Below are 93,022 nucleotides of genomic sequence, written 5' to 3'. Positions count from 1 at the left end.
GCGACCGATTGTTCTGAACGCTCCGCCGGCGCGAAGCGCCGGCTACGCGTTCAGAACAATCGGAATGATCATCGGCCGGCGGCGCAGCTTGCCGCCGACGAAGCCGCCGACGGTGCGGCGGATGACCTGCTGGAGCTGGTGGGTGTCGGTGATGCCCTTGCCGCGGGCGTCGGCGAGCGCCTGTTCGATCTTGGGGCGGATGCGTTCGAACACCTCGTCGCCTTCGGCGAATCCGCGGGTGCGGATGTCGGGGCCGGCGACGATCTCTCCGGTGGAGGCGTTGCGCACGACGGTGATGGTGATGAAGCCTTCGTCGCGAAGGACGCGGCGGTCCTTGAGCATGTCTTCGTCGGTGGTGCCGACGAGGGAGCCGTCGACGTAGACGTACCCGACGGGCACGGCGCCGGTGATGGCGGCCTTGCCGTCGACGAGGTCGACGACGACGCCGTTCTCGGCGAGGAGCACCTGCTCGGCGGGCACGCCAGTGGCTGCTGCGAGCTTGCCGTTGGCCACGAGGTGGCGCCATTCGCCGTGGATCGGCATGACGTTCTTCGGCTTGACGATGTTGTAGCAGTAGAGCAACTCGCCGGCGGAGGCGTGACCGGAGACGTGCACCATGGCGTTGCCCTTGTGCACGACGTTGGCGCCGAGGCGCATGAGGCCGTTGATGAGGCCGTAGACGGCGTTCTCGTTGCCGGGGATGAGCGAGCTGGCCATGAGGATGGTGTCGCCGGGGCCGACGTCGATGCGGTGGTCGCGGTTGGCCATGCGGGCGAGGGCGGCCATGGGCTCACCCTGGGAGCCGGTGCAGATGAGAACGACCTTGTCGTCCTCGAGCTGGTCGAGCTTCTTGACGTCGACGAGCACGTTGTCGGGCACCTTGAGGTAGCCGAGGTCGGCGGCGATCGTCATGTTGCGCACCATGGAGCGGCCGACCATGGCGACCTTGCGGCCGTACAGTTCGGCGGCGTCGAGCACCTGCTGGACGCGGTGCACGTGCGAGGAGAAGCAGGCCACGATGATGCGGCGCTCGGCGCGCTCGAAGACGCGCTCGATGGCGGGCGTGATGTCCTTCTCCGGCGTGGTGAAGCCGGGCACCTCGGCGTTCGTCGAGTCCGTGAGGAACAGGTCGACGCCCTCCTCACCGAGGCGGGCGAAGGCGCGCAGGTCGGTGATGCGCCCGTCGAGCGGCAGCTGGTCCATCTTGAAGTCGCCGGTGCCGAGGATCGTTCCGCCGCCGGTGCGCACGAAGACGGCCAGGGCGTCGGGGATGGAGTGGTTGACGGCGACGAACTCGCAGTCGAACGGGCCGATCTGCTCGCGCTGACTTTCCTTGACCGCCATCGTGTACGGGCGGATGCGGTGCTCCTTGAGCTTCGCCTCGATGAGCGCGAGGGTCAGCGTCGAGCCGATGAGCGGGATATCGCTCTTCATGCGCAGCAGGTACGGCACGGCGCCGATGTGGTCCTCGTGGCCGTGCGTGAGCACGATGGCCTCGATGTCGTCGAGGCGATCCTTGATGTACTCGAAGTCCGGGAGGATGAGGTCGACGCCGGGGTGGTCCTCGGGGAAGAGCACGCCGCAGTCGATGATGAGCAGTCGACCCTCGTACTCGACGACGGTCATGTTGCGCCCTACCTCGCCGAGGCCTCCGAGGGCGACGACGCGGACGCCGTTCTTGGCCAGGGCGGGCGGTGCGCTCAGTTCGAGTGCGGTGTCGTTCACGAAAGTCCCGCTTCGCTCAGGCCTTCGCGCAGGCGCGCACGCATGTCGTCCGTGGCGGGCAGCAGCGGAAGGCGGATGAAGTCACTGTCGATGACACCCTTGTCGGCCATGGCGGCCTTAACCATGATGGCGCCCTGCGAGGTGTTCATCAGGGCGTCGATGGCCGGGATGAGCCGGGTGTGCAGCTCACGGGCGCGTGTCATGTCGCCGGCGTCCACGGCGTCGATCATGGCGCGGAACTCGTTACCGGCGACGTGTCCGACGACGGAGACGAGACCGACGGCGCCGAGGCTGAGCCAGATGAGGTTGGAGACGTCGTCACCGGAGTACCAGAGCAGGTCGGTCTCGTTCATGAGCTTAGTCGCCTCGAAGAAGTCGCCCTTGGCGTCCTTCACGGCGAGCATCTGGTCGATCTTGGCCAGTTCACGGATCGTGTCGCTCGCGAGCGGCGTGGCGGTGCGGCTCGGAATGTCGTACGCCATCGCGGGCAGATCGGTGGCACCGACAACGGCCTTGAAGTGTTCGACGATGCCGGCCTGCGTCGGCTTGTTGTAGTACGGAGTCACGACGAGCACGGCGTCGGCGCCGACGGCCGCGAGCGCCTTGGCCGCGCGCACCGAGTGTGCGGTGTCGTTCGTTCCGACGCCTGCGGTGACGGCGCAGCGGTCGCCGACGGCGTCGACGACGGCGCGGACGGTCTCGACGTTCTCCTCGTCCGTGGTCGTCGCGGACTCACCGGTGGTGCCGTTGACGACGAGGCCGTCGTGTCCGTTGTCGACGAGGTGGTTCGCGAGGCGAGCCACACCCTCGTAGTCGATGGAGCCGTCAGGTTTCATCGGTGTGACCATGGCCGTGACCATGCGTCCGAAAGTTGTCGTCGTCATGCGCCCCAGGCTAATGCACGGCCTCCGGCTGTGGCCCGAAGCCTCGCGCGAGGCAGTCCGGCACTCGACACGGGCACGGCTGTGTGGGGGCAGCGCCGTACAGTGGCCGGGTGCAGCAGTATCTCGACCTCCTCACGCGCATCCTCGACGAAGGCGCCGTCAAGGGCGATCGCACCGGTACCGGCACCCGCAGCGTGTTCGGCCACCAGATGCGCTTCGATCTGTCCCAGGGGTTTCCCGTCACCACGACGAAGAAGCTTCACCTGCGTTCGGTCTTCGGTGAACTCCTGTGGTTCCTGCGCGGTGACACCAACGTCGGCTGGCTGCACGAACGCGGCATCTCGATCTGGGACGAGTGGGCCGACGAGTTCGGCGACCTCGGCCCGATCTACGGCCACCAGTGGCGCAGCTGGCCCACCCCGGACGGCCGGCAGGTCGACCAGTTGGCGCAGGTCGTCGAGGCGATCAGGACGAACCCGAACAGCCGTCGCCACATCGTCTCCGCGTGGAACGTCGCCGACGTCGACGACATGGCCCTGCCGCCGTGCCACACGATGTTCCAGTTCTACGTCGCCGACGGGAAGCTCTCGTGCGGCCTCTACCAGCGCAGCGCCGACGTGTTCCTCGGGGTGCCGTTCAACATCGCGAGCTACGCGCTGCTCACGCACATGGTGGCGCAGGTGACCGACCTCGAGGTCGGCGACTTCGTCCACACCCTCGGCGACGCGCACCTGTACTCCAACCACCTCGAGCAGGCGCAGCTGCAACTGACGCGCACGCCGAAGCCGCTGCCGCGCCTCGTGCTCAACCCCGAGATTCGCGACATCGACGGCTTCGACCTCGACGACATCCGCCTCGAGGGCTACGAGGCCGACCCCACGATCAAGGCACCGATCGCGGTCTGACCGCACCGAAACACCCCTCGCCGGCTCCCGACCCGGCGCGTTCGAAGGAACCGACATGAGCCACCTGACATCCATCGCCGCCGTCGCGCGCAACGGCGTCATCGGCGCCGACGGAGACATGGTCTGGAACATTCCGGAGGACTTCAAACACTTCAAGCGCACGACGATGGGGCACCCGATGATCATGGGGCGCACCACGTTCGAGGGCATGGGTGCGTTGCCCGGCCGCCGCTCGATCGTCGTCACGCGCAACCCGGAGTACGCACCGAACCTCACCAAGGGCGACGACGTCGTCGTCGTGCACTCGCTCGACGACGCGCTCGAGGAGGTCGCCGGCGAGGACGCCTTCGTCGTCGGTGGCGCACAGATCTACGAGGCCGCGATGGACGAGGTGACACACCTGCTCATCAGCGAGATCCCCCTCGAGCCCGAGGGCGATGCCCACTTCCCCACCATCGACCCGAAGCACTGGCGCGAGAGCGACCGCGACCCGCGCGATGGCTTCACCGTCGTCACGTACGAACGGCGCGAAGCATGACGCCCGACGAGCGGCGCGACGAGGTCGAGCCGGCCGTGGGTCACGGGGAACACGGCCACGGACAACACGGCAATGGACAACACGGCGGTGGGCAACACGACGTGGACGGCCGACACGACGGCCCCGTGGACGCGCTCCACGAGGACGAGGGTGCGGTCAAGAAGGACTCGATCTCACTGGCCGTCGCCACCGGCGTCTACGGCATCAGCTTCGGGGCTCTCGCCATCGCGGCGGGCCTCAACACGTGGCAGGCGATGGCGCTGTCGCTCCTGCTCTTCTCGGGCGGTTCGCAGTTCGCCGTCGTCGGAGTTCTCGGTGCCGGCGGCACGGGCGCATCCGCCGTCGCGACCTCGACGCTCCTCGGTGTGCGCAACTCCATCTACGGCCTGCAGCTGAACGCGATCCTGCGCCCCCGCGGTCTCAAGCGTGTCGTCGCTGCGCAATTGACGATCGACGAATCCGCCGCCATGGCCGTCGGTCGCCCGACGGCGAAGCTGCCGGGCATCGGTTTCTGGTGGACCGGCCTCGGCGTGTACCTGCTCTGGAACTCCATGACGTTCGTCGGCACCATCGCGGGCAACGCCATGGGCGATCCGAAGAAGTACGGCCTCGACGCCGCAGCGGTCGGTGCGTTCCTCGCCCTGCTGTGGCCGCGCCTCGGCACGCTCCAGGGCAAGCTGACGGCCGGGCTCGCGGCCGTCATCGCCCTCGGCCTCTCCCCCGTCACCCAGGCCGGCCTGCCGGTGCTCGCCACCGTCGTCGCGGCCATCGCGGTCGGCCTGTGGTGGTCGACACGCACGGACGAGGTGCCGACGCTGCCGAGTGACGACGCCACCGAGGAAGGGGCGGGCGCATGAGCACCTGGACCACCGTTCTGCTCGCGAGCGGCCTGTCGTTCGTCCTCAAGTTCATCGGCTACCTCGTGCCGCCGAAGTACCTCGAAGGCAAGAAGACGTCGAACGTCGTCGCCCTGTTCCCCGTCGCGTTGCTGACGGGACTCGTGTGCGTTCAGGCGTTCGTCGGTGACCACGGCAAGCTGGTGCTCGACGCTCGCGCCGCCGCCGCGCTCGCCGCGGTCGTCGCGCTCCCGTTGCGCGCGCCGTTCATCGTCGTCGTCCTCGTGGCCGCCGCGACGGCCGCGCTCATCCGCTTGATCTGACCCGTCGACCGGCCCGGTCACGAACGGGCCCGGCGACGGAACGACACAACGAACGAACCCGGCCTCCCCCCAAGGAGGGAAGGCCGGGTTCTTTCTTCGGCGTCACCGCTGACGGGAGTCGACAGGCGTCAGGCCGCCTTCGGCTGCACCTGGCGCTGCACGAGGTCGGTGACGTTCTGCGGCTTGCGCTCGAGCTTCGCGGCGAAGTCGTTGGGCAGCGACAGACGGATGATCGTCCACCACGCCGAGGCGACCTGGCGCGGCAGCGAGCCCGTGACGTACGACAGGCCGTAGCGCTCGCAGATGTCCTGCACGTCCTTGCTGATCTCCTCGTAGCGGTTGCTCGGCAGATCCGGGAACAGATGGTGCTCGATCTGGTAGCTCAGGTTGCCCGTGGCCACGTGCATCGCCTTCGAGCCCGAGATGTTCGCCGAGCCGAGCATCTGACGCAGGTACCAGTCGCCGCGGCTCTCGCCGACGATCGACTTCTTCGTGAAGGTCTCGACGCCGCTCGGGAAGTGACCGCACATGATGACGGAGTGCGTCCACAGGTTGCGCGTGAGGTTGGCGATGAAGTTGGCCTTGATCGTCTGCCTGCCCGAACCGGTGAGCGCCGCGAGGAGCGGGTGGGCGACGTAGTCCTTCGTGAACTGCTCGCGGATCTTGTGCAGCACCTTGCGGCTGTCACGCTGGAAGACGGCCTTGTCCTTGCGGCCCTTGAGGTATTTGCCGAGCTCGAGGTCGTACGCGGCGATGCCGTACTCGAAGAAGCACGCGTTGATGAAGTTCCACGCCGGCTGGCCGAGGTAGAACGGCACCCACTTCTGGTCCTCGTCGACGCGCATGATGCCGTAGCCGAGGTCGTTGTCGCGGCCGATGACGTTCGTGTACGTGTGGTGCAGTTCGTTGTGCGAGTGCTTCCACAGGTCCGACGGCGACGCGTTGTCCCACTCCCACGTCGAGGAGTGGATCTTCGGGTCGCGCATCCAGTCCCACTGGCCGTGCATGACGTTGTGGCCGATCTCCATGTTCTCGAGGATCTTCGCGGCGGCCAGGCCGACCGTGCCGACGACGAACGCCGGCTTCTTCTTGGAGAACAGCAGCAGGGCGCGCGAGCCCATCTCGAGGTAGCGCTGGCCCTTGATCACGCCGCGGATGTACGCGGCGTCCTTCGCGCCCCGGCTCTCGACGATGCGGGCGCGCACGGCATCCAGCTCCTCGCCGAGGCGCTCGATGTCGCTGCGCGTGAGGTGTGCGACCGGGTTGACGTCCTTCTTCTGCATCGCGGTCATCGTGCGTCCTTTCGTCGGGGTGACGTGTGAGTCGTGAGGGTTCGGTGGGCGCCGGGGCGGTTGTCGCTCGCGTGGTGGGGTGTGGGGTTCATCGCCCGATCTCGCAAGCCCCGGCGACGCTGGAGATGCAGGTCTGCACCATGACGCCGTCGCCTTCGCTTCCCGAGGTGATCTCGCCGGTGCGCAGATCGCGCACGTTTCCCGAGCGCAGGGGCAGCACGCAGCCGTAACAGATGCCCATGCGGCAGCCGGAGGGCACGAGGGCCCCGGCGGCCTCGGCGGCGTCGAGGATGGCGGTGTCGCCGGCGACGTCGAGTTCGAGCGTGTTCGAACCGTCGTGGAGGGTGAGCGCGCCGCCCTCGCCGGGCTCGGCCAGTTCGACGGTGAACTCCTCGGTGTGCAGGTGATCGGCGACGCCGTTGAGGTCGGCGTACTCCCGCAACGCGCGCAGCATGCCCGCAGGTCCGCACGCGTAGGTGGTGCGATCGCGCCAGTCGGGCACGAGGTCGTCGAGCTCGCGCGGCTCGAGTCGCCCCTCGGCCTGGGTGTGACGCTCGACGAGGCGAATGCGGCCCGTCGCGTCGAGCGAGCGCAGTTCGTCGGCGAAGATGACGTCCTCGGGGTGGGCCGCCGAGTGCAGGACGACGATGTCGTGCGCGCTCTCGGCGTGCTCGGTGTCGGCGGCGAACGCCTCCTCGGCGTCGATGCGGTGACGCAGCATGCCCATGACGGGCGTGATGCCGGAGCCCCCGGTGACGAAGAGAACTGGCTCGGCGCCGCCGTTCCAGGTGAAGGCGCCGTCGGCCTGCTCCATCTGGACGATCTGACCGGGACGCAGGCTCTCCTGCAGGTGCGCGCTCACGACCCCGCCGGTGAGGGCCTTCACCGTGATGGAGATGTTCCCGTCGCCGCGCGGGCCGGAGGTGACGGAGTAGGCGCGCCACAGGCGCACGCCGTCGATGTCGACGCCGATACGGATGTACTGGCCCGGGCGGTGCCCGAGCCAACCGCGGCCGGGCTGGAGCGTCACGGTGCTGGCGTCGGCCGTCTCGGGCGTGACGTCGACGACGCGGGCGCGCAGATACCGGCGCGAGCGAAGCGGGTCGACGAGGTCGACGTAGTCCTCGGGCACGAGAGGCGTCGTGAGGGCGCGCACCGCACGCCAGGCGAGGCGGGTTGCCGAGCCCGCCGGAGAGGTTCGTGCCACGCTCGGCAGCGAGGTCGTCCGAGTGGGCGAAAGCGAGGTTACGGCCATATCGACAGTTTATTTAGCCCTATCGGCGTAATTCTTGGCTCGGACCCGACGTGTTTCTCGAGGTATTTGTTCGTAGAGTGTGAACATGCCGATTCTCACCGACCGCACCCTGGCCGAGCTTCGGGCGTCCCTGCCCGAGACGGCGAGCGCCTGCGTCGAGGCGATCGTCGAGGAGGTTCCCGGTTACGACCGCGCCTTCGATCCTGCGTTACGCAGCAACATCGAGCGCGCCGTCGAACAGGCCCTCTCGGGGTTCGTCGCCACCCAGATCGAGGGCGACCGCGCGACCTCCCGTTCCACCCTCGACGGCGCCTACCGGCTGGGACAGGGAGAGGCGGCGAGCGGTCGCTCCACGGACGCTCTGCTCGCCGCCTACCGCGTGGGTGCTCGTGTCGCGTGGGCTCAGTTCGCCGGCAGCGCCGTGGCCGCCGAGGAGCCGGCGGCGAACGTCGCGGCCCTCGCCGAGAAGACCTTCGCCTTCATCGACGAGTTGTCCGCCCAGAGCCTCGCCGGTCACACGGCGGCCCTCACCGCCCGCACCCGTGAACTGGCCCGTCGCCGGGATCAGCTGACGGCGGCCCTCGTCGCGGGCGAGGCCCGCCCGGCCCTCGAGCACCTCGCCGAATCGGCCCGGTGGAAGGCGCCCGAAACGCTCACCGCCCTCGTCGTCGACGGCGAACCGCGCACGGCGCTCGCCACGGCCCTCGGCGAGCGCGCCCTGTGGTCTCCCGTTGCCGACGGTCCCACCGTCGTGCTCGTCCCCGGCGTGCGAAGCAACGCTCGGAACGGCCTTCTCGAGCGCTGCGTCGGTACGCCCGCCGCTCTGGGGCCGACCGTGGCGTGGACCGACGCCGGCGAATCAGTCCGTCAGGCACTGCGCGCGCTGCGTTTCGCGAGCGCCGATGACGGCGCCGACTGCGACGAGCTGTTGCCCGAACTCGCTCTGGACTCAGCGCCTCTCGTTGCCACCCGACTTCGCGAACGTGCTGTGGCTCCCCTCGAGGACCTCTCCCCCGCCAAACGGGAGGTGCTCGCCGAGACGCTGCTCGCCTGGCTCCTGCACCAGGGCCGTCGTGACGAGGTCGCCGGCCGCCTGCATGTCCACCCGCAGACGGTGCGCTACCGCATGAACACGGTGCGCGAACTGTACGGCGACGCCCTCACCGACCCGCGGCGCGTGCTCGAACTGACGCTCGGTCTCCTCGTCGAGGCACGCACCGAACCCACCTCTGACACGAAGGACGAACGATGACCACCGAACGTCGGCGCACGCCGCTCGGCGACTCGCTGCGCCAGCATGCCGGTGAGATGCCTCCCGTCTCGCACGAAGGCGTCGACGCGGACGTCGTGCGCGTGGTCAAGCCGCTGCTGCGCGGGTGGTTCCACCTCGTCCTCGCGCCGATCTGCCTCGTGGGGTGTCTCGCGCTCGCGATCCTCGCGCCGACGACGGCCGGGCGCGTAGGCGCCCTCGTCCTCGGAGCGACGGGAACACAGCTGTTCGCCACGTCGGCGCTCTACCACCGCAGGTACTGGAGCCCGCGCGCCGACGCGGTCCTGCGTCGCATCGACCACTCGAACATCTACCTCATCATCGCGGGCACGTACACGCCGTTCGCTCTCGTCGTGTTGCGCGGCAACCAGCGGTTGTCGCTCCTGCTCATCGTGTGGATCGGTGCCGTTGCCGGCGTCCTGTTCCGCACCTTCTGGGTCGGCGCGCCGCGCTGGCTCTACACCCCGATCTACGTCGCCCTCGGCTGGGTCGCCGTCTTCTACGCCGCCCCGCTGCACGCCGCGGGCGGCACCGCCGTCATGACGCTCATCGCCGTGGGAGGCATCCTCTACACCATCGGCGCCGTCGTCTACGGGTTCAAGAAGCCCGACCCGTGGCCCACGGTGTTCGGCTTCCACGAGATCTTCCACGCGTGCACGGTGGCCGCGTTCGTCGTCCACTTCGTCGCGGCGTGCCTCGTCGTGTTGCGGGCCTGACGAGGCCGGAGTCAGATCGGTTTGTCGTGGCACGAATGTCAACCATGTCGTCGTTCTGCTCGTTAGCGTGACGACTCTCACTCCCAGGCTCACCCCGGAGGTCCACTCATGCCGATCGAACGTACATCTGACCTCGCGCCTCCTGCTCAACTCGAGCTGGGCTGGCGCCTCGCGGCTGCCTGCTCAGCCGCTGCGTTCGGACCGGACGAGCCAACGCGCGCCGAACGGCACGGGTGGTTCTACGACGACGGGGGCGGCACCTCGGCCCGCATGATCCTCGTCGACGGTGGTCGAGCCGTGCTTCTCGGGTGGGATCGCGACTTCACGCGCACGACCGACGAGGGCATTGACGTCCTCGAGACAGCCCCGGTTGGGTGCGTCGCGCCGCGAGCGTGGCTGCTTTCCCGCAGCCCGGGGTCGGATTCGTTGCCTGGTTCGAGGGCGGCCGGTGGCGCGCGCACGAGCACGCTGCCGAGCACGGCATGGCGGATTGGGCGGGGAACACCGCGTTCGGCACGACGCAGGGACGCCGTGAACTCATCGATGACTTCCTCGACAGTGCCGCAATGGACCATCTTGAGGATGACGACCCCCGTGAGGAAGCGCGGGCGGACGACGCGACGATTGCCCGGGTCCTCGATGAGGGTTACCTCCCCAGCCGCGAGGCGCTGCTCGCCATGATGGTGTTCGAGGAATGCGACCTCGACGCGGCGGCCGCGGCGATTCGCGCGTTCGGCGATGTCACGCCCGTGTCACTCGACGACGAGCGCCCACCTCACAGGACTGAGCGTCTCGCCACCTCGGTGGTGACCGGGCCGCCATCAGCGGCACCTCGCGTCACCCCCATGCCCCGGCCGACGAGGGCTCCTTCTCGTCCTGCGACCTCTCCGAGCGCTTTTCGGCGTGGTGGCGGCGCCATTCGAGCAGCCCGGCCAGAACGATCGCGATGCCCATGCCGGTGGCGATGCCCGCGATCGGGTTGTCCTCGAACGCGTGCCCGCCGATGTAGCCGATGACGGTGCCGTGCACGGCCCACACGAGCGTCGCGAGAAGGTCGTACGGCGTGAACGAGCGCAGGGGGTAACCGGTCGCGCCGAGCGAGAGCGTCGCGACGCAGCGGCCACCGGGGATGAAGCGCACGACGAGCAGCGCCCACGAACCGCGTTGGTGGAGCACGCCCCTCACGCGTTCGACGGTGCGTCGGCGTTTCGGCTTCTTCTCGAGCCACGACGTGCCGAGCAGGTGCCCGAGCCCGTAGGACAGGTGATCACCGAGGCACGCACCGAGTGCGGAGACGAGAACGACGAGGACGACGTTGGGCCCGTGCGGATCCGACGCGGCGTACACCCCGGCAAGGATGAGTGGCGCCTCGCTGGGGAAGACCGGAACGAGCGCGTCAACGGCGCACAGACCGAACAGTGCCGCATACACCCACCACGAGGTCATGAGGTGCTCGAGCGGCCCCAGGATCGCGTCGGTCATTGCCCGAACGTAGGAGGTCGACATGACGGGCACCTGACCCGCGGGTGAACGGTGGCACCTCACCCGGCGACGGCCCGCCGCGGGCCACGCCTCAAGGTGGACAGGGCCAGCGAGTCCTAGCGCGCGGAGCCCGCCTCGACGATGTCCTTGATCCGCCCGAGCGTCGCGCCGATGCCCTCGCGCGCGGCAAGGCGACGTTTCTCGGCTTGGGCCCGGGCGTCGTCACCGAAACGTTCGGCGAACGTGCGCTCGCTCTGTTCGGTGAACGTCGTCGAGTGCGTGAGGCGCGTGCCATCACCCTCGCGCTCCATGCGGTAGCTCCAGCGCACCTCGGCGGGCACGACGTCCCAGGCGAACTCGACGCCGGGCTCGGCCACCGCGACCTGCGAGGTCGTCGTCCACTCGCGCTCGGGCGTTTCGTTGTGGCCGGTGAAGCGTGCGCCGACGCCGCGGGCGTCGTTCTCCCATTCGACACGGCGGCACTGCTCGCTCCACTCACCGGTGCGTGTGACGTCGCTGATGACGGCGTACACCGCCTCGGGCGTGGCGTCGATGCGGATGTCGTCGGAGAGTTCGTACGTCATGGACGAGCCTAGGGTGCCGGTGCGGATTCCAGGCAGGTCGGGTCAGAGGCCGAGGAAGTTCTCCAGGCCCACGGTGAGGCCGGGCGTCGTCACCACGTTGCGAACGCCCGTGAGCACGCCGGGCATGAAGCTGACGCGCTCGAAGCTGTCGTGACGGATCGTGAGGGCCTCGCCCTCGGCGCCGAACTGCACCTCCTGGTGCGCCACCCGCCCGCGCATGCGGATGGCGTGCACGGGGATGCCGTCGACGCGGGCGCCGCGCGCGCCGTCCGGGTCGTGCTCGGTGGCGTCCGGCACCTCGCCGAGACCAGCGTCAGCCCGCCCCTCGGCGATGGCGCGCGCCGTGTGCGCCGCCGTGCCCGAGGGTGCGTCGACCTTGTTCGGGTGGTGGATCTCCACGACCTCGACCGATTCGTAGAAGGCCGCGGCCTCGCGGGCGAACTTCATCATGAGCAGGGCGCCGATCGAGAAGTTCGGTGCGATGAGCACCCCGACGCCGTCAGCCGCCTCCACCTGCGAGCGCAGGGTGGCGAGCTTCTCCTCGTTCCAACCGGTCGTGCCGACGACGGCCGAGACGCCCTGGGAGACGCAGTGGGCGAGATTACCGGGCGAGGCGTCAGGCACCGTCAGCTCGACGGCGACGTCGGCACCCCCGAGATCACCGAGGTCGTCCCCCACGTCGAACCGGCCGACGAGTTCCATGTCCGGGGCCGCCTCGACCGCCTTGGCGGCCTCGCTGCCCATGCGCCCACCGGCGCCGATCACTGCAACCTTGATCGTCTCGCTCATGGCCCGAGCCTAGCGACGCAGGTTCTTGACCCGCTCGACGATCCGCATGGCGAGTGGCTGCCACGCGTGCAGGCGCCCGCGATCGCCCTTGCGCTCGACGTTGTCGCCATCGCCGTCGGAGTCGAGGCGGATGTCGGAGACGACGCGTAGGCGCGGGTGCTCGAGGTCGCCGTCGACGATCTCACCCGCCTCCCAACGGAAGTCGAGGCCCTTCTCGGTGACCTCCACCGTGGCGAGGTTGTTGTCGAACCACGGCCCGTGCGTCGTACGCCAGGTGAAGTGCGGCGTGCGCACGGCCTTCGTCCGCTCGACGACCTCACGCAGCGGCCACGCGAGTCCGCGACCGATGATCGACTGCCCCGCGCGCACGTGCCGCGGCAGCGGGTTTCGGATCGGCGAACACACGGCCTGGAAGATGCGCGACTTCGTGCCGTCGGCGTCCTGGACCTCGGAGAGGAACGAGTTGTGGATGTCGCCCGAAAGGAACGTCACCGTGCGCGGGGCCACGCCGCGCTCACCGCGCGCAACCTCGAGCACCATGTCGGAGACCTTGAAGAACGTGTCACTGAACGCGGCCCAGTGCTCGAGGTCGATCGTCTGACGCATCTTCTCGCCGAGGCTCGCCATCGTCTTGCCCCACGCGCCGTCGCACGCGGCCTCGTCGAGCGCCTCGAGCATGTGGATGCCCTCGGGCATGAAGAACGGCAGCGACGTACCGATGAACAGGTGCTCCACGTCCCCGCGCAGTTCACCGTCGAGCCAGTCGAGCTCCTCCGCGTCCAGCATCGCGCGGTGGCCGGGGCGCAGATCGCGCGCGGCGCGCGAGTCGAGGACGATGAGCTTGCTCTCGCCGAGATCGCGCGTGTACGAGAAGCGGTACGACTGGGCGTCCCGGTCGACCTTCTCCGCGAAGGCCTCGATCATGTCGGTGATGTCGAGCTCGTCGCTGCCGGTGTGCGCGGTGATCTTCTGCCAGACCTCGTCCTCGGCGAGCGCCTCGGGCGAGAGGTTGCCGCAGTGCTGGTAGACCCAGTACGACGAGAGCGCGCCGACGATGCGACCGTGCCACCAGGAGGTCTTGTTCATCTCCTCGTGCCACGCGAGCGAGGTGTTCCAGTCGTCGCGCACGTCGTGGTCGTCGAAGATCATCGCGCTCGGCATCGTCGAGAGCATCCAGCGCACCGCCGGCTCGCTGTAGGCGAGGCGGTAGAGGTGGGCGTACTCGACGTAGTCCTTGAGTTCCTCGCCGGGCTCGCTGTCGAGGCCGCGCTTCTCCTCGATGAACTCCTGCATGGCCTCCGACGTGATGTCGGCGTACACCTGGTCACCGAGCAGGACGACGAGGTCGGGCCACCGCTCGTCCCTGGGGTGACGCGCCATTTCGTGCGCGTAGGCGCGCAGCGAGTCGATGCCGTTGGTGCGGTTGTGCTTGGCGTCGTGCGGCACGCTCGTGCGGCAGCTGCCGAAGGCCATCTTCGTCGGACGATCGGCCTTGAGCATCTTGACGACCGGCGCGGGGAACGGCGAATCGGGCTGCGGCCACGCGTGTTCGCCGTTCACCTCGACCGTGTACTCGTACACCTGGCCGGGCTCGAGGCCGTCGAGCAGGACGAGGGCGTAGTGATGCCCGTGCGCCGCGAACGTGCGCGCGCTCCACGACTTCTCGCCGATGCGCACCGTGAGCTCGCCCGCGTCACGCGTCTGCGCCCAGAGCGTCGCCTCGCGCTCCCCCGCATAGCGCACCATGGGGCCGAGCTGGATCGGCTCGTTCGTCCTGAGGTCGTTCGTCATCATTCGCTTCCGTCGACACTGCGGTTGTCTTCCACTTCGGCCGTGAGTCCCCACATCCCGGACGGCCGCGTCGGATGCCCACGCTTCAACCATTGCTCGTGGGCGTCCACTGCATCGTGCCACCGCAGGTCGAGGTCCGAGGGCTGATCGGCAACACCGTCGTTGTTCTTGTCGAAGACGACGTCGATCGCTTGGTAGTTCTTGAAGCGCTGCATCGTGGACTGCAGGGTGTACGCCTGCTGGTCGGCCAGGGTGAGGTCGACGTCGTCCGTGAACTGCGTCATGAGCGAGCGTGGGTACAGGCGGCGGTGGAGCACGACGTTGACCTCGCACCCCACGACGAACGCGACCGCCATGATGTAACAGGCGACGAGAATCGTCAGGATGCTGCCGTACGTGCCGTAGATGTCGCTCGAACGCGCGCCGAAGATCTTGGTGAAGGTACTGCCCGCCGCCATGAATAGCTGCCAGACGACCGTCACGAGCAGCGCGCCAGGAGCCAGACGACCCCACCCCTGCCCGCGAGCCGTCGTCATCTTCATGAGGAGCAGGAAGATGACGGTGCCGAACACGAGGTTGAGCGCGAGCATGAGCCAACCGGGCGCGTGCCACGTCTGAGGCAGCCACCCCAGGGACACGAGAGCGACGCCGAGGAAGAGCAGCACGGCAGCGCTGCGCACGCGCATGAGGATGGGGTTGGGGCGCGAGTTGCGCGGCACCGACCAACACGTGTTGCTCGTGTGCTGAAGCGCCTGAGCCACCCCGAGGCCACCGTAGAGGGCCACGATCGAACCGAGCACGATGCCGGAGACGCTGCCGCGCAACGCGCTCGGCGCGGCGTTGCTCAGCGTGTTGCCGAGCACGGGAATCTGGCCGAGCACCGAGTCGAGGATCTGCTTGTGCAGCCGCTCGTTGCCGTGAATGAAGAAGCCGAGTGCCGACTGCAGCAGCAGGATGAGCGGGAAGACCGAGAGGAAGCCGTAATAGGTGATGAGCGCCGCGAGATACGCGCCCTGGTCGTCGATGAACTTGTACACGACACCGATCGGGTACCCGAGCACGGGGTGACGGCGCTGAAACGCGTCCGCCCGGTCGACTGCTCTCACCCGCCCATCCTCCCACGAAGCCCGAATCCCGCCGGAACGTCGTGGCCGTGAAAGGGAACGTCTTCCACGCATGCGGAAGGCTCCGCCCCCGACGAACGTCGGGAGCGGAGCCTTCATGCTCGAACCGGTGTGGCTCAGGCGTCCTCGGAGGTCGCCTTCGCCTCGTTGCCGTCGGAGCCTGCGTCGACGAGCTGGTCGGCGGCGGCGTTGCCCTCGCCCTGCTCGGCGCCACGGCCACGACCGCGACCGCCACGGCGACGCTGACGCGGCTTCTTGTCACCGGACTCGTCCTCGGAACCCGAGTGCGGGTCCATGTGACCGGCGGAGTCGGCGACCTCGGCAGCAGCCGCGGCCGTCGCGGCGTCCGTGTTCTCCGGCGTGTTCGCGGACTCGGCCTTGGCCTCCTCGACGACGGCGAGCGAAAGCTTGCCGCGCGGGTCGACCTCCTTGAGCTCCACCTGGACCTTCTGGCCGATCTTCAGCACGTCCTCGACAGCGTCGATGCGCTTGCCGCCGACGAGCTTGCGCACCTCGGAGATGTGCAGCAGGCCGTCCTTGCCCGGAAGCAGCGAGACGAACGCACCGAAGGTCGTCGTCTTGACGACGGTGCCGAGGAAGCGCTCGCCGACCTCGGGCATCTGCGGGTTGGCGATCGCGTTGACCGCGGCGCGCGCAGCCTCGGCGCTCGGGCCGTCCGTGGCACCGATGTAGACCGTGCCGTCGTCCTCGATGGACAGGTCGGCGCCCGTGTCCTCCTGAATCTGGTTGATCATCTTGCCCTTCGGGCCGATGACCTCACCGATCTTGTCGACCGGGATCTTCACCGCGAGAACGCGCGGGGCGAACGGCGACATCTCGTCGGGAGCGTCGATCGCCTCGTTCATCACGTCGAGGATGTGCAGGCGAGCGTCGCGCGCCTGCGTCAGTGCACCGGCAAGAACCTGGGCCGGGATGCCGTCGAGCTTCGTGTCGAGCTGGATGGCCGTGACGAACTCACGGGTACCGGCAACCTTGAAGTCCATGTCGCCGAATGCGTCCTCGGCACCGAGGATGTCGGTGAGGGCCGCGTACTGCGTCTGACCGTCGATCTCGGCGGAGACGAGACCCATCGCGATACCGGCGACCGGGGCGCGCAGCGGCACACCGGCGTTGAGCAGCGACAGGGTCGAGGCGCAGACCGAACCCATGGACGTCGAACCGTTGGAGCCGAGAGCCTCGGAGACCTGACGGATGGCGTAGGGGAACTCCTCGCGCGTCGGCAGCACCGGCATGAGCGCACGCTCGGCCAGAGCACCGTGACCGATCTCGCGGCGCTTCGGCGAACCGACGCGGCCCGTCTCACCCGTGGAGAACGGCGGGAAGTTGTAGTGGTGCATGTAGCGCTTGCGCGTCACCGGCGACAGGGAGTCGATCTGCTGCTCCATGCGCAGCATGTTGAGCGTCGTGACACCCATGATCTGGGTCTCGCCGCGCTCGAAGATCGCGGAACCGTGAACGCGCGGCAGCACCTCGACCTCGGCCGAGAGCGCACGGATGTCCGCCAGGCCACGGCCGTCGATGCGGACCTTCTCGCGCAGGATGCGCTCGCGCACGAGCTGCTTCTGCAGCGAACGGAACGCAGCGGAAACCTCGGACTCGCGGCCCTCGAACTCGCGGCCTTCGCCGGCGAGCTCGGCCTTGAGCGCGTCCTTGATCTCGTCGAGCTTGTCCTCGCGCTCGGCCTTGCCTGCGATCGTCATCGCAGCGGACGTCTGGTCCTTGGCCGACTTCTCGACCGCACCGTAGACATCGTCCTGGTAATCGAGGAACACCGGGAAGTCCTGGACCTCCTTGGCGGCCTGCTGCGCGAGCTCGACCTGAGCCTCACAGAGCACGCGGATGAACTTCTTCGCGGCCTCGAGGCCCTCGGCGACGACCTCTTCGGTCGGGGCCTGGGTGCCTTCGGCCACCAGGTTCCACGTCGACTCGGTGGACTCGGCCTCGACCATCATGATGGCGACGTCGTCACCGACGAGACGGCCGGCGACGACCATGTCGAACGCCGAGCGCTCGATGTCGGAGAAGTTCGGGAAGGCGACCCACTGGCCGTCGATGAGGGAGACGCGCACGCCACCGATCGGGCCGGTGAACGGCAGACCGGAGATCTGCGTGGAGGCCGACGCGCCGTTGATGGCCAGGACGTCGTACTGCACGTCCGGGTTCTGCGCGAGAACCGTGATGACGACCTGGACCTCGTTGCGCAGGCCCTTCTTGAAGGCCGGGCGCAGCGGGCGGTCGATGAGGCGGCAGGTGAGGATCGCGTCCGTGGAGGGACGACCCTCACGACGGAAGAACGAGCCGGGGATCTTGCCGGCCGCGTAGCTGCGCTCCTCGACGTCCACCGTGAGGGGGAAGAAGTCGAAGTGCTCCTTGGGCTGCTTGCTGGCGGTGGTGGTGCTCAGCAGGCAGGTGTCGTCGTCCAGGTAGGCGAGGACTGCGCCGTTGGCCTGCTTCGCGAGACGTCCCGTCTCGAAGCGAACCGTGCGGGTGCCGAACGAGCCGTTGTCGATGACGGCTTCGGCGAACTGGATCTCGGGACCCTCCATTTGGGCCCTCCTTCTTGTTTCATCTACGTCTCGGATGCGCACATCGTCGTTGTGTGCGACCCGTTTCTTGCTGCCGAGCGGCCCGTCCGGGCCCCTCGAAACACCGAAAGGCGGCCACTCGTAGACGAGTGACCGCCGTCCGGCGTCAAATCATGGTGATCAATGCGATCAACGGCGCAGGCCGAGGCGCTTGATCAGCGAGCGGTAACGCTCGATGTCGACCGACTCGAGGTAGCGAAGCATGCGCTTGCGCTGACCGACGAGCAGGAGCAGACCACGACGCGTGTGGTGGTCGTGCGGGTGCTGACGAGCGTGCTCCGTCAGGCCCTTGATGCGCTCCGTGAGGAGGGCAACCTGCACCTCGGGCGAGCCCGTGTCGCCTTCGGACGTGCCGTACTCGGCGATGATCTTCTTCTTCGTCTCAGCATTCAGGGCCATGCCCAACTCCTTCAACACATCGTTGCGCGGTGCTCCCAGGCCTGTTCACTGGGGCGCTCTTGGTCCGCGGCCGATCGACGGCAGAGTTCAGATTATCAGCGGGTCCGGGTGCCGACCTAATCAGCGCGGGAGCCCTCGGCGAAGCGCGGCGTCGCGTCGAACGCGGCACGACGCGAGGCACGGCGCAGCGCAACCATGATCGGTCGACCCGCGACGAGGATGAGGGCGACGTTCGTGATGACGCGCCCGAGGTCCCAACCCAGCGACGTGGCCAGGGTGTAGGCGACGAAGCGTGCGAGGTTGTCGCCCAGCGGCGCGCCGGGCACCGGCATGATGGCCGGGTCGTCGCCGGTGGCGAACGGCCAGAAGGACATGTTGAGCACGAACCCGTAGGCGAGCGACGCGAAGGCGCCGTAGACGCACAGCAGGAGCAGTTCGAGCGGCCACCTGAGCCCGCGCCGCCACGGCAGAAGGCCGGCGCCCATGGCGACCCAGGCCGCTCCGAGCATCTGGTACGGCAACCACGGGCCGATGCCCGCAGTGAGCACGGCGGAGGCGAACATGCTCGTCGCGCCGAGCGCGAAGCCGAAGCCTGCTCCGAAGACGCGGCCGCCGAGGACGAGAAGGAAGAACATCACCTCGATACCGCCGGTCCCCGCACCGAGGGGGCGCAGGACGGCATCCACGGCAGACAGGACGCCGAGCATCGCGACGGCCTTCGCGTCCATCCCGCCGTCCGCGATCTCGGCCAGGACCACGACGAGCATGAGCGGCAGGAGGATGGCGAAGAGCATCGGGGCGTCACGGCTGTGGCCGGCGACGGCCGAGTGCTCCTCGACGAGGAGGGGCCACAGGTTCGCGAGCAACCCGATGAGGCTGACGACGAGGATCGTGGCGGCGCTACGCGGCTTCAGACGGACGGCGCTCGTTGCCTTCGAGCGGGCGGCGCGTTTCACCGGTCGGGCGGTGCCCGCGCGCTCTTCCGGGTTCACAGAAGCCTGCGGACTCATGACGGCACTCCGAGCACCGTCAGCGCATCGCTCAACGTGAGAGCGGGAACGGGCGCGAGCACCTTCGCCATCTGTGGGGCCAGGGCGGGCGACGCCGTGAGCACGTCGCGTGCACTGCCGGTCGCGATGAACTCTCCCCCGGCCATCTGGATGACCTCGTCGGCCACTGCAGCGGCAAACTCGACGTCGTGCGACGCCACGAGAACGGCCCGCCCTTCGTCGGCGCGCCTGCGCAGGATCGCCCGCAGGGCCTCCTTGCCGGCGTAGTCGAGACCGCGGGTCGGTTCGTCGAGCACGAGCACCTGAGGTTCGGCCACGAGCTGGACGGCGAGGACGAGCGCGAGGCGCTGCCCTTCGGACAGGTCGCGGGGATGCATGGCCGGGTCGATGCCCGGGGCCAGGTTCGCGAGGTACGCCTGGGCAGCACCGGGCTCGCGGCCGGCGTCGGAATCGGCTTGCGCGAGTTCCTCCCCCACCGTGTCGAGGTAGAGGAGGTCCCCGGCGGTCTGCGGCACCATGCCGACGAGACCGCGGCGCTGCGCGGGGTTCAGTTTCGCGGGGTCGAGCGATTCGCCTCGTGCGGAGACCACGCCGATGCTGCCGCCGTCACGCCGGCCACTTCCCTGAAGCGCCCACATGAGCGTCGACTTGCCGCAGCCGTTGCGGCCCATGAGCGCCGTCACCGTGCCGGCGCAAAGGTCGAGGTCCACACCCGCGACGACGTCGAGGCCGGACAGGCGAACGCGTACGCCCCGCGCCTCGAGCACCGGCGCAGTCAAGGGCACGTCTGTCCCGCGGATGGGCGGTGCCTCGACCGTGAAGGGCGCACTCGCGGCACGCTCCACGAGCACCCGCCGCGCGTCGCGGATCGTCAGCGGCAGCGGCGACCAACCGGCGGCACGACCGAGTGCGACGACCGGCGGTGCGACGTCGGATGCCCCGAGCACCTCGCCGGGAGCCCCGGAGGTGACGACGCCGTTCGCCCCCACGTGCACGACCTGGTCGGCGAACGGGAGCACGCGCTCGATGCGGTGTTCCGCGACGACGACGGTCGAACCGACATCCTGGACAAGGCGCGTGAGTACGGCGAGAACGTCCTCGGCGGCCGTGGGGTCGAGCGCCGAGGTGGGTTCGTCGAGGACGAGGATCTGCGGGTGCATGACGAGCACACTTCCGATGGCGACGCGCTGCTGCTGGCCGCCCGAAAGGTCGCGCAACGGAGCCTCGCGCAGCTCGGCGATACCGAGCAGATCGAGCGTCTCCTCGACCCGCCGACGCATGACCTCCGGCGCTATGCCGAGCTGTTCCATGCCGTAGGCGAGTTCTTCCTCGACGGTGTCGGTGACGAAGCCGGCGAGGGGGTCCTGCCCGACGTACCCGACGACGGAGGCGAGTTCGCTGGGCTTGTTCTCGCAGATGTCGAGCCCGCCGATGACGACCCTGCCCTGCAGGAGTCCGCCCGTGAAGTGCGGGACGAGCCCGGTGAGCAGCCCGAGGAGCGTCGACTTGCCCGAGCCGGTGCGGCCGATGACGGCGACGAGCTCACCGCGTTCGATGCGCAGGTCGACGTCGCGCAGCGAGGGGTGTTCGGCCCCGTCGTACGTCAGCGTCGCGCCGTCGATGACGACGGCGGGTTCTCTGGTCCAGACGGTGGCTGCGTCACGCCCTCCCACGTCCCCCGCGGGAGTTGTGTCGTGTGTTTCGGTCATGAGGTGGCTCCTCGCAGGGCCCGGGCGTCGCGTCCGGGCGCTGCGTCGTCGAGGGTGCGTTCGGGCGCGCTCGTACGCCGCGGGCGTTCCGGTTCGGGTGTGAAGAACGCCGGCAGGAGCGCGGGCACGAGCGCGAGCGGGAGCCACAGGGGTACCACGGGCATGGCGAGGGGCGAAACCGAGAGGTTGCGCGCGTCGGGCTGGTCCGCGAGAACCGCACGAACGGCCACAAGCGTCACGATGCCGCAGGCAACGACGGCCCACTCGAGCAGGCCCCACGGGTCGCGCCGGTAGCGGGTGCGCCGCATCGAACGTCCTGCGAAAGCCACCCCGACCACGCTCGCCACGATGCCGACGACGAGCACGGGCGCCGTCGTCCACCAGGGAACGTCGCTCACGACTCCCTCGGCTCCGGAGCCCTGCATCGTGCCGTAGACGCCGACGCACGTGAGCAGCGCACCGCCGAGCATGAGCACGCCGATGACGAAGCGCGTCACGAAGGGCCGCTCGGCCCGACGGCCATACCCACGTGCCTCCATCGAGGCCGCGAGGGAGATGGAACGGTCCAGCGTGTCGTGCAGCACGGGAAGGGCCACCTGCTTGACGCGCGTGGCGCGGCGTGGGTCGCCACGCAGCACGCGCGCCTTGCGCACCCGCTGGACGCTCTCGACGAGCTGGGGCGCCACGGACAACGCAATGACGGTGGCCGTCCCGATGTCACGGACGGCCGGAGGCGTGGCCGCGAGCAGGCGCTTGGGGTTGGCGAGCGCGTTGGCTGCGCCGAAGCAGAACAGCATCGTGGCCAGGCGCAGGCCCTCGAGGAAGGCACCGACGAGGCCGCCAAGACCGACCGGGCCGAGAAGAGTGATGCCGCGAGCCCACTCGGGAAGCTCCACCTGCGGCAGCGGAAGGACGATCGTGTCGCTCGTCTTCATGCCCACGAGGACATGCAGAACGACGCGGCTCACGACGACGAAGGCTCCGAGCGCCGCGTAGAGGCGCAGGCTACGGGCCCACGGCGCATAGGGGCGCCGAGCGACGACCGTGAGCACCACGACGGCAAGCACGAGGGCCAACAGGACGGGATTCGTCGTCGTGGCGATGGCAACGGCCATCGCCGTCGCCCACATCCACCACGCACCGGGGTGGACGACGCGACGGCGATGGCCGGAGGCCGAGGTCATCCGCGACGACGTGCCGCGTATCCGCCTCCCACGGCTGCGACGCCGAGCACACCGACACCGGCGATGATGCCGGGAAGGTTGTTGCTGCCTGAGCTCTTCTTCTCCGGCACGGCGAGACCGGGCACACTGCCCGACGTCGAGATGCTCGGGTGAGCAGTGTTCTTCGGCTGGGGCACCTTCGTACCGGTCATCTTGGTGGCGGCGGGCGTACCGCCCTTCTTCTTCACACCGACCTTGTACTTCTTGGCATCGCTCGAGTTCGCATCGAGCGTCGTCGACGAGCCGTCACTGAAGGTGATGACCTTGAGTGGCTTCCCGTCCTTCGTCACGAGGGCCGTTGCCTTGACCGTGGGAGTCGACGTGGCACCCTGGCCCGGCTTCGACCCCGAGGTGGTCGGCTGGGGGCTGCTCGTCGAACCCGCCGTCGACGACGGCTTGCTCGGCGTCGGCTTCGGCGCAGCCGTCGTGGAGCCGGCCTTCGTCGAGGACGGCTTGGACGAGGGCCTCGAACTCGACGGCTTCGGCTGCGACGTGGTCGGCTTCGTGCTGCTCGGCTTGGGCGAGCTGGGCCTCGGAGTCGATGTCGTGGGCTTCGTCGTGCTCGGCTTCGGCGACGTGATCGCAGCAGGCACGGGCACCGACGGCGCGGTGCCGTTGCCGAAGCGGAATCCGACGACTCCGCCCGGGGTGGCGCGCAGCGAGGCGACACCGAGGTTCGAGTAGTTCCACGAGCCGCCGCGCTTGGCGCTGAAGACCGCCCAGTAGGCGTTCGGCGGAGGCATCCGGCACGGCGAACTCGACGGGTACCCGTTGACGCCGCACAGCACGCCGTCGTGGTACTGCGTGGAACCGGTCGTCGAGAACCCGGCGGCCCGCAGCGCCTGGAGCGCCGTGCCCGGACTACCCGGCGCGCAGCCGGTGGCCGAGCCGCTCGGGAACTGGACGACGACGGTCACGCCGCTCGTCGCACTCGTGCACGCACCCGCAGCGGACGCGGGCGCTGCGGCACCCGTCGTCACGGCACCGAGGCCCGCGAGGGCCGAGGCGCCGACGAGAACCGGTGCGCCGAGGCGCGCGAGATCAGCGGCGACGCGCGTACGCAACGGCACCTCCCGCGGCGACGAGGATGACGGCGCCGAAGGCGAAGCCGAACGGCACGGTGTTGTCCGAGACCTTGTCGGTGTTCACGATCGGGCCGGTGGCGGGCGTGGTCGACGTCGACTGCGGCACCGTGGACGTGGACGGCGCGCTCGGGCTCGTCGTCGAGGTCGGCGCTGCGGTGGCGTCCGTGCTCGTGGCGCTCGTGGTGCTCGTGGGAGCCGGCGTGGCGGAGGTGGACGTCGAGTTGCTCGACGAGGTGGTCGTCGGCTTCGGCGCGCTCGTCGTGGACGTCGAGGTGCTGGGCGACGACGTGGGCTCGGAGGAGCACGAGATGGCGGGAGTCGTGGTGGCGCCACCCTTCGTCAACGAGACGAGGGGCGCCCTCGTGAACGCGTAGAGACCCTGGGACGTGGCGCGGGTCTCGTTGCCGGCGAGCTTGCCGGAGGCACCGGCGCTCTTCATCGCCGCGAACGCGGTGCGGTCGTAGGCGATGGCGCCACGCACAGCGGCAGGGAACGAGCAGCCGTACTGCAGCGAGGCGACGAACGACTGCGCCTTAACAGCGCGCGCGCCCTGACCGCCGAGGGTGAACGCCACCGCCGCGAGGCCCGTCGAGTTGGCGTTGGGGGTGGTCGTGCCCGTTCCGCCGGCGACGCCACCGTCGGCGTTCTGCTTCGTGGCGAGGAAGTTCACGGCCTTCGTCACGTCGGCGCCGTGACCGCCGGCGGCGGCGAGCGCCTGCACGGCGAACGACGTGGCGTCGGGGTCGGAGACGCACGCCGAACCGTCGTCGGCCAAGCGGAATCCGCCGTCGTTGCAGCGCAGCGAGAGGAGGTAGTTCGTGGCCTTCGCGTCAGCGGGCGCGCCGGCCTTCTGAAGCGCGATGACGGCGAGGGACTGGGTGACGGCGTTCGAGTAGTCGCCGTAGGCCGAGACGTCGGAGAAGCGGCCGCTCGGCTTCTCGAGGCCCTGCAGCTTCGAGACGAGGTCGACGCCGCCGAACGCGCGCGGGTTCTGCCCCTGTGCCTTCGCGACGATGAGGGACTTCGCCACAGCTCCGGCGTACACGTCGGTGCCCGGCATGGCGTAGTCACCCACACCCTTGGCGAACGCTGTCGTGGCGGCACCGGCTTCGTTGCCCGCAACGCCGGCCGACGTAAGGGCCAGGATGCCGTCCGCGGAAAGGCCCGCGTCGAGGTAGGTCTGACCCGCGTAGGTGGAGCTGAGCTGGTGCCCGCCCGCCGCGAACTGCCCGGCGAGGAAGGACGCCGCGGCGTCGGTTCCCGTCGCCGGGGCTGCGGTGGCGGGGGCCGAAGCTGCGGCAGCGAGAGCGACGAGGGCGGCGCTGGTGAATCCGGCGCGACGCAGGTGGGTCGTCATGATGACCTTCCGGGCAGGTGCGTGGCCGGTGGTCGACACCCTGCTCGAACGACGAGCCGGGCCCCTCCCGCTGACCTCGACGGGTGTGATGAGGCAGATGTGATCAGACACAGCCGAGACGAGGCATTCCGGCTCATCAGCGAACTGATCTACGGCTGCGGGTCAGCGCCGGAATTCGACCGGCTTCCCCTCGTTCTCGACTCTCCGGCACGAGCCGAAGATCGCATCCAGGCTATCACCAGCCGCCGTGCGCCCTCGTCTCAGCGAGAGCGCCTGACGAGCGCGTCCCAGACGGAGCGCGCGATGGGTGCGGCGGTCCGTCCACCCTCGCCTCCTTCGTCGACCCGAACGACGACGACGTAGCGCTTGCCGTCCTCGTCCGCCCCGCCGAACGAGGCGAACCACGCGGTGGCGTGCTTGCCGTAGACCTCGGCCGTCCCTGTCTTGCCGTAGACGGGGTGCGCGTCGAGGTCGAAGCCTCGGAAGGCCTCGGAGGCCGTTCCCGTCGAGACCGCCCGTTTGAGGCCCTCGAGTTCGCGGGCGTACATCCGGGCATCGAGGCCGAGGACACGCGCCTCGGGCGTCGGGAGCACCGTCTGGGAGCTGCCGTCCGAACGCGCGGTTGCCACGGCGACGCGGGGCGTCGGTACGCGCCCGTTCGTCGCGAGCGCGGCGAACGACGTGGCCACCTGCATCGGCGTCGCGGCGACGTCACCCTGGCCGATGGCGAAGTTCACCGCGTCACCGGCGCGCACGACGTAGCCGCTCGTGCAGTTCTCCTTGGCCACCTGCGTGAGGTACGAGGCACGGTCCTTGTCAGCGATCTCCGGGTACCCGCTCTTCGCCCGCCGGCAGGACGCCGCCTTCGTCGCCTCCCACTCACGGCGCTTCGTCGCGCGGTCGGGAATGGAGCCGCTCGCCTCCGTGGGCAGGTCCACCCCGGTTCGCGCGCCGTAGCCGAACTCGCGGGCCACGCTGGCGTACGGGTCGGGAGCGTCGGTGGACGCCTTCACTCCCCCGGCCTTGACCCAGGCGTCGTACGCCCACCGGTAGAAAACCGTGTCGCAGGAGACCTCGAGCGCCTTCGGGATGTCGATCGTGCCGTGCGCCTGCGACTCGAAGTTGCTGTAGGAGCGGTTGCCGATCATGACCGACGACGGGCAGGAGTACGAGCCGTTCGGATCCACACCGGTCTGAGCCGCGGCGAAGAGGGAGAACGCCTTGAACGTCGACGCGGGCGGGCCGGCCACGGACATGGCGCGGTTGGTCAGCGGGTCGCCGGCCCTGGTGTCGAGCAGCGAGTCGTACTCGGCCTGCGTCACGCCGCCGTTCCACACGGACGGGTCGTAGGTGGGCTGGTTCGTCATGGCGACGACGTTGCCGCTGTTCGCCTCGAGGACGACGACGCTGCCCGAACCGGCCTTCTGCCCGCGTTTTCGGGCTGCTGCGATGCCGTCGGCGAGCGCCTTCGCTGCGGCGTCCTGCACGGCGGGGCGGATCGAGGTGACGACGTCCTGGCCCGCCACCGGCGGCACATCCGCCACCTGACGTTGCGCCGTTCCGTCGGGTCCGATGGCGGTGGAGCGCTTGCCGTCGCGTCCGCGCAGGACGGCGTCGTACTGCTTCTCGACACCCGTGCGGCCGAGCAGCGTCGGCACACCCGACCCCGAGGTCGCGACGTCGGTGTCGTCGGCCGTCGCTGCCGTGAGGTAGCCGGCGACCTGGGCCAGGGAGTCGCCGCGCGAGCCGTAGGTGCGGGTGGCCGCCGGTCGGACCGCGATGCCGGGGTATGCCTCAGGTCGCTCGAGCAACGCGTTCGCGGCCGAGGCGTCGACGTCGGAGGCGATCGGCACCGCCTCGAAGGGATGCCCGGCGAAGCAGACCGGCGACGGCGCGGCGCCCTTCGTCCCGCACGCCTTCGTCCGCGCCAAGAGGCTCCGCGGATCCCGGCCGATGGCCGAGGCGACGCGCGCGATGACCTTCGGCGCGTCTTCACGCGCGAGGGCCTGCGGCGAGATCGTCAGCGTCGTCGTCGAACCGTTCCCGACGAGAACGGTGCCGTCGGCAGCGAGGATCCGCCCGCGTTGGGCAGGCACGACGACGTCACGCGTGTTGATGTCCGCTGCGGCCGTCGCGTTCTTCGCGCCGTCGACGATCTGCAGTTGAACGAGGCGACCCACCATGATCGTCGCGACGAGAGCGACGACAAGAGCCATGACGAGCAACCGCGCACGTCCCGACGCCCCTCGCGCACCACGCGAACCTGCCCCACGGAAGCTCGGCACGAGGAACGGTCCGAACGGACGGCGTTCCCTCGGCACGCCTCGGCGCAGCCGGGTCATGCGCGTCCTTGTTCCTGCTCGCGCAACGTCCACCGCACCCAGGTCGGAGCGAGGGCTGCGGTGAGAACGGCCGTCGTGGCCGTCGAGCCGAGCAGCGAATACGGATCGGCCTGAACTGAGCCGGACGCCACCACTCGCAGGGCGAGAACGACAAGGGAGGCAGTGAGGGCTCCGAGGCCGCCCACGATGGCCGGTACCCACGCGGCGCTGTTCCACGACCTCGCGGCCCTGGTGACGACGAGCGCCGCCGCAACCGCGGGAACAAGCGCGAGGCCCGGCGCCGACGACGCGGGCGGCGCGAGGTCGAGCAGGAGTGCCCCGGCGATCGCCCAGGCGACGGCGGACCACGCACCGCCGGTCACGCCTGCGGTGACGAGCAGGGGCACGAGCATCCACGGCGCCCAGGTGGGCACGAGGGGCAACACGGTGACGGCGAGCAGGAGCGTCATGACGAGCCAGGCAACCCGGCTCCACGCCACCGCGGAGGGACGAGCCACGATCGTCGTGGGCTCGCGCAGGGGCGTGCGACCGGGAGCACCGGGGGTTTCAGCAGCCACGCGCGCCATCAGTGGTTCTCCTGCGGCACGAGAACACCCACGACCTCGAGCGCACCGGGGTCGACGAAGGGACGCACGGCGGCGTTGCGCTCCGCCTGACCGTGGTCGGCCTCGACGCGGCTCACCTTCCCGAGCGGAATACCGGCGGGGTACGGGAACCCGTTCGGGCTGCCTGCCGTGACGACGGTGTCGCCGATGCGTACCGAACCTCCGTCGGCCACGACGAGGCTGACCTCGCTGCCGCTTCGCTTGGCCACACCCGCCGGCGCGCTCCCGCTGAGTCGGGCCAGGGAACGGGTGCGCTCGACGCGCGCCCCCACTACGGACGAGGGGTCGGCGAGCAGCGTGACCGTGGAGGAGTCGGCCCGGACTGCGGTGATGCGCCCCACGAGGCCGCGATTGCCCACGACGGCCTGCGAGAGTGAGATGCCGTCGCGCGAGCCGATGTCGAGTTCGACCTTCCGCTCGCTACCCGTTGAAGGTGCCGGCGTGAAGGCGACGGCATGACCGACGACAACATCGTGCTTGCCGCCCCCGAATCGTTCGGAGAGCGTTGCCGATTCCTCGACCGCTGCGAGTCGCTCCTCGGCCGATCGAGCGCGTTCGCTCACGGCCAGGTTCTCCTTCGTCAGGCGCTTCACCTCCGCGTCGCGCCCGGTGAGGGACGAGACGAGAGACGTCACGCCACGTGACAGGAGCGAACTGACGCCGTCGCGCACCGGCGGAACGAGGTTGACGACGAGCGCGATGACGAGGAGGACGGCGACACCGATGCGCCTGCGTCGGGCGCGCGACCGGGTACCGCGTCCCGGCGCAGCCACCGCCGCGGACGCACCCGAATCTCGCCTCAACGCTCCACCTGCGACAGCAGCGACCGCGTCGCTGCTGGATCCTCGACGCACGTGCCCGCGCCCGTGACGACCGCGGTCAGTGGATCCTCGGCCAACCGGACGGGAACGCCCAACTCGTGGCTCATGCGCACGTCCAGGCCGCGCAGCATCGCTCCCCCGCCGGTGAGGACGATGCCGCCGTCGAGGACGTCGCCGGCCAGTTCGGGAGGGCAGGAGTCGAGGGTGGAGCGCACCGTCTCGCAGATCGTGAGCAGGTGCGGTTCGAGGGCTCGGCGGATCTCCCCGCTCGTCAGCGTGACCGCGCGCGGAAGGCCCGTGATGAGGTCGCGACCGCGCACCTCGTGGGTGAGTTCGTGACTCATGGGGAAAGCCGAGCCGATGGCCGTCTTGATCGTCTCCGCGCTGCGCTCGCCGAGCAGGAGCGCGTACTCGTTCTTGACGTGGTTCGCGATGGCGTCGTCGAGGTCGTGGCCCCCGATGCGCACGGAGTGGGCACGCACGACGCCGCCGAGGCTCGTGACCGCGACATCGCTCGTGCCGCCGCCGATGTCGACAACCATCGCGCCGGCCGTCCCGTGAACGTTCAGGCCGGCACCGAGGGCAGCTGCGACCGCCTCTTCGATGACGTCGACCCGCCGCGCCCCGGCGCGCATCGCCGCGTCCTCGAGCGCGCGACGTTCGACGCCCGTCACCTCGGAAGGAACACAGACGACGATGCGCGGGCGGATGAGGCGCGACGGTCGGGAGCGGGCAATGAAGTAGCGCAACATCCGCTCGGCGGCGTCGGCGTCACTGATGACGCCCGCGGCGAGCGGACGCACGATGCGCACCTTCGCCGGAGCTCGCCCGAGCATCTCCTTGGCATCGGACCCTGCGGCGAGGAGCTGGCCCGTGGCAGCGTCGAGCGCGACCACGCTCGGTTCGTCGACGACGATGCCCTCCCCCGCTTCGTAGACGAGGGTGTTCGCGGTGCCGAGGTCGATCGCGAGGTCGCGGGACGGGTTTCTCAGGCGCTCGAACACGCCGCCGAGTATTTCAAACTCGGCTGGACGTTCGCGGCACGTCCACGCGGTCGACACCTCGACGCGGCAGCGGTGTTCACCCGCGCCGCTTCATGACGAGCAGTTCCCCGGCGCTGCGCACATACGGGTCGTTGTAGCGACCGGCCACCTCGAACCCGTGACGGGCGAACATCGCGGCGATGCGCTCGGAGGTCACCGGATCCAGGGCCCCGTACTCGCCCGGCGCGGCGGCACGCTGTTTGCCCTCGCGCGAGTTGAGCGAGACGGCATAGCGAATACCCTTGCCGCAGACGAGATCGACGTAGTTCTCGACGACGTCGGGCTCCATCTCCTGGAACGAGAAGGAGTTGACGAAGACCTCGAAATCCTCCTCGAGGTCCGGCAGACGGTAGTTCGGAACGACGCCGCTGTTCGGCACGGTGAGCGGGCCGGCATCCGGCCGGTCGAGGTACGTCGTCACACGATCACCGAACAGTTCGGTGAGGTACCAGGACGCAACGGTCAGGAGGGGTGGGATGTCGGCATCGACGTACCGCACGTTCTCGTCGCGGCTCATCAGGATCTCGCCGAGGGCGCCGAAGCCGCCGCCGATCTCGAGAAAGCTCGAAGGCGGTGCGTCGACGTGCTGCGACAGCGCGGCGAGAACGAGAAGGTAGTTGTTGTAGGCGCGTCCGACGGTGACCGCCGAATCGTCCTTCGTCACGGGGAACGCCTGCGGCGGACGGCCCACGCGACTCTCACCGTGCGAGCGCAGATCGAACGGCCACCGCTCGGTGTTCCACCACGCGCTCGCGACGTCGTGATCGCGCCACGCGTCGCGACTGCCGCTGAGTGCGGCCCGAAAGTATCCCGGGTTGACGCCCTCCCGGCTCGTTCGTGCCACGTCGAGGAGCTCTTCGCTCAACGCCGGGGAATAGCCGTCTCCATAGAGCGGATAGAACCAGAACGACGCGGTTGGCCAGCGCTTGAATTCCTCGAGGCCCCGCTCCTGCAGGTCGTGGAGAAGCTCACGCAGGCCGGGCCCCCAGAAGTTCGTCGGGCGGAACTGCTCGTTCACGCCCTCGATCTCACGCAAGGTTCGCTCGGTCAGGTCGTTCCACGATGCGCTCACGATGCCTCCTCGAGGTGAACTCGGGCGCCCGCGTTCAGGGTCTCACGTCTGCCGTTCGTCTTCTCGAAAACCACTCGCGCCGTTCGCCCTGCCACGGGCAGAATGAGGGTCGGCGCAGGCTCGCGCCCAGCGCACCGCGTGACCCCAGCTCACGCGGACGGCGTGAAGGGAAGCAGATTCTCGAGCCGAGCAACGCCTTCACCGCACATGCACACGTTCGGCTGCGGTTCATGCTGGGGATGACGCAGACCGTGAGGTGTGACATGACACGTGACCAGGATTTCAAGCGACTCGTGCGAGCTCGGATGCGCGAGACGGGTGAGAACTACACCCTCGCACGAAGCCACTTCGAGAACGCTTGGCGCAACTCCGCCAGGAACGACGCTCCACACGACGAAGCGAGCGCCGACACATCCGCATACGTCCGATCGTCCACCGCCGGCGCAACGGCCCATGAGCGCGCGTCGGCACAGCAGCGCCGCACGATTCGCCCGTTCTTCGACGCCGAGGGGCGCCGCTTGCTCTCCATCCCGACCAAACGAAGCACCCGCATGGCCGTGCTTCTCGATCTCGTGAGGCATTTCGAGCCAAATCGCGAGTACACCGAAGCCGAGGTGGGCGCTGTGCTCGCACCGGTCCATGAGGACGTCGCGTACCTGCGCCGCGAACTCGTCAACGTCGGCTACCTGACGCGCTCGGCCGGCATCTACCGGCTGGCCGAGCGAGCGCCGGAGCGTGACGTGCGCTGGGCACACGAGTTTCCCGAGTGGGAGCGGCTGTGGCTCCCGGCGTACCTGGCCGAAGCCGGGGTCAACCCCGGGTGACCCATCAAAAGCAAACGCAGCGGGGGGGCCCCCCCGGGGGGGCGCGGGGGGGGGGGGCGGGGGGGGGGCGGGGGGGGGGGGCCCCCCCCCGGGGGGGGGCGGGGGCGGTTCCTCGTCGAGCAGCCGATCGAGAAGGTCTTCGTCCAGGCCGGGCGGGTCGAAGGGGCCGCGGCGTCGGCGGTGTGCGAGCGCAAGGACGGCCGCTGCGCGGATGTCCTCACGCTCGACGGCGTCGGCGCCACGCCACGCGGCGTGCGCACTGGCCGTTCGCGCGATGACGATGTCGGCACGCATCCCGTCGACGTCGAAGCCGGCACATACGCGGGCGATGGTGCGCAGCGCCCACGGGGAAAGGACAACCCCTCCGACACGCTCCTGGGCCGCGGCGATGCGCTCTCGCAGGCGAGCCTGATGGCCCGCGAATCGTTCGAGGAACGCATCGGGGTTCGCGTCGAAGGCGAGGCGACGCGTGACGACTTCGGCGCGGACCTCGGGGTCACGCGAGGCTGCGACGTCGACGGAGAGGCCGAAGCGGTCGAGCAGCTGGGGGCGGAGTTCGCCCTCCTCGGGGTTCATCGTGCCGACGAGGACGAAACGGGCTGCGTGCGTCACCGACATGCCGTCACGCTCGACGGTGTTGCTGCCCATCGCGGACGCGTCGAGCAGGAGGTCGACGAGGTGGTCGTGCAGGAGGTTGACCTCGTCGACGTAGAGCAACCCGCGGTTGGCCTCGGCGAGCAGGCCGGGGCGGAACTCGGCGCTGCCGGCGCCCAAGGCCCGGGCCAGATCGAGCGAGCCACTGACTCGGTCGTCGCCGGCGCCGACGGGAAGTTCGACAAGACGGACCGGGCGACTCGTGGCGTCGCCGTCAGCGCTGTGCGGGCCGTCGGGGCAGTTCGGCTCCGGGGCGAGCGGGTCGCAGCTGTAGCGGCAGCCGGCGACGACGTCGATCCGGGGGAGCACGTCGACGAGCCCACGCACGATGGTCGACTTGGCCGTGCCCTTCTCACCGCGAACGAGCACACCACCGATGCCCGGTGAGATCGTTGTCAGTACGAGAGCCAACTCGAGGTCGTCGGCACCGACGACGGCCGTGAAGGGGTAACGGGACATCACGATTCCTCCTGACAAGTGACCGCGCTTGCCGTACGAGATGCCGCGGCTCGTGCACGCGGCAGGTGATGACGACGTCCTGGCTCGCTTCGAAGGGAAGCTCACAGTGGCGGGACCGCTCCGGATTCTCACCGGTATTCCTCGTCATGTAACCGGGAGACATCATGGCAGACGAGCACGCCGCGGTGGTGTCCGGGCTGACCCGAGGTTTCACCTTCCGTCAGTGGTCGCCGTCGGTGCTCAGCGTTGTCGTAGGGTGTCGGCCATGATCGAGGTCGTGGGCATCGGGGACGACGGGTGGAGTGGTCTCTCTGAAGCCTCACGACACCTCGTGGAACGGGCTGACACCGTCATCGGAAGCCCACGTCAGCTCGACCTGCTGCCGTCGATGGGACAGCAGGAACGGCGCACCCTGCCGTCGCCGCTGCGTGACAACCTGCAGTCGCTTGTCGGCGAATCAGGCAGGCACACAGTTGTTCTCGCATCCGGAGACCCGTTGTTGTCGGGCATCGGAACGACGCTGATCAAGGCAGTTGGTCGGGAGGCGGTGCGTGTCCACCCGGCGCTCTCGTCGGAGACGCTGGCCCGCGCTCGGATGGGGTGGTCGGCGGAGTCCGTCGACGTCGTCACCCTCGTCGGCCGCTCCACGGACCGTTTCCTTCCGTTCGTCACCCCTGGTGCCCGTCTCGTCCTGCTCTGTTCGGACGGTGACAGCCCCGCGGAGGTTGCACGCCTCGCCGTGGAGGCAGGCGCCGGAACTGCACAGCTCACCGCGTGGTGGCACCTCGGTGGCCAGAACGAGGGCTCGCACAGCACCACCTGCGCTGCGTGGGGTGACGAGCGCACCCCTGACCTCGTCGTCGTGTGCCTCGAGGTCGGTGTTCTCGACGCCGAGCCACAAGCCCTCGGGCCGGCCCCCGGTCGTGCCGACGACGCTTTCGAGCACGACGGACTCATCACGAAGCGAGACGTGCGTGCCACCGCCCTCGCCCGGCTGCGCCCGTGGCCCGGTCAGGTCCTGTGGGACCTCGGAGCCGGCTCGGGGGCCGTGGGGATCGAGTGGTGCCTCGCTGCCCCGCGGGCCCGCACGGTCGCCATCGAGCGCGATCCCGACCGTGCCGATCGGGTGACGCAGAACGCCGCCCGCTTCGGCGTCTCCTCCCGCGTGGACGTCCACGTCACCAGCACGAGCGCCGCCGTGCGCGACGACGACCTGCCTCGACCGGATGCCGTCTTCCTCGGCGGTGGACTGGATCGTGACGTCCTGGACGCCGCGATCGCAGCGTTGCGGCCCGGTGGTCGTCTCGTCGCCCACGCCGTGACGAGAGAGAGCGAAGCGCTGCTTCACGAGGTACACCGCACGCACGGCGGCGAACTCACCCGCCTCGCCGTCGAACACCTCGAGCCCCTCGGGCGCTTCCACGGCTGGAAGCCTGCCCGCAGCGTCGTTCAGTGGTGCCTGACGCGGCCCCCCAGGTCGAAGGAGTCCGCATGACCGTCAACTTCATCGGTGCCGGTCCGGGAGCGGCCGATCTCCTCACGCTGCGCGCCGTGAACCTGCTCGAGCGCTCGTCGGTGTGCCTGTTCGCCGGCACCTACCTCGACGCGGCCGTGCTCGCTCACCTGCCCGCCGACGCCGAACGTATCGACACGCAACGTCTCGACCTCGACGACATCACGCGCCTCATGGCCGAGGCTCACGCCCGCGGAGCGGACGTCGCGCGGCTGTGCTCGGGCGACCCGTCGATCTACTCGGCTCTCGCCGAGCAAACCCGACGACTCGACGCTCTCGGGGTGCCGTGGGAGGTCTGCCCGGGCGTGCCCGCCTACGCGGCCACAGCCGCCGTCATCGGACGGGAGCTCACGGCCCCTGAGGTGACGCAGTCGCTCGTCCTCACCCGCGCCCAGCGCGATTCGACGAAGATGCCGCCGGGGGAGGAGCTTGCGAACTTCGCCCGCACGGGTGCGACCCTCGCGCTGCACCTGGCAATCCGTCACACGGACCGGTTGTGCGCCGAACTCGCGGAGCACTACGGCCCGGAATGCCCGGTTGTCGTCGGGTACCGCGTGAGTACGCCCGAGCAGCTCGTCCTGCGCGGAACGCTGACCTCGATGCCTGCCCTGGTGGCAGATGCCGGGCTGCGTCAGGCCGCTGTCATCCTCGTCGGCCCTGCCCTCGCGAACGACGACTTCGTCGAGTCGCACCTCTACAGCGCGTGTCGCGAGCGTCCGACCGGCGACTGACGCTCGGCGCCCATCAGGCGGTACCTCAGCTGACGAAGCGCGGCGTCCAGACGCGGCCGTCCTCGGTCATCCGCGTCGAACTGGCGCCGACGATGACGAGGCACCCCATGTCGATCGTCTCCGGATCCAACTCGCCGAGCGTCGTCGTGCGCAGTTCCTCGGCGTCGCGACCGACGTGGCGAGCCACGGCCACCACCCGGTCGTGGGGCAGCTCCTCGCGCAGGACGGTGAGCGCGTCGCCGAACTGGTGCGGCCGGCTCGCCGATCGGGGGTTGTAGAAGGCCATGGCCAGATCGGCTTGGGCGCAGGCTCGCAGTCGCGCGTCGATGACATCCCACGGCTTGAGGCGGTCCGACAGCGAGATGAGCGCGTGATCGGCACCGAGGGCCGCGCCCGCGAGGGCCGACGCGGCATGAGCTGCCGTGATGCCAGGAACGACGTGCACGGTGACGTGGCGCAGACCGGCGTCGGCGTTCTCGCGCGCCTCGAACACCGCTGACGCCATGCCGAACACGCCCGCGTCGCCACCCGAGACCACTGCGACGTCCTCGCCGTCGGCGGCAAGGCGCAGCGCGAGGGCCCCTCGGTCGACTTCGACGGTGTTGCCGCTCGCGTGACGCGTCAGCCCGGGGCGCTGCGGCACGCGCTCGACGTACGGCGCGTACCCGATGACGTGGGCGACTCGACCCAGGACCTCGGTCGCTTCGGGGCTCAGCCAGCGGTCGGGACCGGGCCCGAGGCCGACGACGTGAACCGTCCCTACCGCGCCCGACGGGCTGGTTGACGGAGTCGGTGCGGATCCCTCCGCGCGGCCGGCAGCGTCAGCCCGCCTGTCGAGGCCGGGAACGACGACGAGCGCCATGTACGGCACGGTCTCGGGATCGACGTCGGCGACCGGCAGCACCCGTTCGCCGTCGCGGCTGGCCCGCTCGACGTACACGGCACGCTCGAGCAGGTTCGCCTGACGCAGTGCCTCACGCACATTGGCGAACGTGCGCCCGAGCTTCATGATGACGGCGGCGTCGGTGTCGGCGAGGCGACGCGCGAGTTCCGGCACGGGCAAGGTGCCCGGCAGAACCGTGAGCACGTCCTCGTGACGGCACAACCCTGAACCGATGGCCGCCGTCGCGCCGGAGACGGACGTGACGCCGGGAACCCGATGCGTCTCGAACTCCTCGGCGAGCAGGTCGTGGACGTACATCGACGAGCCGTAGAAGAAGGGGTCACCCTCCGCGAGGAGGACGACGGTGCGTCCCGCGCGCAGGTGCGCACCAAGCCGGGCGGCGCAGTCCAGGTAGAAGTCCGCCAGAGCGCCGTGATATCCGCGCGGATGGGCAGCCTCCCCGGTCGTCACGGGGTAGACGAGTTCCTCCTCGACGGCGGGCACCGCACGCTCGGCGAGGAGTTCGGCCACGATGGAACGCGCGATGCTCGATCGCTTCGGGCCCCGGTGGTAGGCGACGACATCCGCCGACTCCACGAGGCGGGCCGCTTTGAGGGTGAGGAGGTCGGGATCACCCGGCCCGAGCCCCACGACGTGCAGAGCTGCTGGTGCCGGTGCGCTCATGCCAGTTCGTCCCGCGTCGCGAGAGCGTTGATCGTGGCAGCAGCCATGGCCGATCCGCCCCGACGTCCGTGCACCGTGAGCCACGGCACCGGCCCGCCCTCGGGAGCGAAGGTGCTCAACGCGATCTTGGATTCGGCTGACCCGACGAAACCGACCGGCATGCCGATGATCGCCGCGGGGCGCGGGCCGCCGTCGGCGATGACCTCGAGGAGGTGGAACAGCGCCGTCGGAGCATTGCCGATCGCGACCACTGCGCCGTCGAGCCATGGCTCCCAGAGCGAGACAGCCGCCGCGGAGCGCGTCGTACGCCACTGGCGCGCGAGGTCGGGCACCGCCGGGTCACGCAAGGTGCAGCGCACCTCGTTGTCGGCCGGAAGGCGGCGGCGCGTCACGCCGTTCGCGAGCATGAACGAGTCGGTGAGAATGTTCGCGCCGGCGCTGAGGGCGTTGTGAACGGCGTCGGCGACGTCGGGGCTTCCCTCGATCTCACCGACGATGTCGACGTCGCCCGCCGCGTGGATGATGCGAACGGCCGCCGTGTGCAGTGACTCGGGCAGCGTTGACAGGTCGGCTTCTCGTCGGATGGTCGCGAACGACTCTCGGTAGATCGCCTGCCCGTCACGTTCGTACGCATACCGGCGGGTGGGGGGCGTCGTCATCGGTCACCTCGTGCGTCGGCCACGTCGTCGGCGCTGCGCGGCGCCACGACGAGGGTGTGGGTGGAAGTCGGTCGGCCGCAGGCTCGTTCGCAGCCCACGATGTGAAGGCGTCCGTCGGCCTCGGGGGCGGGGGTTGTGCGGGCGATCTCGACGGTGGGGGAGTCGGTGCGGCGGCAGAAGGGCGCGCCGATGCAGGCCGTCACACGGCGTCGCGGATCCGTCGCGCAGTGGAATCCGGCCGCAATCAGTTCATCGAGCGCCTCGGGCGACGTGTCGGCGGGTAGGACGAGGCTCCGGTGCGGCGTCACGACGATCCGTGCCGACGAGCCGAGGGTCGCGACCAGTGCTGCGACGAGGGTGGGCGTGAGGAAGCCCAGCGGTACGCCGAGTTCCGTCAGCTCCACGACGTTCGCGCCGATCGGCCCCGATCCGGCAGCGCGCCGAGACACGGTCGGTGCACTGTCGACGGTCTCGAAGCCGACGAACAACGGTGAGTCGGAAGGCAGGTCACGCACGTTCCACACGGCGTCCGAGTCACGGAGGGTGAGGAAGCGGTTCGCCACGCCGAGCAGAGCGCTCACGGCCTCGGCGGGGGAGCAGGGGCGCGACTGTCGCCCGGCGAGGAGGCGACCGGATGTGGGCGAGAACTGTTGGAACGCCACGTCGTACGGCGCGTCCAGCGAAGGGCCCGTCTCGTCGGAGAGTGCGAAGAGCCACCGTCCCGGAAGCGTGGCGAGGGCGTCGTCCCGCTGCAGTCGGTCATCGAGTTCGCTGACCAACCAGTCTAGTTCGGGCGACGGGTCGGCAACAATGTTGCGAACGCGCTCGTGGGTGGCCGAGGGGAGCAACCCCAGTCGCTCCACCGTCCGGACGAAGGGCTCCGGCAGCGGCTCGGGCAAGCCGCGGAGTTGAAGGTTGCCGCGTGACGTCAGCTGGACGAAGGGTGCCCCGAACTCCTCGGCGAGAGCGGAGATGTCGACCAATTCCGTTGTGTCGGTTCGTCCCCCAGGAAGTCGCAGCCGGACGATGGCGCCGTCGTCGGCTGCGAACGGTCGCAGCACTCCGGGGCAGCGATCGTGAATCTGGCGGGACGGCACGGCGCCAAGCATAGGCGTAAGCCAGGTAGGGTCGGGGCTGGTCGTGAGCTGCGGAACCCGGTGTGAATCCGGGACGGTCCCGCCACTGTGAGCCCTCGTGCAAGTCAGGAACGCCGCCGCGACCGGCTCGCCGGGAACCCGGGAGAGTCCACGAAGTCGACGTGAGCGCGGACACTCACGAAGGAGCGCCTGATGGCTCGTACTGCCCTGATCTCAACCTCCGACACGGACCTGCGCAGCGCGCGCTCCAGCGGTGCGGACTACGCCATCGCCAACCCGGCCCGGCCGCGCCCGATCGGCGAGGTCACCGACGGAGCTGACATCGTCGTCGTGCGCCTTCTCGGCGGGCCACAGGACCTCTTCGACGGCTTCGACGCCCTCGCTGCGTCAGGTGTCCCGGTCGTCGTCCTCGGCGGCGAGCAGGAGCCGAATGCGGCGCTCATCGAGTGCTCGACCACCCCGCCCGGCGTTGCCCGCCAGGCCCACGACTACCTCGCTCAGGGTGGCGCGACGAACCTCGCGTCACTGCACGCCTTCCTCAGCGACACCCTTCTGCTCACCGGTGAGGGCTTCGACCCGCCGGTCACGACCCCGTCGTGGGGTGTCCTCGAGCGCCCGGAAGCTCCCACGCCTGAGGGGCCCCGGGTCGGAGTGCTCTTCTACCGAGCCCAGTACGTCGCGGACAACGTCGCCTACGTCCACGCCCTGGCCGACGCTCTCGATGCCGCGGGTGGTGTCGGCGAACCGGTTTTCGTGTCGTCGCTGCGCGACCCCGAAGCCGAGCTGCTCGAGCACCTGCGTCGCTACGACGCCCTCGTCACCACGGTGCTCGCCGCGGGCGGCACGCGTCCGGCAAGTGCCGGCGCCGGTGAGGACGACGAGAGTTGGGACGTTCAGGCGTTGGCCGCGCTCGACGTGCCGATCGTCCAGGGGCTGTGCCTCACCTGGGGGCGTGAGGACTGGCTCGACTCCGACGACGGCATGACGCCGCTCGACGTGGCGACCCAGGTCGCCGTGCCCGAGTTCGACGGGCGCATCATCTCGGTGCCGTTCTCCTTCAAGGAGTTCGACGAGGACGGTCTCGCCACCTACGTGGCCGACCCCGAACGTTGTGCACGTGTCGCCGGCATCGTGCTCGGCCACGCCCGCCTGCGTCGGCTCGCGCCGTCCGAGCGCCGCATCGCCGTCGTGCTGTCGGCGTACCCGACGAAGCACTCCCGCATCGGTAACGCCGTGGGCCTCGACACGCCTGTCTCGACCATTCGGTTGCTGCGCGCCATGCGTGACGCGGGCTACGACCTCGGCGAGCCCGGTGCCATTCCCGGGCTCGACGGTGTCGGCGGGGAACACGGCGTCGCACCCGTCGACGACGAGCACCCGGACACCACAGCAGGCAACGCGCTCATCCACGCCCTCATCGCCGCTGGCGGGCAGGATCCGGACTGGCTGACGGATGCTCAGCTCGGCGACGCCCACGTCCGTATCCCTGCCGCGACCTACCTCCGTTGGTTCGACGCGCTACCGAGCGACCTCACCGACGCGATGCGCGAGCACTGGGGTGAAGCGCCCGGTGAGCTCTTCGTCGACCGCCAGGAGAACCCCGACGGTGACATCGTCGCGGCGGCCATGCGCAGCGGCAACCTCGTCATCCTCGTCCAGCCGCCGCGCGGGTTCGGCGAGAACCCGATCGCCATCTACCACGACCCCGACCTTCCGCCCACGCACCACTACCTCGCCACGTACCGCTGGCTCGAGGAGGAGTTCGGCGCGCACGCCGTCGTCCACATGGGCAAGCACGGCAACCTCGAATGGATGCCGGGCAAGAGCCTCGGGATGTCGGCCTCCTGCGGCACGGACGCGGCCCTCGGCAGCCTGCCGCTCATCTACCCGTTCCTCGTCAACGATCCGGGTGAGGGCACCGAGGCCAAGCGCCGAGCGCACGCGACGATCGTCGATCACCTCGTGCCGCCAATGGCCCGCGCCGAGGGGTACGGCGACATCGCGCGGCTCGAGCAGCTGCTCGACGAGTACGGAAACGTCTCGGTCATGGACCCGGCGAAGGCGCCCGCGCTTCGCGGTGAGATCTGGACCCTCATTCGGGCAGCGGAGCTGCACCACGACCTCGGTCTCGACGAGCAGCCGGACGAGGACGACTTCGACGAGTTCGTCATGCACGTCGACGGGTGGCTGTGCGAGATCAAGGACGTCCAGATCCGTGACGGTCTGCACGTTCTCGGGCGCGCGCCGGAGGGCGACGAACTCGTCAACCTCGTCGTGGCCATGCTCCAGTCCCGCCAGCTGTTCGGCGGCGGTGGTGACGGTGTTCCCGGCTTGCGGACCTCCCTCGGACTCGAGGTGACGAGCACCGATCGCACCGCGACGGACGCCGCGCAGGAGCGGGCACACGCCCTCGTCAGTGCCTTGGCGCAGGCGGGATGGTCAGCCGACGCGGTGTCCTCCATCGTCGCGGAGCAACTCGACGGTCTGTCCGACGTCGACCGCTCGGGCGTCGAGGCCTCGCTGACGTTCGCTGCAACCCAGGTCGTGCCCCGCCTCGCCCAGACGCCTGACGAGCTGACGGCCGTCCTCCATGCCCTCGACGGTGGGTACACGCCGGCCGGCCCTAGCGGCTCGCCGCTGCGCGGCCTCGTCAACGTGTTGCCGACGGGCCGCAACTTCTACTCGGTCGACCCCAAGGCCATTCCGAGCCGTCTCGCGTACGAGACGGGCACGGCCATGGCCGACTCGCTGCTCGCGAAGTACCGCGACGAGCACGGCGAGTGGCCCGAGTCCGTGGGCTTGTCCGCGTGGGGCACCTCGGCGATGCGGACGAGCGGCGACGACATCGGCGAGATCCTCGCCCTGCTGGGCGTCACGCCGACCTGGGACGAGCAGTCCCGCCGCGTCGTCGGCCTCGAGCCGATCCCGCTCGACGACCTCGGCCGGCCCCGCATCGACGTCACGGTGCGCATCTCGGGCTTCTTCCGTGACGCGTTCCCGCACGTCATCGCGATGCTGGACGACGCCGTCCGCCTCGTCGTCGACCTCGACGAACCCGACGACATGAACTTCGTGCGCGCCCACGCCCGCGCCGATGTCGAGGCCCACGGCGACGAGCGCCGGGCCCGCACGCGCGTGTTCGGTTCGAAGCCGGGCTCCTACGGTGCCGGTCTGCTGCAGGTCATGGACTCGGGCAACTGGCGCAGCGACGCCGACCTCGCCGAGGTGTACACGACCTGGGGCGGCTACGCGTACGGCCGCGACCTCGACGGCGCTCCGGCTCGCGACGACATGGAACGCAACTACCGCCGCATCAAGGTGGCGGCGAAGAACGTCGACAACCGCGAGTCGGACATCCTCGATTCGGACGACTACTTCCAGTACCACGGCGGCATGGTGGCCACGGTCAAGGCACTCACGGGTGAGGAGCCGGAGGCGTACGTCGGCGACTCGACGACGCCCGACGCCATCAGGACCCGCACGCTCACGGAGGAGACCTCGCGCATCTTCCGTGCGCGCGTCGTCAACCCGCGCTGGATCGCCGCGATGCGACGTCACGGATACAAGGGTGCCTTCGAACTGGCCGCCACCGTCGACTACCTCTTCGGCTTCGACGCGACGAGCCACGTCGTGCCCGACTGGATGTACGAGCAGATCGCCCAGTCCTACGTGCTCGACGAGCAGACGCAGGAGTTCATGCGCCACGCGAACCCGTGGGCGTTGCACGGCATCGTCGAGAAGCTCGGGGAGGCCGCCGACCGTGGCCTGTGGGAGAACCCGAGCCCGGAGACGATGGCCGCGATGCAGCAGGTCTACCTCGACGTCGAAGGGGAGCTGGAGCAGTGACGCCGTCGGGCGCGCCCCGACGACCGCGACCGACGGTCGGGGACGCCTCCTCCGCACGGGAACGCCGGGAGGATCCGCGCGGCTGGGCCATGGGCGAGCAGGTCACCGAGGCGCTCGGGCGGGTCATCGCCGGGCGACGTGACATCCGGCGGTACCGGCCGGATGCGATCGAGCCCGAGTTGCTCGAGCGGGTGCTCGAGGCGGGTCACAGCGCGCCGTCGGTTGGCCACAGCCAGCCGTGGCGGTTCGTCGTCGTTCGTTCACCCGAGACGCGCGAGCGCGCGGCGCACCTCGCGGACACGGCGCGGCTGCGTCAGGCACGCGACCTGCTGCCGGAGCGCGCGGCGCGCCTCCTCGACCTCAAGCTCGAGGGCCTGCGCGAAGCGCCCATCGGCATCGTCGTGGCCTGCGATCGGCGGACGCCGGCGAACGGAGTTCTCGGTCGGGCCACGTTCACCGAGACCGACGTCTGGTCGTGCGCGTGCGCCATCCAGAACATGTGGCTCACGGCGCGCTCGCTCGGCCTTGGGATGGGGTGGGTGACGCTCTTCGAGCCGTCCGACCTGGCCGCCCTCATCGGGGCACCCGAGGGAGTCGAGACGCTGGGGTGGATGTGCCTGGGCTGGCCGGACGAGCGCCCGCCGGGGCCCGGCCTGCAGCGCGCGTCCTGGTCGACGAAGCTGCCGCTCGAGGACGTCGTGCTCGAGGAGCGGTGGCCCGAGGGCGACGGGGCACCGGCGCAACCGCTGTCGCACCTGCGCGCGCCCGACGGCGACGCACTCGTCGAGGCAGGGGACGGTGCGGACACGCTCCTCGCACCGCCGGAGTCACTGGGCATCCTCGACCGGGCCCTCAACCGTGTCGTGGCGACGTCCGGTCCGCAGACCTCCGGAGGGCGCCTGATCCTGGCGGGTGCCGACCACCCCGTCGTCGAGCTCGGCGTCAGCGCCTACGAGCCGCACGTGACGGCCGACGTTCTCGGCCATGCCCTGGCCGACCCGAGCTCGCTCGGAGCGGCCCACGCCCGAGCCGCAGGTCTCGCGGTGGACGTCGTGGACGCCGGCGTGAGTGAGCCTGTCACCGGGGCGATCGATGCCCGACCCGGTGGAAAGCGAGGCAACCTTCGGGACGCCGACGCCCTCACCGACGACGATCTGGAGCGCTGCGTCACAGTCGGTGAGAACGTCGGGCGGCGGGCCGCCGCCGACGGACTGGTCGTCCTCGGCGAGGTGGGTGTCGGCAACACGACCGTGGCGGCCGCACTGACGTGCGCGCTGCTCGGCGTCGACGCCGACGACGTCGTCGGGCTCGGTTCGGGAGCCGACGCTGCGATGTCGAAGCGCAAGCTCGGGGTCGTCAGCGCCGCCTTGGAGCGTTCGGGAACCTTCGGCTCGGACGCCGACGCCGCCCGGCGAGCCCTGCGTTGTCTCGGAGGACCCGAGATCGCCGTCCTCACGGGAGTCTGCCTCGCAGCGGCGGACGACGGCACGACGATCGTGCTCGACGGACTCGCGACCTCCGTGGCCGCGCTCGTCGCGTGCCGTCTCGAGCCGGCGGTGCAGGGTTACCTCGTCGCTGGCCAGCGCAGCAGGGAGAAGGGGCACGCACTCGTCCTCACGGAACTCGGACTTGAGCCCTTGCTCGATCTGCGTCTGCGAGCCGGTGAAGGTGTCGGCGGAGTGCTCGCCGCCGGGATGCTCCTGCGCGGGCTCGAAGCACGCCGCGCGAGCATCAGGACGACCGACTGAGGCGCGTCACGACCGCCAGGGTGTGATGTAGTCGTTCGCCGGCCAGCCCTCCACAGCTGCCAGCAGTTCACCGGCCGTCGCACCGTCCAACTCCTCACGGATGATGTCCGCGTGGCCCGCGTGCCGAGCGAACTCCTCGACGTGGTGGACGTAGAGGTAGCGCAGCTTCGCCGGGCGAGCCTCGTCCATCCCGAACCACGGCATGGGCCCCACGGGCAGTTCTGCTTCCACATCACCCTCTCGACACATCTGCGTGTACTGGGCACGCACGTCGTCGAAGACACCGAGAAGCACGTCGAGCGTCTCCTCCGGGGTGGGCGTGAAGCTCGCGGCGAACGCCTCGAACGGCTGGTCGTGTTCGTGGTGTCCGGCGCCGGACAAGGACTGCTTCATGCAATAGACGATGTGCTTGACGATGCCGCTGATGCTGAGCGCACTGCGCAGGGGTGTCCGCCGGGCCTGCTCGTCGTCGAGGCCGTACGCGCTCGCACGGATCGCGTCGAGTTGGACGTCGAGGTAGTTGCACAAGGTGGTGCGTTCGTCGTCGATCTGGGGTAGGTACATGGCGGGTCCCTTTCGTCTTCGGCTCGTGCCGTACACCCATCAGAGCGCACCTTCCGGACAGGTTCGGTCCGCTGTGTCGGGCAGGATGAGCACATGGCGGAAACGACACACCGCGTCCTGCGCCTGCTCGGCCTCCTGGAATCGCGCACGTCCTGGCAGGGGCCGGAACTCGCGGAACGCCTCGGGGTGACCGAGCGCACGGTACGACGGGACGTGGTGCGTCTTCGTGAGCTCGGGTACCCGGTCGAGGGCGAACGTGGACTTGAGGGCGGATACCGCCTCGGCGCTGGTCGCGGTTTACCGCCGCTCGTGCTCGACGACGACGAGGCCGTGGCGATGGTCGCGTGTCTACGAATGGCGGCGCTTTCGGGCACCGATGAGATCGGTGAGGCGGCCCTTCGCGCGCTGACGAAGCTGGATCAAGTCCTCCCTCCGAGGCTTCGCGCTGTCGCCTCGGCTCTGGACGATGCCACGCGCGCACTGCCACGAACGCGGCCCCCGGTCGATCTGCGCGTGCTACAGCAATTGGCCACGGCACAGCGCGACCGGACGCTGGTGCGTTTCGGCTACCGCAAGGCCGACGGCGAGACGTCCTTGCGTGAAGTGGAACCTGGGCGACTCATCACCCAGGGAGAACGCTGGTATCTCCAGGCGTATGACCGAGGGCGTCAGGATTGGCGCGTGTTCCGACTCGATCGGATGGACGAGCTTCGCGTGACGTCCTGGTCGTTCGAGCCGAGGAAGGTGCCGCCTCATGATCATCACCGTGATCTGGAGGAGAGATTCGAGTGCGTCCTGCGCTTCGAGATGGCCGTCGACGTTTCGCGGGTGGCTCGCAGGGTCCCCGCGGCCTTCCGCGAAGGACTCGAGGCCACGGCCACAGGCTGCCGCTTTCGGGTGGGCGCGCTCAGTTGGAATGTTCTCGCGTGGGAGATGCTGGGCGTCGCCCGGGATCTCGAGAGTCCGGTTCGGGTTCCCGCGCAACCACACGCCGAGGCCTTCCGCTCGGCCTGTGACCGCATCACCCGCCAGATGCAGACGCTGGTGGTGGCGGGGGATTCGTCGGCGCCGCCGGTTGCCGTGGACGTGAGGCGTCAGGCTTCGGCCGCCGAGGGCGACGACACGGCACCAAGGGCGTAAACGTCCATGATCCAACCGTGCTCGGCGCGCAGCCGCGCGCGCAGGTCGACGATGTCGTCGATGACCTCGTCGAGCTGCCCGGAGCGCAACTCCTGTTGAGGTAGCCCGAGGTAGGCACCCCAGTGGAGGACGAGGTCGGGTGCCCGCTCCCGCAGGGCCGCACAGTGAAGCGAGCCGTCGAGCATGACGACGAACGCAGCGTCCGGGCTCCAGTCGGCTTCGAGTCGACGTCCGGTCGTGATGTGGATCGGCTTGCCGATCTCGTGCAGGACGATGCCGTGCTCGGCCGCGAGGGCCTGGAACGCCGATATGCCGGGTACGACGTGGACGTCGAAGTTGCGGGTAGCGCGCATCCGCTCGACGACGCGGATCGTCGAGTCGTAGAACGCCGGGTCACCCCAGACGAGGAAGCCAACGCTCACCTCGGGATCGAGGGCGTCGATCGTTTCGCCCCACAGCTGCGCGCGCGCCTCGTGCCAGTCGTCGACGCCTCGGCGGTACTGGCCGCCATCGCGCTGCGCGTCCGGCCCGCGCTCGGGGTCGGACAGCGTGACGAAGCGGTAGCTGCCCGGCTCGAGGTGGCGCCGGCACAGCTCTTCACGGACGGCCACGAGTTGGGCCCTGTCCTCGCCCTTGCCCGCGACGAGGAAGACGTCGACCTCGCGCATCGCGGCGATCGCGCCGAGAGTGAGGTGATCGGGCGCGCCGGCACCGATGCCGATGACGTTGACCCTTCTGCCGGTCACGGTGCCTCCTGGGCGAGTTCGAGAAGGTGATCGAGGTCGAGCGACGCCTCACACGCGTCAGCGAGGGCGTCGATCATCGCGCTGCGTCGCGCGCGGAAGCCTGGCGCCGTGAGGTCGGGCGTCCACGCGGAGCCGACCGCCGCTGCGACCTCGGCGAGCCAGGCGCGTCGGAAGCCGTCGTTCTCGAAGGTGCCGTGCCAGATCGTGCCCCACACCGAGCCCGAGGCCGAGCCGCCGGGGAACGTCGGTTCCGCGTCGACGACGCCGTGATGGATCTCGTACCCGTCGACGTCGTGGCCCTTCCACCGTTCATTCGGGCGGGCGAGCACCTTCTCGTCGTGGAACGTCACGCGGCCGGCGAGCACGCTCAACCCCGTGACGATGCCTGCGGACGATTCGACGGCGTCCTCGATCGTCTCGACGAGCATTTCGTACCCACCGCAGATGCCGAGCACCGGCCGACCCGCTGCTGCACGCTCGGTGACGACGGCGTCGAGGCCCTGGCGACGCAGCCATGCCAGGTCGTCGACGGTGGCACGGCTGCCGGGCAGGACGAGGAGGTCGGCTTCTCGGCAGCGATCGAGGTCGGTCGTGATGTGGACGTCGATGCCCGGTTCGGCGGCCAGCGCGTCGACGTCCGTCGCGTTCGACGTGCGCGGAAACGGCACGACAGCAACCGAAAGGCGCTCGGACATCGCGTCGTCGTCGGGTCGCCAGCGGCCGATCGACAGGGCGTCCTCCGAGTCGAGCCAGACGTCCGTGAGCCAGGGGAGCACCCCCGCGCACGAGAGGCCGGTTCGTCGACGGATCTCGTCGAGGCCAGGCGTGAGCACTGACGCGTCACCGCGGAACTTGTTGATGACGAACGTGCGAAGGAGCGCACGGTCCTCGTCGTCGAGCAACGCCCAGGTGCCGTAAAGCGCTGCGAGCACGCCGCCCCGGTCGATGTCGCCCACGAGGGCCACAGGTAGGCCGAAGCGCCTGGCCAGACCCATGTTGACGTAGTCACCCGCCCGAAGATTGATCTCCGCCGGGGAGCCTGCACCCTCGGTGACGACGAGGTCGACGCTCGCCCGGAGTTCCTCGTACGCGGCGAAGGCTGCTTCGGCCAGGTGGGTGCGGCCCGTCGCGTACTCACCGGCCTCGAGCCGCCCGGCGGGCTTGCCGCGCACGACGACGAACGCCTGCCGGTCGCTGCCCGGCTTGAGGAGCACAGGGTTGTGCACCCCGCTCGCCTCGACACCGGCCGCCTCGCACTGCAGGTACTGAGCGCGCCCGATCTCCGCGCCGTCGGCGCACACCATCGAGTTGTTCGACATGTTCTGCGCCTTGAACGGCGCGACGCGGACCCCCTGGCGCGCCCACGCGCGGCACAGGCCCGTGACGACGAGCGACTTGCCTGCGTCCGAGGACGTACCGGTCACGAGAAGGCCACTCACGAGCGTCCACCCTAACGGTCACGACGGCGTCTTCCGGGGCATGATGGTGCCGCCCGCGCCTGATCGGTGCGGCTCGTTGCGCGATAAGGGGCTCTCGAACGATGGCACGTTTCATTTCCTCCCGATACCAGGGCGATTCGTCGACGCAGATGTCGGTCATCGCCGACCGCGCCCGCGAGTTCGACGACGTCATCAACTTCAGCCTCGGCGACCCCGACCTCACCACCGACGAGGGCGTCGTCGACGCTGCCGCAGCCGACGCGAAGGCCGGGCACACGCACTACACCTCCAGCCTCGGCGACCCCGAACTGCGTGAGGCGATCGTCGAGATGTACCGCACCGATCACGCCCTCGAGCGCCCCGTCGACGACGTCATGGTGACGACGTCCGGTTGCCACGCGATGTGGCTCGTCATGGAGACGCTGCTCGACGACGGCGACGAGGTGCTCGTCATCGAGCCGTACTTCACGCCGTACCCGCACCAGGTCCGTCTCGCCCGCGGCGTGCCCGTCTTCGTGCCCACGCGCAAGGAGAACGGCTTCCAGGTCACCCGTGAGGATCTCGAGGCCGCCGTCACGCCGCGCACGCGGGCCCTCATCGTCAACACGCCCTGCAACCCGACGGGCGTCTCGTGGTCGCGCGCCGCGCTCGAGACCGTGGCCGAGGTGGCGAAGGAACACGACCTCGTCGTCATCGCGGACGACATCTACACATCGTTCACGTACACCGAGCCGTTCGTGCCCTTTGCCTCGCTGCCGGGCATGGGGGAGCGCACCATCACCGTCGGCTCCTTCAGCAAGGACTTCATGATGACGGGGTGGCGCGTCGGCTGGATCATGGCCCCGGCCGAGTTCGTCTCCACCGCGCGCGACGTCAACGAGAACAACGTCTTCACCGCGCCGTCGGTGAGCCAGCGTGCGGCTCTGCACGCCCTGGAGCGCCGTCACGAGTTGCAGCCCCCGGTCAAGGAGCTCTACCGCCGCCGTCTCGAGCGGGCGTACGAGCGCGTCCGGGCCCTTGCGAACATGGATGCCCTCGCACCGCAGGGGGCGATCTACCTGTGGGCTGACATCCGCGCGACGGGCCTCACGTCCGTCGAGTGCGCCGCGCGCATCGTCGAGGAGGCGCACATCCTCACCATTCCGGGAACGGCTTTCGGTGAGTCCGGTGAGGGCTTCCTACGCCTCGCCGTGACGGTTGGGGAGCAGCGCATCGACGAGGCCTTCGACCGGCTCGCCCGGATGAGCATTTTCAGCGATTCCGCTGCCGGAGAGTGACGTACCGCCAGCGCTGAGACGGGGGATTGACTACCATGGCGGATCGTGCCGTCCGGGCACAGGTTCGCCGAGGCTCCGGGGTCGTTGGGAGTTCGGTGAATTTCGACCAACCCCTCTGAGACTCTCGTGAACTCGATCTCCACACGTGCCCACGACCGCCTCGGTCTGCGTACGTCGCCCATCATCTTTTTCGGCTCGGCCTTCCTCATCGTCCTGTTCACCGCAGGGATGGGTCTGTTTCCGGGGCCGGTTCAGAAGTTCTTCGGTTCCATCGCGCACTGGTTGCGCTACGACATCGGCTGGTTCTACACGGCCGGCGCCACGCTCCTCGTCGTCTTCTCCGTCGGGCTCGCCATGAGCCGCTACGGCCGCATCAAGATCGGTGCGGACGACGCCGAACCCGAGTACTCGGGGCTCGCGTGGTTCGGCATGATGTTCGCCGCCGGCGTCGGCGCCGTCCTCATGTTCTGGGGCATCGCCGAGCCGATGAACCACTACGCGAACCCGCCGATGGGCGACAAGGCGTTCACCGACGCCGCCGCCTGGCAGGCCATCAACATCGCCAACTTCCACTTCGGCATCCACATGTGGGCCGTGCTCATCGTGCCCGGCCTGTCGTTCGGCTACTTCACCTACAAGCGCAACCTGCCGCCACGTGTCTCCTCGGCGTTCCACCCGGTCCTGGGTGACCGCATCCACGGTCCGATCGGACGCACGATCGACATCATCTCGATCGTCGCCACCGTCTTCGGTCTTGCCGTGTCGACGGGTCTCGGTGCGCTGCAGATCAACTCCGGTATGAAGTACGTCTTCGGCGTGCCGATCTCCGGCATGGTGCAGGCTGCGATCCTCGCGGTGATCACCGCTGCAGCGCTGACGTCCGTGCTCGCGGGTATGGACAAGGGCGTCAAGCGCCTCTCGTACGCGAACATCATCCTCGCGATCGCGCTCATGCTCTTCATCCTCATGAACGCGGCGTCGACGTCCGACCTCATGCGCAGCATCATCGAGGCGTCCGGTCGCTACCTCAGTGCCCTGCCGGTGCTCAGCACCTTCAACGACAGCTTCGGTCACGGCCAGTGGTCGGGTGACTGGACCGTCTTCTACTGGGCCTGGACGGTGACCTGGGCGCCCTTCGTCGGCATGTTCGTCGCGAAGATCTCCCGCGGCCGGAGCATCCGTGCCTTCGTGGCCGCGTCCCTCGGCCTGCCGACCGCGTTTGTCGTCGTCTGGATGTCGATCTACGGCTTCTCGGCCATCACCTCCGATCGCGCGAGCGCGGACAAGCCGGGTACCGGTGGCGAGCTGACGAAGACGATCGTCGATGACGGCCGCGTGCAGGACGCCCTGTTCCAGTTCCTCAAGGACATGCCGCTCTACGGCGTCACGGCGACCCTGGCCCTCATCGTCATCGTCGTCTTCTTCGTCACCTCGATCGATTCGGGTGCCCTCGTGCTCGACGCCATGGCGAACGGCCACGAGGACATGGGGACGCGCCGTCAGCGCGTGTTCTGGTCGCTGTCGGTCGGAGCCGTCTGTGCGGCGATCATCCTCACCGCCGGCGACAACGGCCTCAACGCGCTGCAGGAGGTCATCATCGTCATCGGCTTCCCGGTCATGATCCTGACGATCCTCCAGGCGTTCCTCCTGCTGCAGGCGCTGCGCGAGGACGCGGGCGCGGCGAAGCCGATCCGCACGCGACAGTGGAAGAAGGTTCTCCCGCAGGAGGAGTACGAGCGCCGCGCGGCCGAGAACAGCGAGGACATGGACGAGTACGTCGTCCTGCCCGAGTTCGAGATCGGCACCGAGCCCGAATACGAGACGCACACCCCGACGACCTCGCACACGCAGGCTCTCGCGGCCCGTCGCGCGGCCGTGTCGATCGGTCTCACGGGCGCCGTGGCCTCCGGAAAGTCGGTCGTCGCCGACGAGTTCGAGCGTCGCGGCGCAGTGGTCGTCGAGTTCGACGAGCTCATGCGAGAGGTGCTCACACCGGGCCACGAGACGCTCGAGGACCTGCGCGCGGTCTTCTCCGAGGAGATCGTCCACCCCGACGGCACGATCGACTGGGAAACGCTCGACGGCCTGACGACGGAGAGCCACTCCGCCCGTCGGCGCCTGTACGACGTGGTCGGGCCTGCCGTCCGCGAGGTGGCCGACGCTCGGGCCAAGGCGGTCGGCGAGGATTCCGTTCTCGTACTCGACCTCGCGCTGCTCACCGAGTCGACGCCGCGCGACTTCGACCAGGTCGTCGTCGTGTCGGCTCCGGTCGAGCTGCGCGTGGGGCGCCTCATGGAGGAGCGCGGTCTCACCCGCGAGCAAGCATGGGCGGAGATCGACGCCGACACCCAGCAGAGCGAGCGCGAGGACGCTGCGGACTTCGTCATGGAGAATGCAGGAACACGCGACGAACTGCGTGAGCTCGTCGACGCACACTGGGACGAGCACGTGCAGCCGGTGCTCGACGCGACGAGCGCTCACGCGGGCAGCTGACGATCGAGGAGAGACGATGAGTGGCACCGAGCAGCACACGAGCGAGCGAGGCCTGCGGGTCGGGCTGACCGGCGGTATCGGCTCCGGAAAGTCCACCGTGGCGCGCACGTTCGCGCAGCTCGGTGCCCTCGTCGTCGATTCGGACGCGATCCAGCGCCTCGTCGTGGCGCCCGGCTCCGACGGCCTCCGCGCGATCGTCGAGGAGTTCGGGGAAGCGATGCTGACCGCCGACGGTGAGTTGAACCGCCCTGCGATGGCAGAGCTCGTCTTCGCCGACGAGACGGCCCGGCGGCGACTCGAAGGCATCACGCACCCCCTCATCGCGCAGGAGACGGCGCGACAGATGGGCAAGGCCGCGTCGGGGCAGGTCGTGGTCCACGACATTCCGTTGCTCGTCGAGTTGGGGTACGCGGACAAGTACGACCTCGTCGTCATCGTCGATGCGCCGGAAGAGGTGCGCCTCGAGCGCCTCGTCGCCGACCGGGGCATGACGAAGGAAGCGGCGCTCTCACGCATCCGCTCACAGGCCACAACGGAGCAGCGCCGTGCCGTGGCCGACGTGTGGATCGACAACACGGGCACCCCCGAGGAGCTGCGCGAGCAGGCATCGGAGGTCTGGACGATGCACGTCGAGCCGTCGGTTCATCACTGACTTACGGATGGCGCCCCCAGCCGTGCGGGTGGCCTCGAGTGGCATCAGGACCCCGTGATTCCGGGGTTGTCGGTGCCCGGACGTAGGGTTTGACCATGCGTCCAGTGACTGACATCCAGCGCCGCGTTGCGCCGTTCAAGGTCGAGTCGGAGTATCAGCCCGCCGGCGACCAGCCGAAGGCCATCGCCGAGCTCTCCCAGCGCGTCAACGCGGGGGAGAAGGACATCGTCCTCCTGGGCGCCACCGGTACCGGTAAGTCCGCGACGACGGCCTGGCTCATCGAGCAGGTGCAACGCCCGACCCTCGTGCTCGCGCCGAACAAGACACTGGCCGCGCAGCTTGCCAACGAGTTCCGCGAGCTGCTGCCGCACAACGCCGTCGAGTACTTCGTCAGTTACTACGACTACTACCAGCCAGAGGCGTATGTACCGCAGACGGACACGTACATCGAGAAGGACTCCTCGATCAACGAGGAGGTCGAGCGACTGCGTCACTCGGCCACGAACTCCCTGCTCACCCGCCGGGACGTCGTCGTCGTCGCGTCGGTGTCCTGCATCTACGGTCTCGGTACCCCGCAGGAGTACGTCGACCGGATGGCCCGGCTGAAGGTCGGCCAGGAGATCAACCGTGACGAGTTGCTGCGCCGCTTCGTCACCATGCAGTACACGCGCAACGACATGGCCTTCACGCGCGGCACGTTCCGGGTGCGCGGCGACACGGTGGAGATCATCCCGGTGTACGAGGAACTGGCCATTCGCATCGAGTTCTTCGGCGACGAGATCGACCGGCTCTACACCCTCCACCCGTTGACGGGCGAGATCGTCAACGACGAGGAGGAGATGTACGTTTTCCCGGCCACGCACTACGTGGCCGGCCCCGAGCGCATGGAACGCGCCATCAAGGGCATCGAGGTCGAACTCGGTGACCAACTCCAGCGGTTCGAGACCGAGGGCAAGATGCTCGAGGCGCAGCGCCTGCGGATGCGCACGACGTACGACATCGAGATGATGCGTCAGGTCGGCTCGTGTGCGGGCATCGAGAACTACAGCCGCCACATGGACGGCCGTGAGTCGGGCTCCGCCCCGAACACGCTGCTCGACTACTTCCCCGAGGACTTCCTGCTCGTCATCGACGAGTCGCACCAGACGGTGCCGCAGATCGGCGCGATGTACGAGGGCGACATGTCGCGCAAGCGCACCCTCGTCGACCACGGTTTCCGCCTGCCGAGCGCGATGGACAACCGTCCCCTCAAGTGGGAGGAGTTCCTCGAGCGCATCGGCCAGACCGTCTACCTGTCGGCCACGCCGGGCGACTACGAGATGGCCAAGAGCGACGGTTACGTCGAGCAGGTCATTCGCCCCACCGGCCTCGTCGACCCGGAGATCGTTCTCAAGCCGACGAAGGGCCAGATCGACGACCTGCTCGGCGAGATCCGCACGCGTACCGAGAAGAACGAACGCGTCCTCGTCACCACCCTGACGAAGAAGATGGCCGAGGACCTCACCGACTATCTCCTCGACAAGGGCGTTCGGGTTCGGTACCTGCACTCCGAGGTCGACACCCTGCGCCGCGTCGAACTCCTGCGCGAACTGCGCATGGGTGAGTACGACGTGCTCGTCGGCATCAACCTGCTCCGCGAGGGTCTCGACCTGCCCGAGGTCTCGCTCGTGTCGATCCTCGACGCCGACAAGGAAGGCTTCCTGCGCTCGGCGCGAAGCCTCATCCAGACCGTCGGCCGTGCCGCCCGAAACGTCTCGGGTCAGGTGCACATGTACGCCGACAAGATCACCCCGTCGATGCAGGAGGCGATCGACGAGACCACGCGTCGTCGCGAGAAGCAGGTGGCCTACAACACCGAGCACGGGGTCGACCCGCAGCCGCTGCGCAAGAAGATCGCCGACATCACCGACATGCTGCAGCGTGAGGACGCCGACACGGACGCCCTGCTCGGTTCCGGCCGTTCGATGAGCCGCGGCAAGGGCCACGGTGGCACAGGAGCCGCCACGGCCGACGCCGACGTCGCCACGGGCGGTCGCAAGGGCTCGAGCAGCGCCGACCTAGCGGGGCTCATCCAGGAACTCACGGCACAGATGCACGAGGCCGCAGCAGAGCTTCAGTTCGAACTGGCAGCTCGCCTGCGCGACGAGTTGCGTGACCTCAAGAAGGAGCTGCGCCAGATGACGGAGGGCCAGAAGTAGGCGCCCACGCTGCGCTCAGGGGGCATCGGTATTCTTGAACGCATGACGATCACGCGTTTGTTCAAGGGTTTCGCGCTGGCCGAAGCCATCTCCTGGGGTCTGCTGCTCATCGGCATGTTCTTCAAGTGGATCCTGAAGACCACCGAGATGGGTGTGCAGATCGCCGGCCCCATCCACGGCGTCATGTTCATCGGCTACGTGCTGTGTGCGCTCAAGCTGTGGCAGGAGAAGAGCTGGCCGGGCAAGACGATCGGTCTCGCCCTCGTCAGCGCCGTCATCCCGTTCATGACGATCTGGTTCGAGAAGCGCGCCGAGCGTGCAGGCGAACTCGACACCCCGGCCGCCGGCCCGCGCGTCACGGCCTGACGCCCCCGCCGGACGAGAAAGCGCCCGGTCCGGGCAGCCTTGAGCTGCCGGACCGGGCGCTTCGTCGTTCTCGCCGGTCGTCCGTTCACCAGCCTCGTTCGCGCCATTCGTCGAGGTGCGGACGTTCGGTGGCGAGGCTCGTGTCGTCACCGTGGCCGGGGTGCACGACGGCGTCGTCGAAACGGCCGAATATCCGATCCCTGACCGAGGCGAACAGTTCGTCGAAGGACTGCTCGTCGCTGTGGTTCGTGGCACCCACGCCGCCGGGAAACAGGGTGTCTCCGGTCCAGACGTGCGGCGTCGAACCGTCCTCGGGCGACCAGCTGAGGACGACGCTGCCCGGTGTGTGCCCGGGCACGTGGTGCGCCGTGAGCGTCTGTTCGCCGAGCGTGACGGTGTCCCCGTCGGCGAGCGTGCGGCTCGGCTCGACGGGCAGTTCCGGTCCGTCGAGTTCGCCGGCCATCGTCTCGCGGGCCAGAGGTGCGATCTCCGGCAGGGCCCGGTGGTGATCCCAGTGCTTGTGGGTCGTCACGACGCCGACGAGGGCTTCGTCCTCGACCTGCGCCTCGGCGAGCAGCTCACGGATAGCCGCGGCGTCGTCGGCGGCGTCCACGAGCAACGCCTCACCGGTGGCGGCGTCCTTGAGCAGGTAGACGTTGTTGTGCATGTCCGAGACCGACAGCTTCCACATCGTGAGGCCGGGAAGGTCGAGGCGCGACGGCGCCTGGCCGGGCTGGACGTCCGAAACGTAACTCATGCGATCTCCTCGTCGGGGTAGTCGTTCGACGCGATGCGTGCCTCGTGGAGGTCGTAGGCCGCACCGATGAGCGTGAGGTGGCTGAAGGCCTGCGGGAAGTTGCCCACCTGACGCATTTCCTCGGGGTCGTACTCCTCGGCGAGCAGGCCCACGTCGTTCGGCAGGTCGCACAGGCGGTCGAACAGCTCGCAGGCCTTGTCGAGCTCGCCGATCTTCGCGTAGGCCGAGACGAGCCAGAACGAGCACGCGAGGAACGGGTGCTCGTCGCCCGCGAGGCCGTCGACGCCCGACTGGGTGCGGTAGCGCAGGAGGAACCCGCCGCGCATGAGGTCGTTCTCGATGGCGCGCACGGTGCCGATGACGCGGGGGTCGTCACCGGGCAGGAACCCGATGAGAGGGATGAGCAGCAGGGAGGCGTCCACCTCGTCGGTGTTGTAGTGCTGCGTGAAGGTGTTCTTGTCCGTGTTGAAGCCCTTCGTCAGCACCTCCTCACGCACGAGGTCGCGGATCTCGCGCCAGCGCTCGACGTCACCGGGCAGGTCGTGCTCCTCGACGGCCTGGATCGCGCGGTCGAAGGCCGCCCACACCATGACGCGCGAGTGCGTGAAGTGCTGCAGGGGCCCGCGGATCTCCCACAGGCCGTTGTCCGGCTCGTCCCAGTGATCCGCGAGCTCGTTGACGAGCGCAGCCTGGATCGCCCAACTCTGTTGGCTCTCCTGCCCGCCGAGGTCGCGAGCGGACTCGAAGGCGATCATGACCTCGCCGAGGACATCCGTCTGCTTCTGGTCGACGGCGCCGTTGCCCACGCGGACCGGTCGGCTGTTCGCGTACCCGGGCAGGTGGTCGAGTTCGCGTTCGGCGAGTTCACGCCCACCGTCGATCGTGTACATGATCTGCATGTCCTCGGGATCACCGGCGAGGGCGCGCACGAGCCACTCACGCCACTTCAGCGTGGCCTCGATGTAGCCAGCGCGCAGCAGGGACTCGAGGCCCAGCGAGGCGTCGCGCAGCCAGCAGTAGCGGTAGTCCCAGTTCCGTTCGCCGCCGATGTGCTCGGGAAGCGACGTCGTGGGAGCTGCGACGATGCCGCCGCGCCGGCTGTCGGTGAGCAGGTCGAGCACGAGCAGGCTGCGCTTGACGACCTCGGCGTGCGGGCCGTTGTACGTGCAGTGGCTCACCCAGTTCTCCCAGCGATCGAGGGAGGCTGCGATGCGACGGTCGGTGTCGAGGGGAACGGGGATCGGCTTGTAGCTGGGCACCCAGGTGACGCTGAAGTCGTAGCGTTCACCGGCCTTGACCTCGAAGTGGTCACGGTGACGGCCCTCGTCACCGACGGGCAGTCGGTCGCCGCGGAAGATGAGCATGTCGGGCCCGGCGATCGCGACGAGCACCTCCTCGTCCTCGCTGTGGCCGGGGTGGTGGCTGACCCACGGCTTCACCTTGCCGTAGCCGAAGCGGACGATGAGCTCCTGCTCCATCGCCACGGTGCCCTCGAGACCCTCGACGCGGCGTAGCACGTCGGCGCGGCCGTCGCTCACGGGCATGAGGTCGGTGACGCGCACCTTGCCGGTCGGCGTCTCGTGGATGGTCTCGAGGACGAAGCTGTTGCCCCGGTAGCTGCGCGTGGTCGTTGCCTCGTCGGAAGGACCCAGCAGCCAACGGCCGTGGTCGGGGGTACCGAGAAGGGCGGTGAAGCAACTCGAGGAGTCGAACCGGGGGAGGCACAACCAGTCGACGGAGCCCCGGAGGCTGATGAGGGCCGCTGTCTCGGTGTCGCCGATGATCGCGTAGTCCTCGATCGGGGTGTGGTTTGCCTCGGAAAGGGTGGTGTCGGCAGGCATGAGGGCCAGCCTAGTCCGCGGTTGTCGGTGGTCGCACCTAGCATGGAGCCGTGCCGAATTCTCAGAACTCCCAGGCCGCCGAGCGACGTTCGAGCGCTTCCGCCGTCGCGCGTCGCGGCCACGATCACCTGCTCGTGCGTGGTGCACGTGAGCACAACCTCAAGAACGTCTCGATCGAGATCCCGCGTGACGCGCTCGTCGTCTTCACGGGCCTGTCCGGTTCGGGCAAGTCGTCGCTCGCGTTCGACACGATTTTCGCCGAGGGCCAGCGTCGCTACGTCGAGTCGCTGTCGGCGTACGCGCGTCAGTTCCTCGGGCAGATGGACAAGCCCGACGTCGACTTCATCGAAGGTCTGAGCCCGGCCGTCTCGATCGACCAGAAGAGCACGAACCGCAACCCGCGCTCCACCGTGGGCACCATCACGGAGGTCTACGACTACTTCCGTCTGCTCTTCGCGCGCGCCGGTCGTCCGCACTGCCCCGTCTGTGGCGAGCCGGTCGGCAGCCAGACCCCGCAGCAGATCGTCGACAGCATCCAGGAGCTGCCCGAGCGCACGCGCTACCAGGTGCTCGCCCCCGTGGTCCGGGCGCGCAAGGGCGAGTACGTCGACCTGTTCGCCGAACTGCAGACGAAGGGCTTCTCGCGCGCCCGCGTCGACGGCGAGATCGTGTCGCTCACCGAACCGCCGGTGCTCGAGAAGCAGAAGAAGCACACCATCGACGTCGTGGTCGACCGCCTCGTCGCGAAGGGCCCCGACGACACGAGCGGACGCCAGCGCCTCACCGACTCCGTCGAGACAGCTCTCGGCCTTGCCGACGGACTCGTCGTCGTCGAAAAGGTCGTGCGTGAGGGCGAGGAGGTCGAGGGGCCGCTCGAGCGCCGCTACTCGGAGAAGCTCGCGTGCCCCAACGACCACCCGCTGTCGATGGACGCCATCGAGCCTCGCTCGTTCTCCTTCAACAGCCCGTTCGGTGCCTGCCCCGAGTGCACCGGCCTCGGTACGGAACTCCAGGTCGACCCCGACCTCGTCGTGCCCGACGAGGACAAGACGCTGCGAGACGGGGCCATCCTCCCGTGGGCGCAGGGCTCGGGTGCGGCCGACTACTTCATCCGCGTGATGAAGGCGCTCGGCGACGAGCAGGGCTTCGACCTCGACACACCCTGGCGTGCCCTGCCCACCCGCGCCCGCACCATGCTGCTCGAGGGCAAGAACCACAAGGTTCACGTGCGCTACCGCAACCGCTACGGGCGTGAGCGCTCGTACTCGACGGGCTTCGAGGGCGTCATCCCGTTCGTCAAGCGTCGCCACTCCGAGACGGAGTCCGAGTGGAGTCGTGAGCGCTACGAGGGCTACATGCGTGAGGTCCCGTGCCCGGTGTGCAAGGGTGCCCGACTCAAGCCGGAGTCGCTCGCCGTCACCATCGGTGGCAAGTCGATCGCCGAGGTCTGCGCCCTGCCCATCTCGGAGTCCGCGTACTTCCTCGACGGGGTCGACTTCGACTCGCGTGAGCGTCAGATCGCCGAGCGCGTCATCAAGGAGATCGGCGCTCGCCTGGGCTTTCTGCTCGACGTCGGCCTCGACTACCTCTCGCTCGACCGGCCGGCCGGCACCCTCTCGGGTGGCGAGGCTCAGCGCATCCGCCTGGCCACGCAGATCGGTTCCGGCCTCGTGGGTGTGCTCTACGTGCTCGACGAGCCCTCCATCGGTCTCCACCAGCGCGACAACCACCGCCTCATCGAGACGCTGACCCGTCTGCGCGACCTCGGCAACACCCTCATCGTCGTCGAGCACGACGAGGACACCATCGAGACGGCCGACTGGATCGTCGACATCGGTCCCGGTGCCGGCGAGCACGGGGGTGAGGTCGTCTACTCCGGACCTGTCGAGGGCCTCATCAAGGAGAAGCGCTCGATCACGGGTGGCTACCTCTCCGGCCGCCTGTCGATTCCCGTTCCCCCGACGCGTCGCGGACAGGACGGGCGGCAGGTCGTCGTCGAGGGGGCTCGCGAGCACACGCTGAAGAACGTCGACGTTGCCTTCCCGCTGGGCAACCTCGTTGTCGTCACCGGGGTCTCCGGCTCCGGAAAGTCGACCCTCGTCAACGACATCCTCTACACGTCGCTCGCCAACGAGCTCAACGGCGCACGACAGGTGGCGGGGCGTCACAAGCGCGTCACCGGCATGCAGCAACTCGACAAGGTTGTCCACGTCGATCAGAGCCCCATCGGGCGTACCCCGCGAAGCAACCCGGCCACGTACACTGGTGTGTTCGACAACATCCGCAAGCTCTTCGCCGAGACGCAGGAGGCGAAGGTGCGCGGTTACCAGCCGGGCCGTTTCTCCTTCAACGTCAAGGGCGGTCGCTGCGAGGCCTGCTCGGGTGACGGCACGCTCAAGATCGAGATGAACTTCCTGCCCGACGTGTACGTGCCCTGTGAGGTGTGCCACGGTGCGCGCTACAACCGTGAGACGCTCGAGGTGCACTTCAAGGGCAAGACGATCGCCGAGGTCCTCGACATGCCGATCGAGGAGGCCGCCGACTTCTTCGAAGCGGTTCCGGCCATCGCGCGTCACATGCGCACCCTCGTCGACGTGGGGCTCGGCTACGTCCGCCTCGGTCAGCCCGCGCCGACGCTCTCGGGTGGTGAGGCCCAGCGCGTCAAGCTCGCGAGCGAGTTGCAGAAGCGATCCGCCGGACGCACCATCTACGTGCTCGACGAGCCGACCACGGGCCTGCACTTCGAGGACATCCGTAAGCTGCTCGACGTCATCCAGGGTCTGGCCGACAAGGGCAACACGGTCGTCGTCATCGAGCACAACCTCGACGTCATCAAGTGCGCCGACTGGGTCATCGACATGGGTCCCGAGGGCGGCTTCCGCGGTGGCACGGTCGTTGCCGAGGGAACTCCGGAGCAAATCGCGCAGGTTGCCGAGAGCCACACCGGTCGCTTCCTCGCGCCGGTGCTCGAGAAGGCGGGCGTGACGCCGCAGATCGTGCCGCAGAAGGCCGTCGAGCCGATTGCGCGCGGTCCGCGGGCCGCCAAGAAGGCGGCGGAGAAGAAGGCCGCAGCGGCCACCACGAGCGCCACGAAGAGCAGTTCGTCGACGAAGACCACCACCAAGAGGACGGCGAAGAAGGCGGCACCCGCCGCCGGGAAGGCGAAGAAGTCATGACGTCACTGAGCAACGAGATCTCCCGCCGCAGCGCGCTCACTGCCACGACGGCCGTCGTCGGCACGGGGCTTCTCGCTGCCTGCGGCGGTGGTGACGACGCTCCGGCGGCCAAGAAGGTCGATATCAGCGTTGATGCATCGAACGTTCCGGTCGGTGGCGGCTTCATCGACCGCACCAACAGCGTCGTCGTCACCCAGCCGACCAAGGGCTCCTACAAGGCGTTCTCGTCGGTCTGCCCCCACCAGGGTTGCCAGGTCGGCCAGGTCACCGAAGAAGCCATCGTCTGCACCTGCCACGGCAGCCGTTTCGACCCCAAGACGGGTGACGTCACCGCCGGCCCGGCGGAGAAGGGGCTTCCCGCCAAGCAGGTCGCCGTGCAGGGCGCGAAGCTGCACGTCACCGGCTGATGGCCGATCCCCGCACCTACCGCCCGAAGACGGGCGACATCCCCACGGACGCCGGCGTCTACCGCTTCCGCGACCGTGACGGACGTGTCATCTACGTCGGCAAGGCGAAGTCCCTGCGTTCGCGCCTCACGAGCTACTTCCAGGACCTGCGTCTGCTTCACCCGCGGACGCGCACGATGGTGACCACGGCAGCCTCCGTCGAGTGGACGGTCGTGCGCAACGAGGTCGAGGCACTTCAGCTCGAGTACGCGTGGATCAAGGAGTACGACCCGCGCTTCAACGTGAAGTACCGCGACGACAAGTCGTACCCGTACCTCGCGGTGACGATGTCCGACGAGGTGCCGCGGGCGCAGGTCATGCGCGGACGCAAGAAGCCAGGCACCCGCTACTTCGGACCGTTCACCCACGCGTGGGCCATCCGCGACACCCTCGACCAGCTCATGCGCGTGTTTCCCATGCGCACGTGCAGCGCGGGCGTCTACCGCCGCGCCGAGGCCTCCGGACGCCCGTGCCTGCTCGGCTACATCGACAAGTGCAGTGCTCCGTGTGTCGGCAACGTGACGCACGAGGAGCACCGCGCCATCGCCGAGGACTTCTGCGCGTTCATGGCGGGGGATTCGGCGCGGTTCACGCGCGACATCGAGCGTCGCATGAAGGCGGCGTCGGCCGAACTCGACTTCGAGCAGGCCGCGCGCTTGCGTGACGATCTCGGTGCCCTCGAGAAGGTGCTGCAGAAGTCGGCCATCGTCTTCGACGACGCCACGGACGCCGACGTCTTCGGTCTCGTCGAGGACGAGCTCGAGGCCGCAGTCCAGGTCTTCCACGTCCGAGGTGGGCGCATTCGAGGACAGCGCGGCTGGGTCACCGACAAGGCCAGCGAGGCGGGCGTCGGAACCCCGGAACTCATCGAGCGGATCCTGCTCGAGGTGTACGGAGAACGCGAGGGCAAGGACGACGTTCCCCGCGAAGTGCTCGTGCCCGTCCTACCGGGCGAACCCGACGACGTGCGTGACTGGCTGCGCCAGCGTCGCGGCGGCGTGGTCGACCTGCGCGTCCCGCAGCGTGGTGACAAGCGAAAACTCGCCGCCACCGTGACGAAGAACGCCGAGCAGGCCCTCGCCCGACACAAGGTCAGCCGGGCCGGCGATCTCACTGCTCGCTCGCAGGCCCTCGAGGAGTTGCAGGAGAACCTCGGACTGCCCGAGGCGCCGCTACGCATCGAGTGTTTCGACATCTCGCACGTGCAGGGCACGAACGTCGTGGGCTCGATGGTCGTCTTCGAGGACGGCCTGCCGCGCAAGTCCGAGTACCGCCGCTTCATCGTGGCCGGCACCGAGGATGCGGACGGCACCCTGCGCAACGACGACGTGGCCGCCATGCACGAGGTGCTCACGCGCCGCTTCGCCCGTCTGGCCCGTGAGACCGCAAACGGCGACGAAACCACCCCGGTCAGTGGCGAGGTGGACGCCGACGACAGGGCCGGTTCCCTCCGTGACGAGGACGGGCGTCTCAAGAAGTTCGCCTACCGTCCGCAGCTTCTCGTCGTCGACGGTGGACGCCCGCAGGTGGACGCTGCGGCGCGTGCTCTGGCCGAGGTCGGGTTCGCCGACATCCCGGTCGTCGGGCTCGCCAAACGCCTCGAGGAGGTGTGGCTCGCGGACGACGACTTCCCCGTCATCCTGCCGCGCACGAGCGAGGCGCTCTACCTGCTGCAGCGGGTGCGTGACGAGGCCCACCGCTTCGCCATCACGTTCCACCGGGAACGGCGCTCGAAAGCCATGACGGTCTCCGCCCTCGACGGGATCGCGGGCCTCGGGCCGGCCAAGCAGAAGGCGTTGCTCCAGCACTTCGGAACGGTCAAGGCCATCCGTGCGGCCGACGCCGAAGCGCTCCAGGAGGTCAAGGGTGTCGGCCCGGCCCTGGCCGAGTCCGTCGTCCGGGCGCTCTCGTCGAACGAGGGATCGCCAGCGGTTAACGTGATGACCGGAGAAGTACTGGAATGAGAGAACGAGAGGCCACGATGACCGACTCTGCGCACTCGGAGATGATGATCGTCACGGGTATGAGCGGGGCGGGTCGCACCACTGCGGCCAACGTTCTCGAGGACCAGGGCTGGTACGTCGTCGACAACCTGCCGCCGCAGTTACTCACGCAGCTGGCTGACCTCGTCGACAAGAGCGGCGAGTCCGACGTTCGCGTCGCCGCCGTCGTCGACGTGCGCAGCCGTGCCTTCTTCACCGACTTCCGCGCAGGCCTCGAGCAGCTGCGCGACAACGGCTGGCGTCCCTCCGTCGTCTTCGTCGACGCCACGGACGAATCGCTCGTGCGCCGTTTCGAATCCGTGCGTCGCCCTCACCCGCTGCAGGGGGAGGGGCGCATGCTCGACGGCATCACGCGCGAGCGTGAGCTGCTACGTGATCTTCGCTCGAACGCGGACATCCTCATCGACACGAGTGGCCTCAACGTCCACCAGCTCTCGGCCAAGGTGCAGGAGCTCGTCGGTGACAAGGGAGGCCCGGATCTGCGGATCGCCGTCATGAGTTTCGGCTTCAAGTACGGCATCCCGCTGGACGCCGACCTCGTTTTCGACATGCGCTTCCTGCCCAACCCTTTCTGGAATCCGGAGTTGCGTCCGTTCAGCGGGAAGGACGAGGTCGTGAGCGACTTCGTGCTCGGCCAGCCGGGTGCGAAGGAGTTCCTCGACGGCGTCCTGTCACTCCTCAAACCGATGACCGAGGGCTACCTGCGTGAGGGCCGTAGCTACGTGACGCTGGCCGTCGGGTGCACGGGGGGCAAGCACCGGAGCGTCGCCATGGCCGAGGCCCTTGCGAAGCAGCTTCGTTCCGAACGTCTCGGCACCCTCGTGGTACACCGCGACCTGGGGCGCGAGTGAAGCGGCCCGCTGTCGCGGCGCTCGGGGGAGGGCACGGTCTCTTCGCCTCCCTCGAAGCCCTGCGGCTCGTCACCGACCAGATCACGGCCATCGTCACGGTCGCCGATGACGGGGGATCGTCGGGACGCCTCCGGGAGGAGTACGACATCCTGCCGCCTGGTGACCTGCGCATGGCCCTGGCGGCGCTGTGTGACAACTCCGAGTGGGGCATCGCCTGGCGTGACGCGCTGCAGCACCGTTTCCCCGGTAAGGGTCCGATGGGCGGCCACGCGCTCGGCAATCTCATCATCGCGGGTTTGTGGGATTCCCTCGGTGACCCGATCAAGGGTCTCGACATGGTGGGGCGCCTGCTGAGCGCGCGCGGTCGCGTCCTGCCGATGTCGATGCAACCGTTGCGCATCGACGCCACGGTGCGTGGCGCGGACCCCGAGAAGCCGGAGGAAGTGCAGGAGGTATCCGGTCAGGTCGCCGTCGCGCAGACGCCCGGACAGGTGCTCAACCTGCGCCTGTTCCCGGACCCTCCTCAGCCGTGCAAGGAGGCCGTCGACGCCGTTCTCGACGCCGACTGGGTCATTCTCGGACCGGGCTCGTGGTTCACGTCCGTCATGCCACACCTTCTCGTGCCCGACCTGCTCGACGCCCTCGTCATGACCAAGGCGAAGCGCATGCTCGCCCTCAACGTGCAGATGGACACGGGCGAAACCGCTGGCTTCTCGGCAAGCGACCACTTGGAGGTGCTGCGCGCCCACGCGCCTGCACTGCATCTCGATGCGGTCCTCGCGGACCCCGGTGTCATCGGTGACGACGAGCGGGCCCTCCACGCACTCGAGACGTCCGCTGCCGCCCTCGGCGCGGAGGTCGTCTACAAGCACGTGGCCGACCCGGACACGGCCGGGGTGCACGACACGTTGCGCCTCGCCACGGCCTATCGAGACGTCATGGAGCGTTCCTCCCGTGGTCCGCGGCATCAATGAGTCAGGGGGCGTACGCACGCCTGCAGGTCACTATTTCGCACCAACAGCGTTTGGGTTCTCGCGTTGGAGCAGGCAAAATGAGAACTCCGCTTCACGGCAGCCAAGCCTTGGAGCGGTCGTTTCTGGAGAGGACATGGCGCCATGGCGATGACCGCAACGGTCAAGGACGAGCTCAGCCGGGTCGTCGTCACGACGAACGCGACGCGCAAGGCCGAGGTGGCCGCGATGCTGCGTTTCGCAGGGGGATTGCACCTCGTCGGCGGCCGCGTGAGCGTCGAGGCGGAGCTCGACACGGGGGTTGCCGCGCGACGCCTGCGCACCGCCATCACCGAGCTTTACGGCCACTCGAGCGAACTCGTCGTCATGCGCCCGGGTGGCATTCGTCGCTCCACGTCCTACGTCGTGCGTGTTCCGAAGGCCGAGCTCGCCGTTCAGGCGGGTCTCGTCGACGCCAAGGGACGTCCTGTACGCGGGCTTCCCCCGAAGATCGTCAACGGCACCCTCGACGACGCCGCCGCCGCATGGCGCGGAGCCTTCATCGTTCACGGATCGCTCACCGAACCCGGACGTTCGTCGTCGATGGAGATCACGTGCCCCGGCTCCGAGGTGGCTCTCGCCCTCGTCGGAGCGGCCCGCCGCCTCGGCATCGCCGCGAAGGCACGTGAGGTGCGTGGGGTCGACCGCGTCGTCATCCGTGACGGGGAGGCCATCGGGGCCATGCTCACGCACATGGGCGCCACGGACGCGCGCCTCGTGTGGGAGGAGCGCCGTATGCGCCGAGAGGTGCGTGCCACCGCCAACCGCCTCGCGAACTTCGACGATGCCAACCTGCGCCGTTCGGCCCGCGCGGCCGTCGCGGCCGGTTCGCGCGTTGCTCGCGCCATGGAAATCCTCGGCGACGAGGTGCCCGGTCACCTGCGTCAGGCCGGTGAACTGCGCATCGAGCACAAGCAGGCCAGCCTCGAGGAGCTGGGCGCTCTCGCCGACCCGCCGATGACGAAGGACGCGGTTGCCGGGCGCATCCGTCGTCTGCTCGCCATGGCGGACAAGCGTGCGGCGGAACTCGGCATTCCTGGCACGGAGGCCAACCTCACGCCGGACATGCTCGAGGACGACTGACCCTCGCCACACTTCGCCGACGCCCACCGCACCCCCGCGGTGGGCGTCGATCTGTGCTCGACGAAGGCGCCACACAGGCCCACCGTGCGGCTCTGCGGGTCTCATGCACTGGCCGGTAACCTCCCACCGCTTCGCCACGCGTGGGGCTCCTTGTCATAGGGTGGACGTGTGAAAGACCGCGTGCCCGCCAGCGGGTACGCGAGCACTCGATTCCTAGGGAAGGGCAGGGTCCAAAAGTGACCGTCCGCGTTGGTATCAATGGCTTTGGCCGCATCGGCCGCAACTTCTTCCGCGCCGTCAAGGCGTCGGGCGCAGATGTCGAGATCGTGGCGGTGAACGACCTCACCGACAACAAGACGCTGGCCCACCTGCTCAAGTACGATTCGATCCTCGGCCGCTTCGACGGCGACGTCACCTTCGACGACACCTCCATCACGGTCGACGGCGCCAAGATCGCCGCCTTCGCCGAGAAGGACCCGGCCAAGCTCGACTGGGCCTCCGTCGGCGCCGACATCGTCGTCGAGTCCACCGGCTTCTTCACCGAGGCCGAGGCTGCCAAGGCCCACCTGGCCGGCGGGGCGAAGAAGGTCATCATCTCCGCCCCGGCGAAGAACGAGGACATCACCATCGTCATGGGCGTCAACGACGACCTGTACGACCCGGAGAAGCACACGATCATCTCCAACGCGTCGTGCACGACGAACTGCCTCGCCCCGATGGCCAAGGCCCTCAACGACGGCCTCGGCATCGAGAAGGGCCTCATGACGACGGTTCACGCCTACACGGGTGACCAGCGCCTTCACGACGCCCCGCACAAGGACGCACGCCGCGCCCGCGCCGCCGCCATCAACATCGTTCCCACGTCGACGGGTGCGGCCAAGGCCGTCTCTCTCGTCCTGCCGGAGCTCAAGGGCAAGCTCGACGGTTACGCGCTGCGCGTGCCGGTTCCCACGGGTTCGGCCACGGACCTGACGTTCACCGCCTCCCGCGAAACGACCGTCGAAGAGGTCAACGAGATCGTCAAGAAGGCCGCTTCCGAGGGCCCGCTCAAGGACGTCCTCAACTACTCCGAGGCCGACCTCGTCTCCACCGACATCGTCACCGACCCGGCGTCCTGCATCTTCGACTCCGGCCTGACGAAGGTCATCGGCAACCAGGTCAAGGTCGTCGGCTGGTACGACAACGAGTGGGGTTACTCCAACCGCCTCGTCGACCTCACCGCCCTCGTCGGCTCCAAGCTCTGAGGCGTCGATGAAGTCGATCTCCGACCTCGGTGATCTGAGGGGCAAGAAGGTTCTGCTGCGCAGTGACCTCAACGTGCCGCTCGATGGTTCCCGGATCACGGACGACGGCCGTGTGCGCGCGTCCGTCCCCACGATCCAGGAGCTGACGAAGGCAGGCGCCCGCGTCGTTGTCGTGGCCCACCTCGGCCGTCCCAAGGGTGAGCCGGAGGCGAAGTACTCGCTCGAGCCGGTCGTCTCCCGTCTGTCGGAGTTGCTCGGTCAGGACGTGAAGTTCGCCTCCGACACCGTCGGCGACTCGGCCCGTGAGGTCGTGGAGTCCCTCGGTGACGGCGACGTCGCCCTGCTCGAGAACCTGCGCTTCAATGCGGGGGAGACGAGCAAGGACGACGCCGAGCGCCGCGAGTTCGCCCAGCAGCTGGCCGATCTCGCCGACGTCTTCGTCTCCGACGGCTTCGGTGTCGTGCACCGCAAGCAGGCGTCCGTGTACGACGTCGCCGAACTCCTGCCGTCGGCCATGGGTGGTCTCGTGCAGGCCGAGGTCGACGTGTTGCAGCGCCTCACGGGCGAGCCGCAGCGTCCCTACGCCGTCGTGCTCGGCGGCGCCAAGGTCGCTGACAAGCTCGCCGTCATCGAGAACCTCATGAAGACCGCGGACCGTCTCCTCATCGGTGGCGGCATGGTCTTCACCTTCCTCAAGGCCGAAGGCCACGAGGTCGGCAAGAGCCTTCTCGACGACGAGCAGCTCGAGACCGTCAAGGGCTACATCGCCAAGGCCAAGGAGGCCGGCGTCGAGATCGTCCTGCCGGTCGATGTCGTCGTGGCGCCCGAGTTCGCTGCCGACAAGGGCAGCGAGGTCGTCGCGGTCGACGCCATCCCGGCCGACCAGATGGGTCTCGACATCGGTCCCGAGTCCGCGAAGCTCTACGCGTCGAAGCTCACCGACTGCAAGACGGTGTTCTGGAACGGCCCGATGGGCGCATTCGAGATGGAGCCGTTCGCCGCGGGCACGAAGGCCGTCGCCCAGGCGCTCGTCGAAGCCACCGAGAACGGTGCTCTCACCGTGGTCGGTGGCGGCGACTCGGCCGCCGCAGTGCGTCAGCTGGGCTTCGCCGACGAGCAGTTCGGTCACATCTCCACCGGCGGAGGCGCCAGCCTCGAGTACCTCGAGGGCAAGAACCTGCCCGGCATCGAGGTGCTCGGCTGACGCCGACGTCCCGCACGTCACGAGCCCCGCTTCCGTCGTCCGGCGGGAGCGGGGCTCGTTCTCGTTCCATCACCTCGAACCTTCAAGGGAAAGGGGAGCCTCATGGCTTCGACCACCACCCGCACGCCGCTCATGGCGGGCAACTGGAAGATGAATCTCGACCACCTGCAGGGCACGCACCTCGTGCAGAAGCTCACGTGGACCCTCGAGGACAAGCGCCATGACTTCGCCGACGTTGAGGTGGCCGTGCTGCCGCCGTTCACCGACCTGCGTTCGGTGCAGACGCTCGTCGACGGCGACAAGCTGAAGCTCGTCTACGGCGCCCAGGACCTCTCGCAGCACGACGAGGGCGCCTACACCGGTGAGGTCTCAGGTGCGTTCCTCGCAAAGCTCGGCTGCACGTACGTGTGCGTCGGCCACAGCGAGCGTCGCGAGTACCACCACGAGACGGACGAGATCGTGCGCGCCAAGGTCGAGGCAGCCTATCGCCACGGCATGACGCCGATCCTGTGCGTCGGCGAGCCGCTCGAGGTCCGCAAGGCCGGTCAGCACGTCGAGCACACGGTCGCTCAGCTCGAGGCGGCCGTCGCCGGTCTCTCGCGGGAGCAGGCGGAGAGCCTCGTCGTGGCGTACGAGCCCGTGTGGGCCATCGGTACGGGTGAGGTCGCCACGCCGGCGGACGCGCAGGAGGTCTGCGGCGCGCTGCGCGAGGCCCTCGCCCGCGTGTTCGACGGCGATGTCGCCGCGAAGGTCCGCGTTCTCTACGGCGGTTCGGTCAAGCCCGGCAACGTCGCGGAAATCATGGCCGGTGACGACGTCGACGGCGCCCTTGTCGGTGGTGCGTCGCTCGTCGTCGACGACTTCGCCGGCATTTGCCGTTACAAGGAGCACGCCGGGCAGTGACCCTGCGCGTCGCACGCCGGACCCACCGGCCACCGAGGTCGTGCCGCTCGGCGCGCGTCGGGGGCTGACATGGGCACGGTGTCCGACGCGATAGGCTTGGGCGAATTGTGCGGGCGTCAGCTCGCGTCGTCGTGAGGTGAGATTTCTACGTGGACATTCTGAAGATCGCTCTGCAGGTTCTGCTCGTGCTGAGCAGTCTGTTCCTGACCATGCTCATCCTCATGCACAAGGGCAGTGGCGGCGGACTCTCCGACATGTTCGGTGGTGGCTCCGGAGCCACGATGGGTGGCTCCTCGATGGCCGAACGCAACCTCAACCGCATCACGGTCGGCGCGGCGGGCCTGTGGTTCGCGGCCATCATCGGACTCGGTCTCGTCGAGCGGTTCAACTGACACCTCGTCGCGAGCCGAACACAGGCTTCGACATTGAAAGAGCCCCTCACCGGCAGCGGTGAGGGGCTCTTTCGTCGTTCCAGGGAAGGGCTTCGGGGTTCGCTCAGCCGGCGGCGGCCTCGTCGAGCCACCACACCGTGGCGACCTGCCCGTGGACTCCACAAGCCGGATGAGCCACCCGGTCGTCGGAGCCGGACGCTGCACGCACGGCATCCCGTTTGTCCTCGCCGGCGACCATGAGCCAGATCTCACGGGCGCTGTTCAAGGTGGGGAACGTCATCGTGATGCGCTCGGGCGGCGGCTTGGGGGAGTTCGTCACCGCGGCGACGCTCACGGCGTCGGCGCGCGTCTGCTCGTGACCGGGGAACAACGACGCGACGTGCGTGTCGGGCCCCATGCCGAGCATGACGACGTCGAACGCGGGAACCTCGCCCTGAACGAGAGCGTCACCGAACGCTTCGCTGAGTTCGGCGGCATAGGCAGAGGCACCCGCGGCAACGTCCCCGGCGGCTGCCCCGTCGGAGGCCGCCATGACGTGGATCCCGGCAGGGGCCACGGTGAGGTCGTCGAGAAGGGCATCGCGCGCCTGTGTGACGTTCCGCTCGCCGTCGCCCTCGGGCAGGAATCGCTCGTCACCCCACCACAGGTGGAGCGAGGCCCACGGCACCTCGTTCGGCGAGCGTCCGAGCGCTTCGAGGAACGCCGTGCCCATCGACCCGCCGGTGAGGACGACGTGCGCCACACCGCGCTCCTCGACCGCCTCGGTGACGGCGGCCAGGAAGCGCTCGGCGACGGCGTCGGCGAGTGTCGCCTTGTCGGGGCGTACCCGACGCTCGACGTCACTCATCGTGTTCGTCGTCCGCGACGATCTTGGGCAGACCTCGCACGAGTGCGTCCCGGTAGATCTCGTCCTTGTCGAGACGACGCAGTTCCTCCGCCAACGACGCGACTGCGTCGGGGCGGGGGAGCGCCATCTGACGATCGGGCTGATCGGGCTGACGAAGGATCGCCTGCTCGCCGTCCCGGATCAGCGAGATGACGCCGCTCTCGCGGTGGAGCTCGACGGCCACGAGGCCGCGCCCGGGTTCGGTCAGCTCGCGCTGCACCGGGCACCCCAGCTCGACCGACAGCCAGCCACCGAGGAGGTCGGTGGACGCGGAGTCGGACGCGCCCTTGACGACGATGCGCTGCACCGGCTCGTACGGCGGCAGATCGAGCGCGCCGGCGAGCAGCCCGCGCCAGCGCGTCGTGCGTGCCCACGCCATGTCGGTGTCACCGGCCGTGTAGTACATCGCCCGGCGCAGGATCTCGCCGCGCGGGTCGTCGGACAGGGAGACGTCCGTGATCCGACGCTGCGCCATCCGGCCGATCTGCGTCTCGCCGATGTTCTCGTCGGCCTGCATCGGCCACCACGCGACCACGGGGGAGTCCGGCAGGAGCAGCGGAGTGATCGCCGCCGCACCGTGCTCGGCCAACTCACCACGCAGCCCGAGAACGATGATCTCGCTCGCGCCCGCATCCCCGCCGAGGCGGATCTGGGCGTTGAGGTCGTCGTCGCCGGCATCGGGTTCGTCGACGACGGCGATGATGCGGCTCGGGTGCAGACGCGTGGCCTCCGAGGCCACCCGCAGCGACTCGTCCACGTGCTCACGAGAGCTGACGACAACGAGAGTCATCACGCGCCCCAACGTCATCGAACCGACCTCGTTGCGAAGCTGCACGAGCTTCTTCGAGATGTCGGCGCTCGAGGTCTTCTCCAGGTCGACGATCACGGCATTCTCCAGACTCGTCCGTCGCGGGCCATCATGTCGTCCGAGGTACGCGGACCCCACGTGCCCGACTCGTACTGCTCGGGCTGGCACTCCTGCTCGGCCCAGAACTGCTCGATCGGGTCGAGGATGCGCCAGGACAGCTCGACCTCCTCGTGCCGGGGGAAGAGCGGCGGATCGCCGAGAAGCACATCGAGGATGAGACGTTCGTAGGCCTCAGGGCTCGAATCGGTGAAGGCCGACCCGTAACCGAAGTCCATCGTCACGTCGCGCACCTCGAAGGAGTTCGAACCCGGCACCTTGGAGCCGAAGCGCATCGTGACGCCCTCGTCCGGCTGAACACGGATGACGACGGCGTTGCGGCCGAGCTCCTCGGTCTGGTTGGCGTCGAAGGGCGTCGCAGCGTTCTTGAACACCACGGCGATCTCCGTGACGCGCTTGCCGAGACGCTTGCCCGTACGCAGGTAGAACGGCACCCCGGCCCAGCGACGGGTGTTGATACCGAGCTTCACGGCCGCGTACGTCTCCGTCTGCGACTGCGGGTCGATGCCCTCCTCGGCGAGGAAGCCGGGCACCTTCTCCGCGCCCTGCCAACCCTCGGCGTACTGTCCACGAGCCGTCGCCGCGGCGAGGTCGCCCGGCAGCTTCACCGCGGCGAGCACCTTCTCCTTCTCCGCCCGCAGATCCTTCGCGTCGAAGGAGAGCGGCTGCTCCATCGCCGTGAGGGCGAGAAGCTGCAGGAGGTGGTTCTGGATGACGTCGCGTGCTGCGCCGATGCCGTCGTAGTACCCCGCGCGACCACCGATGCCGATGTCCTCGGCCATGGTGATCTGCACGTGGTCGACGTGGTTGGCGTTCCAGATCGGCTCGAACATCTCGTTGGCGAAACGGAACGCCAGGATGTTCTGCACCGTCTCCTTGCCGAGGTAGTGATCGATGCGGAAGATCGAGTCGGCCGGGAAGACGCCCTCGACGATGTCGTTGAGTTCGCGTGCGCTCTCGAGGTCGTGCCCGAACGGCTTCTCGATGACGACGCGACGCCAGGCGTCACCCTTCGGCTCGGTCAGGCCGGCGGCTTCCAGCTGCTCGCACACCTGGGCGAACGAACCCGGTGGGATCGACAGGTAGAACGCCGCGTTGCCCTCGGTGCCGCGCGTCTGCTCGAGCTCCTTGAGCGTCGTCGCGAGAAGCTCGAAGGCCTTGGGGTCATCGAAGGTGCCGGGCACGAACCGGATGCCGTCGGCGAGGTTGGTCCAGACCTTCTCGTCGAACCCGGTGCGAGCACGCTCGCGCACGGCGTCCTTGACGATCTGCATGAAGTCCTGGTCCTCCCAGTCGCGTCGGGCGAACCCGACGAGCGAGAAGCCGGGCGGCAGCAGACCGCGGTGGAACAGGTCGTAGATCGCCGGCATGAGCTTCTTGCGCGCGAGGTCACCGGTGACGCCGAACAGCACGACGCTGCACGGTCCGGCGATGCGCGGAAGACGCTTGTCCAGGGGCGAACGCAGGGGGTTGTGGTCCTTGGTGATGTCGACCGGTGGCGTCACCGAGCGTCGCCTCCTGCAAGCTTGTTGAGGGCCGACGTGACCTGGGCCAAGCCGGCATCGTGCTCACGCAGGTGCAGGCGCAGGACCGGACGGTCGTGGTCGGCGAGGACGGCGGCGTCACCGCCGGCCTGAGCCGCGCAGAACTGGCCGAAGGTGAAGTCGCGACCCGGCACGGCCAGATCTTCCTTCGCCTCGGTCGTGATCTGCAGGTAGACCCCGATCGCGGGCCCACCCTTGTGGTACTGGCCGGTCGAGTGGAGGAAACGGGGCCCCCAGCCGAAGGTGACCGGACGATCGAGCGTGCGCTCCAGCGGAGCACGGACGTCGGCGAGCGACGCATCGCGCAACCGGTCGAGGTAGGCCATGACCGCCAGGTAACCCTGCGGACCGAGCTGGTCGACGAGGGCCCTCAGAGCGTCGTCGAGCGTCGAGGCGTCACCGAGGAAGTCGGGCCCCTCGGCACGGACCTCGACGGCGCCGTCGGTGAAGGCCGGAGCCGCACCGGCGTCCATGCCCTTGTCGAGCAGGTCACGAGCGGCCGACTTCGCCGACTCGACATCCGGCTGGTCGAACGGGTTGATGCCGATGAGGCGGCCGGCGACGGCGGTCGCGACCTCCCACAGGAGCATCTGAGCCCCGAGCGAACCGGAGACCGACGAGACGGCTTCACCCTCGGGGGCACGCTCGTCGTCCTCGGCCGTGAGGAGGACGAGGTTCTCGTCAGCGGCGAGTTCGTCGGGCTCGGAGTCACCGACGACGACCGGGAGCAGACCCTTGCCGTCCTTACCGGTGGACTCGGCGATGAGCTGCTCGGCCCAGTCGCCGAAGCCCTTGATCTGCGTACCGGCATCGGCGAGCAGGATCTTGTCGCGCAGCGGCTGCGTGCCACCGAGCACCGCGCCGAGACGCAGGCCGGGGTTGGCCTCGTCGTCCGCAGCCAGCAGGTCCGTGACCGACTCGGCCTCGTCGAGGAGCGCCTCGATATCGGCGCCGGCCAGGCCGGACGGCACGAGACCGAACGCCGTGAGCGCCGAGTAGCGTCCGCCGACGTTGGGGTCGGCGTTGACGACGGTGAAGCCGCCCTCGCGCGAACTCTTGTCGAGCGGGGAACCCGGGTCGGTGACGATGACGATGCGCTCACGTGGGTCGATACCGGCGTCCTCGAACGCCTTCTCGTAGGCGCGGCGCTGGCTGTCGGTCTCCACGGTCGAACCTGACTTGGAGGAGACGACGACGACCGTGTGCTCGAGGTCCTCGGCGAGGGCGTCGCGCACCATGTCGGGCTGCGAGGAGTCGAGCACGACGAGCGGAACGCCCGCCGTCGCGCAGATGACCTCGGGAGCCAGGGACGAGCCGCCCATGCCGCACAGGACGACACGGTTGAGGCCGGCCTCGGCGAACTTCTCACGCAGCGCGGAGACCTCGCCGACGAGCGGCCGCGACGAACGCGCCAGCGTCACCCAGGACAGGCGCTTGGCGGATTCGGACTCGGCCGCGGTGCCCCACAACGTCGGGTCCTGGTCGAAGAGACGGCTTGCGAACTTCTCGGCGACGAGCGCCGGGACGGCAGCGTCGATCGCTGCCGTCCCGGCACCCACGGTGCCGAGGCTGACACCGGAGGAGGTCACTTGTTGTCGCCCGCCTTCTCCAGCTCGGAGCGGACGGAGCCGAGGAGCTCTTCCCAGGAGGCCTCGAACTTCTCGAGCCCCTCGGTCTCGAGCTGCTCGACGACGTCGGCGTACGAGACGCCGACCTGCTCGAGGGCATCCATCGTGGCCTTGGCCTCGCCGTAGGAGCCGCTCACGCGGTCACCCGCGATCTCGCCGTGGTCGGCGAGCGCGTCGAGCGTCTTCGGCGGCATGGTGTTGACCGTGTTCGGCGCAGCGAGCTCGACGACGTACAGCGTGTCAGACAGGTTCGGGTCCTTGACGCCCGTGGAGGCCCAGAGCGGACGCTGCACGTGGGCGCCGTCGTCCGCGAGGGTCTGCCAACGCGGCGTGCCGAAGACCTCTTCGAACGCCTGGTAGGCGAGGCGGGCGTTCGCGATGCCCGCCTTGCTCTTGAGCTCCTTCGCGGCGTCGGAGCCGATGGCGTCGAGGCGCTTGTCGAACTCGGTGTCGACGCGGCTGACGAAGAACGAGGCGACCGAACGGATGGTCGACAGGTCCTTGCCGTTCTCGCGGGCCTGCTCGAGGCCCGTGAGGAAGGCGTTCATGACGCCGCGGTAGCGGTCGAGCGAGAAGATCAGCGTGACGTTGACGCTGATGCCCTCGGCGAGCGTGGCGCTGATCGCGGGCAGGCCCTCGACCGTGGCCGGGATCTTGATCATGCAGTTGGGGCGGTCGATCGTCTCCCACAGCTGCTTGGCCATCTTGATCGTGCCGTCGGTGTCGCGCGCCATGCGCGGGTCGACCTCGATCGAGACGCGGCCGTCCTCGCCGTTCGTGGCGTCGTACACCGGGCGCAGGATGTCGCACGCGGAGATGACGTCCTCGGTGGTGATGGTGAAGACGGCCTCGTCGACACCCTTGCCGGACGCGGCGAGCTCGGCGACCTGCTCGTTGTAGGCCGAGCCGTTCGACAGCGCCGAGGCGAAGATGGTCGGGTTCGAGGTCACACCGACGACGTTCTTCGTCTCGACGAGCGTCTTGAGCTCGTCACCGGTGACCATCGGACGGTTGAGGTCGTCGAGCCAGATCGAGACGCCGACGTCGGAGAGGGCCTGGGTGTTCGTGTTCCGAGTCATGGAAGTACTCACTTTCCTTCGACTGCTGCGATGGAGGCTTCAGCGGCTTCGACAACCTTCTCGGGCGTGAAGCCGAACTCCTTGAAGAGGGTCTTGGCGTCGGCCGAGGCACCGTAGTGGTCGATACCGACGACACGACCGTGCGTGCCGACGATGTCGTACCAGCTCATCGGGTGCCCCGCCTCGACGGCGACGCGGGCCGTGACGTTCTTCGGCAGGACGCTCTCCTTGTAGGCGTCGTCCTGCTCGTCGAACCACTCACGGCACGGCATCGAGACCACACGGGTGGCAACGCCCTTGGCCTCGAGTTCCTTCCGGGCCGCGACGGCGAGGCCGAGCTCGGAGCCGGTGGCCACGAGGATGACCTTGGGCTCGCCCTCGGAGTCGGCGAGGACGTAACCGCCCTTGGCTACGCCGTCGGCCGAGGCGTACTCGGAGCGGTCCAGCGTCGGCATCTCCTGACGGCTCAGGATGAGGCCGATCGGGCGGTCGGTGGTCTCGAGAATCTTCTTCCACGCCTGCGCCGTCTCGTTCGCGTCGCCCGGACGGACGACGGCGAGGTTCGGGATGGCGCGCAGCGCGGTGAGGTGCTCGATCGGCTGGTGCGTCGGGCCGTCCTCGCCGACACCGACGGAGTCGTGCGTCCACACGAAGATCGACGGGAGCTGCTGGATGGCTGCGAGACGCACCGCGGGGCGCATGTAGTCGGAGAACACGAGGAACGTGCCGCCGTAGGCGCGCGTGAGGCCCTCGAGCTCGATGCCGTTGAGGATCATGCCCATGGCGTTCTCACGGATGCCGAAGTGCAGCGTGCGGCCGTAGGGGTTACCCGTCCACGTGTCCGTCGAGCGGTCCGAGGGGATGAACGACGGCTGGTTGTCCATCGTCGTGTTGTTCGATCCGGCGAGGTCGGCGCTTCCGCCCCACAGCTCGGGCACGACATCGGCGAGGGCATTGAGCACCTTGCCAGAGGCAGCGCGGGTGGCGATGCCCTTCTCGTCGGCGTCGAACACCGGCAGGGACTCGGCGAGGTTGTCCGGAAGCTTCTTCGCGACGACGCGCTCGAGCAGCGCTGCGGCGTCGGCGTTGGCCGACTTCCACGCGTCGAACTTCTCCTGCCAGGCGGCGTGCGCCCTCTGGCCACGCTCGACGGCCTTGCGAGTGTGCGCGATGACCTCGTCGTCGACCTGGAAGGTCTGTTCCGGGTCGAAGCCGAGCAGCTTCTTCGTGGCGGCGATCTCCTCGTCACCGAGGGCCGAACCGTGGGCCTTGCCGGAGTTCTGCTTCGTCGGAGCCGGGTAGGCGATGATCGTGCGCAGCACGACGATGGACGGCTTGTCCGTCACCTTCTTGCCGGCCTCGATCGCCTCGAAGAGGGCGTCGACGTCCTCGGTGTAGGGGCCGTTCTTGGCCGAGCCACGCCAGTCGACGATGCGCACGTCCCAGCCGTAGGCCTCGTAGCGCTTCGCAACGTCCTCGGAGAAGGAGACGTTCGTGTCGTCCTCGATCGAGATGTAGTTCTCGTCGTAGATGAGGGTGAGGTTGCCGAGCTCCTGGTGGCCGGCAAGCGAACTGGCCTCGGAGGCGACGCCCTCCATGATGTCGCCGTCGGAGGCGATGACGTAGACATGGTGGTCGAAGGGCGACTCGCCAGCCGGCGCCTTCGGGTCGTACAGGCCCCGCTGACGACGCTGTGCCATGGCCATACCGACGGCGGAGGACAGGCCGGAACCGAGCGGGCCGGTGGTGATGTCGACACCCTTGGTGTGGTGGACCTCCGGGTGACCCGGCGTCTTCGAGCCCCAGGTGCGAAGCGCCTTGAGGTCGTCGAGCTCGAGGCCGGAGCCCGAGAGGAAGAGCTGCGTGTACTGCGTCAGCGAGGAGTGGCCGCACGAGAGCACGAAACGGTCACGACCCATCCACTCGGTGTCGGACGGGTCATAGGTCATGACGTTCTGGTAGAGCAGGTATGCGACGGGCGCGAGGCTCATGGCCGTACCCGGGTGGCCGTTTCCGACCTTCTGAACGGCGTCGGCTGCCAGCAGGCGCGCGGTGTCGACCGCTCGCTGGTCGACGTCGGACCAACCGACCTTGTCGGCCTTGGGGGACGCGAGCGACTCGTCGCGCTGCCACGTGGTGGTGGGCTGTTCCGTCGTCACGGGGAATGCTCCTTCGCATCGGATTCGTTCTCGACCCCGACACTAGTCCTCTTCGAGGGGCGCAGTCACGCTGAGTAGACTGGCCCCAAGACGGGGTCTTGCCCGTCACCCCCGAGAGCATTCGTGAAGGACGTCGTGACAGCGCTCGAACCAGACACCGACACCTCGCGCCCTGATGGCGCCGCGGGTGGAAAGCGTCCCCTCAAGACGGTCATCGGTGACTACGTCTCGCTCACCAAGCCGCGCATCATCGAGCTTTTGCTCATCACGACCTTCCCGGTCATGTTTCTCGCGGAGCGCGGCATTCCGAACGCGTGGCTCATCATCGCCACCTTGATCGGTGGCACGCTTTCGGCGTCGTCGGCGAACGTGCTCAACTGCTACCTCGACCGTGACATCGACAAGCTCATGCACCGCACCGAGGGTCGCCCCCTCGTGACGGGTGCCATCTCGCCGCGCAACGCCTTGATCTTCGGCATCGTGCTCGGTGTGGCCGCAACGCTGTGGCTCGGTCTGCTCGTCAATTGGCTCAGCTCGCTGCTGTCTCTCGCGGCGATCGCCCTGTACGTGGGCTTCTACACGGTCCTGCTCAAGCGCCGCACGTCGCAGAACATCGTCTGGGGCGGTGTCGCCGGCTGCATGCCCGTCTTCATCGGGTGGGCCGCCGTGACGGACTCGCTGTCCTGGGCCGCCGTCGTCCTGTTCCTCGTCGTCTTCTTCTGGACGCCGCCGCACTACTGGCCGCTGTCGATGCGCTTCAAGGACGACTACGCCAACGCCGGCGTGCCGATGCTGCCGGTCGTCGCCGAGGACCTCGCCGTCGGCAAGCAGATCGTCGCCTACTCGTGGGTGACCGTCCTGACGTCGTTCGCCCTCATCCCCATCGCACCGATGGGTTGGATCTACACGGCCATCGCCGTCATCTCGGGTGGCGTCTTCCTCTTCGAGGCTCACATGCTGCTCAAGCGTGCCAAGGAGGGTGCGCCGTACTCGGTGCTCAAGCCAATGCGCCTGTTCCACTACTCGATCAGCTACCTCACGCTGCTGTTCATCGGTGTGGCCCTCGACCCGCTGTGGTACTTCGCGGTGACCGGCTGAGTCGCTGTCCGCTTCGGCGGACAACGACGAAACGCCCGCCCTGCTTCGTGCAGGGCGGGCGTTCGCGTTTGTGTGTGCCAAGCGTCAGATGCGCTCGCGCAGAGAGCACATCGCCCACGTCATGTAGGTGACGAGCAGTGCCGCGCCGAACATGTGGACGAGCACGATGACCCAGGGCAGCCCGGTGAAGTACTGGACGTATCCGATGGCGCCCTGCGCGAGCGTGACGACGAGGAGGCCCGTCCACATCTTCACGGACTGCTGCGATGCCTTCGTCACCTTCTGCGCGAGGAGAACGGCGATGACGAGGCCGACGAAGAGCATGACGGCGTCCGCGTGCAGCCAGGAGACCGAACGCGGGTCGAATCCAGTGCGGGCCGGCGCGACGGCGTCACCCGAGTGCGGGCCCGAACCCGTGACGATCGTGCCCAGCACGAGAACGACGAAGGCCACGGCCGTCGTCAACCACGCGGTGACCTCGATGGGCCGCACGACGAGGAGGCGACGCTCGCCGTCGCCCTCGCGGCCGCGCCAGATGAGCCAGGCCGAAGCGGAGACGAGCAGCATCGAGATGAGGAAGTGCAGCGCCACGATGAAGGGGTTGAGCTCCATGTGCACCGTGATGCCACCGACGATCGCTTGCAGGGCGATGCCACCGAGCACACCCGCTACAGGGACGCGCAGCCCCTTGCGCTGAGGCGCCCACTTGATGATGCCGATGAGGAGAGCGAGTGCGACCACCGAGACGAGACCGGTCAGCGTGCGGTTCCCGAACTCGATGTACTTGTGGTAGCTCTGCTCCTGGTGCTCGACGGGCGTGAACGAGCCGGGCACGCACTGCGGCCAGGTGGGGCAGCCCAACCCGGAGCCTGTGAGGCGGACGAGACCACCCGTGATGACGATGCCGATCTCGACCGCGAGGTTGAGCCAGAACAGACGGCGCAGCCACGGGTGAACCGGAGCCTTGTCGGCTCGGACACCCTCGCGAGGCTCGGCCGGAGGTGGGACGAAAGCGGGGGAGGTGGTCACCTCTCCAGGGTAGTCGGACGCCGTCACGCCCCCGCCACCGGTCGGACGCGAGTGCGTCACATGCGCACCGGGTATGTGAACGAACGTTCAACGGTTGCCGCGAATAGCGACGCTATGGAGCTCCGGGCGTCTTCCGTACCTTCCGAACGTGCCCGACGGAAAGGATCGAGGTGTCCACTTCACCCGAAACCACCTCCGACGTCGTCGGCGCGCTACCTCACCCGCGAGGGAGCGCTGCTCGCCGAGCGCACCTTATCGCCGGAAGAGCAGCAGATCGCTGTGCACCGCGGCGAACTGCAGAACATGCTGCTCGACACCGTTCTGGAGCGCCTCGGATCCGACGCGGTGCGCACCGGTCAGCGCGTCGATGGTTCGAGCTGAGCGACGGTGTCGTGAACGTCACAGTGACCGACCGCGACTCGGAACAGGCGGAGAAGGTCACAGCGCGCGTCCTCCTCGCCGCCGACGGTGTCCACACATCAGTGCGTCAGCAACTGCACCCCGACCCGTCCTTCCACTGGGAGGGCACGCGCATGTTCCGCGGCACCGCAGTGCGGGAGCCATTCCTCGACGGCGCGACCATGACGCTCATCGACGGCGAGGAGGAGAAGCGTTTCCTCGCCTACCCGATCTCCCGCGACGTGGAGAACGAGGGTGAGGAACTCATCAACTGGGTGGCCATGGTGCCCGAGGCTGACTCCCGGACGATCTCGGGCGACGACACGAAGAACGAGCCGACCGACCCGAAGGACGTCGTCCCGACGTTCCGGGGCTGGGGATTCGACTGGCTCGACATCGAAGGTCTCGTCGCCGAGTCGACCGACGTGTTGCGCTACCCGATGACGGATCGTGAGCCGCTGCATTCGTGGGGCGAAGGCGGCGTGACGTTCATGGGCGACGCCGGCCACCCGATGCACCGCATCGGTGCGAACGGGGGCTCACAGGCCATTCTCGACGGCCAGGCGATCGCCGAGCACCTCACCGGCGTCGACCTCAGGGACGGTGCGGCCGTGGACACCGCGCTGCGGGCCTACGAGGACGAGCGACGCCCCGTCACCAACGACGTGGTGATGGCCAACCGCAAGCTCAACAAGACCGAGCGCAGCATCGCGAACAAGACGCAGGACGAGCTCAAGGAGTTCGCCGAGTCGGGGGAGTTCGAAGAGATGCAGACGAAGTACGCGAAGGGCGAGTTGGACGAGCTCTGAGGCTCGGGGGGCCGACCCACACGCGTCGGGCGCCTCACCCTTGTGGTGGGGGCCAGACCCGTGTCCAGGCCCGAGAGGGCTCACCCTCACGGTGAGGTTCAGTCGCTCCAGCGGAAGGCCTTCGCGGCCACGAACGTCAGGAGGGCGCCCCAGACCACGAGGACGAGCATCGGCACCACGGTGTTTCCCTGGCCGGTCAACGCGCCGCGCAGACCGTCACCCAGCGCGCCCGTCGGGAGGTACTTCACGACAGCTGCCCAGGCGTCGGGGTAGCGCGAGGTGGGCATGAGCAGGCCGCCGCCGACGGCGAACAGCACCCACAGAAGGTTGGCGACGACGAGAACGCCCTCGGCGCGGATCCGACCGGCCACCGTGAGGGCGAGGGCCACGAACACCCAGCACCCGAGAGCCAACAAGAGGACGGCCGGAAGAACACCGTCGATGCGCGGCTGCCAGCCCAGGGCGAAGCCGAGGCCACCGAGCACGATGGTCTGCACGAGAACCACGCCGGCCACAGCGGCAGCCTTGGCGAGCATGAGACCGCGGCTGCCCAAGGGCGTCACCCCCAGCAGACGTAGCACCCCGTAACGACGATCGAAGCCCGTCGCGATCGCCTGACCGGTGAATGCCGTCGAGACCACCGCGAGGGCCAGCACGCCCGGAACGGCGAGGTCGATGCGTCGTCCCGGCCCGAGGTCCGGCGTGGAGCTGAAGTGCAGCCCGAGCAACGCCAACGCCGGAAGCAGGACGGAGACCATGAGCTGCTCGCCGTGGGAGAGCAGCGTGCGCCCCTCGAAGAGGGCCTGTGCGCGAACCCGAGCCGGGGCGGGTGCGGCCGGATTCGCGTTTCGTTCCACGGCAGTGTTCACGGCGTTCCCTTCCCGGTGAGGTCGAAGTAGACGTCCTCGAGCGAACGGCCGTCCGTGACGTCCGCGAGGGAACCCTGCGCGACGCACCGGCCCTCGTTCATGACGACGACGTGGTCGGCGAGGCGCTCCGCCTCCTCGAACGAGTGGGTCGTGACGACAACACTCGCGCCGCGCTCCCGCTCGGCTTCGACGAGATCCCAGACGTCGCGGCGAGCGTGCGGATCGAGGCCGGCACTCGGTTCGTCGAGGAAGAGCACCTCGGGTCGTCCGATCATGGCGGCCGCGAGAGCCACGCGCTGGCGCTGACCGCCCGAGAGGCGCCGCACGGAGGTGCGGTTGAACGTGGGGATGTCGAGCGCACCGGCGAGTTCGTCAATGTCACGGGGCTCGGCGTAGAACGACGCGAGATGGCGAAGGAGCGCGAGGGGCTTCGTCCCCATTGGCAGGCCGCCGTCCTGCAGCATGACGCCCACACGCGCACGGTGGGCGGCGTCCGCGTTCCACGGCTCGGCTCCCAACACGCGGATGGAGCCGGAGTCCGGTCGGCGAAGTCCCTCGGCCATCTCGACGACGCTCGTCTTGCCCGCGCCGTTGCGCCCGAGAAGCGCCGTGATGGCTGCGGCCGGCGCGTGCCACGACAGGTCGCGCAATGCCTCCACACCGCCGTAAGCGTGCGACACACCGTCGACGACAACGGCGTGTTCGGCCGGTTCGGGTCGTTTCATTGCGGGCGACGGGGGATGAGGCACCGAAACAGCGTACTCGGGGGCCACACGGCGTCTCCCGGCGGTCGAAGTGAGGTAAACCTCAGTTTCGCGAGGGAATCGATTTACGCAACATGGGTGTTGTTAATTTCGATGGAGAGTCGACGTGGCACGTCGACGAAGCGATCGAAGGAGGTGCGAGGCGATGACGCCGGAGCCTGTGAACCCAGGAGCCGCTGCGAGTCCTGCTGCACCCCAGAGTGTGCCGACGCGCGAACGCGTCCGGCTCGCCGTTTCCGAACACGGCCCTGTCACCGCCGCCGAACTCGGCGAGCGCATGGGCCTCACTCCGGCCGCCATGCGCCGTCACCTCGACGCACTCGTCGCGGACGGTCTCATCGCCGAGCGGGAGGCCCCGTCGTCGGGAGCCAAGCGCCGCGGCCGCCCGGCACGCGCCTACGTCCTCACGGACGCCGGCCACGCCGCCATGACGGCCGGGTACGACACGCTCGCCAACCAGGTTCTCGGGCACCTCGTGCGCGTCGGGGGAGACGAGGCCGTCGAGGCTGTCGCTCGTGAGCGCGCCCGTGAGATCGCCCACTTGGTCAAGCCCCTCGTGGACGCCGCCGGTGACGACCCGAACGCCCGCGCCCGCGCCCTGGCAGGCGCGTTGAGCAGCCAGGGCTTCGCAGCGTCGACACGCCCGGTGGCGCAGGGCACGCCGCTCGCGGGCGTCCAGTTGTGCCAGGGTCACTGCCCGGTACAGCATGTGGCGGCCAACCACCCCCAGTTCTGCGAAGCGGAAGCCGAGGTGTTCTCCGAGGTTCTCGGCGTCCACGTCCAGCGGCTCGCGTCGCTCGCGCACGGCGACCACGTGTGCACCACGTTCATCCCCACCATCACCACCGACCGAAACAATGCCGCCCCACATGAGGAGGAGCAGCGATGAGCACGATCGAGGAGCTCAACCCAGGTCTCGCCGACCTCGGCCGCTACGAGTACGGATGGGCGGACTCCGACACCGCCGGCGCATCCGCCAAGCGCGGCCTGTCGCCGGATGTCGTCACCGACATCTCGGACCGCAAGAACGAGCCGGAGTGGATGAAGAAGCTTCGACTGAAGTCGCTCAACCTCTTCGAGAAGAAGCCCATGCCGAACTGGGGCAGCGACCTCACGGGCATCGACTTCCAGAACATCAAGTACTTCGTGAAGTCCACGGAGAAGCAGGCCACCACGTGGGACGAGCTTCCCGAGGACATCAAGGCCACCTACGACAAGCTCGGCATCCCGGAGGCCGAGAAGCAGCGCCTCATCGCTGGTGTCGCCGCGCAGTACGAGTCGGAGGTCGTCTACCACCAGATCCGCGAGGACCTGGAGGAGAAGGGTGTCATCTTCGTCGACACCGACTCCGGTCTGCGTGAGCACGAGGACCTGTTCAAGGAGTACTTCGGCTCCGTCATCCCCGCCGGCGACAACAAGTTCGCCGCGCTCAACACGGCCGTGTGGTCGGGTGGCTCCTTCATCTACGTGCCGCCGGGCGTCCACGTCGACATCCCGCTGCAGGCCTACTTCCGTATCAACACGGAGAACATGGGCCAGTTCGAGCGCACGCTGATCATCGCCGACGAGGGCAGCTACGTTCACTACGTCGAGGGCTGCACCGCCCCCATCTACAAGACCGACTCCCTGCACTCGGCCGTCGTCGAGATCGTCGTCAAGAAGAACGCCCGCGTTCGCTACACGACGATCCAGAACTGGTCGAACAACGTCTACAACCTCGTGACGAAGCGCGCCACCTGCGAAGAGGGCGCCACGATGGAGTGGATCGACGGCAACATCGGCTCCAAGGTGACGATGAAGTACCCGGCCGTCTTCCTCATGGGCGAGCACGCCAAGGGCGAGACGCTGTCGATCGCGTTCGCGGGCGAGGGCCAGCACCAGGACGCGGGCGCCAAGATGGTCCACGCGGCGCCGAACACGAGCTCGACCATCGTGTCGAAGTCCGTGGCCCGTGGCGGCGGCCGTACCTCCTACCGCGGTCTCGTGCAGGTGCTCGAGGGCGCCGAGCACTCGAAGAGCTCCGTCGTCTGTGACGCCCTGCTCGTCGACCAGATCTCGCGTTCGGACACCTACCCCTACGTCGACGTCCGCGAGGACGACGTGCAGATGGGTCACGAGGCCACCGTCTCCAAGGTCTCCGAGGACCAACTGTTCTACCTGCGCAGCCGCGGCCTGAGCGAAGAGGAGGCCATGGCGATGATCGTGCGTGGCTTCGTCGAGCCCATCGCGCGTGAGCTGCCGATGGAGTACGCACTCGAACTCAACCGCCTCATCGAACTCCAGATGGAAGGAGCCGTCGGCTGATGACCGCCGTCACGCCAGAAATGGGCAAGGCAGACAAGGCCACTCTCTCGGGTGACCACAGCCACGGGGCCACGATCCCGGACCAGTCGCGCGCCGAGCGCCGCAAGTCCTTCGACCTGGGTGCCTTCGGTGTCCCGAGCGGCCGCGAGGAGGAGTGGCGTTTCACGCCCGTCGACCGCCTCTCGCCGCTGTTCGCCGAGAAGCAGACCGACCCCGAGGCCGTCACGGTCACCGTGACGGGCGAGGGCTTCGAGTCCGGCACGCTCGCCGAGGGTGAGGCTCCGCGCGGCACCGTGCTCGTGCCGAGCGACCGTGGTTCGGTTCTCGCGTCGTCCCTGACGCCGAACGCCGACCACGTCGTCATCCCGGCCGAGGCCGAGCTCGCCACACCGGTGCGCATCGTGGTCGACGGCAAGGGTGGCGACAAGCGGGCCAACGCTCACCTCGTCATCGAGGCCAAGCAGCACAGCAAGGCGCTCGTCATCCTCGAGCACACCGGCTCGGCCCAGGTCACGGCCAACGTCGAGATCGTCACCGGCGACGGCGCCGACCTCACGGTCGTCACCGTGCAGCGCTGGGAGGACGACGCTCTCCACCTCGCCGAGCACGACGCACTCGTCGGCCGTGACGCGCGCTACCGCCACATCGCGGTGACGCTCGGCGGCGACATCGTGCGCATGAACTCGAACGTCCGCTACGCCGGGCCCGGGGGAGAGGCGACGCTCCTCGGCGTGTACTTCGCCGACTCCGGTCAGCACCTCGAGCACCGCTCGTTCATCGACCACAACACGCCGAACTGCACCTCCCTCGTCACCTACAAGGGTGCCCTGCAGGGTGAGACGGCCCGCACCGTCTGGGTGGGCGACGTGCTCATCCGCGCCGAGGCCGAGGGCATCGAGACCTACGAGCTCAACCGCAACCTCGTGCTCACCGACGGCGCCCGTGCCGACTCCGTGCCGAACCTCGAGATCGAGACCGGCGAGATCGAGGGTGCGGGTCACGCCTCCTCGACCGGCCGCTTCGACGACGAGCAGCTGTTCTACCTGCAGGCTCGTGGCATCCCCGAGGACGAGGCACGTCGTCTCGTCGTGCGCGGCTTCTTCGCCGACATCGTGAACAAGATCGGTGTCGCCGAGGTCGTCGAGCCCCTCCTGGAGGCCATCGACGGGGAGCTCGCCGCCACGGCCGAGCTCGTGGAGAGCGCAGGAGCCGAGGCATGAGCGACGCGAACATCGAGTGGGTCAAGCTGGCGCAGCTGAGCGACATCGGTACGCCGGGTGCGGTCAAGGTCGACATCGACGACCTGCAGATCTGCATCGCGCGCGACTCCGCCGGTGACGTTCACGCGCTCGACGACACGTGCTCGCACGCCGCAGTCTCCCTCTCCGAGGGCGAGGTGGAGGACGACGGCATCGAGTGCTGGCTGCACGGCTCGAAGTTCGCCTACGCCACCGGCGAGCCGATGAGCCTGCCGGCCACGCAGCCGGTCAACGTCTATCCGACCAAGCTCGAGGGCGACGACATCCTCGTCGGCATCCCCGCCTGAGCACCCCCGAAACTTTCCTGACAGAAGGACGAACAAGCATGTCAACGCTGGAAATCCGCGATCTTCACGTGACCGTCGAGACGGAGAACGGCACGAAGGAGATCCTCAAGGGCGTCAACCTGACGATCAACTCGGGCGAGACGCACGCCATCATGGGCCCCAACGGCTCCGGCAAGTCGACGCTGGCCTACTCCATCGCCGGCCACCCCAAGTACACGGTCACGTCGGGCACCGTCACGCTGGACGGTGAGGACGTCCTCGCGATGGAGGTCGACGAGCGCGCCCGTGCGGGCCTCTTCCTCGCCATGCAGTACCCCGTCGAGGTTCCGGGCGTCACCGTCTCGAACTTCCTGCGCACGGCCAAGACGGCCATCGACGGCGAAGCACCGAAGGTGCGTACGTGGGTCAAGGACGTCAAGGGCGCCATGGGCAACCTCAAGATGGACCCGGCCTTCGCCGAGCGCAACGTCAACGAGGGCTTCTCCGGCGGCGAGAAGAAGCGCCACGAGATCCTGCAGATGGAGCTTCTCAAGCCGAAGATGGCGATCCTCGACGAGACCGACTCCGGCCTCGACGTCGACGCGCTGCGCATCGTCTCCGAGGGCGTCAACCGCGCCAAGGACGAGACGAACTGCGGCGTCCTGCTCATCACGCACTACACGCGCATCCTGCGCTACATCAAGCCCGACCACGTCCACGTGTTCGTCAACGGCAAGGTGGCAGAGGAGGGTGGCCCCGAGCTGGCCGACCGCCTCGAGGCCGAGGGCTACGACCGCTACGTCAACGCCGCTGCGGAGGCGAAGGCCTGATCATGGCTCACGCATCCTTCGACGCGGCGCGCGTGCGGGAGGACTTCCCGCTGCTCGCGCGCCGCGTCCGCGACGACAAGCCGCTGGTCTACCTCGACTCCGGTGCGACGTCGCAGAGCCCCGAGTCGGTCATCACCGCCGAGGGCGACTTCTACCGCACCGTGAACGCTGCGGTGCACCGAGGAGCCCACCAGCTCTCCGAGGAAGCCACCGACGCCTACGAAGGCGCGCGCGAGACCATCGCCCGTTTCATCGGTGGGCGAGCCGACGACATCGTGTTCACCAAGAACGCCACCGAGGCTCTCAACCTCGTTGCGTACGCCTTCAGCAATGCCGGCGCGCCCGGCGCGATGGACGGCGTCGATGAGGCGATCGCCTCGAAGTTCGCGCTGGGCCCCGGTGACGAGATCGTCGTCACGGCGATGGAGCACCACGCTAACCTCGTGCCGTGGCAGGAACTCGCACGTCGTACCGGCGCCACGTTCCGTTGGATCGAGATCACCGACGACGGTTTCGTCGACCTCGATTCGGCGCGTGAGGTCATCACCGAGCGGGCCAAGGTCGTCGCCTTCACCCACGTCTCCAACGTGCTGGGCACGATCAACCCCGTCAATGACCTCGCAACGATCGCTCGCGAGGCCGGGGCACTCGTCGTTCTCGACGCGTGCCAGTCGGTGCCGCACATGCCCGTCGACGTGGCACAGCTCGATGTCGACTTCCTCGCCTTCTCCGGCCACAAGATGCTCGGTCCCACCGGCATCGGTGTGCTGTGGGGCAAACACGAACTCCTCGAGGCGATGCCTCCGTTCCTCACCGGCGGATCGATGATCGAGATCGTGAAGCTCGAAGGCACGACGTTCGCGCCCCCGCCCCAGCGCTTCGAGGCGGGCACGCCGAACGCCGCCCAGGCCGTCGGTCTCGCCGCCGCGTGCGACTACCTCGAGGCGCTCGGCATGGACAACGTGCTGCGTCACGAGCAGGATCTGATCCAACTCACGCTCGACGGCCTCGCCGAGCGTCCCTGGGTCAGCGTGCTCGGCCCCCAGGACGCAGGTGCCCGGCTCGGTGCGGTCGCGTTCGTCGTCGACGGGGTGCACCCGCACGACGTCGGGCAGATTCTCGACGACGCCGGTGTTGCCATTCGTACCGGTCACCACTGCGCGTGGCCGTTGCACCGACGTCTTCGCGCCGTGGCGAGCAGCCGTGTCAGTTTCAACGTCTACTCCACGGCCGACGACGTCGAGGCGTTCCTCACGGCGCTCGACCGGGTGCCGAACATCTTCGGTCTGGAGGTCTGAGATGGATCTGTACCAGGAGCTCATTCTCGAGCACTCCAAGCGCCCGCAGCACGCGGGCCTGCGCGAGCCGTTCGGCGCCGAGAGCCACCACGTCAACACCTCCTGCGGTGACGAGATCACCCTGCGTGTCGACGTCGAAGGCGAGGGCGACGACGCCGTCATCAAGGACGTCAGCTACGACTCGATCGGTTGCTCGATCTCCGTGGCGTCGGCGTCAATGCTTGCCGAGAACCTCATCGGGCTCACGCTGCGTGAAGCCCAGGAGGTCTTCGGTGCCACCCGCACGATGCTCACGAGCAAGGGCCAGTCTGCCGGTGACGAGGAAGTCATCGGCGACGCCATCGCCCTCGCCGGAGTCTCGAAGTACCCCGCGCGCGTCAAGTGCGCCCTGCTGTCGTGGTCCGCACTGCAGGACTCGCTCGGCAAACTCGGTCTCGACCTGACCGGGGGCGCCGCATCCACCACGGAGGAGACCAAGGCATGACCGACAACGAGATCACCGCCGACGTGACCGCCAACGAGGCCGAGGCGCCCGAGCGCGCCCAGGCGCAGGGAGTCAGCGACTCCGGCGTCGAGGTCGAGGAGGTCAAGGAGGCCCTGCGTGACGTCGTCGACCCCGAGCTCGGCATCAACGTCGTCGACCTCGGCCTCGTCTACGGCATCACCGTCGACGAGAGCAAGCACGCCGTCATCGACATGACGCTGACGTCTGCGGCCTGCCCGCTCACGGACGTCATCGAGGAGCAGGTCGCCACGTCCCTGCTTGATGTCGTCACGGGCCACACGCTCAACTGGGTGTGGATGCCGCCGTGGGGCCCGGACAAGATCACCGACGACGGCCGCGAGCAACTTCGCGCGCTCGGCTTCAACGTCTGACAAGAGGTGGGCGAAAGCGGCTCCGGTCCTCCTGAGTCGCGTCGACCCTGACGACGAAGGCACTCACCACTGTGGTGAGGGCCTTCGTCGTGTCGTTATCTCGCGTGACGTCCGCGAGAAAACGCAACCCGTGTGGAAGCCGGTCGATTGCCCACAGTGGAGAGACGCGAAACGGCCCCTCGTCCCGGAGGACGAGGGGCCGTTTCGAAACGTCGCAGAGGCTCGCGGATCAGACGCGACCGAAGCGGTAGCTGGCACCGGCGCGCGAGAGCGACACGCGCGTACCCGGACGCATAGCGTGCCACACCATGCCGTTACCGGCGTAGATACCCGTGTGGTAGGCGTAACCACCAGAGGTGAGGAACGCCAGGTCGCCCGGACGGGCGTACGCGCGGGAAACGCGGTAGGAGGAGCGGTACTGCTGGTTGGCCGTACGCGGCAGGTAGCGGCCGACCTGGCGGTAGGACCAGCTCGTCAGACCCGAGCAGTCGAAGCGCCACGGGCCGGAAGCGCCGTACACGTAGGGCGCACCACGACGGCTCGAGGCCTTGGCCACGGCGCGGCGCGCGGACGCGGCCGTGACGGCGCTGGCGTTCGAGGCGCTGGCAACCGAGACGGCGCCGAGAGCGGAGGAGGCCAGAGCCGTGCCGACGGCAACCTTGGAGGTGTTGGCCATGAAGGAGCGGCGGGACATGTTCTTCATGTCGATTCATTTCCAGGAGCGCTTACGAGGCATGACCTGTCGGGTTCGAGATCCTAGATTCTCGGCCCACCGAAGTGAGCTTTACCCCAAGAACCACCGAAGTGGCCCGGATGCTGGGTGCACCGTTCCCGTCGCTCCGCGTGATGCGAAGTTTTACCTGACCTTCGTGACGGGACTCAGCGACGAAGCAGGGCCGCACCGTTTCGGTGCGACCCTGCAAGATTACAGACTGATCACGAGCGACACAAATCGAGCGTTCATCAACTTGTCAGGAGAACCACATCTTCGCGGTTTTCCGGCGTTTTTCAGCCCAGATCCTGTGCGTTGAACGTGTCGCAGGAGTTGAGTTCACCGCTCTGGAAACCGGTGAGGAACCACTTCTGACGCTGCTGCGACGAACCGTGCGTCCACGACTCCGGCGTCACCCGGCCCTGGGCCTTCTGCTGGATGCGGTCGTCACCGACCGCGGATGCGGCGGACAGCGCCGACTTGATGTCGGACTCGGTCACGGTCTTGAGGAGGGTGTTGCCGTTCTTGTCCTTGGCCTCGGTGGCGTGGTTGACCCAGATGCCGGCGTAGCAGTCGGCCTGCAGCTCGAGGCGGACCGATCCGGACTCGGGCCCCTTCGGGTCCTGCTGGGCGCGACCCAGGGCGCCGAGAAGGTCCTGGATGTGGTGGCCGTACTCGTGCGCGACGACGTACATCTGAGCGAGGTTGCCGCCGTCGGCGCCGTAGGTGCTCGACAGCTCCTGGAAGAAGCTCGTGTCGATGTAGACCTTCCGGTCGTTCGGGCAGTAGAACGGCCCCATCTGCGAGCTCGCGGTGCCGCAACCGGAGGACGTCTGGCCGCTGTAGAGCTTGGTGGGCGCGTACTCGTACTCGGTGCGACCGCCGGTGAAGTCCGGGAGCGCCTGGTCCCAGTAGGCCTGAACGGCATTGACCGTTCCGATCACGCGGCAGGTGTCGTCCTCGTTGGCGTCAGCACCCGTCTTGCAGGCCTGGATCTGCTGGGAGACCCGGTCGTTCGAGCCGGAGACGTCCTGCGTGTCCTGGCTGTACTGGTTGAGGCCGCTCGCGCCGCCGGGGTAGCTGCTCCCGCCACCGCTGCCGGTGATGTCGATGCCGAAGAACGCAAAGATGAGCATGAGGATGAGACCGCCGATACCGCCGACGGCCGTACCTCCGCCCATCCCGCCGCGGCCACCGCCGAAGCCTCCGGAACCACCGGATTCGACCTGCGACGTGTCCAGCTGCGCGTTGTCGTTGAACGTCAAGAGAACCTCCGTTGTGAAGGCGGACGGCGTCGTCCACCCCGATTCATCTCTCGTAGACTACTGGGGCTTCACGCGCCTCGCCGTATGTCACGCGAGCAGAGCGCTCCCGTCCGGCGTGTCGGAGCCGTACACCCCTTCACCGTTCTTTCGAGGAGCCCTGCCCTGTGATCACCGCCGAAGGCATCGAACTGCGCGCCGGCTCGCGCATCCTGCTCGAGAGCGCCACGTTCCGGGTGGCCGCCGGTGACCGTGTCGGACTCGTCGGGCGCAACGGTGCCGGTAAGACCACCCTGACGAAGGTGCTCGCCGGTGAGGGTCTGCCCGCTGCCGGCAAGGTGGTCAGCTCCGGGGCAGTGGGATACCTGCCGCAGGATCCCCGCACCGGTGACCTCGATGTCCTCGCGCGCGACCGTATCCTGTCCGCGCGCGGCCTCGACGCCATCGTCGCCGACCTGCGCAAGGCCGAAGCATCCATGGCCAGTGAGAACGACGACGTCCGCGAACGGGCGATGCGTCGCTACAGCCGTCTCGATGCCGAGTTCGACGCCCAGGGCGGGTACGCCGCCGAGTCGGAGGCGTCGTCGATCGCCTCGAGCCTCGGGCTCGAACAGCGCATCCTCGAGCAGCCCCTGCGCACGCTGTCCGGTGGTCAGCGCCGCCGGATCGAATTGGCACGCATCCTCTTCTCGGGCGCTCAGACCCTGCTTCTCGACGAACCGACCAACCACCTCGATGCCGATTCCATCATCTGGCTGCGCGATTACCTCAAGAGCTACCGAGGTGGGCTCATCGTCATCAGTCACGACGTCGACCTGCTCGACGCCGTCGTGACGAAGGTGTTCCACCTCGACGCCAACCGGGCCGAGATCGACCAGTACAACGTCGGGTGGAAGGCATACCTCCAGGCCCGCGAACTCGACGAGAAGCGTCGCAAGCGCGAGCGACTCAACGCCGAGAAGAAGGCCGGCGTCCTGCTGGCCCAGGCCGACAAGATGCGGGCGAAGGCGACGAAGGCCGTGGCGGCCCAGAACATGGCGCGGCGCGCCGAGAAGATGCTCGCCGGCATCGAGGGCGAACGCGTGCAGGACAAGGTCGCCAAGCTGCGCTTCCCGAAGCCTGCGCCGTGCGGCAAGACGCCGCTCATGGCGGAGGGACTCTCGCGCTCCTACGGTTCGCTCGAGATCTTCACCGATGTCGACCTCGCCATCGACCGTGGCTCGAAGGTCGTCGTCCTCGGACTCAACGGTGCCGGTAAGACGACGCTCCTGAGGATGCTCGCGGGCGTCGATGCACCGGACACGGGCCGCATCCTGCCTGGCCACGGACTCAAGATCGGTTACTACGCCCAGGAGCA

The 93,022-nt window shown here is 68.5% G+C and carries 79 protein-coding genes, 1 pseudogene and 4 riboswitches (1 of these 84 running past the window's edge); of the genes and pseudogenes, 39 read left to right on the top strand and 41 right to left on the bottom strand.

Annotation, left to right across the window (positions count from 1 at the left end; all coding sequences use genetic code 11):
- Window positions 1-42 precede the first annotated feature (42 nt).
- The gene (locus tag K9D12_RS02020; protein WP_223059320.1) at window positions 43-1,725 is read right to left on the bottom strand and encodes a ribonuclease J; all 1,683 of its coding nucleotides are present in this window, start codon (window positions 1,723-1,725) and stop codon (window positions 43-45) included.
- Entirely contained in the window at window positions 1,722-2,609 is an 888-nt protein-coding gene (gene dapA / locus K9D12_RS02015; RefSeq protein ID WP_223059319.1) for a 4-hydroxy-tetrahydrodipicolinate synthase, read from the bottom strand. Before dapA ends, K9D12_RS02020 begins: the two co-directional genes overlap by 4 nt.
- 110 nt (window positions 2,610-2,719) lie before the next feature.
- Here dapA and K9D12_RS02010 point away from each other — a divergent pair, with 110 nt between their 5' ends.
- From K9D12_RS02010 to K9D12_RS01995, 4 genes are read left to right on the top strand one after another with little or no spacing between them, the layout of a single operon-like run.
- Window positions 2,720-3,514 (top strand): thymidylate synthase, encoded by a 795-nt coding sequence (locus tag K9D12_RS02010; protein WP_118913073.1) that lies wholly within the window; start codon window positions 2,720-2,722, stop codon window positions 3,512-3,514.
- Window positions 3,515-3,569: 55 nt separating this feature from the next.
- Complete coding sequence (locus K9D12_RS02005) at window positions 3,570-4,052, top strand: dihydrofolate reductase (RefSeq protein WP_223059318.1); 483 nt, start codon at window positions 3,570-3,572, stop codon at window positions 4,050-4,052.
- Window positions 4,049-4,909, top strand: coding sequence for an AzlC family ABC transporter permease (locus tag K9D12_RS02000; RefSeq protein WP_223059317.1), 861 nt, complete (start codon window positions 4,049-4,051; stop codon window positions 4,907-4,909). The genes K9D12_RS02005 and K9D12_RS02000 overlap by 4 nt, the downstream gene beginning before the upstream one ends.
- Window positions 4,906-5,211, top strand: a complete 306-nt coding sequence (locus K9D12_RS01995) for an AzlD domain-containing protein (RefSeq protein WP_223059316.1) — start codon at window positions 4,906-4,908, stop codon at window positions 5,209-5,211. Before K9D12_RS02000 ends, K9D12_RS01995 begins: the two co-directional genes overlap by 4 nt.
- A gap of 128 nt (window positions 5,212-5,339) precedes the next feature.
- Here K9D12_RS01995 and K9D12_RS01990 read toward each other — a convergent pair whose 3' ends face one another.
- Both K9D12_RS01990 and K9D12_RS01985 read right to left on the bottom strand, forming a co-directional pair.
- Window positions 5,340-6,503 carry an acyl-CoA desaturase gene (locus K9D12_RS01990; RefSeq protein WP_223059315.1) on the bottom strand — a complete coding sequence of 388 codons (1,164 nt, stop codon included), beginning with the start codon at window positions 6,501-6,503 and terminating at the stop codon, window positions 5,340-5,342.
- 88 nt (window positions 6,504-6,591) lie between these two features.
- Complete coding sequence (locus tag K9D12_RS01985) at window positions 6,592-7,710, bottom strand: ferredoxin reductase (RefSeq protein ID WP_259919786.1); 1,119 nt, start codon at window positions 7,708-7,710, stop codon at window positions 6,592-6,594.
- A gap of 133 nt (window positions 7,711-7,843) precedes the next feature.
- On the opposite strand from K9D12_RS01985, the gene K9D12_RS01980 reads away from it, so the two are divergent.
- Both K9D12_RS01980 and K9D12_RS01975 read left to right on the top strand, forming a co-directional pair.
- Complete coding sequence (locus K9D12_RS01980) at window positions 7,844-9,010, top strand: CdaR family transcriptional regulator (RefSeq protein ID WP_223059313.1); 1,167 nt, start codon at window positions 7,844-7,846, stop codon at window positions 9,008-9,010.
- Complete coding sequence (locus tag K9D12_RS01975; protein ID WP_225910769.1) at window positions 9,007-9,744, top strand: hemolysin III family protein; 738 nt, start codon at window positions 9,007-9,009, stop codon at window positions 9,742-9,744. The genes K9D12_RS01980 and K9D12_RS01975 overlap by 4 nt, the downstream gene beginning before the upstream one ends.
- 837 nt (window positions 9,745-10,581) lie before the next feature.
- Here K9D12_RS01975 and K9D12_RS01970 read toward each other — a convergent pair.
- The 17 genes from K9D12_RS01970 to K9D12_RS01890 all read right to left on the bottom strand — a co-directional run bounded on the left by K9D12_RS01970 (window position 10,582) and on the right by K9D12_RS01890 (window position 30,786).
- A complete protein-coding gene (locus K9D12_RS01970) occupies window positions 10,582-11,226 on the bottom strand; it encodes a DedA family protein (RefSeq protein ID WP_047311381.1) in 645 nt (214 codons plus the stop codon).
- Between the two features lie 116 nt (window positions 11,227-11,342).
- Window positions 11,343-11,810 carry an SRPBCC family protein gene (locus tag K9D12_RS01965; RefSeq protein WP_223059312.1) on the bottom strand — a complete coding sequence of 156 codons (468 nt, stop codon included), beginning with the start codon at window positions 11,808-11,810 and terminating at the stop codon, window positions 11,343-11,345.
- Window positions 11,811-11,852: 42 nt separating this feature from the next.
- Window positions 11,853-12,599: a 4-hydroxy-tetrahydrodipicolinate reductase gene (dapB, locus tag K9D12_RS01960; RefSeq protein ID WP_223059311.1), complete on the bottom strand. Its 747-nt coding sequence runs from the start codon at window positions 12,597-12,599 to the stop codon at window positions 11,853-11,855.
- 9 nt (window positions 12,600-12,608) lie between these two features.
- Window positions 12,609-14,390 carry an alkaline phosphatase D family protein gene (locus K9D12_RS01955; RefSeq protein ID WP_225910768.1) on the bottom strand — a complete coding sequence of 594 codons (1,782 nt, stop codon included), beginning with the start codon at window positions 14,388-14,390 and terminating at the stop codon, window positions 12,609-12,611.
- Window positions 14,390-15,496, bottom strand: a complete 1,107-nt coding sequence (locus K9D12_RS01950) for a YihY/virulence factor BrkB family protein (protein WP_223059310.1) — start codon at window positions 15,494-15,496, stop codon at window positions 14,390-14,392. Before K9D12_RS01950 ends, K9D12_RS01955 begins: the two co-directional genes overlap by 1 nt.
- A 134-nt stretch (window positions 15,497-15,630) precedes the next feature.
- On the bottom strand, window positions 15,631-18,081 hold the full coding sequence (locus K9D12_RS01945) for a polyribonucleotide nucleotidyltransferase (RefSeq protein ID WP_223059309.1): 2,451 nt from the start codon (window positions 18,079-18,081) through the stop codon (window positions 15,631-15,633).
- A gap of 168 nt (window positions 18,082-18,249) precedes the next feature.
- The gene (gene rpsO, locus K9D12_RS01940) at window positions 18,250-18,519 is read right to left on the bottom strand and encodes a 30S ribosomal protein S15 (RefSeq protein ID WP_047311375.1); all 270 of its coding nucleotides are present in this window, start codon (window positions 18,517-18,519) and stop codon (window positions 18,250-18,252) included.
- A 116-nt stretch (window positions 18,520-18,635) separates the two neighbouring features.
- Window positions 18,636-19,529 (bottom strand): ECF transporter S component, encoded by an 894-nt coding sequence (locus K9D12_RS01935; RefSeq protein ID WP_223059308.1) that lies wholly within the window; start codon window positions 19,527-19,529, stop codon window positions 18,636-18,638.
- Entirely contained in the window at window positions 19,526-21,238 is a 1,713-nt protein-coding gene (locus K9D12_RS01930; protein WP_223059307.1) for an ABC transporter ATP-binding protein, read from the bottom strand. The genes K9D12_RS01935 and K9D12_RS01930 overlap by 4 nt, the downstream gene beginning before the upstream one ends.
- Window positions 21,235-22,422 carry an energy-coupling factor transporter transmembrane component T gene (locus K9D12_RS01925; RefSeq protein WP_223059306.1) on the bottom strand — a complete coding sequence of 396 codons (1,188 nt, stop codon included), beginning with the start codon at window positions 22,420-22,422 and terminating at the stop codon, window positions 21,235-21,237. The genes K9D12_RS01930 and K9D12_RS01925 overlap by 4 nt, the downstream gene beginning before the upstream one ends.
- Window positions 22,419-23,531: a hypothetical protein gene (locus tag K9D12_RS01920; RefSeq protein WP_223059305.1), complete on the bottom strand. Its 1,113-nt coding sequence runs from the start codon at window positions 23,529-23,531 to the stop codon at window positions 22,419-22,421. The genes K9D12_RS01925 and K9D12_RS01920 overlap by 4 nt, the downstream gene beginning before the upstream one ends.
- Window positions 23,503-24,903 (bottom strand): prenyltransferase/squalene oxidase repeat-containing protein, encoded by a 1,401-nt coding sequence (locus tag K9D12_RS01915; RefSeq protein ID WP_223059304.1) that lies wholly within the window; start codon window positions 24,901-24,903, stop codon window positions 23,503-23,505. The genes K9D12_RS01920 and K9D12_RS01915 overlap by 29 nt, the downstream gene beginning before the upstream one ends.
- A gap of 99 nt (window positions 24,904-25,002) precedes the next feature.
- Window positions 25,003-25,144: riboswitch (cobalamin riboswitch) on the bottom strand.
- Between the two features lie 19 nt (window positions 25,145-25,163).
- Complete coding sequence (locus K9D12_RS01910) at window positions 25,164-27,119, bottom strand: penicillin-binding transpeptidase domain-containing protein (protein ID WP_223059303.1); 1,956 nt, start codon at window positions 27,117-27,119, stop codon at window positions 25,164-25,166.
- 122 nt (window positions 27,120-27,241) lie between these two features.
- Window positions 27,242-27,802, bottom strand: coding sequence for a hypothetical protein (locus K9D12_RS01905; RefSeq protein WP_223059302.1), 561 nt, complete (start codon window positions 27,800-27,802; stop codon window positions 27,242-27,244).
- An 8-nt stretch (window positions 27,803-27,810) separates the two neighbouring features.
- Window positions 27,811-28,653, bottom strand: coding sequence for a rod shape-determining protein MreC (gene mreC, locus K9D12_RS01900; protein ID WP_223059301.1), 843 nt, complete (start codon window positions 28,651-28,653; stop codon window positions 27,811-27,813).
- Window positions 28,650-29,675, bottom strand: coding sequence for a rod shape-determining protein (locus K9D12_RS01895; protein ID WP_129662902.1), 1,026 nt, complete (start codon window positions 29,673-29,675; stop codon window positions 28,650-28,652). Before K9D12_RS01895 ends, mreC begins: the two co-directional genes overlap by 4 nt.
- A 76-nt stretch (window positions 29,676-29,751) precedes the next feature.
- Window positions 29,752-30,786, bottom strand: coding sequence for a putative sugar O-methyltransferase (locus K9D12_RS01890; RefSeq protein ID WP_223059300.1), 1,035 nt, complete (start codon window positions 30,784-30,786; stop codon window positions 29,752-29,754).
- Between the two features lie 263 nt (window positions 30,787-31,049).
- Here K9D12_RS01890 and K9D12_RS01885 point away from each other — a divergent pair, with 263 nt between their 5' ends.
- On the top strand, window positions 31,050-31,610 hold the full coding sequence (locus K9D12_RS01885; protein ID WP_223059299.1) for a DUF2087 domain-containing protein: 561 nt from the start codon (window positions 31,050-31,052) through the stop codon (window positions 31,608-31,610).
- A gap of 183 nt (window positions 31,611-31,793) precedes the next feature.
- Here the strand turns inward: K9D12_RS01885 and K9D12_RS01880 are convergent.
- Window positions 31,794-32,723: pseudogene (locus K9D12_RS01880) on the bottom strand (ATP-binding protein); the annotation flags it as partial.
- Window positions 32,724-32,778: 55 nt separating this feature from the next.
- Window positions 32,779-32,905: riboswitch (cobalamin riboswitch) on the bottom strand.
- Between the two features lie 83 nt (window positions 32,906-32,988).
- On the opposite strand from K9D12_RS01880, the gene cbiE reads away from it, so the two are divergent.
- Together cbiE and K9D12_RS01870 are read left to right on the top strand one after the other, a co-directional pair.
- Window positions 32,989-34,218, top strand: coding sequence for a precorrin-6y C5,15-methyltransferase (decarboxylating) subunit CbiE (gene cbiE / locus K9D12_RS01875; RefSeq protein ID WP_223059298.1), 1,230 nt, complete (start codon window positions 32,989-32,991; stop codon window positions 34,216-34,218).
- Complete coding sequence (locus K9D12_RS01870; protein ID WP_223059297.1) at window positions 34,215-34,967, top strand: cobalt-precorrin-4/precorrin-4 C(11)-methyltransferase; 753 nt, start codon at window positions 34,215-34,217, stop codon at window positions 34,965-34,967. Before cbiE ends, K9D12_RS01870 begins: the two co-directional genes overlap by 4 nt.
- A 25-nt stretch (window positions 34,968-34,992) precedes the next feature.
- On the opposite strand, the gene cobJ is transcribed toward K9D12_RS01870, so the two are convergent.
- From cobJ to K9D12_RS01855, 3 genes are read right to left on the bottom strand one after another with little or no spacing between them, the layout of a single operon-like run.
- Window positions 34,993-36,534, bottom strand: coding sequence for a precorrin-3B C(17)-methyltransferase (cobJ, locus tag K9D12_RS01865; RefSeq protein ID WP_223059296.1), 1,542 nt, complete (start codon window positions 36,532-36,534; stop codon window positions 34,993-34,995).
- Complete coding sequence (locus K9D12_RS01860) at window positions 36,531-37,193, bottom strand: precorrin-8X methylmutase (protein ID WP_223059295.1); 663 nt, start codon at window positions 37,191-37,193, stop codon at window positions 36,531-36,533. The genes cobJ and K9D12_RS01860 overlap by 4 nt, the downstream gene beginning before the upstream one ends.
- A complete protein-coding gene (locus K9D12_RS01855; protein ID WP_370633434.1) occupies window positions 37,190-38,290 on the bottom strand; it encodes a cobalamin biosynthesis protein CobG in 1,101 nt (366 codons plus the stop codon). The genes K9D12_RS01860 and K9D12_RS01855 overlap by 4 nt, the downstream gene beginning before the upstream one ends.
- A gap of 17 nt (window positions 38,291-38,307) precedes the next feature.
- A riboswitch (cobalamin riboswitch) is annotated at window positions 38,308-38,426 on the top strand.
- A 56-nt stretch (window positions 38,427-38,482) separates the two neighbouring features.
- Between K9D12_RS01855 and cobN the strand changes: the two genes are divergently transcribed.
- Window positions 38,483-42,136: a cobaltochelatase subunit CobN gene (gene cobN, locus K9D12_RS01850; protein ID WP_223059293.1), complete on the top strand. Its 3,654-nt coding sequence runs from the start codon at window positions 38,483-38,485 to the stop codon at window positions 42,134-42,136.
- Between the two features lie 89 nt (window positions 42,137-42,225).
- A complete protein-coding gene (bluB, locus tag K9D12_RS01845; RefSeq protein WP_223059292.1) occupies window positions 42,226-43,884 on the top strand; it encodes a 5,6-dimethylbenzimidazole synthase in 1,659 nt (552 codons plus the stop codon).
- A gap of 6 nt (window positions 43,885-43,890) precedes the next feature.
- On the opposite strand, the gene K9D12_RS01840 is transcribed toward bluB, so the two are convergent.
- The gene (locus K9D12_RS01840) at window positions 43,891-44,448 is read right to left on the bottom strand and encodes a DUF664 domain-containing protein (RefSeq protein WP_223059291.1); all 558 of its coding nucleotides are present in this window, start codon (window positions 44,446-44,448) and stop codon (window positions 43,891-43,893) included.
- A gap of 93 nt (window positions 44,449-44,541) precedes the next feature.
- Here K9D12_RS01840 and K9D12_RS01835 point away from each other — a divergent pair, with 93 nt between their 5' ends.
- A complete protein-coding gene (locus K9D12_RS01835) occupies window positions 44,542-45,588 on the top strand; it encodes a YafY family protein (RefSeq protein WP_223059290.1) in 1,047 nt (348 codons plus the stop codon).
- Here the strand turns inward: K9D12_RS01835 and cobF are convergent.
- Both cobF and K9D12_RS01825 read right to left on the bottom strand, forming a co-directional pair.
- Window positions 45,543-46,334, bottom strand: a complete 792-nt coding sequence (gene cobF / locus K9D12_RS01830) for a precorrin-6A synthase (deacetylating) (RefSeq protein ID WP_223059289.1) — start codon at window positions 46,332-46,334, stop codon at window positions 45,543-45,545. The two genes, K9D12_RS01835 and cobF, sit on opposite strands and share 46 nt — an antisense overlap.
- The gene (locus K9D12_RS01825) at window positions 46,331-47,773 is read right to left on the bottom strand and encodes a cobyric acid synthase (RefSeq protein ID WP_223059288.1); all 1,443 of its coding nucleotides are present in this window, start codon (window positions 47,771-47,773) and stop codon (window positions 46,331-46,333) included. Before K9D12_RS01825 ends, cobF begins: the two co-directional genes overlap by 4 nt.
- Window positions 47,774-47,874: 101 nt before the next feature.
- On the opposite strand from K9D12_RS01825, the gene K9D12_RS01820 reads away from it, so the two are divergent.
- The 5 genes from K9D12_RS01820 to K9D12_RS01800 all read left to right on the top strand — a co-directional run bounded on the left by K9D12_RS01820 (window position 47,875) and on the right by K9D12_RS01800 (window position 54,759).
- A complete protein-coding gene (locus K9D12_RS01820) occupies window positions 47,875-49,050 on the top strand; it encodes an aminotransferase class I/II-fold pyridoxal phosphate-dependent enzyme (protein WP_223059287.1) in 1,176 nt (391 codons plus the stop codon).
- A gap of 126 nt (window positions 49,051-49,176) precedes the next feature.
- Window positions 49,177-51,543: a dephospho-CoA kinase gene (gene coaE, locus K9D12_RS01815; protein WP_223059286.1), complete on the top strand. Its 2,367-nt coding sequence runs from the start codon at window positions 49,177-49,179 to the stop codon at window positions 51,541-51,543.
- Between the two features lie 16 nt (window positions 51,544-51,559).
- The gene (gene coaE / locus K9D12_RS01810; RefSeq protein WP_223059285.1) at window positions 51,560-52,195 is read left to right on the top strand and encodes a dephospho-CoA kinase; all 636 of its coding nucleotides are present in this window, start codon (window positions 51,560-51,562) and stop codon (window positions 52,193-52,195) included.
- A 95-nt stretch (window positions 52,196-52,290) separates the two neighbouring features.
- Window positions 52,291-54,393, top strand: coding sequence for an excinuclease ABC subunit UvrB (gene uvrB, locus K9D12_RS01805; RefSeq protein ID WP_225910767.1), 2,103 nt, complete (start codon window positions 52,291-52,293; stop codon window positions 54,391-54,393).
- A 42-nt stretch (window positions 54,394-54,435) separates the two neighbouring features.
- Window positions 54,436-54,759: a DUF3817 domain-containing protein gene (locus K9D12_RS01800; RefSeq protein ID WP_165357858.1), complete on the top strand. Its 324-nt coding sequence runs from the start codon at window positions 54,436-54,438 to the stop codon at window positions 54,757-54,759.
- Window positions 54,760-54,844: 85 nt separating this feature from the next.
- Here the strand turns inward: K9D12_RS01800 and K9D12_RS01795 are convergent, their stop codons facing one another.
- Together K9D12_RS01795 and K9D12_RS01790 are read right to left on the bottom strand one after the other, a co-directional pair.
- Window positions 54,845-55,516, bottom strand: a complete 672-nt coding sequence (locus tag K9D12_RS01795; protein WP_223059284.1) for an MBL fold metallo-hydrolase — start codon at window positions 55,514-55,516, stop codon at window positions 54,845-54,847.
- The gene (locus K9D12_RS01790) at window positions 55,513-57,357 is read right to left on the bottom strand and encodes a glycoside hydrolase family 15 protein (RefSeq protein WP_223059283.1); all 1,845 of its coding nucleotides are present in this window, start codon (window positions 57,355-57,357) and stop codon (window positions 55,513-55,515) included. Before K9D12_RS01790 ends, K9D12_RS01795 begins: the two co-directional genes overlap by 4 nt.
- A gap of 128 nt (window positions 57,358-57,485) precedes the next feature.
- Here K9D12_RS01790 and uvrA point away from each other — a divergent pair, with 128 nt between their 5' ends.
- The 10 genes from uvrA to secG all read left to right on the top strand — a co-directional run bounded on the left by uvrA (window position 57,486) and on the right by secG (window position 69,669).
- The gene (gene uvrA, locus K9D12_RS01785) at window positions 57,486-60,533 is read left to right on the top strand and encodes an excinuclease ABC subunit UvrA (protein ID WP_223059330.1); all 3,048 of its coding nucleotides are present in this window, start codon (window positions 57,486-57,488) and stop codon (window positions 60,531-60,533) included.
- Window positions 60,530-60,940, top strand: coding sequence for a Rieske (2Fe-2S) protein (locus K9D12_RS01780; RefSeq protein WP_047312769.1), 411 nt, complete (start codon window positions 60,530-60,532; stop codon window positions 60,938-60,940). Before uvrA ends, K9D12_RS01780 begins: the two co-directional genes overlap by 4 nt.
- The gene (gene uvrC / locus K9D12_RS01775; protein ID WP_047312770.1) at window positions 60,940-62,943 is read left to right on the top strand and encodes an excinuclease ABC subunit UvrC; all 2,004 of its coding nucleotides are present in this window, start codon (window positions 60,940-60,942) and stop codon (window positions 62,941-62,943) included. The genes K9D12_RS01780 and uvrC overlap by 1 nt, the downstream gene beginning before the upstream one ends.
- Before the next feature lie 17 nt (window positions 62,944-62,960).
- Complete coding sequence (gene rapZ, locus K9D12_RS01770) at window positions 62,961-63,833, top strand: RNase adapter RapZ (RefSeq protein ID WP_225910766.1); 873 nt, start codon at window positions 62,961-62,963, stop codon at window positions 63,831-63,833.
- On the top strand, window positions 63,830-64,807 hold the full coding sequence (yvcK, locus tag K9D12_RS01765) for a uridine diphosphate-N-acetylglucosamine-binding protein YvcK (RefSeq protein WP_047312772.1): 978 nt from the start codon (window positions 63,830-63,832) through the stop codon (window positions 64,805-64,807). The genes rapZ and yvcK overlap by 4 nt, the downstream gene beginning before the upstream one ends.
- Window positions 64,808-64,948: 141 nt before the next feature.
- Window positions 64,949-65,926 carry a DNA-binding protein WhiA gene (gene whiA / locus K9D12_RS01760; protein ID WP_193644197.1) on the top strand — a complete coding sequence of 326 codons (978 nt, stop codon included), beginning with the start codon at window positions 64,949-64,951 and terminating at the stop codon, window positions 65,924-65,926.
- A gap of 236 nt (window positions 65,927-66,162) precedes the next feature.
- Window positions 66,163-67,170 (top strand): type I glyceraldehyde-3-phosphate dehydrogenase, encoded by a 1,008-nt coding sequence (gene gap, locus K9D12_RS01755; RefSeq protein ID WP_047312774.1) that lies wholly within the window; start codon window positions 66,163-66,165, stop codon window positions 67,168-67,170.
- 7 nt (window positions 67,171-67,177) lie between these two features.
- The gene (gene pgk, locus K9D12_RS01750; protein WP_223059282.1) at window positions 67,178-68,374 is read left to right on the top strand and encodes a phosphoglycerate kinase; all 1,197 of its coding nucleotides are present in this window, start codon (window positions 67,178-67,180) and stop codon (window positions 68,372-68,374) included.
- Window positions 68,375-68,476: 102 nt separating this feature from the next.
- Window positions 68,477-69,277 (top strand): triose-phosphate isomerase, encoded by an 801-nt coding sequence (tpiA, locus tag K9D12_RS01745; protein ID WP_047312776.1) that lies wholly within the window; start codon window positions 68,477-68,479, stop codon window positions 69,275-69,277.
- 149 nt (window positions 69,278-69,426) lie between these two features.
- Entirely contained in the window at window positions 69,427-69,669 is a 243-nt protein-coding gene (gene secG, locus K9D12_RS01740) for a preprotein translocase subunit SecG (protein WP_047312777.1), read from the top strand.
- A gap of 103 nt (window positions 69,670-69,772) precedes the next feature.
- Here secG and pgl read toward each other — a convergent pair whose 3' ends face one another.
- The 6 genes from pgl to tkt are packed head-to-tail and all read right to left on the bottom strand — an operon-like array spanning window position 69,773 to window position 77,890.
- A complete protein-coding gene (gene pgl, locus K9D12_RS01735) occupies window positions 69,773-70,516 on the bottom strand; it encodes a 6-phosphogluconolactonase (protein WP_223059281.1) in 744 nt (247 codons plus the stop codon).
- Window positions 70,509-71,441, bottom strand: coding sequence for a glucose-6-phosphate dehydrogenase assembly protein OpcA (locus tag K9D12_RS01730; protein ID WP_223059280.1), 933 nt, complete (start codon window positions 71,439-71,441; stop codon window positions 70,509-70,511). Before K9D12_RS01730 ends, pgl begins: the two co-directional genes overlap by 8 nt.
- Entirely contained in the window at window positions 71,438-72,985 is a 1,548-nt protein-coding gene (gene zwf / locus K9D12_RS01725; RefSeq protein ID WP_223059279.1) for a glucose-6-phosphate dehydrogenase, read from the bottom strand. The genes K9D12_RS01730 and zwf overlap by 4 nt, the downstream gene beginning before the upstream one ends.
- On the bottom strand, window positions 72,982-74,613 hold the full coding sequence (locus tag K9D12_RS01720) for a glucose-6-phosphate isomerase (protein ID WP_370633433.1): 1,632 nt from the start codon (window positions 74,611-74,613) through the stop codon (window positions 72,982-72,984). The genes zwf and K9D12_RS01720 overlap by 4 nt, the downstream gene beginning before the upstream one ends.
- Complete coding sequence (tal, locus tag K9D12_RS01715; RefSeq protein WP_047312782.1) at window positions 74,610-75,731, bottom strand: transaldolase; 1,122 nt, start codon at window positions 75,729-75,731, stop codon at window positions 74,610-74,612. Before tal ends, K9D12_RS01720 begins: the two co-directional genes overlap by 4 nt.
- 8 nt (window positions 75,732-75,739) lie before the next feature.
- A complete protein-coding gene (gene tkt / locus K9D12_RS01710; RefSeq protein WP_223059278.1) occupies window positions 75,740-77,890 on the bottom strand; it encodes a transketolase in 2,151 nt (716 codons plus the stop codon).
- A gap of 123 nt (window positions 77,891-78,013) precedes the next feature.
- Between tkt and K9D12_RS01705 the strand changes: the two genes are divergently transcribed.
- Window positions 78,014-78,988, top strand: coding sequence for a heme o synthase (locus K9D12_RS01705; protein ID WP_047312784.1), 975 nt, complete (start codon window positions 78,014-78,016; stop codon window positions 78,986-78,988).
- A gap of 84 nt (window positions 78,989-79,072) precedes the next feature.
- Here K9D12_RS01705 and K9D12_RS01700 read toward each other — a convergent pair whose 3' ends face one another.
- Window positions 79,073-80,017: a heme A synthase gene (locus tag K9D12_RS01700; protein WP_197079023.1), complete on the bottom strand. Its 945-nt coding sequence runs from the start codon at window positions 80,015-80,017 to the stop codon at window positions 79,073-79,075.
- Window positions 80,018-80,077: 60 nt separating this feature from the next.
- On the opposite strand from K9D12_RS01700, the gene K9D12_RS01695 reads away from it, so the two are divergent.
- Complete coding sequence (locus K9D12_RS01695; protein WP_223059277.1) at window positions 80,078-80,398, top strand: hypothetical protein; 321 nt, start codon at window positions 80,078-80,080, stop codon at window positions 80,396-80,398.
- 11 nt (window positions 80,399-80,409) lie between these two features.
- Window positions 80,410-81,225: an FAD-dependent monooxygenase gene (locus tag K9D12_RS01690; protein ID WP_052947146.1), complete on the top strand. Its 816-nt coding sequence runs from the start codon at window positions 80,410-80,412 to the stop codon at window positions 81,223-81,225.
- Window positions 81,226-81,323: 98 nt separating this feature from the next.
- Here K9D12_RS01690 and K9D12_RS01685 read toward each other — a convergent pair whose 3' ends face one another.
- The gene (locus K9D12_RS01685) at window positions 81,324-82,094 is read right to left on the bottom strand and encodes an ABC transporter permease (RefSeq protein WP_231579614.1); all 771 of its coding nucleotides are present in this window, start codon (window positions 82,092-82,094) and stop codon (window positions 81,324-81,326) included.
- Window positions 82,091-82,819, bottom strand: coding sequence for an ABC transporter ATP-binding protein (locus K9D12_RS01680; protein ID WP_052947147.1), 729 nt, complete (start codon window positions 82,817-82,819; stop codon window positions 82,091-82,093). Before K9D12_RS01680 ends, K9D12_RS01685 begins: the two co-directional genes overlap by 4 nt.
- A 184-nt stretch (window positions 82,820-83,003) precedes the next feature.
- Between K9D12_RS01680 and K9D12_RS01675 the strand changes: the two genes are divergently transcribed.
- The 8 genes from K9D12_RS01675 to K9D12_RS01640 are packed head-to-tail and all read left to right on the top strand — an operon-like array spanning window position 83,004 to window position 89,691.
- Window positions 83,004-83,747: a metalloregulator ArsR/SmtB family transcription factor gene (locus tag K9D12_RS01675; protein ID WP_223059276.1), complete on the top strand. Its 744-nt coding sequence runs from the start codon at window positions 83,004-83,006 to the stop codon at window positions 83,745-83,747.
- Window positions 83,744-85,162, top strand: a complete 1,419-nt coding sequence (sufB, locus tag K9D12_RS01670) for a Fe-S cluster assembly protein SufB (RefSeq protein ID WP_047312785.1) — start codon at window positions 83,744-83,746, stop codon at window positions 85,160-85,162. Before K9D12_RS01675 ends, sufB begins: the two co-directional genes overlap by 4 nt.
- Window positions 85,162-86,382 carry a Fe-S cluster assembly protein SufD gene (gene sufD, locus K9D12_RS01665; protein ID WP_223059275.1) on the top strand — a complete coding sequence of 407 codons (1,221 nt, stop codon included), beginning with the start codon at window positions 85,162-85,164 and terminating at the stop codon, window positions 86,380-86,382. Before sufB ends, sufD begins: the two co-directional genes overlap by 1 nt.
- Entirely contained in the window at window positions 86,379-86,708 is a 330-nt protein-coding gene (locus tag K9D12_RS01660) for a non-heme iron oxygenase ferredoxin subunit (protein ID WP_187034974.1), read from the top strand. Before sufD ends, K9D12_RS01660 begins: the two co-directional genes overlap by 4 nt.
- Before the next feature lie 38 nt (window positions 86,709-86,746).
- Window positions 86,747-87,517 carry a Fe-S cluster assembly ATPase SufC gene (gene sufC, locus K9D12_RS01655; protein ID WP_047312788.1) on the top strand — a complete coding sequence of 257 codons (771 nt, stop codon included), beginning with the start codon at window positions 86,747-86,749 and terminating at the stop codon, window positions 87,515-87,517.
- A gap of 2 nt (window positions 87,518-87,519) precedes the next feature.
- Entirely contained in the window at window positions 87,520-88,815 is a 1,296-nt protein-coding gene (locus K9D12_RS01650; protein ID WP_047312789.1) for a cysteine desulfurase, read from the top strand.
- 1 nt (window position 88,816) lies between these two features.
- A complete protein-coding gene (gene sufU, locus K9D12_RS01645; RefSeq protein ID WP_187034979.1) occupies window positions 88,817-89,299 on the top strand; it encodes a Fe-S cluster assembly sulfur transfer protein SufU in 483 nt (160 codons plus the stop codon).
- Window positions 89,296-89,691 carry a metal-sulfur cluster assembly factor gene (locus K9D12_RS01640; protein WP_225910765.1) on the top strand — a complete coding sequence of 132 codons (396 nt, stop codon included), beginning with the start codon at window positions 89,296-89,298 and terminating at the stop codon, window positions 89,689-89,691. Before sufU ends, K9D12_RS01640 begins: the two co-directional genes overlap by 4 nt.
- A 229-nt stretch (window positions 89,692-89,920) precedes the next feature.
- On the opposite strand, the gene K9D12_RS01635 is transcribed toward K9D12_RS01640, so the two are convergent.
- Entirely contained in the window at window positions 89,921-90,394 is a 474-nt protein-coding gene (locus K9D12_RS01635; RefSeq protein WP_052947149.1) for a C40 family peptidase, read from the bottom strand.
- A 4-nt stretch (window positions 90,395-90,398) separates the two neighbouring features.
- A riboswitch (cyclic di-AMP (ydaO/yuaA leader) is annotated at window positions 90,399-90,586 on the bottom strand.
- A gap of 113 nt (window positions 90,587-90,699) precedes the next feature.
- Window positions 90,700-91,668 carry a neutral zinc metallopeptidase gene (locus K9D12_RS01630; RefSeq protein WP_223059274.1) on the bottom strand — a complete coding sequence of 323 codons (969 nt, stop codon included), beginning with the start codon at window positions 91,666-91,668 and terminating at the stop codon, window positions 90,700-90,702.
- 164 nt (window positions 91,669-91,832) lie between these two features.
- Between K9D12_RS01630 and K9D12_RS01625 the strand changes: the two genes are divergently transcribed.
- Window positions 91,833-93,022, top strand: partial view of an ABC-F family ATP-binding cassette domain-containing protein gene (locus K9D12_RS01625; protein ID WP_223059273.1) — the 5' portion only. It continues 409 nt past the right edge of the window; only the first 1,190 of its 1,599 coding nucleotides appear in the window; the start codon lies at window positions 91,833-91,835; its stop codon lies off the right edge, out of view.

This window comes from Dermacoccus sp. Tok2021 (assembly GCF_019895135.1).
GTDB lineage: Bacteria > Actinomycetota > Actinomycetes > Actinomycetales > Dermatophilaceae > Dermacoccus > Dermacoccus abyssi.
Note: the sequence above shows the minus strand (reverse complement) of the source record. Positions and strands in the feature narration are given on the sequence as shown.

Coding starts and splice junctions, on each gene's coding strand:
- bluB (WP_223059292.1), top strand. CDS start 42,226: ATGGGCGAGCAGGTCACCGAGGCGCTCGGGCGGGTCATCGCCGGGCGA.
- K9D12_RS01915 (WP_223059304.1), bottom strand. CDS start 24,903: ATGACGACCCACCTGCGTCGCGCCGGATTCACCAGCGCCGCCCTCGTC.
- K9D12_RS01885 (WP_223059299.1), top strand. CDS start 31,050: ATGACACGTGACCAGGATTTCAAGCGACTCGTGCGAGCTCGGATGCGC.
- sufU (WP_187034979.1), top strand. CDS start 88,817: ATGGATCTGTACCAGGAGCTCATTCTCGAGCACTCCAAGCGCCCGCAG.
- K9D12_RS01820 (WP_223059287.1), top strand. CDS start 47,875: ATGGCACGTTTCATTTCCTCCCGATACCAGGGCGATTCGTCGACGCAG.
- whiA (WP_193644197.1), top strand. CDS start 64,949: ATGGCGATGACCGCAACGGTCAAGGACGAGCTCAGCCGGGTCGTCGTC.
- K9D12_RS01980 (WP_223059313.1), top strand. CDS start 7,844: ATGCCGATTCTCACCGACCGCACCCTGGCCGAGCTTCGGGCGTCCCTG.
- K9D12_RS01925 (WP_223059306.1), bottom strand. CDS start 22,422: ATGACCTCGGCCTCCGGCCATCGCCGTCGCGTCGTCCACCCCGGTGCG.
- K9D12_RS02005 (WP_223059318.1), top strand. CDS start 3,570: ATGAGCCACCTGACATCCATCGCCGCCGTCGCGCGCAACGGCGTCATC.
- K9D12_RS01945 (WP_223059309.1), bottom strand. CDS start 18,081: ATGGAGGGTCCCGAGATCCAGTTCGCCGAAGCCGTCATCGACAACGGC.
- K9D12_RS01835 (WP_223059290.1), top strand. CDS start 44,542: ATGGCGGAAACGACACACCGCGTCCTGCGCCTGCTCGGCCTCCTGGAA.
- dapB (WP_223059311.1), bottom strand. CDS start 12,599: ATGAGCGAGACGATCAAGGTTGCAGTGATCGGCGCCGGTGGGCGCATG.
- coaE (WP_223059285.1), top strand. CDS start 51,560: ATGAGTGGCACCGAGCAGCACACGAGCGAGCGAGGCCTGCGGGTCGGG.
- K9D12_RS01990 (WP_223059315.1), bottom strand. CDS start 6,503: ATGACCGCGATGCAGAAGAAGGACGTCAACCCGGTCGCACACCTCACG.
- K9D12_RS01795 (WP_223059284.1), bottom strand. CDS start 55,516: ATGAGTTACGTTTCGGACGTCCAGCCCGGCCAGGCGCCGTCGCGCCTC.
- K9D12_RS01840 (WP_223059291.1), bottom strand. CDS start 44,448: ATGTACCTACCCCAGATCGACGACGAACGCACCACCTTGTGCAACTAC.
- K9D12_RS01965 (WP_223059312.1), bottom strand. CDS start 11,810: ATGACGTACGAACTCTCCGACGACATCCGCATCGACGCCACGCCCGAG.
- K9D12_RS01635 (WP_052947149.1), bottom strand. CDS start 90,394: ATGAAGAACATGTCCCGCCGCTCCTTCATGGCCAACACCTCCAAGGTT.
- tal (WP_047312782.1), bottom strand. CDS start 75,731: ATGACTCGGAACACGAACACCCAGGCCCTCTCCGACGTCGGCGTCTCG.
- pgk (WP_223059282.1), top strand. CDS start 67,178: ATGAAGTCGATCTCCGACCTCGGTGATCTGAGGGGCAAGAAGGTTCTG.
- K9D12_RS01975 (WP_225910769.1), top strand. CDS start 9,007: ATGACCACCGAACGTCGGCGCACGCCGCTCGGCGACTCGCTGCGCCAG.
- pgl (WP_223059281.1), bottom strand. CDS start 70,516: ATGAGTGACGTCGAGCGTCGGGTACGCCCCGACAAGGCGACACTCGCC.
- K9D12_RS01870 (WP_223059297.1), top strand. CDS start 34,215: ATGACCGTCAACTTCATCGGTGCCGGTCCGGGAGCGGCCGATCTCCTC.
- sufB (WP_047312785.1), top strand. CDS start 83,744: ATGAGCACGATCGAGGAGCTCAACCCAGGTCTCGCCGACCTCGGCCGC.
- K9D12_RS01675 (WP_223059276.1), top strand. CDS start 83,004: ATGACGCCGGAGCCTGTGAACCCAGGAGCCGCTGCGAGTCCTGCTGCA.
- K9D12_RS01790 (WP_223059283.1), bottom strand. CDS start 57,357: ATGCCTGCCGACACCACCCTTTCCGAGGCAAACCACACCCCGATCGAG.
- cobN (WP_223059293.1), top strand. CDS start 38,483: ATGGCTCGTACTGCCCTGATCTCAACCTCCGACACGGACCTGCGCAGC.
- sufD (WP_223059275.1), top strand. CDS start 85,162: ATGACCGCCGTCACGCCAGAAATGGGCAAGGCAGACAAGGCCACTCTC.
- K9D12_RS01780 (WP_047312769.1), top strand. CDS start 60,530: ATGACGTCACTGAGCAACGAGATCTCCCGCCGCAGCGCGCTCACTGCC.
- K9D12_RS01935 (WP_223059308.1), bottom strand. CDS start 19,529: ATGAGTCCGCAGGCTTCTGTGAACCCGGAAGAGCGCGCGGGCACCGCC.
- K9D12_RS01995 (WP_223059316.1), top strand. CDS start 4,906: ATGAGCACCTGGACCACCGTTCTGCTCGCGAGCGGCCTGTCGTTCGTC.
- dapA (WP_223059319.1), bottom strand. CDS start 2,609: ATGACGACGACAACTTTCGGACGCATGGTCACGGCCATGGTCACACCG.
- sufC (WP_047312788.1), top strand. CDS start 86,747: ATGTCAACGCTGGAAATCCGCGATCTTCACGTGACCGTCGAGACGGAG.
- K9D12_RS01910 (WP_223059303.1), bottom strand. CDS start 27,119: ATGGCTCTTGTCGTCGCTCTCGTCGCGACGATCATGGTGGGTCGCCTC.
- K9D12_RS01650 (WP_047312789.1), top strand. CDS start 87,520: ATGGCTCACGCATCCTTCGACGCGGCGCGCGTGCGGGAGGACTTCCCG.
- cbiE (WP_223059298.1), top strand. CDS start 32,989: ATGATCGAGGTCGTGGGCATCGGGGACGACGGGTGGAGTGGTCTCTCT.
- K9D12_RS01680 (WP_052947147.1), bottom strand. CDS start 82,819: ATGAAACGACCCGAACCGGCCGAACACGCCGTTGTCGTCGACGGTGTG.
- rpsO (WP_047311375.1), bottom strand. CDS start 18,519: ATGGCCCTGAATGCTGAGACGAAGAAGAAGATCATCGCCGAGTACGGC.
- tpiA (WP_047312776.1), top strand. CDS start 68,477: ATGGCTTCGACCACCACCCGCACGCCGCTCATGGCGGGCAACTGGAAG.
- uvrB (WP_225910767.1), top strand. CDS start 52,291: ATGCGTCCAGTGACTGACATCCAGCGCCGCGTTGCGCCGTTCAAGGTC.
- uvrC (WP_047312770.1), top strand. CDS start 60,940: ATGGCCGATCCCCGCACCTACCGCCCGAAGACGGGCGACATCCCCACG.
- rapZ (WP_225910766.1), top strand. CDS start 62,961: ATGACCGACTCTGCGCACTCGGAGATGATGATCGTCACGGGTATGAGC.
- K9D12_RS01930 (WP_223059307.1), bottom strand. CDS start 21,238: ATGACCGAAACACACGACACAACTCCCGCGGGGGACGTGGGAGGGCGT.
- K9D12_RS01660 (WP_187034974.1), top strand. CDS start 86,379: ATGAGCGACGCGAACATCGAGTGGGTCAAGCTGGCGCAGCTGAGCGAC.
- K9D12_RS01800 (WP_165357858.1), top strand. CDS start 54,436: ATGACGATCACGCGTTTGTTCAAGGGTTTCGCGCTGGCCGAAGCCATC.
- K9D12_RS02000 (WP_223059317.1), top strand. CDS start 4,049: ATGACGCCCGACGAGCGGCGCGACGAGGTCGAGCCGGCCGTGGGTCAC.
- K9D12_RS01860 (WP_223059295.1), bottom strand. CDS start 37,193: ATGACGACGCCCCCCACCCGCCGGTATGCGTACGAACGTGACGGGCAG.
- K9D12_RS01640 (WP_225910765.1), top strand. CDS start 89,296: ATGACCGACAACGAGATCACCGCCGACGTGACCGCCAACGAGGCCGAG.
- K9D12_RS01695 (WP_223059277.1), top strand. CDS start 80,078: ATGCGCACCGGGTATGTGAACGAACGTTCAACGGTTGCCGCGAATAGC.
- K9D12_RS01955 (WP_225910768.1), bottom strand. CDS start 14,390: ATGACGAACGACCTCAGGACGAACGAGCCGATCCAGCTCGGCCCCATG.
- cobJ (WP_223059296.1), bottom strand. CDS start 36,534: ATGAGCGCACCGGCACCAGCAGCTCTGCACGTCGTGGGGCTCGGGCCG.
- K9D12_RS01970 (WP_047311381.1), bottom strand. CDS start 11,226: ATGACCGACGCGATCCTGGGGCCGCTCGAGCACCTCATGACCTCGTGG.